The 111379-nt window shown below is 60.9% G+C and carries 101 protein-coding genes, 1 tRNA gene, 2 rRNA genes and 4 pseudogenes (2 of these 108 only partly in view); 57 read left to right on the forward strand and 51 right to left on the reverse strand.

Annotation, left to right across the window (positions count from 1 at the left end; genetic code table 11):
* The 4 genes from ACS5Q8_RS09970 to mrdA all read left to right on the forward strand — a co-directional run.
* Window positions 1-1956, forward strand: a 23S ribosomal RNA gene (locus tag ACS5Q8_RS09970); it begins 936 nt to the left of the window's first position.
* Between the two features lie 157 nt (window positions 1957-2113).
* A 5S ribosomal RNA gene (rrf, locus tag ACS5Q8_RS09975) occupies window positions 2114-2229 on the forward strand.
* Between the two features lie 223 nt (window positions 2230-2452).
* Entirely contained in the window at window positions 2453-2833 is a 381-nt protein-coding gene (locus ACS5Q8_RS09980) for a cupin domain-containing protein (protein WP_465160123.1), read from the forward strand.
* Between the two features lie 221 nt (window positions 2834-3054).
* Window positions 3055-4947 carry a penicillin-binding protein 2 gene (gene mrdA, locus ACS5Q8_RS09985; protein WP_276197353.1) on the forward strand — a complete coding sequence of 631 codons (1893 nt, stop codon included), beginning with the start codon at window positions 3055-3057 and terminating at the stop codon, window positions 4945-4947.
* A gap of 1 nt (window position 4948) precedes the next feature.
* On the opposite strand, the gene ACS5Q8_RS09990 is transcribed toward mrdA, so the two are convergent.
* Entirely contained in the window at window positions 4949-5350 is a 402-nt protein-coding gene (locus tag ACS5Q8_RS09990; protein WP_465160124.1) for a GFA family protein, read from the reverse strand.
* Window positions 5351-5448: 98 nt separating this feature from the next.
* Between ACS5Q8_RS09990 and ACS5Q8_RS09995 the strand changes: the two genes are divergently transcribed.
* The 4 genes from ACS5Q8_RS09995 to ACS5Q8_RS10010 all read left to right on the forward strand — a co-directional run bounded on the left by ACS5Q8_RS09995 (window position 5449) and on the right by ACS5Q8_RS10010 (window position 9834).
* Entirely contained in the window at window positions 5449-5922 is a 474-nt protein-coding gene (locus ACS5Q8_RS09995; RefSeq protein ID WP_465160125.1) for an SRPBCC family protein, read from the forward strand.
* Between the two features lie 93 nt (window positions 5923-6015).
* Entirely contained in the window at window positions 6016-8373 is a 2358-nt protein-coding gene (locus tag ACS5Q8_RS10000; RefSeq protein WP_465160126.1) for a DNA polymerase II, read from the forward strand.
* 78 nt (window positions 8374-8451) lie between these two features.
* On the forward strand, window positions 8452-9084 hold the full coding sequence (locus tag ACS5Q8_RS10005) for a glutathione S-transferase family protein (protein ID WP_276197356.1): 633 nt from the start codon (window positions 8452-8454) through the stop codon (window positions 9082-9084).
* A 165-nt stretch (window positions 9085-9249) separates the two neighbouring features.
* Entirely contained in the window at window positions 9250-9834 is a 585-nt protein-coding gene (locus ACS5Q8_RS10010; protein WP_276197357.1) for a DUF4174 domain-containing protein, read from the forward strand.
* A gap of 3 nt (window positions 9835-9837) precedes the next feature.
* Here the strand turns inward: ACS5Q8_RS10010 and ACS5Q8_RS10015 are convergent, their stop codons facing one another.
* Both ACS5Q8_RS10015 and inhA read right to left on the reverse strand, forming a co-directional pair.
* Window positions 9838-11292, reverse strand: a complete 1455-nt coding sequence (locus ACS5Q8_RS10015) for a mannose-1-phosphate guanylyltransferase/mannose-6-phosphate isomerase (protein ID WP_426101023.1) — start codon at window positions 11290-11292, stop codon at window positions 9838-9840.
* Window positions 11293-11511: 219 nt separating this feature from the next.
* A complete protein-coding gene (inhA, locus tag ACS5Q8_RS10020) occupies window positions 11512-12192 on the reverse strand; it encodes an isonitrile hydratase (protein WP_443700782.1) in 681 nt (226 codons plus the stop codon).
* 89 nt (window positions 12193-12281) lie between these two features.
* Between inhA and ACS5Q8_RS10025 the strand changes: the two genes are divergently transcribed.
* A complete protein-coding gene (locus ACS5Q8_RS10025) occupies window positions 12282-13250 on the forward strand; it encodes a GlxA family transcriptional regulator (RefSeq protein WP_276197360.1) in 969 nt (322 codons plus the stop codon).
* Here the strand turns inward: ACS5Q8_RS10025 and ACS5Q8_RS10030 are convergent.
* Together ACS5Q8_RS10030 and ACS5Q8_RS10035 are read right to left on the reverse strand one after the other, a co-directional pair.
* Window positions 13247-14146, reverse strand: coding sequence for an alpha/beta fold hydrolase (locus tag ACS5Q8_RS10030; RefSeq protein ID WP_276197361.1), 900 nt, complete (start codon window positions 14144-14146; stop codon window positions 13247-13249). The two genes, ACS5Q8_RS10025 and ACS5Q8_RS10030, sit on opposite strands and share 4 nt — an antisense overlap.
* A gap of 145 nt (window positions 14147-14291) precedes the next feature.
* Window positions 14292-16118: a glycoside hydrolase family 15 protein gene (locus ACS5Q8_RS10035; RefSeq protein ID WP_276197362.1), complete on the reverse strand. Its 1827-nt coding sequence runs from the start codon at window positions 16116-16118 to the stop codon at window positions 14292-14294.
* A 656-nt stretch (window positions 16119-16774) separates the two neighbouring features.
* Here ACS5Q8_RS10035 and ACS5Q8_RS10040 point away from each other — a divergent pair.
* Both ACS5Q8_RS10040 and ACS5Q8_RS10045 read left to right on the forward strand, forming a co-directional pair.
* Window positions 16775-17608 (forward strand): hypothetical protein, encoded by an 834-nt coding sequence (locus ACS5Q8_RS10040; protein WP_465160127.1) that lies wholly within the window; start codon window positions 16775-16777, stop codon window positions 17606-17608.
* A 171-nt stretch (window positions 17609-17779) separates the two neighbouring features.
* On the forward strand, window positions 17780-18064 hold the full coding sequence (locus ACS5Q8_RS10045; protein WP_276197364.1) for a hypothetical protein: 285 nt from the start codon (window positions 17780-17782) through the stop codon (window positions 18062-18064).
* A 98-nt stretch (window positions 18065-18162) separates the two neighbouring features.
* On the opposite strand, the gene ACS5Q8_RS10050 is transcribed toward ACS5Q8_RS10045, so the two are convergent.
* Entirely contained in the window at window positions 18163-19314 is a 1152-nt protein-coding gene (locus ACS5Q8_RS10050; protein WP_276197365.1) for an MFS transporter, read from the reverse strand.
* 352 nt (window positions 19315-19666) lie between these two features.
* Here ACS5Q8_RS10050 and ACS5Q8_RS10055 point away from each other — a divergent pair, with 352 nt between their 5' ends.
* Window positions 19667-20671 carry a diaminopimelate epimerase gene (locus tag ACS5Q8_RS10055; protein WP_465160359.1) on the forward strand — a complete coding sequence of 335 codons (1005 nt, stop codon included), beginning with the start codon at window positions 19667-19669 and terminating at the stop codon, window positions 20669-20671.
* A gap of 54 nt (window positions 20672-20725) precedes the next feature.
* Here ACS5Q8_RS10055 and codA read toward each other — a convergent pair whose 3' ends face one another.
* From codA to ACS5Q8_RS10085, 6 genes are all read right to left on the reverse strand, one after another.
* The gene (gene codA, locus ACS5Q8_RS10060) at window positions 20726-21961 is read right to left on the reverse strand and encodes a cytosine deaminase (RefSeq protein ID WP_276197366.1); all 1236 of its coding nucleotides are present in this window, start codon (window positions 21959-21961) and stop codon (window positions 20726-20728) included.
* Between the two features lie 27 nt (window positions 21962-21988).
* Complete coding sequence (locus ACS5Q8_RS10065) at window positions 21989-23194, reverse strand: PucR family transcriptional regulator (RefSeq protein WP_276197367.1); 1206 nt, start codon at window positions 23192-23194, stop codon at window positions 21989-21991.
* Window positions 23191-24459 carry a cytosine permease gene (gene codB / locus ACS5Q8_RS10070; protein ID WP_276197368.1) on the reverse strand — a complete coding sequence of 423 codons (1269 nt, stop codon included), beginning with the start codon at window positions 24457-24459 and terminating at the stop codon, window positions 23191-23193. The genes ACS5Q8_RS10065 and codB overlap by 4 nt, the downstream gene beginning before the upstream one ends.
* A gap of 191 nt (window positions 24460-24650) precedes the next feature.
* Complete coding sequence (locus tag ACS5Q8_RS10075; protein ID WP_426101033.1) at window positions 24651-25274, reverse strand: NUDIX hydrolase; 624 nt, start codon at window positions 25272-25274, stop codon at window positions 24651-24653.
* 31 nt (window positions 25275-25305) lie between these two features.
* A complete protein-coding gene (queD, locus tag ACS5Q8_RS10080; protein WP_201190933.1) occupies window positions 25306-25662 on the reverse strand; it encodes a 6-carboxytetrahydropterin synthase QueD in 357 nt (118 codons plus the stop codon).
* A gap of 77 nt (window positions 25663-25739) precedes the next feature.
* The gene (locus ACS5Q8_RS10085; RefSeq protein ID WP_465160128.1) at window positions 25740-26819 is read right to left on the reverse strand and encodes a patatin-like phospholipase domain-containing protein; all 1080 of its coding nucleotides are present in this window, start codon (window positions 26817-26819) and stop codon (window positions 25740-25742) included.
* Between the two features lie 260 nt (window positions 26820-27079).
* Here ACS5Q8_RS10085 and ACS5Q8_RS10090 point away from each other — a divergent pair, with 260 nt between their 5' ends.
* The 3 genes from ACS5Q8_RS10090 to ACS5Q8_RS10100 are packed head-to-tail and all read left to right on the forward strand — an operon-like array spanning window position 27080 to window position 29381.
* The gene (locus tag ACS5Q8_RS10090) at window positions 27080-27403 is read left to right on the forward strand and encodes a PepSY domain-containing protein (RefSeq protein WP_247407674.1); all 324 of its coding nucleotides are present in this window, start codon (window positions 27080-27082) and stop codon (window positions 27401-27403) included.
* The gene (locus tag ACS5Q8_RS10095) at window positions 27403-28071 is read left to right on the forward strand and encodes a response regulator transcription factor (RefSeq protein ID WP_276197371.1); all 669 of its coding nucleotides are present in this window, start codon (window positions 27403-27405) and stop codon (window positions 28069-28071) included. The genes ACS5Q8_RS10090 and ACS5Q8_RS10095 overlap by 1 nt, the downstream gene beginning before the upstream one ends.
* Entirely contained in the window at window positions 28068-29381 is a 1314-nt protein-coding gene (locus ACS5Q8_RS10100) for a sensor histidine kinase (protein ID WP_276197372.1), read from the forward strand. The genes ACS5Q8_RS10095 and ACS5Q8_RS10100 overlap by 4 nt, the downstream gene beginning before the upstream one ends.
* Window positions 29382-29452: 71 nt before the next feature.
* On the opposite strand, the gene ACS5Q8_RS10105 is transcribed toward ACS5Q8_RS10100, so the two are convergent.
* Together ACS5Q8_RS10105 and ACS5Q8_RS10110 are read right to left on the reverse strand one after the other, a co-directional pair.
* Complete coding sequence (locus tag ACS5Q8_RS10105) at window positions 29453-30208, reverse strand: methyl-accepting chemotaxis protein (RefSeq protein ID WP_426101205.1); 756 nt, start codon at window positions 30206-30208, stop codon at window positions 29453-29455.
* A gap of 102 nt (window positions 30209-30310) precedes the next feature.
* Window positions 30311-31600: pseudogene (locus tag ACS5Q8_RS10110) on the reverse strand (cache domain-containing protein); the annotation flags it as partial.
* Between the two features lie 244 nt (window positions 31601-31844).
* On the opposite strand from ACS5Q8_RS10110, the gene ACS5Q8_RS10115 reads away from it, so the two are divergent.
* From ACS5Q8_RS10115 to ACS5Q8_RS10125, 3 genes and pseudogenes are all read left to right on the forward strand, one after another.
* Entirely contained in the window at window positions 31845-33164 is a 1320-nt protein-coding gene (locus ACS5Q8_RS10115; RefSeq protein ID WP_276197921.1) for a Na+/H+ antiporter family protein, read from the forward strand.
* A gap of 72 nt (window positions 33165-33236) precedes the next feature.
* Window positions 33237-34058 (forward strand): annotated as a pseudogene (locus ACS5Q8_RS10120) (cache domain-containing protein); the annotation flags it as partial.
* A gap of 102 nt (window positions 34059-34160) precedes the next feature.
* Window positions 34161-34916: a methyl-accepting chemotaxis protein gene (locus tag ACS5Q8_RS10125; RefSeq protein WP_426101209.1), complete on the forward strand. Its 756-nt coding sequence runs from the start codon at window positions 34161-34163 to the stop codon at window positions 34914-34916.
* A gap of 6 nt (window positions 34917-34922) precedes the next feature.
* Here the strand turns inward: ACS5Q8_RS10125 and trhP are convergent, their stop codons facing one another.
* Entirely contained in the window at window positions 34923-36245 is a 1323-nt protein-coding gene (gene trhP, locus ACS5Q8_RS10130) for a prephenate-dependent tRNA uridine(34) hydroxylase TrhP (protein WP_247406669.1), read from the reverse strand.
* A 160-nt stretch (window positions 36246-36405) separates the two neighbouring features.
* Here trhP and ACS5Q8_RS10135 point away from each other — a divergent pair, with 160 nt between their 5' ends.
* Window positions 36406-37473: an AI-2E family transporter gene (locus tag ACS5Q8_RS10135; RefSeq protein WP_247406671.1), complete on the forward strand. Its 1068-nt coding sequence runs from the start codon at window positions 36406-36408 to the stop codon at window positions 37471-37473.
* Between the two features lie 3 nt (window positions 37474-37476).
* On the opposite strand, the gene ACS5Q8_RS10140 is transcribed toward ACS5Q8_RS10135, so the two are convergent.
* The 3 genes from ACS5Q8_RS10140 to ACS5Q8_RS10150 form a co-directional block, all read right to left on the reverse strand.
* Complete coding sequence (locus ACS5Q8_RS10140) at window positions 37477-37650, reverse strand: hypothetical protein (RefSeq protein WP_247406673.1); 174 nt, start codon at window positions 37648-37650, stop codon at window positions 37477-37479.
* 90 nt (window positions 37651-37740) lie between these two features.
* Window positions 37741-37935, reverse strand: a complete 195-nt coding sequence (locus ACS5Q8_RS10145; RefSeq protein WP_247406676.1) for a hypothetical protein — start codon at window positions 37933-37935, stop codon at window positions 37741-37743.
* 245 nt (window positions 37936-38180) lie between these two features.
* Window positions 38181-38537 carry a hypothetical protein gene (locus ACS5Q8_RS10150; protein WP_122538658.1) on the reverse strand — a complete coding sequence of 119 codons (357 nt, stop codon included), beginning with the start codon at window positions 38535-38537 and terminating at the stop codon, window positions 38181-38183.
* A gap of 156 nt (window positions 38538-38693) precedes the next feature.
* Between ACS5Q8_RS10150 and ACS5Q8_RS10155 the strand changes: the two genes are divergently transcribed.
* Window positions 38694-39512 carry a shikimate 5-dehydrogenase gene (locus ACS5Q8_RS10155; RefSeq protein ID WP_276197375.1) on the forward strand — a complete coding sequence of 273 codons (819 nt, stop codon included), beginning with the start codon at window positions 38694-38696 and terminating at the stop codon, window positions 39510-39512.
* Between the two features lie 60 nt (window positions 39513-39572).
* On the opposite strand, the gene ACS5Q8_RS10160 is transcribed toward ACS5Q8_RS10155, so the two are convergent.
* On the reverse strand, window positions 39573-40220 hold the full coding sequence (locus ACS5Q8_RS10160) for a YceH family protein (protein ID WP_276197376.1): 648 nt from the start codon (window positions 40218-40220) through the stop codon (window positions 39573-39575).
* 116 nt (window positions 40221-40336) lie between these two features.
* Between ACS5Q8_RS10160 and ACS5Q8_RS10165 the strand changes: the two genes are divergently transcribed.
* On the forward strand, window positions 40337-40846 hold the full coding sequence (locus ACS5Q8_RS10165; protein ID WP_276197377.1) for a DUF1993 domain-containing protein: 510 nt from the start codon (window positions 40337-40339) through the stop codon (window positions 40844-40846).
* A gap of 80 nt (window positions 40847-40926) precedes the next feature.
* Here ACS5Q8_RS10165 and sstT read toward each other — a convergent pair whose 3' ends face one another.
* Complete coding sequence (gene sstT / locus ACS5Q8_RS10170; protein WP_276197378.1) at window positions 40927-42147, reverse strand: serine/threonine transporter SstT; 1221 nt, start codon at window positions 42145-42147, stop codon at window positions 40927-40929.
* Between the two features lie 230 nt (window positions 42148-42377).
* On the opposite strand from sstT, the gene ACS5Q8_RS10175 reads away from it, so the two are divergent.
* Window positions 42378-43532, forward strand: coding sequence for an MFS transporter (locus ACS5Q8_RS10175; RefSeq protein WP_276197379.1), 1155 nt, complete (start codon window positions 42378-42380; stop codon window positions 43530-43532).
* Window positions 43533-43536: 4 nt separating this feature from the next.
* Here the strand turns inward: ACS5Q8_RS10175 and nhaR are convergent, their stop codons facing one another.
* Window positions 43537-44439 carry a transcriptional activator NhaR gene (gene nhaR, locus ACS5Q8_RS10180; RefSeq protein ID WP_247404425.1) on the reverse strand — a complete coding sequence of 301 codons (903 nt, stop codon included), beginning with the start codon at window positions 44437-44439 and terminating at the stop codon, window positions 43537-43539.
* A gap of 134 nt (window positions 44440-44573) precedes the next feature.
* Between nhaR and ACS5Q8_RS10185 the strand changes: the two genes are divergently transcribed.
* The 4 genes from ACS5Q8_RS10185 to mnmH all read left to right on the forward strand — a co-directional run bounded on the left by ACS5Q8_RS10185 (window position 44574) and on the right by mnmH (window position 47838).
* Window positions 44574-44825: a hypothetical protein gene (locus ACS5Q8_RS10185; protein WP_247404422.1), complete on the forward strand. Its 252-nt coding sequence runs from the start codon at window positions 44574-44576 to the stop codon at window positions 44823-44825.
* A gap of 28 nt (window positions 44826-44853) precedes the next feature.
* The gene (locus ACS5Q8_RS10190) at window positions 44854-45603 is read left to right on the forward strand and encodes a TerC family protein (RefSeq protein WP_276197380.1); all 750 of its coding nucleotides are present in this window, start codon (window positions 44854-44856) and stop codon (window positions 45601-45603) included.
* 97 nt (window positions 45604-45700) lie between these two features.
* Entirely contained in the window at window positions 45701-46735 is a 1035-nt protein-coding gene (gene selD, locus ACS5Q8_RS10195; RefSeq protein ID WP_276197381.1) for a selenide, water dikinase SelD, read from the forward strand.
* The gene (gene mnmH / locus ACS5Q8_RS10200) at window positions 46735-47838 is read left to right on the forward strand and encodes a tRNA 2-selenouridine(34) synthase MnmH (protein WP_426101035.1); all 1104 of its coding nucleotides are present in this window, start codon (window positions 46735-46737) and stop codon (window positions 47836-47838) included. The genes selD and mnmH overlap by 1 nt, the downstream gene beginning before the upstream one ends.
* A 38-nt stretch (window positions 47839-47876) precedes the next feature.
* Here mnmH and ACS5Q8_RS10205 read toward each other — a convergent pair whose 3' ends face one another.
* On the reverse strand, window positions 47877-48932 hold the full coding sequence (locus tag ACS5Q8_RS10205) for a permease (RefSeq protein ID WP_276197383.1): 1056 nt from the start codon (window positions 48930-48932) through the stop codon (window positions 47877-47879).
* 58 nt (window positions 48933-48990) lie between these two features.
* Window positions 48991-49692, reverse strand: coding sequence for a histidine phosphatase family protein (locus tag ACS5Q8_RS10210; RefSeq protein WP_276197384.1), 702 nt, complete (start codon window positions 49690-49692; stop codon window positions 48991-48993).
* A 250-nt stretch (window positions 49693-49942) separates the two neighbouring features.
* On the opposite strand from ACS5Q8_RS10210, the gene ACS5Q8_RS10215 reads away from it, so the two are divergent.
* The 3 genes from ACS5Q8_RS10215 (at window position 49943) to hemB (ending at window position 52579) form a co-directional block, all read left to right on the forward strand.
* Entirely contained in the window at window positions 49943-50641 is a 699-nt protein-coding gene (locus ACS5Q8_RS10215; RefSeq protein WP_276197385.1) for a glutathione S-transferase N-terminal domain-containing protein, read from the forward strand.
* 4 nt (window positions 50642-50645) lie between these two features.
* The gene (locus tag ACS5Q8_RS10220; RefSeq protein ID WP_276197386.1) at window positions 50646-51488 is read left to right on the forward strand and encodes a PhzF family phenazine biosynthesis protein; all 843 of its coding nucleotides are present in this window, start codon (window positions 50646-50648) and stop codon (window positions 51486-51488) included.
* A 116-nt stretch (window positions 51489-51604) separates the two neighbouring features.
* A complete protein-coding gene (hemB, locus tag ACS5Q8_RS10225; RefSeq protein ID WP_465160129.1) occupies window positions 51605-52579 on the forward strand; it encodes a porphobilinogen synthase in 975 nt (324 codons plus the stop codon).
* 57 nt (window positions 52580-52636) lie between these two features.
* Here hemB and ACS5Q8_RS10230 read toward each other — a convergent pair whose 3' ends face one another.
* Window positions 52637-53251, reverse strand: a complete 615-nt coding sequence (locus ACS5Q8_RS10230; RefSeq protein WP_276197387.1) for a LysE family translocator — start codon at window positions 53249-53251, stop codon at window positions 52637-52639.
* A gap of 146 nt (window positions 53252-53397) precedes the next feature.
* Here ACS5Q8_RS10230 and ACS5Q8_RS10235 point away from each other — a divergent pair, with 146 nt between their 5' ends.
* Window positions 53398-54483, forward strand: a complete 1086-nt coding sequence (locus ACS5Q8_RS10235; protein ID WP_276197388.1) for a DUF1615 domain-containing protein — start codon at window positions 53398-53400, stop codon at window positions 54481-54483.
* 126 nt (window positions 54484-54609) lie between these two features.
* On the forward strand, window positions 54610-55026 hold the full coding sequence (locus ACS5Q8_RS10240; RefSeq protein WP_276197922.1) for a PaaI family thioesterase: 417 nt from the start codon (window positions 54610-54612) through the stop codon (window positions 55024-55026).
* A 59-nt stretch (window positions 55027-55085) separates the two neighbouring features.
* Here the strand turns inward: ACS5Q8_RS10240 and ACS5Q8_RS10245 are convergent, their stop codons facing one another.
* Genes ACS5Q8_RS10245 through ACS5Q8_RS10255 form a run of 3 tightly spaced genes read right to left on the reverse strand, consistent with a single transcriptional unit; the run spans window position 55086 to window position 57673 of the window.
* Window positions 55086-56267: an acetyl-CoA C-acetyltransferase gene (locus ACS5Q8_RS10245; protein ID WP_276197389.1), complete on the reverse strand. Its 1182-nt coding sequence runs from the start codon at window positions 56265-56267 to the stop codon at window positions 55086-55088.
* 11 nt (window positions 56268-56278) lie between these two features.
* The gene (locus ACS5Q8_RS10250; RefSeq protein ID WP_253394655.1) at window positions 56279-56938 is read right to left on the reverse strand and encodes a CoA transferase subunit B; all 660 of its coding nucleotides are present in this window, start codon (window positions 56936-56938) and stop codon (window positions 56279-56281) included.
* Between the two features lie 36 nt (window positions 56939-56974).
* Complete coding sequence (locus ACS5Q8_RS10255; RefSeq protein ID WP_010566044.1) at window positions 56975-57673, reverse strand: CoA transferase subunit A; 699 nt, start codon at window positions 57671-57673, stop codon at window positions 56975-56977.
* 134 nt (window positions 57674-57807) lie between these two features.
* Between ACS5Q8_RS10255 and ACS5Q8_RS10260 the strand changes: the two genes are divergently transcribed.
* The gene (locus tag ACS5Q8_RS10260; protein ID WP_247406439.1) at window positions 57808-58710 is read left to right on the forward strand and encodes a LysR family transcriptional regulator; all 903 of its coding nucleotides are present in this window, start codon (window positions 57808-57810) and stop codon (window positions 58708-58710) included.
* Between the two features lie 58 nt (window positions 58711-58768).
* Here the strand turns inward: ACS5Q8_RS10260 and ACS5Q8_RS10265 are convergent, their stop codons facing one another.
* The 6 genes from ACS5Q8_RS10265 to ACS5Q8_RS10290 form a co-directional block, all read right to left on the reverse strand.
* Complete coding sequence (locus tag ACS5Q8_RS10265; protein ID WP_247406437.1) at window positions 58769-59098, reverse strand: hypothetical protein; 330 nt, start codon at window positions 59096-59098, stop codon at window positions 58769-58771.
* A gap of 518 nt (window positions 59099-59616) precedes the next feature.
* Entirely contained in the window at window positions 59617-60462 is an 846-nt protein-coding gene (locus ACS5Q8_RS10270) for an NAD-dependent protein deacetylase (protein WP_247406436.1), read from the reverse strand.
* A gap of 8 nt (window positions 60463-60470) precedes the next feature.
* A complete protein-coding gene (locus tag ACS5Q8_RS10275; protein ID WP_253394661.1) occupies window positions 60471-60911 on the reverse strand; it encodes a CBS domain-containing protein in 441 nt (146 codons plus the stop codon).
* 131 nt (window positions 60912-61042) lie between these two features.
* Window positions 61043-62992, reverse strand: a complete 1950-nt coding sequence (locus ACS5Q8_RS10280) for a DNA topoisomerase III (protein WP_465160130.1) — start codon at window positions 62990-62992, stop codon at window positions 61043-61045.
* A gap of 222 nt (window positions 62993-63214) precedes the next feature.
* Window positions 63215-64837, reverse strand: coding sequence for an MFS transporter (locus tag ACS5Q8_RS10285; protein WP_276197391.1), 1623 nt, complete (start codon window positions 64835-64837; stop codon window positions 63215-63217).
* A gap of 65 nt (window positions 64838-64902) precedes the next feature.
* Window positions 64903-66549: a GMC family oxidoreductase gene (locus tag ACS5Q8_RS10290; protein WP_247398222.1), complete on the reverse strand. Its 1647-nt coding sequence runs from the start codon at window positions 66547-66549 to the stop codon at window positions 64903-64905.
* Window positions 66550-66678: 129 nt separating this feature from the next.
* Between ACS5Q8_RS10290 and ACS5Q8_RS10295 the strand changes: the two genes are divergently transcribed.
* Entirely contained in the window at window positions 66679-67572 is an 894-nt protein-coding gene (locus ACS5Q8_RS10295) for a LysR family transcriptional regulator (protein WP_247398224.1), read from the forward strand.
* Window positions 67573-67705: 133 nt separating this feature from the next.
* Here the strand turns inward: ACS5Q8_RS10295 and ACS5Q8_RS10300 are convergent, their stop codons facing one another.
* Genes ACS5Q8_RS10300 through ACS5Q8_RS10310 form a run of 3 tightly spaced genes read right to left on the reverse strand, consistent with a single transcriptional unit; the run spans window position 67706 to window position 70737 of the window.
* Window positions 67706-68803, reverse strand: coding sequence for a DNA alkylation repair protein (locus ACS5Q8_RS10300; protein ID WP_276197392.1), 1098 nt, complete (start codon window positions 68801-68803; stop codon window positions 67706-67708).
* A gap of 18 nt (window positions 68804-68821) precedes the next feature.
* Entirely contained in the window at window positions 68822-70168 is a 1347-nt protein-coding gene (locus ACS5Q8_RS10305; protein WP_276197393.1) for a glutamine synthetase family protein, read from the reverse strand.
* A gap of 11 nt (window positions 70169-70179) precedes the next feature.
* Entirely contained in the window at window positions 70180-70737 is a 558-nt protein-coding gene (locus tag ACS5Q8_RS10310; protein WP_247398230.1) for a helix-turn-helix domain-containing protein, read from the reverse strand.
* Between the two features lie 343 nt (window positions 70738-71080).
* Between ACS5Q8_RS10310 and ACS5Q8_RS10315 the strand changes: the two genes are divergently transcribed.
* Both ACS5Q8_RS10315 and ACS5Q8_RS10320 read left to right on the forward strand, forming a co-directional pair.
* Window positions 71081-71389 carry an RcnB family protein gene (locus ACS5Q8_RS10315; RefSeq protein WP_247398232.1) on the forward strand — a complete coding sequence of 103 codons (309 nt, stop codon included), beginning with the start codon at window positions 71081-71083 and terminating at the stop codon, window positions 71387-71389.
* Window positions 71390-71477: 88 nt separating this feature from the next.
* Entirely contained in the window at window positions 71478-72671 is a 1194-nt protein-coding gene (locus ACS5Q8_RS10320; RefSeq protein WP_276197394.1) for an MFS transporter, read from the forward strand.
* Here the strand turns inward: ACS5Q8_RS10320 and ACS5Q8_RS10325 are convergent.
* The gene (locus ACS5Q8_RS10325; RefSeq protein WP_247398235.1) at window positions 72634-72906 is read right to left on the reverse strand and encodes a DUF1652 domain-containing protein; all 273 of its coding nucleotides are present in this window, start codon (window positions 72904-72906) and stop codon (window positions 72634-72636) included. The two genes, ACS5Q8_RS10320 and ACS5Q8_RS10325, sit on opposite strands and share 38 nt — an antisense overlap.
* A 130-nt stretch (window positions 72907-73036) precedes the next feature.
* Entirely contained in the window at window positions 73037-74533 is a 1497-nt protein-coding gene (locus ACS5Q8_RS10330; protein ID WP_276197395.1) for a helix-turn-helix transcriptional regulator, read from the reverse strand.
* Between the two features lie 167 nt (window positions 74534-74700).
* Between ACS5Q8_RS10330 and ACS5Q8_RS10335 the strand changes: the two genes are divergently transcribed.
* Entirely contained in the window at window positions 74701-75321 is a 621-nt protein-coding gene (locus ACS5Q8_RS10335) for a transglycosylase SLT domain-containing protein (protein WP_247398239.1), read from the forward strand.
* Between the two features lie 12 nt (window positions 75322-75333).
* On the opposite strand, the gene ACS5Q8_RS10340 is transcribed toward ACS5Q8_RS10335, so the two are convergent.
* The gene (locus ACS5Q8_RS10340) at window positions 75334-76221 is read right to left on the reverse strand and encodes a nitrilase family protein (RefSeq protein WP_276197396.1); all 888 of its coding nucleotides are present in this window, start codon (window positions 76219-76221) and stop codon (window positions 75334-75336) included.
* A gap of 248 nt (window positions 76222-76469) precedes the next feature.
* Here ACS5Q8_RS10340 and ACS5Q8_RS10345 point away from each other — a divergent pair, with 248 nt between their 5' ends.
* The 7 genes from ACS5Q8_RS10345 (at window position 76470) to ACS5Q8_RS10375 (ending at window position 86513) form a co-directional block, all read left to right on the forward strand.
* Window positions 76470-76814, forward strand: a complete 345-nt coding sequence (locus tag ACS5Q8_RS10345) for an FKBP-type peptidyl-prolyl cis-trans isomerase (protein WP_276197397.1) — start codon at window positions 76470-76472, stop codon at window positions 76812-76814.
* Between the two features lie 12 nt (window positions 76815-76826).
* The gene (locus ACS5Q8_RS10350; RefSeq protein ID WP_465160131.1) at window positions 76827-77426 is read left to right on the forward strand and encodes a GNAT family N-acetyltransferase; all 600 of its coding nucleotides are present in this window, start codon (window positions 76827-76829) and stop codon (window positions 77424-77426) included.
* 478 nt (window positions 77427-77904) lie between these two features.
* Window positions 77905-80610, forward strand: a complete 2706-nt coding sequence (gene mgtA / locus ACS5Q8_RS10355; RefSeq protein ID WP_426101047.1) for a magnesium-translocating P-type ATPase — start codon at window positions 77905-77907, stop codon at window positions 80608-80610.
* 84 nt (window positions 80611-80694) lie between these two features.
* The gene (locus ACS5Q8_RS10360) at window positions 80695-81411 is read left to right on the forward strand and encodes an MgtC/SapB family protein (protein ID WP_276197400.1); all 717 of its coding nucleotides are present in this window, start codon (window positions 80695-80697) and stop codon (window positions 81409-81411) included.
* Window positions 81412-81711: 300 nt separating this feature from the next.
* Entirely contained in the window at window positions 81712-82338 is a 627-nt protein-coding gene (locus ACS5Q8_RS10365) for a response regulator transcription factor (RefSeq protein ID WP_276197401.1), read from the forward strand.
* Between the two features lies 1 nt (window position 82339).
* Entirely contained in the window at window positions 82340-85957 is a 3618-nt protein-coding gene (locus ACS5Q8_RS10370; RefSeq protein ID WP_465160132.1) for a transporter substrate-binding domain-containing protein, read from the forward strand.
* A gap of 133 nt (window positions 85958-86090) precedes the next feature.
* A complete protein-coding gene (locus ACS5Q8_RS10375; protein WP_465160133.1) occupies window positions 86091-86513 on the forward strand; it encodes an ANTAR domain-containing protein in 423 nt (140 codons plus the stop codon).
* Here the strand turns inward: ACS5Q8_RS10375 and dkgB are convergent.
* A pseudogene (gene dkgB / locus ACS5Q8_RS10380) lies at window positions 86510-86626 on the reverse strand (2,5-didehydrogluconate reductase DkgB); the annotation flags it as partial. The gene ACS5Q8_RS10375 and the pseudogene dkgB overlap by 4 nt on opposite strands.
* A 69-nt stretch (window positions 86627-86695) precedes the next feature.
* The gene (locus ACS5Q8_RS10385) at window positions 86696-87772 is read right to left on the reverse strand and encodes a 3-deoxy-7-phosphoheptulonate synthase (protein WP_276197404.1); all 1077 of its coding nucleotides are present in this window, start codon (window positions 87770-87772) and stop codon (window positions 86696-86698) included.
* A gap of 619 nt (window positions 87773-88391) precedes the next feature.
* Here ACS5Q8_RS10385 and ACS5Q8_RS10390 point away from each other — a divergent pair.
* Both ACS5Q8_RS10390 and ACS5Q8_RS10395 read left to right on the forward strand, forming a co-directional pair.
* Window positions 88392-89159, forward strand: coding sequence for a carbon-nitrogen hydrolase family protein (locus ACS5Q8_RS10390; protein ID WP_465160134.1), 768 nt, complete (start codon window positions 88392-88394; stop codon window positions 89157-89159).
* Between the two features lies 1 nt (window position 89160).
* Window positions 89161-89610 (forward strand): GNAT family N-acetyltransferase, encoded by a 450-nt coding sequence (locus ACS5Q8_RS10395; protein WP_247407157.1) that lies wholly within the window; start codon window positions 89161-89163, stop codon window positions 89608-89610.
* Between the two features lie 86 nt (window positions 89611-89696).
* Here ACS5Q8_RS10395 and ACS5Q8_RS10400 read toward each other — a convergent pair whose 3' ends face one another.
* On the reverse strand, window positions 89697-89903 hold the full coding sequence (locus tag ACS5Q8_RS10400) for a DNA-binding protein (RefSeq protein WP_247407154.1): 207 nt from the start codon (window positions 89901-89903) through the stop codon (window positions 89697-89699).
* 83 nt (window positions 89904-89986) lie between these two features.
* Between ACS5Q8_RS10400 and ACS5Q8_RS10405 the strand changes: the two genes are divergently transcribed.
* The 5 genes from ACS5Q8_RS10405 to ACS5Q8_RS10425 all read left to right on the forward strand — a co-directional run bounded on the left by ACS5Q8_RS10405 (window position 89987) and on the right by ACS5Q8_RS10425 (window position 93707).
* Window positions 89987-90343, forward strand: coding sequence for a helix-turn-helix domain-containing protein (locus ACS5Q8_RS10405; RefSeq protein ID WP_247407151.1), 357 nt, complete (start codon window positions 89987-89989; stop codon window positions 90341-90343).
* Window positions 90344-90508: 165 nt separating this feature from the next.
* A complete protein-coding gene (gene gacA, locus ACS5Q8_RS10410; protein WP_443693896.1) occupies window positions 90509-91150 on the forward strand; it encodes a response regulator transcription factor GacA in 642 nt (213 codons plus the stop codon).
* Window position 91151: 1 nt separating this feature from the next.
* Window positions 91152-92975 (forward strand): excinuclease ABC subunit UvrC, encoded by a 1824-nt coding sequence (gene uvrC, locus ACS5Q8_RS10415; protein ID WP_276197406.1) that lies wholly within the window; start codon window positions 91152-91154, stop codon window positions 92973-92975.
* 32 nt (window positions 92976-93007) lie between these two features.
* Window positions 93008-93568: a CDP-diacylglycerol--glycerol-3-phosphate 3-phosphatidyltransferase gene (gene pgsA, locus ACS5Q8_RS10420; RefSeq protein WP_247406081.1), complete on the forward strand. Its 561-nt coding sequence runs from the start codon at window positions 93008-93010 to the stop codon at window positions 93566-93568.
* Between the two features lie 63 nt (window positions 93569-93631).
* A tRNA-Gly gene (locus tag ACS5Q8_RS10425) sits at window positions 93632-93707 on the forward strand.
* A gap of 577 nt (window positions 93708-94284) precedes the next feature.
* Here ACS5Q8_RS10425 and ACS5Q8_RS10430 read toward each other — a convergent pair.
* The 6 genes from ACS5Q8_RS10430 to ACS5Q8_RS10455 all read right to left on the reverse strand — a co-directional run bounded on the left by ACS5Q8_RS10430 (window position 94285) and on the right by ACS5Q8_RS10455 (window position 99372).
* Window positions 94285-95106, reverse strand: a complete 822-nt coding sequence (locus tag ACS5Q8_RS10430; RefSeq protein ID WP_443700598.1) for an IclR family transcriptional regulator — start codon at window positions 95104-95106, stop codon at window positions 94285-94287.
* A gap of 179 nt (window positions 95107-95285) precedes the next feature.
* The gene (locus ACS5Q8_RS10435; protein WP_443693898.1) at window positions 95286-96680 is read right to left on the reverse strand and encodes an MFS transporter; all 1395 of its coding nucleotides are present in this window, start codon (window positions 96678-96680) and stop codon (window positions 95286-95288) included.
* A gap of 209 nt (window positions 96681-96889) precedes the next feature.
* Complete coding sequence (locus tag ACS5Q8_RS10440) at window positions 96890-97063, reverse strand: methyltransferase domain-containing protein (protein WP_346429965.1); 174 nt, start codon at window positions 97061-97063, stop codon at window positions 96890-96892.
* A gap of 91 nt (window positions 97064-97154) precedes the next feature.
* Window positions 97155-97445 carry a hypothetical protein gene (locus ACS5Q8_RS10445; RefSeq protein ID WP_426101057.1) on the reverse strand — a complete coding sequence of 97 codons (291 nt, stop codon included), beginning with the start codon at window positions 97443-97445 and terminating at the stop codon, window positions 97155-97157.
* Window positions 97446-97468: 23 nt separating this feature from the next.
* Complete coding sequence (locus tag ACS5Q8_RS10450; RefSeq protein ID WP_465160135.1) at window positions 97469-97924, reverse strand: VOC family protein; 456 nt, start codon at window positions 97922-97924, stop codon at window positions 97469-97471.
* Between the two features lie 56 nt (window positions 97925-97980).
* Complete coding sequence (locus ACS5Q8_RS10455; RefSeq protein WP_465160136.1) at window positions 97981-99372, reverse strand: NAD-dependent succinate-semialdehyde dehydrogenase; 1392 nt, start codon at window positions 99370-99372, stop codon at window positions 97981-97983.
* Window positions 99373-99747: 375 nt separating this feature from the next.
* Between ACS5Q8_RS10455 and adhP the strand changes: the two genes are divergently transcribed.
* From adhP to ACS5Q8_RS10470, 3 genes and pseudogenes are all read left to right on the forward strand, one after another.
* Window positions 99748-100758 carry an alcohol dehydrogenase AdhP gene (gene adhP, locus ACS5Q8_RS10460; protein WP_276197412.1) on the forward strand — a complete coding sequence of 337 codons (1011 nt, stop codon included), beginning with the start codon at window positions 99748-99750 and terminating at the stop codon, window positions 100756-100758.
* 96 nt (window positions 100759-100854) lie between these two features.
* Window positions 100855-101127, forward strand: a pseudogene (locus tag ACS5Q8_RS10465) (transposase); the annotation flags it as partial.
* 80 nt (window positions 101128-101207) lie between these two features.
* Window positions 101208-101969, forward strand: coding sequence for an SDR family NAD(P)-dependent oxidoreductase (locus tag ACS5Q8_RS10470; RefSeq protein ID WP_276197413.1), 762 nt, complete (start codon window positions 101208-101210; stop codon window positions 101967-101969).
* Between the two features lie 86 nt (window positions 101970-102055).
* Here the strand turns inward: ACS5Q8_RS10470 and ACS5Q8_RS10475 are convergent, their stop codons facing one another.
* Window positions 102056-102739, reverse strand: a complete 684-nt coding sequence (locus tag ACS5Q8_RS10475) for a response regulator (RefSeq protein WP_426101063.1) — start codon at window positions 102737-102739, stop codon at window positions 102056-102058.
* Window positions 102740-102742: 3 nt separating this feature from the next.
* Window positions 102743-104128 carry a sensor histidine kinase efflux regulator BaeS gene (baeS, locus tag ACS5Q8_RS10480; RefSeq protein ID WP_276197415.1) on the reverse strand — a complete coding sequence of 462 codons (1386 nt, stop codon included), beginning with the start codon at window positions 104126-104128 and terminating at the stop codon, window positions 102743-102745.
* 144 nt (window positions 104129-104272) lie between these two features.
* Between baeS and ACS5Q8_RS10485 the strand changes: the two genes are divergently transcribed.
* The 4 genes from ACS5Q8_RS10485 to ACS5Q8_RS10500 all read left to right on the forward strand — a co-directional run bounded on the left by ACS5Q8_RS10485 (window position 104273) and on the right by ACS5Q8_RS10500 (window position 110773).
* Window positions 104273-105457 carry an efflux RND transporter periplasmic adaptor subunit gene (locus ACS5Q8_RS10485; RefSeq protein WP_465160137.1) on the forward strand — a complete coding sequence of 395 codons (1185 nt, stop codon included), beginning with the start codon at window positions 104273-104275 and terminating at the stop codon, window positions 105455-105457.
* 2 nt (window positions 105458-105459) lie between these two features.
* Window positions 105460-108594, forward strand: coding sequence for an efflux RND transporter permease subunit (locus tag ACS5Q8_RS10490; protein ID WP_465160138.1), 3135 nt, complete (start codon window positions 105460-105462; stop codon window positions 108592-108594).
* Window positions 108591-109985 (forward strand): efflux transporter outer membrane subunit, encoded by a 1395-nt coding sequence (locus ACS5Q8_RS10495; protein ID WP_276197418.1) that lies wholly within the window; start codon window positions 108591-108593, stop codon window positions 109983-109985. The genes ACS5Q8_RS10490 and ACS5Q8_RS10495 overlap by 4 nt, the downstream gene beginning before the upstream one ends.
* An 86-nt stretch (window positions 109986-110071) precedes the next feature.
* On the forward strand, window positions 110072-110773 hold the full coding sequence (locus ACS5Q8_RS10500) for an MlaA family lipoprotein (protein ID WP_276197419.1): 702 nt from the start codon (window positions 110072-110074) through the stop codon (window positions 110771-110773).
* A 95-nt stretch (window positions 110774-110868) separates the two neighbouring features.
* Here the strand turns inward: ACS5Q8_RS10500 and ACS5Q8_RS10505 are convergent, their stop codons facing one another.
* Window positions 110869-111379: the 3' portion of a helix-turn-helix domain-containing protein gene (locus ACS5Q8_RS10505; RefSeq protein WP_247396543.1), read on the reverse strand. The gene runs 488 nt beyond the window's last position; the window shows 511 of its 999 coding nt (coding positions 489-999); its start codon lies beyond the right edge, outside the window; the stop codon is at window positions 110869-110871.

Raw genomic sequence — 111379 nt, forward strand, 5'->3', positions numbered from 1 at the left:
CACGGCGGGTGCTAACGTCCGTCGTGAAAAGGGAAACAACCCAGACCGTCAGCTAAGGTCCCAAAGTTATGGTTAAGTGGGAAACGATGTGGGAAGGCTTAGACAGCTAGGAGGTTGGCTTAGAAGCAGCCACCCTTTAAAGAAAGCGTAATAGCTCACTAGTCGAGTCGGCCTGCGCGGAAGATGTAACGGGGCTCAAACCATACACCGAAGCTACGGGTATCACTTAGGTGATGCGGTAGAGGAGCGTTCTGTAAGCCTGTGAAGGTGAGTTGAGAAGCTTGCTGGAGGTATCAGAAGTGCGAATGCTGACATGAGTAACGATAATGGGTGTGAAAAACACCCACGCCGAAAGACCAAGGTTTCCTGCGCAACGTTAATCGACGCAGGGTTAGTCGGTCCCTAAGGCGAGGCTGAAAAGCGTAGTCGATGGAAAACAGGTTAATATTCCTGTACTTCTGGTTATTGCGATGGAGGGACGGAGAAGGCTAGGCCAGCTTGGCGTTGGTTGTCCAAGTTTAAGGTGGTAGGCTGGAATCTTAGGTAAATCCGGGATTCTAAGGCCGAGAGCTGATGACGAGTTAACTTTTAGTTAACGAAGTGGTTGATGCCATGCTTCCAAGAAAAGCTTCTAAGCTTCAGGTAACCAGGAACCGTACCCCAAACCGACACAGGTGGTTGGGTAGAGAATACCAAGGCGCTTGAGAGAACTCGGGTGAAGGAACTAGGCAAAATGGCACCGTAACTTCGGGAGAAGGTGCGCCGGTGAGGGTGAAGGACTTGCTCCGTAAGCTCATGCCGGTCGAAGATACCAGGCCGCTGCGACTGTTTATTAAAAACACAGCACTCTGCAAACACGAAAGTGGACGTATAGGGTGTGACGCCTGCCCGGTGCCGGAAGGTTAATTGATGGGGTTAGCTAACGCGAAGCTCTTGATCGAAGCCCCGGTAAACGGCGGCCGTAACTATAACGGTCCTAAGGTAGCGAAATTCCTTGTCGGGTAAGTTCCGACCTGCACGAATGGCGTAACGATGGCGGCGCTGTCTCCACCCGAGACTCAGTGAAATTGAAATCGCTGTGAAGATGCAGTGTATCCGCGGCTAGACGGAAAGACCCCGTGAACCTTTACTATAGCTTTGCACTGGACTTTGAATTTGCTTGTGTAGGATAGGTGGGAGGCTTTGAAGCGTGGACGCTAGTTCGCGTGGAGCCAACCTTGAAATACCACCCTGGCAACTTTGAGGTTCTAACTCAGGTCCGTTATCCGGATCGAGGACAGTGTATGGTGGGTAGTTTGACTGGGGCGGTCTCCTCCTAAAGAGTAACGGAGGAGTACGAAGGTGCGCTCAGACCGGTCGGAAATCGGTCGTAGAGTATAAAGGCAAAAGCGCGCTTGACTGCGAGACAGACACGTCGAGCAGGTACGAAAGTAGGTCTTAGTGATCCGGTGGTTCTGTATGGAAGGGCCATCGCTCAACGGATAAAAGGTACTCCGGGGATAACAGGCTGATACCGCCCAAGAGTTCATATCGACGGCGGTGTTTGGCACCTCGATGTCGGCTCATCACATCCTGGGGCTGAAGCCGGTCCCAAGGGTATGGCTGTTCGCCATTTAAAGTGGTACGCGAGCTGGGTTTAGAACGTCGTGAGACAGTTCGGTCCCTATCTGCCGTGGACGTTTGAGATTTGAGAGGGGCTGCTCCTAGTACGAGAGGACCGGAGTGGACGAACCTCTGGTGTTCCGGTTGTCACGCCAGTGGCATTGCCGGGTAGCTATGTTCGGAATAGATAACCGCTGAAAGCATCTAAGCGGGAAACTAGCCTCAAGATGAGATCTCACTGGGACCTTGAGTCCCCTGAAGGGCCGTCGAAGACTACGACGTTGATAGGTTGGGTGTGTAAGCGCTGTGAGGCGTTGAGCTAACCAATACTAATTGCCCGTGAGGCTTGACCATATAACACCCAAGCAATTTGACTACTCGAAAGAGCATCAGATTGCGGTGTGTGAAGACGAAACGAACCGAAAGTTCGAATCTCACAAAACACCGAAAGCTATCACATACCCAATTTGCTGAAGCGAGGCCATCAGGTCACGACTCAGTACCCGAATTTCTTGACGACCATAGAGCATTGGAACCACCTGATCCCATCCCGAACTCAGCAGTGAAACGATGCATCGCCGATGGTAGTGTGGGGTTTCCCCATGTGAGAGTAGGTCATCGTCAAGATTAAATTCCAGAACCCCTGTTTGCTTACGCAGACAGGGGTTTTGTTTTGCGCGCTCGGAAAGTGCGAAGAGCGCCACTGCGGTGGTCTTCGGTGCGTCCTTGTCGTGGTTTAGTAACGGCTCTTTGAGTGTTTGTGCCGCGATCCTCAAACTGCAAGATCATACAAGAACGGTTGCCCCTTCCTTCGATAGTCTGACAACTCTCATCTACCAGAGGATTGGTCATGGCTCAGCAACAGCACTCAGCACAACCTGTAAATCTCGCGCAAAAAGCTTCACTCATCAGTGAACAGTGGAGCCCAAGAGTCGTAGCCGAGATGAACGACTACCAGTTCAAGGTTGTACGCATCGAAGGCGAGTTCATCTGGCACTCACATCCAGAAACCGACGAGGCGTTTCTCGTGATTGAAGGGACACTGCGTATCGACCTTCCGGAAGGTCCCGTGTATGTGGCGCCGGGGGAGTTGTATGTCGTTCCTCGCGGAATAGAACACCGGACGGCCGCCGAAGGCGAAGCCAAACTGATGATGATCGAACCTCGCGGCATCTTGAACACCGGCCATGAAGGGGGAGACCGCACCGCCATGAACGACCAGTGGATCTGAAATCCATCCTGCTGTTCCAGGCCACCGTCGCCATCTGGCAACAGTGGCCTCGTCCCCCGACGCTCGGTACCGCCTGCACCACACGACCCTTCCAGGCTACCGTTTGGGAAATCGATGCAAAGTGTTTCTGCATTTTTGCTATGGTGCAGCACATTTTCACAAGGATTGATCTTTCATCCGCAGGACGCGGCGTCGACCTTTTTCAACGAGATGCTGTAGAAATGCCTGAACCGATACCGATCAAAGACCACGAAAACGAAAACCGCCTGGTCAACAAACGCCTGTTCGCCTGCGCCTTGTTGGTGATCGGCATCACCTGTGCCCTGGTGGGCCGCCTGTATTTCCTACAGGTGGTGCAATTCGACTATCACTCGACGATTTCTGAAAACAACCGTGTCCACGTACTGCCCATCACGCCGACTCGTGGCTTGATCTATGACCGCAACGGCGTTGTGCTGGCTGACAACCGCCCAAGCTACAACCTGATCATCACCCGCGAGCGCACCACCGACCTCAAGGGCGAGCTGGACGAGATCGTCAGTCTGCTGCACCTACCGGCAGAAGACCGCGCCGTGTTCGACAAGGCGCTGAAGCAGGCGCGGCATCCTTTTGTGCCGGTTACGTTGTTTTATGAGCTGACCGAAGAACAGATCGCCGAACTCGCCGTCAATGAGTTCCGTCTGCCCGGCGTAGACGTCGAACCGCAATTCGTTCGCCACTATCCCCTGGGCGCGCACTTCGCTCACTCCATCGGTTACGTTGGCCGCATCAACGAAAAAGAATCCAAGACCCTCGACTCGGTGGAGTACCGCGGCACGCAGTCCATCGGTAAGACTGGCATCGAGCGGTTCTACGAGTCAGAGCTGCATGGCCATGTCGGCTATGAAGAAGTCGAGACCAACGCCCAGGGACGCGTACTGCGCGTGCTCAAGCATACCGACCCGATCCCCGGCAAAAACATCGTGCTGAGCCTCGACGTCAAACTCCAGGAAGCGGCTGAAGAAGCCTTGGGCGATCGCCGTGGCTCGGTGGTAGCACTCGACCCGCAAACCGGCGAAGTACTGGCTATGGTCAGCAAGCCCAGCTTCGACCCCAACCTGTTCGTCACCGGCATCAGCTTCAAGGAATATGCGGCCCTGCATGATTCTATCGACCGTCCGCTGTTCAACCGCGTCCTGCGCGGTCTCTATGCGCCGGGCTCGACCATCAAGCCGGAAGTGGCCATCGCGGGTCTCGACAGCGGGGTAGTGACCGCCCAGACCCGTGTGTTCGACCCCGGTTACTACCAATTGCCCGACTTTGACCACAAATACCGCAACTGGAACCACAGCGGTGATGGTTGGGTGGATATGGACGCGGCCATCATGCGCTCCAACGACACCTATTTTTACGACCTGGCCCACAAGCTGGGCATCGACCGCCTGCATGACTACCTGGCCGAATTTGGCCTCGGCCAGAAAGTCTCCCTGGACATGTTCGAAGAGTCAGCTGGCCTGATGCCGTCCCAGGCCTGGAAGCGCGCGACGCGGCGTCAACCCTGGTTCCCGGGCGAAACGGTGATCCTCGGCATCGGCCAGGGTTATATGCAGGTCACGCCGCTGCAATTGGCCCAGGCCACCGCGTTGATTGCCAATAAAGGCGTGTGGAATCGACCGCGCTTGGCCAAGACTATCAACGGTGTGGCGCCAGTGGACGAGCACCCGATGCCCAACGTGGTCCTCAAGGACCCGCGTGACTGGGAACAGGTCAACCACGGGATGCAACTGGTGATGCACGACCCCCGCGGGATCGCTCGGGCGGCCGCGCAGGGTGCTCAATACCGGATTGCCGGCAAGAGTGGTACCGCGCAGGTGGTGGCGATCAAGCAGGGTGAGCGCTACAACCGCGACAAAACCCTGGAGCGCCACCGTGACAACGCGCTGTTTGTCGGGTTTGCGCCGGCGGAGCACCCTCAAATCGTGATTTCGGTGATGATCGAAAACGGCGAGGCCGGTGGCCGCGTCGCAGGCCCGGTGGTGCGCCAGATCATGGACGCCTGGCTGCTCGACCACGAAGGCCACCTGAAGCCGCAATATGCGACGCCGAGCAAGGCCCCCGGCGATCCCCACGTCTGACTCACACCTGCCATTCGTCCCACTGCTCCACGCCCTCATGTGCCAGCCACGGCACATCATGGGCCGTCCAGATATGCGCGGTGGGCCTGACGCCCGGATCATCGTCCAGCGTCGCCACCCGCACAATCACATGGGGCTGATGCCCACGCTCGGCCATCAGATGTGAGCCACAGCGTGAGCAGAAACGCCTAAATTTGCCTGGCGAAGATTCGAAGGCCGCCAACAGTTCCTCGCCCTGCGTCCAGCGAAAATGTTCACGCATCACGCCGGCGGTGCTCACAAACGCCGCCGCATGCGCCTTGCGGCAGCTGTCGCAGTGGCAGTGGCTGATGGGCATGTCCAGGCTGTCCACCTGGTAGCGCACGGCTTTGCACAAGCAACTTCCATTCAACGGGTCAGTCATAACTTATGGCCGGGTCAACGATGGGGGCATCATCATCGCGCAGAACCCAAGGTTGCGCATTGGTCGATGTCGCCTACTGTCAATGGAGGAGGTGACTTATGCACGTATCAGATCGCATAGAACGGAAAGTCCTGCTGAACGCTCCACGTAAAAAGGTGTGGGAGGCGCTCACCGATGCCGAGCAATTCGGCCGCTGGTTTGGCATCGCCCTCAAGGGTAAAACCTTTGTCGTCGGGGAAACGATCGAAGCGCCGATTACTTACCCAGGTTACGAACACGTGATCTGGAAGGCCAAGATCGAATGCATCCTGCCGCAGACACGATTTTCGTTCTCTTGGCACCCCTTCGCCGTAGAAGAGGGCATCGACTACGACAAGGAAACACCGACGCTGGTGGCGTTCACCGTTGAAGACCGCGCCCCGGGCATTCTGCTGCGGGTCGTTGAATCCGGCTTCGACGCAGTGCCCGAAGCCCGCCGCCTGAAAGCCTTCAAAATGAATTCCCGCGGATGGGACGAGCAAATGCGCAATATCGAAGGCTACCTGAGCCACTTCCACCAAGGCATCGCCTGAGGCGATTGCGCGCTGTGTGCGCGTTAACGTGCCGCGTTTGGCCGGATGCCGAGTAGAATCACGCCCTGAAAGCGATTCCTGAGGTGCGTCACGGTGGATTTACAGCAGGGTTTTGTCCTGACCCGGCATTGGCGCGATACCCCGGCGGGGACGCAGGTCAGTTTCTGGCTGGCCACCGACCAGGGGCCGAGGTTTATCCGCCTCCCTGTGCAAAGCTCGGTGATGTTCATCCCCGAAGCCCATCGCAAGCCGCTGGATTGGCTGCTCAAGGGCGAGCGCGATGTCGAATTGCGCCCGCTGGAGCTGTGCGATTTCCATCACCGCAAGGTGTTGGGCCTCTACACCCGCCAGCATCGGCAACTGATGGACCTGGAAAAGCGCCTGCGCGCCGCCGGTGTCGATGTCTACGAAGGTGACGTGCGCCCGCCCGAGCGTTACATGATGGAGCGTTTCATCACCGCCCCCGTGTGGTTCGACGGCACGCCCGACGCCACGGGCGCGTTGCTCGACGCGCAGATGAAACCCGCGCCCGACTATCGCCCGCCGCTCAAACTGGTGTCCCTGGACATCGAGACCACCGCCCAGGGCGATCTGTATTCCATCGCCCTCGAAGGCTGCGGCGAGCGCCAGGTGTACATGCTCGGCCCGCCGAACAAAACCGATGCGGTGGACTTCAAGCTCGACTATTGCGACACCCGCGGCCAATTGCTCGAGCGCCTCAACCAATGGCTCGCCACGCATGACCCCGACGCGATCATCGGCTGGAATGTGGTGCAGTTCGACCTGCGCGTGCTCCACGAACACGCCCAGCGTCTCAACGTGCCACTCTTGCTCGGCCGAGGCGATGAGCCCATGGCCTGGCGCGAGCACGGCAGCCGCAATCATTACTTCGCGGCTGCGGCGGGGCGGCTGATCATCGACGGTATCGAAGCGCTGCGCTCGGCCACCTGGAGTTTTGAATCCTTCAGCCTGGAAAACGTCGCGCAAACCCTGCTCGGCGAAGGCAAGGACATCTCCACGCCCTACCAGCGAATGGACGAAATCAACCGCATGTTCGCCGAGGACAAGCCGGCCCTGGCGCGTTACAACCTCAAGGACTGCGAGCTGGTCACGCGGATTTTCGAGAAGACCGAGCTGCTTAAATTCCTGCTGGAACGGGCCAGCGTCACCGGCTTGCCGGCCGACCGCAACGGTGGCTCCGTGGCCGCATTCACCCACCTGTACCTGCCGCTGATGCACCGCCAAGGCTTCGTCGCGCCGAACCTGGGCGACAAACCGCCCCAGGCCAGCCCCGGCGGATTTGTCATGGATTCACGCCCCGGCCTCTACGAATCGGTGTTGGTGCTGGACTACAAAAGCCTCTACCCGTCGATTATCCGCAGCTTCCTGATCGACCCCGTGGGCCTGGTCGAAGGCCTCGAGCACCCCGATGACAGCGAGTCGGTGGAAGGCTTTCGCGGCGCCCGGTTTTCCCGCACCCGGCACTGCCTGCCGGCCATTGTTGCGCGCATCTCCGAAGGTCGCGAAGAGGCCAAGCGCGAACGCAATGCGCCGTTGTCCCAAGCGCTGAAAATCATCATGAACGCCTTCTACGGCGTCCTCGGTTCCAGCGGTTGCCGGTTCTTCGATACGCGCCTGGCGTCGTCGATCACCCTGCGCGGCCATCAGATCATGCGCCAGACCCGCGAACTGGTCGAAGCCCAGGGCTATGAAGTGATCTACGGCGACACCGATTCCACCTTCGTCTGGCTCGGTGGCGCGCATTCCCAAGAGGACGCCAGCCGCATCGGCCAGGCACTGGTGCAGCACGTCAACGATTGGTGGCGCGCGCATTTGCACAGTGCATTCGGCCTGCACAGCGCCCTGGAGTTGCAATACGAAACCCACTTCACGCGCTTCCTCATGCCGACCATTCGCGGCGCCGAGGAGGGCAGCAAGAAACGTTACGCCGGGTTGGTGGTGCGCGGCGATGGCAGCGAAGAGATGGTCTACAAGGGCCTGGAAACCGTGCGCAGCGACTGGTCGCCCCTGGCCCGGCAATTCCAGCAGGAGCTCTACCATCGTATCTTCCACCGCCAGCCCTATCAGGATTACGTGCGCGACTACGTTCGGCGCACCTTGAGCGGCGAATTCGACGAGCTGCTGATCTACCGCAAGCGCCTGCGCCGGCGGTTGGACGACTACGAGCGCAACGTCCCGCCGCACGTGCGCGCTGCGCGCCTGGCCGACGACTACAACGACCGCATGAACCGCCCGCGCCAGTACCAGCGCGGTGGCTGGATCAGCTACGTGATCAGCGTCAACGGCCCGGAACCGCTGGAAGTGCGCCAGGCACCGATCGACTATGACCACTACGTCACCCGGCAATTGCAGCCAGTGGCCGATGCGATCCTGCCGTTTGTGAATGACGACTTCGGCACCCTGGTCGGCGGGCAAATGGGCCTGTTCTAAACTATTTGCCTCGCGCGGGTGAGCGTCTACGCTGTTGGCGTGCTCGGCAATTGCTACGTGATACCAAGGAGGTCCCCCATGTACACGCTCTACGGCACCGACGACTCCGGCTCATGCATGATCGAAATTGCCCTGCAGCGTTGCGCGGTGCCATGGCATCGGGTAGACGCCAGCTCCTGGCAGGACGGCGAGGGCAGCGAAGCGCTCGCGCGTATCAACCCGCTCAAACAGATCCCCACGCTGGTAACGCCCGATGGCCAGGTGCTGACGGAAAGCGCGGCGATCCTGATCCACCTGGGCCTGGAATTCCCTGCCGCCAATCTACTCGCCGACAACCGTGCGCAGATCCTCCGCGGCCTGGTGTACATCGCCGCCAATTGCTACTCGGCAATCGGCATCATCGACTACCCGACGCGCTGGCTGGGCGACGCCGATGAGGCCGCGCAAGCACAATTGATCAGCGGCACGCGCCACTACCTGCACCGGGCCTGGTTGGTGTTCGCCGATCAGTTTGCCGACCAATTGTTCGCCGCCGATCAGCAGCCGAATGCCCTGGGCATCATGGCGGCGGCGGTGTCGCGCTGGGATGCGGCGCGAGAGGCGTTGCACGCCTCGCGGTCGGCGTTTGCGCAGACCCTGGACAGGGTGGATGCCGATCCGCTCGTGGCGCCTGTGTTTGCTCGGCATTGGCCGGAGTGCGAGGTCTCTTAATATTTCGGCAACCAAAAGAAACAATGGCCGCCAAACCGACCCAATCCCTTGCGTAGCAGGTGTCCTGGCCTACGCTTTCTCAAGGTGGTGTAGGAATCATCCTTGAATTTGGCTGTCGCAGACATGAAACTCAAGAACCCTGCATGGAATTCAAAGGAGGTGCGCATGCTCATCCGGTCGCTGACCCTGGCTACCTTGATGGCTTTTACGGGGCCGCTGTTGGCTGCTGCTGATATCAACCCGCTCAAGCAGGATTTGGGCAAGGCCCGACCGCTGGTGGTGGTGGAGCTTGATTCCGGCAATGAAACATTGGTCAAGCTCAAGAAACAGCTGGACGAGCCTGCCACCAAGCAGTCCTTTGAAGAGCGCGGCATGGTGTTGTACACCGTGAAGTTTGGCAGCATCGGTGCCGAAGGGGAGAAGTTCGCCAAGGACCCCAAGGACAACAAGAAGCTCACACCGCCTGAAACCAACGCGCTGATCCGCGCCCTCAAATTAGGCGCCGGCAGCGGCACCAAAGTGATCCTGGTGGGCAAGGATGGTGAGAAGAAAGTTGAGAAGACCGTGCCACCGGATACCCTCGACTTGAAGGACTTCTTCAGCGCCATCGATCAGATGCCGATGGCCGAGAAAGAAGCCGCCGCCGCTGCAGAGCCCGAACCTGTCGCACCCGCTCCGGCCAAGGGCGCCAAGCCCGCCAAGCCGGCGAAACCTGGCAGCAAACCGGCCCCTCAGCCATTGGATGACTGAGGCCTATCCTTCTGCGGGCGCGCGCCCGTAGATATCGTCAAAGCGCACAATGTCGTCTTCGCCCAGGTACTCGCCGCTCTGCACCTCGATCATCACCAACTCGATGATGCCGGGGTTGGTGAGGCGGTGTTTGTGCCCGGCCGGAATGTAGGTGGACTCGTTGGCGTTGATCAGAAATTCCCGCTCGCCATTGGTGATCTGTGCGGTACCGCTGACCACCACCCAGTGTTCGCTGCGGTGGTGATGCATCTGCAACGACAGTGACGCCAGCGGCTTGACCACAATGCGCTTGATCTTGAAGCGCGCACTTTCCTCCAGCACGGTGTAGGTGCCCCATGGTCGCGTCACTGTGCGGTGCAGGTTGTACGCCGGATGGTTCTGGCGCTTGAGCTCGGCCACGATGTGGCGCACATCCTGGCTGCGATTGGCATCGGCGATCAGCAGGGCGTCGGCGGTGTCGACGATGATCAGATCGCGCACGCCCACCGCGCCGAGTACGCGCTTGGGCGAGTCGATGTAGCAGTTGTGTACGTCATGCAGAATCGCTTCGCCATTGACCTGGTTGCCCTGGGCATCGCTGGGGGTGAGCTGGCGCAGGGCTTCCCAGGAGCCGATATCGCTCCAGCCGATGTCGCAGGGCACCACGGCCACCTGCGCGGACTTCTCCATCAGCGCCACGTCGATGGACAGGTCCGGTGCGCTGCCGAAGCCTTCGGCATCCAGTTCACGCTGGCGCGAGGTTGTATTCTGCAAACTCTGGCTGTGCGCCAGCGCAGCCTTGGCGGCCGCCATCACCTGCGGGGCATGGGTGGTCAGCTCGTTCACCAGGGTGCTGGCCTTGAAGCAGAATATGCCGGCGTTCCACAGGTGCTTGCCGCCGTCGAGGTAGCCTTGCGCGGTGGCCAGGTCGGGTTTTTCGACAAAGCGGTTGACCCGGTTTCCCGCCCCCAGCGCGGCACCTTGTTCGATATAGCCGAAGCCGGTTTCGGGGCGATCAGGCTCAATACCGAAGGTCACCAGATGGCCGGCTTCGGCCAGTTCGCGGGCCTGGCTCACGGCCACGGCAAACGCGGTTTCATTGAGGATCAAATGGTCGGCGGGCATCACCAGCAACTGGGCGTCGTCGCCAAAGTGCTCCTGCACATGCAGCGCCGCCACGGCAATCGCCGCTGCCGTGTTGCGGCCGAAGGGCTCCAGCAACAAGTCCAGGGGCAGCTGGGCCTTGTTCACCAGACGGTAGTCATCCAGGGTGCGAAACAGCAGGTCACGGTTGGTGACGGTGAGCACGTTTTCCACACCGGGCAGGCGGCTGGCGCGCAGGAAGGTTTTCTGCAGCAGGCTCTGGCCATCGCGCATGTGCATGAACGGCTTGGGCATGTTCTGCCGGGACACTGGCCACAGTCGGGTGCCCGAACCGCCGGAAATGATGCAGGGAATTAATCCGTCGTGGGTATTCATCAATGGACTTCTTGGGTGGAAAGGACGGCCCACGCCTTTGGGATCAAGCCTGATCGCAATCGCGGTGACCCGCATCATCGGCGACTAGCCGCGCAGCGGCAACTGCGACGTGTTGAGCATCAGGATGCCGTCCACGTCGCTGAAACGCTGTGCGAGAGCGCGGCGTCGAAGAGCGGGTTGCCGTTCAGCGCGACCGCCCACGACGAACATCGGCCAGTGTCAACCCAGTCGAGCGGCCGCCCGCGCAGTGATCTCGCTCCGGACCTTGCGCGACTCGGCCGTGCGCTTGTTGGCTTCTTCCAGCACAGACGTGGGCGCGGTATCCGGCCGGCCTGAATCGAACGGCGGCGCCGGTGCGTATTCGATCTGCAACTGCACCAGTTGCGCGGTCGCTTCGTCGTACAGCTCAGCCGCCAGGGTTAGGGCGAAGTCGATCCCTGCAGTAATCCCGCCGCCAGTGAACAGGTTGCCGTCACGCACCACGCGTGCTTGTACCGGGATGGCGCCGAGCGGGGCGAGCAGGTCGTGGTACGCCCAATGGGTGGTGGCCTTGCGACCGCGCAGCAAGCCGGCCGCACCGAGCACCAGCGAACCGGTACACACTGAGGTGACATAACGCGCGGTGAGCGCCTGGGCCCTGAGGAAGTCGAGGGTTTGCGGGTCTTCCATCAACGGGCCGACGCCACTGCCGCCGGGGACGCAGAGCACATCCAGGGTCGGGCAGTCGGCGTAAGTCATGGTCGGCGTGAACACCAATCCGGTGCTGGACGTGACCGGCGCGAGGTCTTTCCACACCAGGTGCAATTTCACATCCGGCAGCGAACCCAACACGTCATAGGGGCCGGTGAGGTCCAGTTGTTGGATGCCGGGGAACAACAGAAAACCGATCTGCAAGGTCATGAACGAAGCTCCGATAAAGGGTGGACGGCTTCACTCTAGAGGCCTAGGCTTTGGCGAATACGCCATTGAACCCACACATCACGCCAATCATGCCTCGACTCATTCACGTACTCGCTTTTGATAATGCCCAAGTGCTCGATGTGACCGGGCCCTTGCAGGTGTTCGCGTCCGCCAACGACCTGGCGCGCCAGCGCGGTGCGCCGTTGCCCTACGCGGTCGCGGTGATCGCCGCCCAGACGGCGCCGGTGATGACCTCCGCCGGCCTGGCGCTGGTGGCCGAGCCGTTGCCGGCCGTCGACACGCCTTGCGACACCCTGATCATCGCCGGTGGCTGGGGCGTGTACGGCGCCGCCGAAGACCCGGCGCTGGTGGACTGGGTGCGCGAAAAAGCCCGGCACACCCGGCGTATGGCGTCGGTGTGTACCGGGGCTTTTTTGCTGGCGGCCAGTGGCTTGCTTGACGGTTGCCGCGTGGCGACCCACTGGACGCGCTGTGAAGAACTGGCGCGCAAATTCCCGGCGCTGACGGTGGAGTCCAACCCGATTTTCATCCAGCAGGGTGCGGTGTGGACGTCGGCCGGTGTGACCGCCGGTATCGACCTGTGCCTGGCCCTGGTGGAAGAAGACCTGGGCCGTGCCGTGGCGCTGGAAGTGGCGCGGCACCTGGTGGTGTTCCTCAAGCGTCCCGGGGGGCAATCGCAATTCAGCGTGACCTTGTCATTGCAAAAAGGCGACAGCCGCTTCGCCGAGTTGCACGCGTGGATCGCGGAACACCTGACCCTCGACCTGACCCTCGCCACCCTGGCCGCCCAGGCCGGCATGAGCGAGCGCAGCTTCGTGCGCCATTACCGCGCCGAAACCGGCCAGACCCCCGCGCGTGCCGTCGAGTTGATCCGCGTCGAAACCGCCCGCCGGCAACTGGCGGACAGCAGCGCATCGATCAAACGCATCGCCGTGCAGTGCGGGTTCGGCTGCGAAGAGACCTTGCGGCGCAGCTTCCTGCGGGTCTTGTCAGTGACGCCGCAGGCCTATCGCGAGCGCTTTTCGCCAGTGGCCTAGGCGAGCAGTTCCAGGAGCGCCGCAAGGGTCGCTTGCGGCGCTTCCTGAGGAATATTGTGGCCCACGCCGGGCAGCACCTGCCGCCGATAGACGCCGCTGAAGTGCTGCGCATCGTCATCCTCCAGCGGCGGCGGGCCCACGCCATCGTCGGCGCCGCACAGCGAAATCGTCGGCACCGTGATCGTCGGTTGCAGCGCCAGCGCCTGTTCGATGGACGCCAGTGCGGGATCGCCCGGCGCGTACATGAAGCGGTGACGGTAGGAGTGAATCACCACGTCGACAAAGTCCGGGTTATCGAACGATGGCGCGCTTTGGCCGTACAGGCTTGGCCCTGCGGCCCAGGAGGGCGACCACAGTGACCACAGCAATTGGCAAAACGCCCGGCGATTGGCGGTCAACCCATCCACGCCACGCGGGGTGTGGAAGTAGAACTGGTACCACAACAGATGCTCCGTTTCCGGCGACCTGGGTTCGAGAGACTTGGCAATGTCCTGGATGTTATAGCCATCGCCGCTCACCAACCCGCGCACCCGTTCCGGCCACAGCGCCGCGACAATACACGCCGCGCGCCCGCCCCAGTCATAACCTGCGAGGGTGGCCCGCGGGATACTCAGCGCATCCATGAAGTCCAACAGGTCCTTGGCCAACGCCGCTTGTTGCCCGGAGCGCATCACGTGCGCGTTGATAAACCGCGTCGGGCCATAGCCGCGCAAGTACGGCACCAACACCCGGCAACCGCGCTCGGCCAGGGCCGGGGCGATGTCGTCATAGCCGCGAGGGTCGTAGGGGAAGCCATGCAGCAGGATTACCGGCTCACCGCCGACGGGGCCGTGGGCTTCATACGCCACATCGAGCATAGAGGTGCGTATGTGAAGCAGCGGAGGGGCGATGCGCATGGTGGGCTCCTGTCGGCTGGGCGATGACTGCTGATGAAACTAATGCCGATCCGCTAAAGCCACAAGTCTGAGAGCGTCGAGGATCAAGTGTGTCCTGCATTCAGGTTGGCTGACTCACCGCCGTCACGGCCTCGACGGGTGGTGTTCAAGGTTGCCACACCGTCTTCTCGCCGCTCAATTTGCGGTCCAGAAACGTCGCCGCGCTGATCAGCGCCAAATGGCTCAATGCCTGAGGCATATTGCCCAAGTGCCGCGCCTGGTTGTCGAACTCTTCGGCGTACAACCCCAGCGGGTTGGCATACCGCAGCAACTGTTCAAACTCCAGATGCGCCTTTTCCACCTGCCCGGCGCGGGCCAGGCATTCGACGTACCAGAACGAGCAGGCGGCAAACGCGCCTTCGGTGCCTTGCAGGCCGTCGATCTGGCTGTCGTCGTTGCGATAGCGATAGACCATGCCGTCGCGCACCAGGCTTTTCTGGATCGCTGCGAGGGTCGAGAGCCAGCGCGGATCGGTGGCGGCGACGAAGCGCACCAGCGGCATGAGCAGCATCGATCCGTCCAGCGCGGTGCTGCCGGTATGCTGCACAAAGTGCCCGCGTTCTTCGTTCCAGAAGTTACCCCAGATATCCGCGTAGATCGCCTGGCGCGTCTGGTCCCAGCGCGCGAACGGCGCCGGCAACGAGCGCTTGGACGCCAGGCGAATCGCACGGTCCAGCGCGACCCAGCACATCAGCCGCGAGTGCAGGAAGTGATGCTGCTCGCCGCGCATTTCCCAGATACCCACGTCTTTGCGGTTCCAGATATCGCAGACCTGATCCGCGAGTTCTACCGTGTGTTTCCAGCCTTCGTGGGAAATGGCTTCGCCGTATTTGTTGACCAGGTAAACCGCGTCCATCAACTCGCCGTAGATGTCCAGTTGAACCTGGTCGAACGCCTCGTTGCCGATACGCACCGGCGTCGCGCCGCCATGCCCGCGCAAGTGCGTCAGTTGGGCTTCCGGCAGTTCCTGGCGGCCGTCGATGCCATACAGGATGTTGATCTTGGCGGGCTGGTCGCAGCAGTCGCTGACCCGGCCTCTGAGCCAGCGCATGTAGTGATTGGCTTCTTCGACAAAACCCAGGCGCATGAAGGCGTAGACGGTGAACGAGGCGTCGCGGATCCAGGTGTAGCGGTAGTCCCAGTTGCGCTCGCCGCCGGGCGATTCCGGCAGGCCGAAGGTGGCGGCGGCGATGATCGCGCCATGTTTGCGCGAGGTCAAAAGTTTCAGCGCCAGGGCCGAGCGGTTGACCATTTCGCGCCAGCGCCCACGGTAGTTCGATTGCGCGATCCAGCCACGCCAGAATTTCAAGCTATGCGCCAGCGCCAGGTCGGTGCAACGGCTGTCGACGCGCGGGTCGTCTTGCCCGCCGAGGACGAATTCGGCGCCTTCTTCCTGGGCCAGGACGAAGCTGGCCACTGCGGCGTTGTCGTCGATCTGCATGGGGTGGCTGCTCGACAGGCGCAGGCCGGGCTGGCCGTCGGCGGCGAAACACACGGTGCCGTTGTCGAGGCTGGCGTGGGTGGGCGTGCGCGCATAGTCGTGACGCACGGCGCAGCGCAGGTGAATCGTCACCCGGCCGCTGACCGCACGCACGCGGCGAATCAACAGGGGCAGGTCGTCGACCTCCTCACTGATGGTCAAAAAGTCAGTGATTTCCACCACGGCGTCATCGCTGAGCCAGCGGGTTTGCAGCACGTTGGTGTCAGGCAGGTAGATCTGCTCGCGGCGGGCGTTGGGCAGGTCCGGCGTCAGCTGGAAAATGCCGGCGTCGGGGGTGTCGAGCAGCGCGCAGAAAATCGAGGGGCTGTCGAATTCCGGCCAGCAGAAAAAGTCGATGCTGCCCTTGTCGTTCACCAATGCGGCACTGCGCATGTCGCCGATGATGCCGTGGGCATCGATGGCGCTCTGAGGCTCGTTCTTGAAATCAACCATTGCCGCGATACTCCGGGAAAAGGCGCAAGCCGCCCTCGACAAACAAGGTGCTGCCGGAACGGGCAGCGGTGACCTGAGCGACTTGTTGCTCCAGCGAGAGATGCATCAGCTACCCACCTTTGAGTTGCGTTCAGTTAGCTGACTGGCAAGGCGCCGCACAAGTTCACGTAAAAAAGCCCGTCAGCCCAGCCGGCTGGCATTCGCCGATTGAGCGCGCGCTTGATGACTGAGCTTTTACGCCTACCCCCGGCGAGCCGGAGGGTATCTCCTACACTCTGTCGCCGGTCAGAGCCCGGCTCGGTGTGCTTTGAGGTAGAAGCTCTTCGAGCTCACGTATCCCGTTCGGCAACGTCATTTACCCAGCCACGCTGATTGTTCAGATTTCTGAGCCTAGGCACTTTTGCGCTGCCTGACCGGGTCGGGCGGCGACGGTGCGGGTTGCGCCGAAATCGCTTGGGAGGGGGATGAGTTCCTTATCCCGGCAGATGCTCTTCCTACCCGGCAGTTGGAAACTTTCAGCTCTCTCAGGAACCGACTCCCACAGTTCTGCCACACAGGATAAGCCTGCTTCCGCTGGTTTCCTTCACGATTTGTTGATCGTCGGGCGGCTGGGACGGTGAGGTAACGCGTCTGATCAAACCGAACTGGAGAACTAAATGTCGGTATCAGTATTCCATCAGTCTGTCGCTCATTCCTCTGATGAGAAGTCTCTCAGAGGCTCCATGTCCAATGCCGAGCGGTCTACGACCTCGTCTGCCAGCCAGAGCTTGTTCTGGGATTCGTATCACTTCGGCTCGGCATTCGGCAGCGCGCCGTCACGCCCGCACCTTGGCCACGGTCATTTTAACCCGGGGCCGCCGCCACGTCCGCTGCCTGATGGTGTGTGCCCGAACCCAGGCCCCCCTCCGCGCCCGACTCCCGAGCGGCCGGACCCGTATTATTCGAAGCTAAGCAACCAACAACTGGCCCAGGCGCTGCTGACCAATTATGGCGCGTTCAAGGGTGGACAGTATTCGCGGCAAGTCACGCGCGAAAGCCTGCAAAAGATGGCAGATCAATTGCCGGTGGACGCCAATGTTCGTCTGGCGAAGGAACTGCTGCGGCGTCCCGATCTGATTCGGGCGCTCGATCGAAACATGAGTACCGGTGCTTCGGATGGCCGCTTGTCCAGGGAGGATATTCTGAGCGTCATTCGTTCCGATAACCCCTTTAAACTCAAAGATGACAAAGAACTGGTCAAAGAAATGCTCGGCCATTTCGAAGAGTTGAAGAGGAAAGGCCGGGGCAACAGCATCACGCTCGACAAACTCGAAGAACTTGCGAAGCAACCGTTGACGGGCAATCCGGCCACTGACCATCTCATCGAATTGGTCAAGGAAGTCATGTCCCGTTCGATTCTGCAGGGGCGGATGGATAATGTTGACGAGTGGCAGCGTGACGGCAAGGTTTCGCGACGCGAATTGCTGCAACTGCTGCAACAACTGCGTTAACTCTGGCACAGCCGAATGCCGCGTCACCCGCGGCATAGGTTGGCAAGCGTGTTGAGCAGGAAGCACCACTTCAACCAGGCAGGAACCGCTTGCGAGGTTTTACCACGAGGACATTGCCGTCAGCCGTTGAATGGCTATCGGTGTCTTCATCTACCGAATCAGGTGTGGACGATGAATCCGACATCATTTGAATCTCAACCCTCCCAGTACACTGTTGCGACCTTGGCGATTCCTGCACGGGAAGCAGGAGCCCAAAGCAAATCCCGTTCGCAGGCGCTCAACCTCACGTCGTCGCCGAAGTTCAGCTTCAGGGCGCCCACTGCCGAAGATTTCGATAAAGGTTCTCGAGCGTTCATGGAAGAACCGGTGTCCAGCCCTGTGCTTTCAACGCTCGCCGGTTTATGGAGCAAGTTGTCCTGTCGTCCCGCCAATGACGCCGACCGGCATTTAGGCTAGCCGTTGTAACGTGCTGCCTGGGAAAACGATAAGGCAGAGAAAAAGCGATCAGGCGTGCATGAGCTACTTGAAGGATTCAGGCCGCTCATGTCTTTTGTTCAGACCCGCAGTATTTTGCCGCTGACCGCCACCGCGGCCAGCAATCCCCCGATCAGCAGGAAGGCGGTCGCCAGGCTGCTCCCATGGGCAATGAAGCCGATCACCGCAGGCCCGGCCAGAATGCCGGCATACCCGAGGGTGGTGATGGCCGGCACGGCAATGTGTTCCGGCATGACGGTCTGTTTGCCGACCGCGGAGTAGAGCACCGGGACGATATTTGAGCAGCCGGCGCCGACCAATGCGTAGCCCAGCAGAGACATTTCCCAGGCTGGCGACAGGGTGGCGAGGAAGATCCCGGCCGCCGCCAGCGCCCCGCCTGCGACGATCACCCGCGCAGCCCCCAGTCGACGGACAATCCGGTCACCGCTCAGGCGCCCGGCGGTCATGGTCAGGGCAAAGGCCGCATAACCCAGGCCGGCATAGGCTTCATCCAGGCCGCGTTCAGCGCTGAGGAACACTGCACTCCAGTCGAGCACGGCGCCTTCGGCCAAAAATACGATAAAACACAAGCAACCGATAAACAGCACCACGCCATGGGGAATGGCGAACGGCGGCCCTGAGCTTTCACTGCCGTAGGGCAACAAATGCGGGCCGGCCTTGAGCAGCGCCAGCGCCATGATGATGATCACCACCAGCGTCGCCTGCAGCGGCGAAAACCCCAACCCCAGCAGCCCGGAGACCCCCGCTGCGCCGACGATGCCGCCCAGGCTGAACAACCCATGGAAGCCCGACATCATGGTTTTGCCGCTGGCGCGCTCAACGATCACCGCTTGCAGGTTGACCGTGGAATCAACCGTGCCCAGGCCCGCGCCGAACAGGAACAGAGCGGCGATCAGCAACGGGATCGAACTGACGGTGGCCAGCATGGGCAGGGCCAGACAGAGCAGGATCGTCCCGGCGCTCAGTACGCGCCGGCAACCATAACGAGAGGCCAGTGCGCCGGCCATCGGCATGGCGATGATTGACCCGACGCCCAGGCACAACAGCAACAGGCCCAGGGTGCCCTCGTTGAGTTGGGCGCGGGCCTTGGCATACGGCACCAGCGGTGCCCAGGCAGCGATGCTGAAGCCGGCGATGAAGAAGGCGATACGGGTCGACATTTGCTCCAGCCGCCCGGGAACCACGGGCGCTGGGGTGGGGATGGCAGTCATGGAAAATCCTTGGTTTTGCGTTCAGCGAACGATGTCCGGCGCGACATCCTTGCACATCAAGCCCCAGCGAGCGAGCCAGGTTCGCGCGGGGTTCACGCCGACTGCGGATTTTATTTTTTCCATCACGGAACGCTCTGGACGCTTGCAGCCACTTAGAGGTCATCGCGCTGTAGGAGGTGTTCTGGAAGGTGCGTAATCCCCGTGAGAATTGCTGAACCCCAGGCCTCTTGCGGTGGATGACGCACCTTCCAGACCACTTCCCACACGTCGACCGTTCTGTAATACGCTGCTGCTTCTGTGTGCTGGTGACTTGACGGACGAAGCGATGAAGGACTTTCAGGCAGGCGACAACATGACCCGGTTCTACGATGCCCGCGGCAACATCTATGGAGTAGTCAGCCCGGCCTGTTTGCGCCGCCACGGTGTCGAGGTGCCCGACAATGCGGCCCTCGCGGCGAGCAGGCGGGACGCGTGGGCACTGCCGGCGATTGCCGCCGAATGTGGCTGGGGGCCTTCGCCGCGTCCGGCCGGTGCCAAGGCGCACCGGTGTGATGGGTTGTTGGTGGGACCGTTTCAGGCGGCGCCGCCGTTTGATCTGTTGATCGTCAACACGGACGGCTCTCTCGCGGAACGCAGTGGCAATGGTCTGACCATCTTTGCCCAGGCGCTGAGCGATCAGGGTTTGATGACGCAGGGCTGCGAGCTACGGGTGCATCACGACAAACAGGATGCGAGGTCGCCGCTGGCGACTTTTGTAGAGCCGGCGCTGTACGAGCAGGTTCGCGGGTTCTGGCTGGCCTTGGGGCAGCCGGCGTTCGGCCCGCTGGCGGTCGGCGCGGTGGGCGTAGACCCGCTTGTCGCCCAGGGTTGTGCGTTCAGCCATGTGCCCGCGCTGGCGGCAATCAACCTGCAATGGACGCGCAGCCAGTTTGTCCGGGTGGGCAACCCCCATTGTGTGACGTTGGTGACGCAGGCCGCTGCACTGCCGGACAATCAGCCGATGCACCAGCCCGCGCTGTTCGAGTCATTGCAGGCGATTGCGTTTGCGCCACCTGCCGGGCGTGGCCAGCCCTGCGTGGCCGGGGTCAATTTGCAATGGGCCGCCCGGGCGTCCGGTAATCGAGTACTCGCGCGGGTATTCGAGCGGGGAGAGGGGCCGACGGCATCCTCCGGGACCAGCGCCTGTGCGGTGGCGTGCGCGGCGTGGCGCGCGGGTTGGGTCGAGGGCGCGGAGGTCGCGGTGGTGATGCCGGGCGGTACGGTGCCGGTTCGGCTGCAGACCCAGGCTGAGACAGTGCTGAGCGTCAGCCTGTTCGGGGCTGCACGGCCGCAGATCGAGGCAGGGCCGCGCGGCTGATCGATTCGAGTCGCAAACACCGCGTACTCGATTCGATCGTCGGCCCCCCGCGATCTACAAAAACTCTACCTGCGCCGGCTGGCGCTTCATCAATACCTTGCCGTTGCGGATCGAGTACAGCGCCTGGCCCTGGCTGCGAATCACCTCGTAGTCGCTGTCTGCCGAAAGGATCAACAGGTTGGCCGGCCGGCCGGGCTCCAGGCCGTAGCGATCACCGAGGGCCATGGCCTTGGCGCTGTTGTCCGTGACCAGGTCCAGCGCGCTTTGCAGGTTGCGGTAACCGAGCATGTGGCAGATGTGCAACCCGGCTTCGAGCACCCGCAGGATGTTGCCGTTGCCCAGGGGGTACCACGGATCGACGATGGAGTCCTGGCCGAAGCACACGTTCATGCCGGCTTCCAGCAGCTCGTTGACGCGGGTCACGCCGCGCCGTTTCGGGAAGCTGTCGAAGCGCCCTTGCAGGTGAATGCTTTCGGTGGGGCAGGAGACAAAGCTGATACCCGAATGCCCGAGCAGGCGGAACAGTTTGGCGCAGTAGGCGTTGTCGTAGGAGCCCATGGCCGTGGTGTGGCTGGCGGTGACGCGGGCGCCCATGCCGCGGCTGCGGGCTTCTTCGGCCAGCACTTCGAGGAAGCGCGAGTGCGGGTCGTCAGTTTCGTCGCAGTGAACGTCCACCAGGCAACCGCTGCGTTCGGCCAGGTCCATCAGGAACTTCACCGAACTCACGCCCTGGTCGCGGGTGTATTCAAAGTGAGGGATGCCGCCGATCACGTCGGCGCCCAGGCGAATGGCTTCCTCCATCAGCTCGCGGCCGTTGCGGTACGACTCGATGCCCTCCTGGGGAAAGGCGACGATTTGCAGGTCGATCAGGTGCGTACTGTCTTCGCGCACTTCGAGCATGGCTTTGAGTGCGGTGAGGTTCGGGTCGGTGACGTCGACGTGGGTGCGCACATGCTGGATGCCATGGGCGGCGAGGGCCTGGATGGTTTTTTTGGCGCGGGCCTTGGTGTCTTCGTGGGTGATGGTGGCTTTGCGTTCGCCCCAGCACTCGATCCCTTCGAACAGGGTGCCGCTCATGTTCCAGCGCGGTTCGCCGGCGGTGAGGGTGGCGTCGAGGTGGATGTGCGGTTCGACGAAGGGCGGTATCACCAGGTTGCCGGCGGCGTCCAGGTCGTCGGGCGCTGCCGTGGGCGCTGTGGTTTGCGGTGTGATGCTGGCGATCCGGCCGTGTTCCAGGTGCAGATCATGCAGGCCTTCACGGTTGCGCAGGCGGGCGTTGATGATGTGCATGGGCAAGTTCCTCTTGGCTAAAAACAATCAGGCTGACAGCCGCCAGATCATCAGCGCGATGCCGATGTCCAGGCGGTCATATGAATCATCCAGCTTCAGCCCGCACAGGGCCTCGATGCGCTGGACGCGGTGCGTCAGGGTATTGCGGTGTACGGCCAGGCGCTGGGCGGCAGCCACAAGGTTACCATTCTCGTGGAACCAGGCTTCGAGGGTCGGCATCAGGCTCGGCCCATGGTGCAGGTCGTGACGTAGCAGCGGGCCCAGGCGTTCATTGAGAAACTGGTCGAGCAGCGCGCGATCGCGCACGCCGCTGAGCAGCTTCAATACGCCGAGTTCGTCATACACGCACAGCCCGGCGCGCTCGCTGAAGCGCCGCGCAGCGGCCAACGCCTGGCGCGCTTCATCCTGAGCCTGGGCCAGGCGCGCGGGCGGGTGGGCGGCGGCGCTCAGGCCGATAAACAGTTTCAGCGGCGCCAGGCGCAGGTTCAGCGGCTTCAACCAACCGGCCAGTTGCTCACGGTTAGCCAGCGCCGCGACGGCATCGGCGGCCGGCAGCAGCAACGTCCATTGCCCGGCTCGCCCGAGTACCGGCACCGAGGCCGACAACTGCCGCAAGCGCCGGGTAATGCTGTCGTGTTGCCGAGCCAACTGCGCTTCCATGTACGCGGCCTCACCCTGGGTAAATAACGCGTCGCTGCCCTCCAACTGCAACTGCACGATTTGCCACTGGCCGGCCAGGGGCATACCCAACTGTGCGGCGCGGTGCAGCAGCAGATCCAATGATTGATAGTCACCGGCCAGCAACCGCTCCAGCACATCGTGCCGCGAGCGGCCCAATTGCTCCGAATGGATCAACGCTGAACCGATCGCCTGGGTCACCAGCACCATTTTCAGCGAGTAAGGCTGTTCGATCAGCGGCATGTCGGCGGCTTCGGCCGCCTCCAGCAAGCGCTGGGGAATCGCCTGGATATAGGCCGGCCCGGTGAGAATCACCAACCCGGCCACCTGACGCAGGCAGGCTTCCTCCAGCAGTTGCAGCAAGTTGGCCTCGTCCCGTGGGTGATTGATACCGGTGACGAACACCAGTTCGCCGCCCAGCACCCACTCGGCGATGCCACTGTTTTCCGCGACATACGGCCAGCGCACGGCATTCTCCAGACCCGCCGCCCCGGCGCGCAGGCACAGAGACTCGAGCCCCGGCAGGGCGAGCACATCGGCGATGGTCAGGCTCATGCCTGTGCGTCAGCCAACGCTGTCCGCCCGCGCAGTACGGCGGTGAGCGCCATGTAGGTCAGCGACGCGGCCACGATCCCCACCAACGGTGCCACCCAGGGCGAATTGAACGCCAGTACGGTGCCCACGGCGTAGGCCGTCAGCCCCGGCCAGTTGAACGCGGGCAGGCGCGCATCGGCCAGGCGCGGGTAGTGGCCGCGATAGCGATAGAAGAAGTCCGCCATGATCACCCCGCCAATCGGTGGAATCACCGTGCCCAGCAGGATCAGGTACGGCACCAGCATGTCGTACATGCCGAGCAACGCCAGCAGCGTGCCGATCACCGCACCGGCCAGGGTGACTGTCTTGCGGCGGCGGGTGCGCAGCAGGTTGCAACCGGCCACGGCGAAGTTGTAGATGGTGTTGTCCTGAGTGCTCCAGATATTGAGCAGCAACATGGCCATCGCGGCCATGGCAAAGCCTTGCAGCAGCAACACCTCCACCACGTCGGGTTGTTGATAGACGATGGCGCCATAGGCCCCGATCAGCACCATCAAGCCGTTGCCGACAAAGAAACCGATCAGGCTGGCGAGCACCGCGACCTTGGCCGAGCGGGAAAAACGCGTCCAGTTGGTCGCCTGGGTCGCGCCGCTGACAAAGGTGCCGAACACCAACGTGATCGCCGTCGACAAGTCCAGCTCTGACGTTGGCACCACCGCCAGCAACCCCTGCAGCCCGCCGACTTTCACCGTGGCGACCCACATCGACAGGCACAACAGAATGCCCATGGCCGGCACGGCGATGTAGGACAAAATCTCCAGCCCGCGATACCCCACGTAGGCCGTGGCGCAGAACAGCAGGCCAAACACCACCATCAGCGCCAGCACGTTGCCCTGGCTCAGCTCGAAATATTTGCCCAACACCACGGCGGCCGTAGCGGTGCCCCAGGCGTACCAGCCGATCTGGGTGAAACCGAGGATCAAATCACTGAGCTTGCTGCCGACTTCGCCAAAACAGAAGCGCCCCATCAACACCGAGTTCAGGCCGCTCTTGAATGCGATGTAACCCAAGCCTGCGGCATAAATGCCCAACAGCAGGTTACCCAAGGCCACGACGCCGAGCATGTCGACGAAACTGAACGCCACGCCCAGCTTGCCGCCGGCAAACATGGTTGCGGTAAAAAAGGTAAAGCCCAGCAGCACCATGGCGGTGGACGCCAGGCCCTTGCGCGCATGCATCGGGACTTCGCTGAGGGGGTAATCGTTACCTGGTTCTTGCTGCGTCATGTGCCTTGCTCCCTGAATGAGTGACGCAGGCCTGTTGCACCGCGCGTGCCAATTGAGCAGCAGTGACGGGCGCACGGTGGGCGTTGTGCAGTGTGCACAGGTTTTATCGCCAAACAGGGGCGGAGCACGGGCGGGAGTGGTCGCGGTGCCCAATCGGGCACGAAAGCGGTGCAGCGGTGATACACATTGGATCAGTCGAACAGCGTCTGCGTGGTCTCGCCGCGATGAAACGCAAAGGCCGCCTCAAGATCACTTTCGATGGTGCGCCCACGGGACAGCGGCGGCAGGTTGTCGAGGGCGAAAAACCCCACCTCGGTGGTTTCGAACCCGGCCGTCGGCGCCAGTTGGTCGACCCGTTCACACAGGAAATACAGTTTGTAGAAGTCCCGCACATCTGCGCGGTACAAGCCCTTGGCCTTGTGCGTGACGCTATAGAGCGCCCGCGCCGTCACCGTCAGCCCAGCTTCCTCGCGGATTTCCTTGATGATGTTTTCCGCCGCCGACAAACCGATATCGGCATAACCCCCCGGCAGCGCCCAGCAACCATCGGTCGCCTCGCGCACCAGCAGAATGCGCTCGCCGTCGATCACCGCGCCGCGTACATCGATCATCGGCGTCGAGTAGCGCTGGGCGAAATCCGAGACCAGCCCGGTGATGCGCTCCAGCGGCACATTGCCCAATTGCGCGAGCATGCTGTGGGCGATCTCGGCAATTTCCTCCAGGCGCTCGCGTTCGAAGTCGTCGGTGCAAAAATGCAGCCCCGTGGAAGCCAATGCCTGTAAGCGTTTGGCCTGGGCCAGCCAGGTGTTTTCCATAGGGCGCTCCGACAGGGCGTTGACGTGAGGTTTACTCGCCGTGATAGATGCAGCCGCTGGTGCAGGTTTCATGGATGCGAATCGCGCTGAGTTCGGGCAGCAGGGGTTTCAATTCGGTCCAGATCCACTTGGCCAGTACTTCGCTGGTGGGGTTTTCCAGGCCGGGGATGTCGTTCAGGTAGTTGTGGTCGAGGCGTTCATAGAGCGGCTTGAAAATCGCCTTGATCTCCGAGAAGTCGCGAATCCAGCCGGTATGGGGGTCCAGGTCGCCGCTCAGGTGGATCGCCACCTTGAACGAATGCCCATGCAGGCGCCCGCACTTGTGGCCGTCTGGCACGTGGGGCAGGCGGTGGGCGGATTCGAATGTAAATTCCTTGAAGATTTCCACAGTATTTTTCAGCTCGGTCAGGTTTCTGGCAGGCGGCGAGTTTAACAGCTACATCGCGCCTCGCGCATACCGCTGGGTCAAAGCGCCTGCAAGCGCTCGCCCAGGCCACCCTGGTCGGCCAGTTGCAGAAACTCATCGCCCAGGCGCCGGCTCTCGCTCATTGCGGTTTGCCAGTACTTGTTGCGACTCGCGTCATCGCCCAGAAAGCGCTTGAAGTCGCTGCGGTCCGGCAGTTTGCCGTGGGGCAGGCGGGCCAGGTAGTCCTTCGACGGTGCCAGCAGCAACACGTCCTGCAAGCCTTGTTGATTGCTGCGTCGCCACGGCAGGCCCTTGTCGAACCAGCCGGGGATGACGCGGTCGGTGAAGTGCGGGTACAGCACGATGTCATCGCCGTGGTAGGGCAGGTCGAGGTGGTAATCCAGCAGGCCGCCGTCGCGGTAGGTGCCCGCGCCAGCGCCAGGCAGGTCGCGCACGCCTTGCATCACCATGGGGATCGAGCCGGACGCCAGCAGCGCCTGGCGCAGGTTGCCCAGGTTCAGGTCGAGGAAGCGCGACGGGAAATCCTGCAGCGCATGCACTGGCGGCGCCTGGCGTGGGTCATGGATGATCAGCCGTTCGAAATACCGCGCCAGCCGTGCGCGGCCGCGCAGGTTGTCGGCAATCACCGACGACAAGCCCAGGCCCAGGCGCCCGCGGTGATCGTCGGCGAGCAGGCCGTGGCTCTTGACCACCATGATGTTCAGCCGATAGTCGGGGTTGTCCAGCACCCGCGCATCGCGTCCAGCCAGCAGGTCATCGAGCATGCGCCGGCAGCTCTGGCTGACCTCGGCCATGGTCACGCCTTTGGCAAAGCGTTGCTCGTTGTACAGGCGGCCGAGGTCGAGCAAGCCTTGCACCGGGTCGGGCAGGCAGGCGCTGGCAAACCGCCAGGAACCGATGGAGGCACCGATCAGCGCACGTTCGCGCGGCGCGCGGGGCAGCCAGTCGCCGAACAGCGCCAGGTCCAGGCCCTGAATGCCCAAGGCCTTGGGCCCGCCTGCCGCACCGGGAAGGATACCGACATCGGCAGGCGTGAGGCCTTGCTCTCGAATGCGCGCAAAGGCGCGCTTGCCGGCCTTGAGTGTCAGGGCGGGAAACTTGATGTGGATGGCTGTCATACCGGTCTCTGTTGAAGCGAGCAGGGCAGTATAGAAAATCTTGCACGATGAGGGAAAACGGCTGGCTTGAATTGCCATGGTGGCAATTCAGTTTCAGTTAAGTTGCCACGGTTACGTTGGTGCGGTGTAGGACATTCAACCGGAAATGGAGGCTTACGTGAAAACCCTCACGATTTTGTTCTCCACCCGTATCATTGCCCCATTGCCTATTTGGGCCACGCCCGTAACCGGGCCACCCTCAAGGAACATCAGGACACGTAATGAAGGTAAATCTACGCGCGTGCAGTCAGGTGGCGCTGGTATTGCTGCTAACCAGCTCAAGCCTGTCGGCCCATGATCTTGGTCAGGACGAAGCCTTGCACCTGCGCCAGAAGGGCGTTATCGCCGCGCTGGAACACTTGCTGGGGCCTGCGTTCGAGCGCTACCCAGGCGCCAAACTGCTGGATGCCGAGCTTGAAGAGCACAAGGATCGTCCGGTGCGCTATATCTATGAAATCGAATTGCTGACCGTCGAAGGGGTGGTGCGCGAAATCGAGCTCGACGCCAGCACCGGTGAGTTGCTCAAAGATAAGGAAGACGACTGATGCGCCTGCTGTTGGTGGAAGACAATGTACCGCTGGCCGATGAACTGCTGGCCGGCCTGCAGCGCCAGGGCTATGCCGTCGATTGGCTGGCCGATGGGCGCGATGCTGCGTACCAGGGCCGCAGCGAACCCTATGACTTGATCATCCTTGACCTCGGCCTGCCCGGCTTGCCCGGGCTTGAGGTGCTGGCGCAATGGCGCGCCGCCGCGCTGGCCACCCCGGTGCTGATCCTCACCGCCCGCGACTCCTGGGCCGAGCGCATCGAAGGGCTCAAGGCCGGGGCCGACGATTACCTGAGCAAACCGTTTCATCCCGAAGAGCTGCACCTGCGCGTCCAGGCGCTGTTGCGTCGCTCCCACGGCCAGGCTAACCAGCCGACCTTGCAAGCGGCCGGCCTGCACCTGGATGAAGGGCGTCAATGCGTGCTGCGCGACGGCGACGAAATCCAGCTGACCGCCGCCGAGTTCCGCCTGCTGCGCTATTTCATGCTGCACCCGGAGCAGATCCTCTCGAAAAGCCATCTGGCCGAGCACTTATATGACGGCGAGACCGAGCGCGACTCCAATGTGCTCGAAGTCCACGTCAACCACCTGCGCCGGAAATTGGGCCGCAGTGTGATCGAAACCCGGCGCGGCCAGGGGTATCTGTTTGGCGCCAGTCCTGCATGAGGTCGATCCAGCGGCAGCTGAGCCTGGGGCTGATCAGCGTGATGGTGGTGGTCGGTGTGGTGCTGGCGCAAACCAGCCTATGGTTGTTCGAAGCCGGTTTGCAGCGCTATTTGGAAGCCGGTTTGCGCAACGACAGCGAGAACCTGCTGGTCGCGCTGGTGCGCGGGCCGAATGGTGTGCAACTCGACGAGCAACGCTTGTCGCCGGCCTATCAGCGGCCGTTCTCGGGGCATTATTTTCGTATCGATTTCGCCGACACCCACTGGCGCTCCCGCTCATTGTGGGACCAAGAGCTGCCACGCCTGCCCGAGGCCGGGCTCAAGGGCAACCTGCAACTGGGGCCGGAACGTCAGCAACTGTTGGTACTGCGCTCGGACTACAAGCGCTTCGGCCAATCGATTTCCATCAGCGTGGCCCAGGACTACACGCCCGTGCGGGAAAGCTTTCGGCTGATGCGTCAGATCGGCCTGGTGCTGGGAGGGGCGGCCCTGTTGCTGGTGTTGATCCTACAACGGGTCACGGTCCGTCGCGCGTTGCGCCCGCTGGAAATTGCGCGCAACCAGATCGCCCAGTTGCAACAGGGCCAGCGCTCGCAACTCGACACCCAGGTGCCGCAGGAGCTGGAGCCGCTGGTGGCGCAGATCAATCACCTGCTGGCCCACACCGAAGACAGCCTCAAGCGTTCACGCAATGCCCTGGGCAACCTTGGCCACGCGCTGAAAACCCCGCTGGCGGTGCTGTTGAGCGCGGCATCGAGCGAAGCGCTCAAGGATCAGCCGCACTTGCGCACGCTGTTGCACGAGCAGCTTGAACAGGTGCAACAGCGCCTCAACCGCGAACTCAATCGCGCGCGCCTGGCCGGCGAAACCCTGCCGGGCGCCTTGTTTGATTGCGCGAAAGAGCTGCCGGGCTTGCTGGCGACCCTGAACATGGTCCACGGCGACCACCTGGACTTGAGCCACCACGCCGCCCCAGATCTGCAATTGCCCTGGGATCGCGAAGACTTGCTGGAGCTGCTCGGCAACCTGCTGGACAACGCCTGCAAATGGGCGGATGCCGAGGTGCGCCTGAGCGTCAGCGAGACGCCGCACAGTTACCTGCTGGCGGTGGAAGACGACGGCCCCGGCATTCCCGAGGCCCAGCGTGACCAGGTGTTCAGCCGTGGCACGCGCCTGGATGAACAGATCGACGGCCACGGCCTGGGCCTGGGGATCGTGCGCGATATCGTCGAGGTGTGGGGCGGGGTGTTGCAGTTGCAGGAAAGCGAACTGGGCGGGCTCAAGGTGCTGATCGAACTGCCCAAACGCTAGGGCCGGTTAAAAATGGGGGAGGGGCAAGCCCCCTCCCACATGGGATCTCCTTCAGGCGCGGTGTCGGTCGCTCACACTTTGAAATGATCCATCAACCGCTGTTGCTGATTGGCCAGGCTGTTCAACGCCTGGCTGACCCGCGCCGATTCGTTGGCCTGCTCCGACAGCGACTCGGTCACATCGCGGATCGTCGCCACGTTGCTGTTGATCTCTTCGGCCACCGCGCTTTGCTCTTCGGCGGCACTGGCGATCTGCAGGTTCATGTCGCTGATCACCGTGACCGCTTCGCCGATCTGGCGTAGGGCGGTGACCGCCTCGCCGACTTGTTCGACGCTGCCCTGGGCCTGGCGATAGCTGTTGCCCATGGCGCCGACCACATCGGTGGTGCCGCTTTGCAGTTGCTCGATCACCAGGCGGGTTTCTTCCACCGATTCCTGGGTTCGTCGGGCGAGGTTGCGCACTTCGTCGGCCACCACCGCAAACCCACGGCCGGCCTCACCGGCGCGGGCGGCTTCGATGGCGGCGTTGAGGGCCAGCAGGTTGGTCTGCTCGGCGATGCCGCGAATCACTTCGAGCACAGAGCCGATCTGCGCGCTGTTGGTCGCCAGGCCTTCAACCTGGGTCATGGCGGTGCTCATGTCCGCTGCCAGATGGCCGATGTTAGTGGTGGTGCGGTCGATGACTTTCAGGCCATCACGGGTGGCCTGGTCCGCATCGCGTGCGGCTTGGGCGGCCTGGGCCGCGCTGCGGGCGACGTCCTGGGCGGTGGCGCTCATTTCATGGGAGGCGGTGGCCACCTGATCTACCTGGCGGTATTGCTGTTCCATGCCGGCGCTGGTCTCGCTGGCGATCGCGGCGGATTGGTCGGCGGTGCCACGGGCGTCCTGCACCGAGCGTTTGACCTCGGCGATGATCGGTTGCAGCTTGTCGAGGAAACGGTTGAACCAGCCGGCCAACTGCCCCAGCTCGTCCTGTTTGTCGTAGGCCAGGCGGCGGGTCAGGTCGCCTTCGCCGCTGGCGATGTCTTCGAGCATGTGCGCCACGCCCAGGATCGGCCGGGTCACGCTTCGCGCCATCAGCCACACCAGCCCCAGGCCGATTACGGCGGCGAGCAGGCCCAGGCTCAATTCGAGCAAGGTGCCTCGGGTGTTATCGGCGTCCAGTTGCGCCTTGAGCGCTTCGGCCGGGCCCACCAGGATTTTTTCCGGCACATCCAGCAACACGCCCCACGGTTTGCCGTCGGGGATCGGCGCGAACGGCGCCAAGACCTTGAGTCGATGGTCGGCCCGCAGGCTGCTGATCCGCGCGCTGCCGGCCAGGGCGCTGATCAATTGCGCGCCGCTGGCGGGGTCGACCTGGTCCAGGCGCTGGCTGAGCTTGCTCGCATCCGCGCTGTAGCCGGCCAGTAAGCCGGTGGGGCTGAGAATGCTGACTTGGGTCTGGCCGTCATACAGCTTGTGGCTCGTCTGCTGGCTCACCGCCTGTAGGCTGTTGAGGTTGATGTCCACCGACAGCGAGGCGATGACTTTGCCATTCACCGTCAGCGGGAACACGAGGCTGGTCATCAGCACGTTTTGGCCGTCGATGACATAGAAGTACGGTTCGATCACGCACGGTTTGAGGGTGGTGCGCGGGCAGGTGAACCAGGCGTTGGCCTTTTCGCCGCTCGGACCGATGCGGGTGTCGGACATGTCGCTTTCGGGCAGCGACATGGCGGTGAGTGTGCCGGGCGTCGGCTGTGACCAATAGAGGGCGAACCGGCCTTTGTCGTTGCTGCCCAGCTCTGCCTGGTTGACGAACAGCTCATCCTTGCCGTCCAGGGCATTGGCTTCGAACACCAGGGACAACCCGAGCAGGTCGGGGTTGGCCTGCAAAGCGGCCTTGACCTGGCGGGTCAAGTCTTCACGGGTGTCGAAGGCGTCGAGGAAGCGTTTTTCCGCCTGTTCGCGCAGGAACAGCACCTGGCGGGAAAACCCATGACCGTATTGATAGGCATCCATGAACTGCCGGCGGATGCCCAGCGCCTGCGCTTCGCCCTGGGCTTCGATACGCGCCTGGGCCGCTTCATCGAGCATGTGCATGCTGGAGGCTTTGACCCGTTGCGAACTCTGTTCCATGCGATACAGCGACAGACCCACCAGCAGGGTCACGATCCCCAGCAGGCAGAGGCCTGCGAGCAGGGTGATTTTCCATTGAATGGACAGCTGTCTGAGGGACATCGCGGGGCATCCTTAACCTGAAAACATAGAGAGCCCTTAGTATCGGCGGCTGTAATTTTTTCTTTATTCAAACGTTCAATTTAAATCTGTAAGCGACGCCGTTTTTTGACATGCGGGCGCGCCTGCTGCAAAGTGCGCGCCCTCTAATAAGACCTCCTTTAAGCCTGTACGCCGGCAGTCATCCACAATGGCCGCTAGGGCGCGGGTATGCCTGTTGTTTGATTTTTTGCTTGAGGTAACCATGATTAACGCAGTCATCGCCGCAGTCGGCACCATGCTGGTGCTCAGCCTGTCCCGCGTGCATGTGGTCATCGCCATTATCGTCGGCGCCCTGGTGGGCGGGCTGACGGGTGGCCTGGGCATCGACGCTACGCTCAAGGCCTTCAACGGTGGGCTGGGTGGTGGCGCGACGGTGGCTTTGTCCTACGCATTGCTCGGCGCTTTCGCGGTAGCGATTGCCAAGTCCGGCCTGGCGCATGCCCTGGCGGACAAGGCGCTCCTGCTGGTCGATCGCCAGGAAGCCAGCGGCGGCAGCCATGTCAAATGGTTACTGATCGGCTTGCTGTGGGTGGTGGCGATTGCGTCGCAAAACATCCTGCCGATTCATATCGCGTTTATCCCGCTGCTGGTGCCGCCGTTGTTATACGTCCTGACCAAACTGCAACTGGACCGCCGCCTGATCGCCTGCGTGATGACCTTCGGTTTGATCACGCCTTACATGTTCCTGCCGGTGGGCTTCGGCAACATCTTCCTCAACCAGATCCTGCTGGCCAATGTGGCCAAGAGCGGCGTGGACATCAGCCAGGTCAACGTGACCCACGCCATGGGCCTGCCAGCGCTGGGCATGGTGGTCGGCCTGCTGGTGGCGGTGTTTGTCAGCTACCGCAAAAAACGTGTGTACGACCTGGAGAAAATCGAGCGGGTCGAACAGGTCGCGGTGCAGTACAACCCGCTGACCCTGTTGGTGGCCGGCCTGGCGATTGCCTCGGCGTTCATCATTCAGTTGTGGCTGGACTCGATGATCATCGGCGCCCTGGCCGGGTTCCTGATTTTTTCGGTGTCGGGCATCGTGCGCTGGCGCGAGACGGACGATTTGTTCACCGAAGGCATGAAGATGATGGCGATGATCGGCTTCATCATGATCGCCTCCTCAGGGTTTGCCGAAGTGCTCAAGGCCACCGGTGACGTGCGCTCGCTGGTGGAAACGTCGGCGGCGTTCATCGGCCATAGCCGTGGGGTAGGCGCGTTGCTGATGCTGCTGGTGGGGTTGCTGGTGACCATGGGGATCGGCTCGTCGTTTTCCACGGTGCCGATCCTGGCCGCGATTTTCGTGCCGCTGTGTGTGCAATTGGGTTTCAGCCCGCTGGCCATCGTCTGCATCGTCGGCACGGCCGGTGCCTTGGGCGATGCCGGTTCGCCGGCGTCGGATTCGACCCTGGGCCCCACCTCCGGCCTCAATATCGACGGCCAGCACCACCACATCTGGGACACTGTGGTGCCGACGTTCCTGCATTACAACATTCCGCTGCTGGTGTTTGGCTGGGTGGCGGCGATGACGCTCTGACGAGGTAGCCCTACAGAATCCGCGCAGTGGGCCGATAACCTCTTAAGTCGCCATGAATAAGAGAGAAAAGCCATGCGTCTGAGCCTGAAGGTCAAAGTCCTGTCCCTTGCCATAGTGCCCGTGCTGTTGTTCGCCCTGGTGATTAGCCTGACCACGGTGTGGATCCTGCAGGGGCAAGCGCGCAACGAGGTGGATGAGACCCGCCAGCACTTGCTCGACGCCGCCAAGGCCACTCTGCAGAGCTATGTGGAAGTGGCAATGACCACGATCAAGCCGCTCTACGACGCCGCCGCCCCGGGTGATACGGCGGTGCGTGCCGAGGTGGTTAAGCTGCTGTCCAATACCAGCTACGGCAAGGACGGCTACTTCTTCGGCTACGACTCCGAGACCATCCGCCTGTTCAAGGGCAACAGCCCGGACGGCGTGGGCAAGAGTTTCAAGGACAACCGCGACCCCAATGGGGTCTACGTCAACCGCGACCTGGTCAAGGTCGGCAAGGACGGCACCCACTACCTGCAATACAGCTCGACCCAGCCCGGGCAGACCGAATTGGTGCCCAAACTGGGCTACACCGAGTACCTGCCCAAGTGGGACATGGTCATCGGCACCTCGGTCAACCTGGATGGCATCGACGCCCAGGTGGCGGTGGTCGAGGCCAAGGTCGAGAAACGCATGGAGGGCGTATTGCTGAGTATCCTCGGCGTGGCCGTGCTGGTGCTGCTGGTGATTGCTGCGGCGGGCATGGTCCTGGCCAATACCATCCTGCGTCCGCTGCACCTGATGAAAGCCAACCTCGACGACATCGCCGCCGGCGAAGGCGACCTGACGCGGCGCCTGGCTATCACCAGCCAGGATGAGCTTGGCGATCTGGCCGGGGCTTTCAACCGTTTTGTCGACAAGATCCACGGCCTTGTACGCCAGATCACCGAAATGACCGCGCAACTCACCGGGCTGGTGGGCCAGGTGTCCGACCAGGCGCAGCGCTCGGAACAGGCCATGGAGCGTCAGCGTCACGAGACCGACCAGGTGGCCACCGCGATCAATCAGATGTCCGCCGCCGCCCAGGAAGTTGCGCACAGTGCCCAAGGCGCCTCCGTCGCGGCGCAACAGACCGACGTCGAGGGCCAAGCCGCCAAGCGCGTGGTGGACCGCAGCATCGCGCAGATCCATGCGTTGGTGAACGATATCCGCAGCAGCGGGGTGTCCCTCGACAGTCTGCAACAGGACGTGTCGTCGATTGTCAGCGTGCTCAGCGTCATCCGCTCGATTGCCGAACAGACCAACCTGTTGGCCCTTAACGCCGCGATCGAAGCCGCGCGGGCGGGGGAGGCCGGTCGCGGGTTCGCCGTGGTCGCCGACGAAGTGCGCGCCCTGGCCAGCCGCACCCAGACCAGCACCCAGGAAATCCAGGGCATGATCGACCGCCTGCAAAAAGGCACCGTAGCCGCTGTGGAGGCCATGCGCCGTTCCAGCGACGCCGGCGACGGCACCTCGGTCCAGGCCAACGAAGCCGGGGCGTCGTTGGACACCATCGCGCAGTTGATCGGCACCATCAACTCGATGAACGCGCAAATTGCCAGCGCCGCCGAAGAGCAGACCGCCGTGGCCGAAGAGATCAACCGCAGCGTGCATCAGATTGCCGTGGCGGTAGACAGCGTGGCCGATGAAACCCAGTTGGGGGCCCAGACGTCGCGCAGCCTGGCGGATCTCGGCCAGCGCTTGGGGCAACTGGTGGGCCAGTTCAGGATCTGAACAGGGCTACAAGACGTCGCGCATCAAGAGGCCGAAGCGCAGATCCATCTCCGCCGGCAAGGGCACATACACCGTGTGCCCATCCCCCGGCGCCACCTCGATGGCTTCGCCCTTGGCGTTGTGCAGTGTGGCCAGGTCGAAGTGAAAATTGCCGGCGGGGGTCATCAATTCCAGGTGATTGCCCAACGCAAAACGGTTTTTCACCTTGACCTCGGCCAGCTCGCCCCGGCGCTCGCCGGTCAATTCCCCGACGAACTGCTGACGCTCCGACACCGAACTGCCGTTCTGGTAGTTCTGGTATTCGTCGTGTACATGGCGGCGCAGGAAACCTTCGGTGTAGCCGCGTTGCGCGAGTGACTCCAGGTTGGTCATCAGGCTGCGGTCAAACTCGCGACCCGCCACCGCATCATCGATGGCCTGGCGATACACCTGGGTGGTACGCGCGCAGTAGAAGTGGGACTTGGTACGGCCTTCGATCTTCAACGAATGCACACCCATACGCGTCAGGCGCTCCACATGCTGCACTGCGCGCAGGTCCTTGGCGTTCATGATGTAGGTGCCGTGCTCGTCTTCGAAGGCGGGCATCTGTTCATCCGGGCGGTTGGCTTCCTGCAACAGGAACACCTGATCGGTCGGTGCACCAATGCCCAGTGTGGGTTGCGGCCGGTATTGCTGGACGATATCGCCGGTGGCGTTTTCCACTGCCGGCGTGGCCTGGTATTTCCAGCGACAGGCGTTGGTGCAGGTGCCTTGGTTGGCGTCGCGCTTGTTCATATAGCCCGAGAGCAGGCAGCGCCCGGAATAGGCCATGCACAAGGCGCCGTGGACAAACACTTCCAGCTCCATGGCCGGCACCTGCTCACGGATTTCGCCGATCTCTTCCAGGGACAATTCCCGCGACAGAATCACCCGGCAGATCCCTTGCTGTTGCCAGAATTCCACACTGGCCCAGTTCACGGTATTGGCCTGCACCGACAAGTGGATGGGCATCATCGGGAAGTGGCGACGCACCAGCATGATCAGCCCCGGGTCGGACATGATCAGCGCATCCGGGCCCATGGCGATCACCGGGGCCAAGTCCTTGAGGAAGGTCTTCAGCTTGGCGTTGTGCGGCGCGATGTTGACCACCACGTAGAACCGCTTGCCCAGCGCATGGGCTTCCTCGATACCCAGGGCCAGGTTGGCGTGGTCGAATTCGTTGTTGCGCACGCGCAGGCTGTAGCGCGGCTGGCCGGCGTATACCGCATCGGCGCCATAGGCGAAGGCGTAGCGCATGTTTTTCAGGGTGCCAGCGGGGGCGAGCAGTTCGGGGGCAAGGACGAGAGACATGGGGAGGGGACCCAAAAGGTCGCGAGCGTAGCCGAAGGCGTACAGGGATTTATTGATCCAGGTCTACGCTTGCTGCAACAAAGAGGGCACTCCCAGCGATTGCGATGGACTAAGCATTTGGACGCAAACGCGCGTCTGGCTTTTTTGACATGGATCGGACATGAATCAAACCAACCTGCAATTCAAAACGCTGCTGTTACTGCTGGCCCTGGTGACCGTCGCCTTTATCTGGATATTGCTGCCGTTTTACGGCGCGGTGTTCTGGGCAGTCATCCTGGGTATCATCTTTGCCCCGATGCAGCGGCGTCTGCAGGTGAAAGTCGGCTGGAACCGCAACCTGACTTCCCTGGCCACCCTGATGGTGTGCCTGGTGATTGCGATTCTGCCGGTGATCATCACCAGCGCCTTGCTGGTGCAGGAGGGGGCCACGCTGTACAAAAATGTCGAAAGCGGCAAGCTGGACGTGGCCGGGTATATCGAACAGTTCAAGAACTTCCTGCCACCTTACTTTCAGCACCTTCTGGACCGCTTCGGCATGGGCAACCTGGAAGGCCTGCGCGAGAAAATCGTCAAGAGCGCGATGCAGGGCAGCCAGTTCTTTGCCAGCCAGGCGTTCAGCTTTGGCCAGGGTACGTTCGATTTCCTGGTGAGTTTTTTCATCATGCTGTATCTGCTGTTTTTCCTGCTGCGTGACGGCCCGGAGCTGGTGCGTAAAGTCCGCACAGCGGTGCCGCTGGCCGAGCCGCAAAAGCGCCGTCTGCAACTCAAGTTCAACCGCGTGGTGCGCGCCACGGTCAAGGGCAACGTGCTGGTTGCCGTGACCCAAGGGGCGTTGGGCGGTTTGATCTTCTGGTTTCTGGACATTCCCAGCGCGTTGCTCTGGGCGGTGTTGATGGCGTTTCTCTCGCTGCTGCCGGCGGTGGGCGCAGGGATCGTGTGGGGGCCGGTGGCGGCATACTTCCTGTTGAGCGGGGCGATCTGGCAAGGCGTGGTGCTGGGCCTGTTCGGCGTATTCGTCATCGGCCTGGTGGATAACGTGCTGCGCCCGATTCTGGTGGGCAAGGACACCAAGATGCCGGACTACCTGATTCTGATCTCGACCCTGGGCGGCCTGTCGGTGTTCGGCCTGAACGGCTTTGTGATCGGGCCGCTGGTGGCGGCGTTGTTCATGTCCAGCTGGGCGCTATTTGTCGAAAGCAAGCCACGGGTCAAGTTGCCGTTGCCCTAGGCTTCAGGCACGGAGCCTGAAGGTTGCCGCTTGTTGTTCGGCAGCCGATAACGAAGTGAGCGGGCCGCTGACGGGCTCGCCATCGTGCATCAGGTACCAGCAGGCGAGTACACCCAGCTTGCGCAGGGGGGCAGGAACGGCGCTGCCGATGACGGACATGATCTGAACAGTGGGCATAAGGACCTCCAATCGCTATGGGGTCACCTTACGGGGTGCCAGCGTCGAGGAAAAATCACCCGGCTTGATAGTCGACATCAACGCCAGGCGTCACTCCACCACTTGGTCGAGCATGTTCACCACTTCCTGCTCATTGAGCAGGCCTTTGCGCACCAGGCTTTCGGCCAGCAGTGCGAGGAATTTTGCGTTGCGGTGGCCTTCCAGGTGCTTGAGTTCGGTCAGTGCGCTGTAGACCTTGCTGGATGTACAGAGTCCGGCAACGTGGTGTGGGTTTTGGGTGGGCATGGTCAGCCGTCCTTGTTGTTATCGGGTTCAGAGGTGGGATAGTGAAAGTGAGTCGTGACACAAACATGACAGCGCGAGACCCGGTCGGGCAAGTAGACTTTCGGCTTCAATGATGTGGGATTGCGGCGCGGCCATTGTCCTCATAGCGACCTTGGTGCGATCAAACCGGACGATTTGCGATAAACCACCATGCAAAAAAAGGCCCCGCGAGTGGGCGAGGCCTGTTCAGGCAGATCGATTCAAACTTACCAGCCGCGGCCGTAGTAGCCGTGGGGAGGGCCGTAATAGCCACGCGGTGGGCCGTAATACACCGGCGCCGGGCGGTAATAGACCTGTTGTTGCACATATACCGGCGGTGGCGGTGCGTAGTACACCGGCGGTGGTGCAGCGTAAACCGGTTGCGGTTGTACATACACTGGCTGCTGCTGCACGTAGACCTCACGGGGTTGGCTGGCAACCACGGAGCCCACGACAGCGGCGCCGACTAACGCACCCAAGACGGCCGGACCACCCCATCCACCACCGTGGGCGGAGGCTTGGCCTGCCATAGCGAGTGCACCGATAAGCAAGGCGATCTTGGGGATTTTACGAATCATGGTCATTCCTCGGTTAGCCCCTGCGCTTGTGGCCTGCAATCAATGGGCTCAAGTAATGTCGCGGGGATACTTTTAAGACAACGTATTTCTGAAAAACAGCACGGCCGATAGGTAAAGGTTGTGTAAGGTCTGTACCGATTTGCTTACTTCAAGGAGTTACCCATGCAGATGCACCCCAATAAGGATACCCAACTGTGCATGTCACTGTCGGCGCGTCCCGGGAATTTCGGCCTGCGATTTCATAACCATTTGTATGAACAGCTGGGTCTGAACTTCTACTATAAAGCCTTCAGCAGCCAGGATTTAGCTGGCGCGATCGGCGGTATCCGAGCGTTGGGGATTCGCGGTTGCGGGGTGTCGATGCCGTTCAAAGAGGCCAGCATTGCCCTGGTGGACGAACTGGACAGCTCGGTCAAAGCCATCGCATCCCTCAACACCATCGTCAACACGGCCGGCCACCTCAAGGCCTACAACACCGACTACATCGCCATCGAGCAACTGCTGAAAACACACGCAGTACCGACAGAGTCGACCTTTGCCCTGCGCGGCAGCGGCGGCATGGCCAAGGCCGTGGCCAGTGCCCTGCGTGACGGCGGGTACGCCAATGGCGTGATCGTGGCGCGTAACGAAGCGGCGGGCAGGGCGCTGGCGCAGAGCCTGGGCTATCAATGGCAGGCGCAATTGGGCGATCTGCGCCCGCAGATGTTGATCAACGTCACGCCGATCGGCATGACCGGCGGGGCCGAGGCCGATCAGCTGGCTTTCGAGGCTGACGCTGTGGACCAGGCGCAGACGCTGTTCGATGTGGTAGCGATCCCTGCGGAAACGCCGTTGATCGTGCGTGGACGTGCCCAAGGCAAGCGTGTGATCACCGGGCTGGAAGTGATCGCGATCCAGGCTCTGGAGCAGTTTGTGTTGTACACAGGCGTGCGGCCGACCCAGGCACAGTTCGAAAAAGCCGTCGCTTTTGCGCGAGGCTGAAGCACATTGCACATCAACTGTAGGCGCAGGCAAGCCGGCGCCTACAGGGTTTTGACCGTGTCAGGCCTCCAGCTGTGCCAGCCGTTCTTCCAGCGCCGCAATCCGCGCTTCCAGCTCTTCGATGCGCTCGACTGAGACCCCGCCGGCCCCGCGTTCCACCGGGCTGCCGCGCGCCGCGATAATCGCCTCGATATCCGCCGGGTCGCCCAGCGCGTGGGTATAGCGATCCTCGCGCTGCCCCGCCTGGCGCGGCACCAGTACGGCCAATCCGCGCGCAATCAGGCGTTCCAGTTGGTGGACGACCTGCTCGGCGTCTTCGAAATCATGCATGCGCCCGCTGCGGGTCAGCAACTCGTTGACCGTCTGCGGCCCACGCAGAAACAGCAGCCCGGTCAGGATCACCTGGGCCGGCACCAATTCCAGGGCCTTGTCGACCCGGTGTTCCCAACGGTCGGCGCGGCTGCCCATGACCAGGCGGGTGAACCCCTGGCCTTCCAGCACGCGCAGGCTTTGGCCGACCTGGCCTTGGCTGAGGTTCATCACCGGCTCGCGGCTGGTCTTCTGGTTGCAGGCCAGGACCACGGCGTTGAGGGTCAGGGGGTAGGTTTCCGGGTTGGTCGCCTGTTTTTCGATCAGGCAGCCCAGGATGCGGATTTCCGTGCTGTTCAGGCGCGGTTCAGGGGTGTCGGTATCGTGCTCAGCGGTCATCGCGCTTTCCCTATGCAGTGAACGCACTAGCCTAATCCTGAAAAAATAAAAGACAAGCGGCCGGCATGGCTATAATCGCCGCTGGTTCCAACCCCGCCCTTACCGATGAGACCGTCATGACTATTTCCCTGTACGCCGCTTCCGTCCCAGTCTTCAAGCAAATGCTCAGCGCCTTGAGTGGTGTGCTGGAAAAAGCTGAAGCCCACGCCACTGCGAAGAACATCGAACCCAACGCCTTGCTGCAAGCGCGCCTGTTCCCTGACATGTTCCAACTGGTGCGCCAGGTGCAGATCGCCGTCGACTTCGCCAAGGGCGTTTCCGCGCGTCTGGCCGAGATCGAACTGCCGAAATACGAAGACAACGAAGCGACCTTCGCCGACCTGCAGGCGCTGATCGCCAAGGTCCTGGCGTTTATGGACACCATCAAGCCCGAGCAAATCGACGGCAAAGAAGGGATCGAGATCATCACTCGCCCCGGCACCCCGAAAGAAAAGCGCTTCAGCGGCCAGTCCTACCTGCTGACCTACGGCCTGCCGCAGTTCTTCTTCCACGTCACCACCGCCTACGCCCTGCTGCGTCACAACGGTGTGGAAGTGGGCAAGCGTGATTACATGGGCGCTTTCTGAATAGCTGTGTTCTGAGCGCATAGAAAAAAGCCCGGGGTCGTTCCTTTGAGAACGGCCCCGGGCTTTTTTGCGAGCGCTGTTTAAACCGGCTGCTCTTCCTTGCCCAGGCATGCCGCTGCGGTAAACAGCACATCGGTGGACGAGTTGAGTGCGGTTTCCGCAGAGTCCTGCAACACGCCGATGATGAAACCTACCGCCACTACCTGCATGGCGATATCGCTGGGAATGCCGAACAGGCTGCATGCCAGTGGAATCAGCAGCAGCGAACCACCGGCCACGCCCGACGCACCGCACGCGCAAATGGCGGCGACTACGCTGAGCAGCACGGCGGTGGGCAGGTCTACGGTGATGCCCAGGGTGTGCACGGCCGCCAGGGTCAATACGGTGATGGTGATCGCCGCACCCGCCATATTGATGGTGGCGCCCAGGGGGATCGACACCGAGTAGGTGTCTTCATGCAGGCCCAGGCGCTTGCTCAACGCCAGGTTCACCGGAATGTTCGCCGCCGAACTACGGGTGAAGAACGCCGTGATGCCGCTTTCACGCAGGCACAGCAATACCAGCGGGTAGGGGTTGCGGCGCAGTTTCCAGAACACGATGGCCGGGTTGATCACCAGCGCCACGAACAGCATGCAGCCGATCAGCACCACCAACAGGTGGGCGTAGCCGAGCAGGGCACCGAAGCCGGAGGTGGCGAGGGTCGAGGCTACCAGGCCGAAAATCCCCAGGGGGGCGAAGCGGATCACCACGCGCACGATCAAGGTCACGCCGTTGGACAGGTCATCGAGCACCGTGCGGGTGGTTTCGCCGGCATGGCGAATCGCTATGCCCATACCGATGGCCCACGCCAGAATGCCGATAAAGTTGGCGTTCATCAGCGCACTCACCGGGTTATCCACCACGCTCAGCAACAGGCTCTGCAACACCTCGCCGATGCCGCCCGGCGCGCTCACGGTGGCGTCGTGGGTGGCGAGCACCAGCGGCGAGGGAAACAGCGTGCTGGCGATCACCGCAACCACGGCGGCTGCGAAGGTGCCCAGCAGGTACAGGAACAGGATCGGCTTGATGTGGGTTTCCTGGCCGTGCTTATGGTTGGCGATCGACGCCATCACCAGCACGAACACCAGGATCGGCGCCACGGCCTTCAGCGCGGTGACAAACACTTTGCCAATGAAACCACTGGCCTTGGCGGCCTCGGGCAGCACGAAGGCCAGCAGAATGCCGGCGATCAGGCCGATGACGATTTGCGTGACCAGGCTGACGCGCGCGAGTCGTTGGAAAAGGGAGGGGGCAGCAGTCATAAACGGTTGTCTCTGGTTTTTTTAGTAGGACGCAGCATTACAGGTGGAGGGCGCTGTAGGAAGCGGGCGCGGAGTCTATCATGCTGTAGGAAATGTCCCGATTGATGCGGCATTCCGTCACCCATTTGCGGCCAATTCGCACAGATTCTGTTAGCATGACCTCCTCTAATCTTTCCTATCTGTCAGCGGGCCCACGGGCTTTCGTTGATGTCGTCGTTTCTGGAGTTTTCATGTTGTTTCCCATCCTGCTGCTGTCGGCCGCCGGTTTTACCGTGCTGACCACAGAATTCATAATCGTCGGCCTGTTGCCGTCGATCGCCCGGGACCTGAATGTCAGCGTGTCCCAGGCCGGCCTGCTGGTGACGCTGTTTGCGTTCACCGTGGCGGCGTTCGGCCCGTTCCTCACTGCCTACTGCGCGCGGTTCCAGCGCAAGCGCCTGTTCATCACGATTTTGATCATGTTCGCCGTGGCAAATACCGTGGCGGCACTGGCGCCGAACATCTGGGTGATGTCCCTGGCGCGCTTGATTCCAGCGTTGGGCTTGCCGGTGTTCTGGGCCTTGGCCAGTGAAACGGCGGTGGACATCGTCGGCCCGGAATACGCCGGTCGCGCCATCGAGAAGATCGGCTTCGGGATCGTCTGCGCCACCGTCTTCGGCATTCCGGTGGGCACGCTGATTTCCGATATGTTCGGCTGGCGCAGCGCGTTTGCAATCCTCGCGGTGATTGCGTTGGCCAAGGCGCTGCTGCTGTTTATCTACCTGCCGGTGACACAGGCGAAGAACGCGCAGGTGACGTTACGCTCGCAATTCAAGCTGCTGCGCAGCCCGTTGATGCAGGGGCATATCCTGCTGTCGATCCTGGTCTTCAGCGGCATGTTTACCGCCTACACCTACCTGGCGGACATCCTTGAACGCCTGGCCGGGTTCGACGGTACGCTGGTCGGCTGGTGCCTGATGGGTTTTGGCGCGGTCGGGCTGATCGGCAACTCGCTGGGCGGGCGCGCGGTGGATCGCCACCCCTTGATCGCGTCGATGGTGTTCTGCGGGTTCATGATAGCCGGCATGGTCGCCGTGGTGCCCGCGATTCACTCCACCATCGGCCTGGCCGCGGCGATGGCCGTGTGGGGCGTGACCCAGGCGGCGATGTTCCTGGTCAGCCACGTGCGGCTGATGAAGGCCGCACCGCATGCGCCGGCGTTTGCCGCGTCGCTGAATATTGCCGGGGCCAACCTGGGTATCGGTCTTGGTGCCTTGGTCGGTGGGCATGTGATCGACACCCTGGGCCTGGCCAGCCTGGGCTTGGCCGCGTCGGGGTTTATCCTGGTGTCGATCCTGCTGGCGCTGTGGCTGATGAGCGCCAAACCGCTGCCGACCAGCGCCTGAACCCTCAGGGCAGAGCGGTGAACAGTTCCCGCCTGGCACCTTCGGTTATCGCCACGATGCCGGGGTGCTTGACCTTGCGTTCTACCGAAATCGCATAGAACGACTCGGTCACCGCATCCGTCTGGCCAATCAGCGCGACGCCATACTGGCGCACCACCTCATCGGCAATCACGCTGGGGGCGATAAAGATCCCGCTGCCGGATTGGCCGAATGCCTGCATCAATGCACTGTCGTCGAACTCGCCGATGATCTTCGGTTGGATCTGCTGCTCGGCAAACCAGCGCAGCAAGCGGCTGCGCACCACCGTCTCCGCCCCCGGAATCAACAATGGCGCCCCCTGCAAACACTGTGGGAAAACGCCGCCGTGCCGGTCAGCCAACGCTTGAGTGGCGAAAAAACTGATGCCGCATTCGCCCAACTTCTGGCTGTAGCCCTTGATGTCCAAATGCGTGGGCATGGGGCTGTCGGAAATCACCAGATCGAGGCGCTGGATCGCCAGATCGGCGAGCAGGCGTTCGAGTTTGTCTTCGCGGCAGGTGATGCGGATTGGCTCGCTGAGCTCCATCGTCGGCGCGATCAGCCGGTAGACGATGGATTTTGGCACCACATCCGCCACCCCGACCCGAAACAAGATCTGCTGTTCATCCGGCTGCGCGCGCAACATCGCCTCCAGTTCATTGCCGGTCTGGAACATCTGCTCGGCGTAGGGCAGGGCCTGGCGCCCGGCCTCGGTCAGCTCCAACTGGCGGCCTACCCGCTGAAACAGGGCGATGCCGAAGGTTTGTTCCAACAGGCTGATCTGTCCGCTGATGGTCTGGGGCGTGAGGTTCAATTGCTCACAGGCGCGCACGATGCTGCCGGTCTTGGCCACCACCCAGAAGTAATGCAACTGTCGGTAATTGAGCATGCCGGCCTACACTTCGTTAAAACCGAAGTATACGCGAGAAAAATACGAATTTTCCTGAAGTGTCCCTCTGCCTAGAATGCGTCGCTATCGAGGGGCCACTATTTGGACCCAATGGTTCTAACGAGGAAAACATCATGAAACTCAATTCCCTGGGCGCGGCATCGTTGCTTGCGCTTTCATTGGTGGTGGTCAGCGGCTGTGATCAGGTCGAAAAAAGCGCACAACAGGTGATGGGCAAGGCCACCGAGTCGGCCAAGCAAGTGATCGACGAAACCCATAAGGCCGCCGAGCAGGCGTTGAGTGAAGCGACCCAAGGCCTGATCAGTCCGCAGAAAAAAGACGATCAGCCGCAAAACGAGTCTGAATCGACGCGTAAAGAAGCCTAATTTCCCAGCACAACGTCAGGATTGATCTATGGACTACCTTGTACAACTGGCCGCCAGCCCCACCGCCTGGGTCGCACTGGCCACCTTGATCGTGATGGAAATCGTGCTGGGCATCGATAACCTGATTTTTATCTCGATCCTCACCAACAAATTGCCCGAGCAGCACCGGGCCAAGGCACGACGCATCGGTATCAGCATGGCGTTGGTATTGCGCCTGGGTCTGTTGAGCACCATTGCGTTCATCGTGCAGTTGACCACGCCGGTGTTTGAAATTTTCGGCCAGGCGTTTTCGTGGAAGGACATGATCCTGATCGCCGGTGGCCTGTTCCTGGTCTGGAAGGCAACCACCGAGATCCATCACAGCATGGACCCGGAGCCTGAAGAGAAGGCCAGCACCAGCAATGCCGTGTCCATCGGCTTTGCTGCGGCCATCGGCCAGATCTTGATGCTCGACCTGGTGTTCTCCATCGACAGCATCATCACCGCCGTGGGCATGACCGAGCATTTGCCGATCATGATCGTTGCCGTGGTGACCTCGGTCATCGTGATGCTGGTGGCGGCTGAGCCGCTGGCCAAGTTCATCAACGACAACCCGACCGTGGTGATGCTGGCCCTGGGCTTCCTGATCATGATCGGTATGACCCTGATCGCCGAAGGCTTCGGTGCCCATGTGCCCAAAGGCTACGTGTATGCGGCCATGGCGTTCTCGGCGGCGATCGAGTGCTTGAACATCGCCCGGCGCAACCGCCACAAGCGTTTGCTGGCCGCTCGTCAGTAATCGCAGCAACCCCAAAAAGGCCGGCTGTGCTCGTAAGAGTCCCGCCGGCTTTTTGCCGTCTGTTAGAATCCGCGCACTTGATAGCTTGAGGTCCACCATGAACGAGCCGATTCGCCTTACCCAGTACAGTCATGGCGCGGGATGTGGCTGCAAGATTTCGCCCCAGGTATTGGAAGTGATCCTCGCTGGCAGCGGCGCACAGAACCTTGACCCGAACCTGTGGGTGGGCAACGCCTCGCGCGACGATGCGGCGGTGTACGCCATCGACGACGAGCGCGGCGTGGTCTCCACCACTGATTTTTTCATGCCGATTGTCGATGACCCGTTCGATTTCGGCCGGATTGCCGCCACCAACGCGATCAGCGACATCTACGCGATGGGCGGCGACCCGTTGATGGCTATCGCCATTCTGGGCTGGCCGGTAAATGTATTGGCTCCGGAGGTCGCCCGCGAAGTGATCCGTGGCGGCCGCTCCGTGTGCGACGAGGCCGGTATTCCCCTGGCCGGCGGTCACTCCATCGATGCGCCGGAGCCCATTTTCGGCCTTGCCGTGACCGGTATCGTGCAAAAGCGCCATATGAAGCGCAACGACACCGCCACCGTCGGCTGCCGTTTGTACCTGACCAAACCCCTGGGCATCGGCATCCTGACCACCGCCGAAAAGAAAGGCAAATTACGTGATACGGATATTGGTCTGGCTCGTGATTGGATGTGTACCCTCAATAAGCCTGGCAGCCGCTTCGGCAAATTGGCCGGTGTAACGGCAATGACTGACGTCACCGGCTTCGGTCTTTTGGGCCATTTGGTGGAAATGGCTGACGGCAGCGGCGTGACGGCACGCATCGAATATAACAAAGTCCCACGCCTGCCCGGGATCGAGGACTACCTGGACCAGGGCTGCATGCCGGGCGGCACCTTGCGCAACTTCGACAGTTATGCGAGCAAACTCGGGCGCCTGCAGGAGCTGCACAAGCGCGTGCTGTGTGACCCGCAGACCAGCGGCGGCCTGTTGATCGCCGTTACGCCCGAGGGCGACGCCGAGTTTCATGCGATCGCCCGCGAACTGGGCCTGACCCTTGAGCCCATCGGTGAATTAGTTGAGCGACAGACCCACGCGGTAGAGGTGTTTTGATGGCGACTGACATCACCGACTACCGCGACATCTTCCTCAACGACCGCCCGATGATGGATACCCGCGCGCCGGTCGAGTTCACCAAGGGCGCCTTCCCAGGCGTGGTCAACCTGCCACTGATGACCGATGACGAGCGTCAGCGGGTCGGCACTTGCTACAAACAGCAGGGCCAGCAAGCGGCTATCGTGCTCGGACACGAGCTGGTGTCCGGAGCAATCAAGGCCGGGCGCATCGAGCAATGGGCGCGGTTCGCCCAGGCCAATCCGGACGGCTATCTGTACTGCTTTCGTGGCGGTCTGCGTTCGCAGATCGTGCAGCAATGGCTGAAAACCGAAGCCGGTATCGAGTACCCCCGCGTCGGCGGCGGCTACAAAGCCATGCGCGGCTTTTTGCTGGACACCGTCGAACAGGCGGTCGCCGAGTGTGACTTCGTGTTGCTGGGCGGCATGACCGGCACCGGCAAGACCGAAGTGCTCGGCCAACTGCGCAATGCGCTGGACCTGGAAGGCCACGCCAACCATCGCGGTTCCAGCTTCGGTAAGCGGGCCACGGTGCAACCGTCCAACATCGACTTCGAGAACCGCCTGGCGGTGGACCTGCTGAAAAAACGCGCGGGCGGCATCGAGCAGTTTGTGGTCGAGGATGAAAGCCGCATGATCGGCAGTTGTGCGCTGCCGTTGCCGTTGCACAAGGGCATGCAGACCTTCGCGATGGTGTGGTTGGAAGACACTGTCGAAGGCCGGGTCGAACGTATCCTGCGCGATTACGTGGTCGACCTTTGCGCTGAATTCATCGCGGTATTTGGCGAAACCGGCTACGTACTGTTTGGTGAGCGCCTGACCCAGAGCCTGGCCAATATCCACAAGCGCCTGGGCGGCGAGCGCTTCCAGCGATTGCAGGCGATTCTGCAGGACGCCCTGGCGGAACAGGCCCGCAGCGGCGCTGTGGACCTGCACCGCGTATGGATCGAAGGGTTGCTGCGCGAGTACTACGACCCGATGTACGCCTTCCAGCGTGAAAGCAAAGGCGCGCGCATCGAGTTTGTCGGGGAGCAGGCAGCGGTGCTGGAGTATTTGCGCGAGCGTGGTGTGTTGCGAGGTTGATGCTTGCCTGCAATAAGGCCCTCAACCCCGCCCGCCACCTACAGAATCGCCGCTCCAATCAAGCCGCAGACCACGCCCAGCAGCATGGTCAAACCGGCCACCGTGACCAGCACCCGCGCGTCGAAATCCTTGCGCAACATCAGCAGTGACGGCAGGCTCACGCTCGGCAGGGTCATCAACAAGGCCACGGCCGGGCCGCTGCCCATGCCCAGCGTCATCATGGTTTGTACGATAGGAATCTCCGCGGCGGTCGGAATCACGAACAGCGTGCCGACAATCGCCAGTGGCACCAGCCACAGCAGGCTGTTACTCATCGCCCCATCCACATGGGGAAACAACCAGACCCGCGCCGCGCCCAATACCAGCACCGCCAGGATATAGACCGGGATCGTGCTCCAGAACAGTTGCCACAGGGTGCGCAACCAGCGGCTGAAAAACGGTTGCGACTCGATCACGCTGGCCTCGGCCACCGCCCCCAGCGCCGCTTCCGGCACTTGCTCCGGGCGCGCGATACGCTGGGCCACCAGGGACACGCCGACCACCAGCACAATCCCTGCCACCAGCCTTAACGCCGTGAAGCCCCAACCCAGCACAAACCCCATGAATACCAAGGTGGCCGGATTCAGTACCGGGTTGGCGATCCAGAACGCCAGCGCCGCGCCCACCGACACCTGCTGCCGACGCATGCCCGCCGCCACCGGTGCCGCGCAGCAACTGCACATCATTCCGGGCAAGGCGAACAGCCCGCCGCGCAGGGTCGAACCCAGCCCGGCACGACCGAACAGGCGCAGCAGCCAGTCGCGGGGGATCAACACTTGCAGCAACGAGCCGAGGATCACCGCCAGAACGGCGGCTTTCCAGATTGCCAGGAAATACACCTGGGCATAGGCCAGCGCTGCTGCCAGGGGCGAGGTTTGCTGGTCATTGAGAATCGAGGCGCCGATGCTGTGGTTGTCGGCGGCGACAAATGCCTTGAAGTAGTAGGGAGACCACTTCACGTAGTAAAGGCCGATGCAGGCGACCAGCACGAACAGTGCTGGTTTCCACCAGAACGACCAGCCCCGGTTGGGCTGGGTGGAGGCGAGGTTGGACATGGTGTTGATCCGTAGATGAGTCAATAGCCGCGCATCATACGCCCCTATCGCCCAGCCTTCAGATATCTGCGCTGACCTGCGTCGCCGGTGGGCAGGTTTGTTCGCCGTTGTTCAGGCCCTGCTTGTAGTTGCGGCTCAGCAGCGATGCCTTGCCGTTATGCCAGGTGAGTGTCAGCACATACAGCGTGTCGTAGTCATTACCGGACCAGTCTTCGGTGATGGTGTGCTTTTCGCCCACCGCTTCACTGGCTACCTTGTTGATCAATTCCGGCAGATAACCATGGGACCAGGCAGTGTAGATGATGGCGTTATGGTACTTATTTTCCACCAGTTCGTCGGCGAGGGCGCTGGTGTCATTTGCCGAAAACTTGATGTTTACCGGCAAGCCGAGCTTGATTGCGCTGGGGCTGATGGTCATGAGTGGGCGAATGTAGCTGTAGGAATTGTCTTTTTCGCCTTCCTCGACATTGCGCGTCGGGTTGGCGGCGAAGACGAAGTTGGCCTTGCCGAACTTTTCCGGCAACACGGTGGCCAGGTTCATCGCACGGTTCAGGCCCTGGCAGTTGAGCTGGCCCAGGCCGCCGGCGGGTTTTTCACCGTGGCGCAGGAACACCAGGGTTTGCACGCCGTCCACCGGCTCGGCGCTGCTGATGCGCGATTGCAGGGTCAGGCCGAGGACGCCGCCCACCAGCAACAAAGGCAATATGATGTATGAATATCGTTTGAGGCGTCGCGTAAGGCACAGAGGCTTTATTGTCATTAGATTCGAGTCTTCAGTGCGTTGGATTAAGGCGGACAAGCCCGGCGCCAGTGACGCATGCTGCGTCCTGCGGTGCTCCTAGTGTTATAGCAAGGTGCCTCCATTCACCGTTCAGGCGCACTTAAGAGTCCGCGAGGCCGCTTTGGTTCGCCCGTGGGGGAGATTAGCGAGGGGATGTTGCGTAATGATGACCCATGCAGGATACCGGGCAGATGATTATCATGGGGGCTTTCCGCCGAGGGATATCCCGATGAACTCACTCGCCGCTTTCCCGATCAACCGCAAATGGCCCGCCCAGCATCCGGAGCGTCTGCAACTGTATTCGTTGCCCACGCCCAACGGGGTAAAAGTTTCGATCATGCTCGAAGAGCTTGGCCTGCCCTACGAGGCGCACAAGGTCAGCTTCGAGACCCAGGACCAGCTGTCGCCCGAGTTCCTGTCGCTGAACCCGAACAACAAGATTCCCGCGATCATCGACCCCAACGGCCCCGGCGGTCAGCCGTTGGCGCTGTTCGAGTCCGGTGCGATCCTGCTGTACCTGGCGGAAAAAACCAGCCAGTTGCTTTCCGAAGATCCAGCCACACGTTATGAAACCATTCAGTGGCTGATGTTCCAGATGTCCGGCATCGGCCCGATGTTTGGCCAGGTGGGGTTCTTCAACAAGTTCGCTGGCAAGGCCTACGAAGACAAGCGCCCGCGTGACCGCTACGTCGCCGAGTCCCGGCGCTTGCTGGACGTGTTGGAAAAACGCCTGCTGGGCCGCACTTGGATCATGGGCGACGACTACAGCATCGCGGACATCGCGACGTTTCCGTGGATCCGTAACCTGATCGGTTTCTACGAATCCGGCGACTTGGTCGGCATCGCCGATTTCCCCAATGTGCTGCGCGCGCTGGACGGCTTTGTCGCACGTCCGGCGGTGATCCGTGGCTTAAACATTCCGAGCTGAGCCCATGCCGACTTTCGATTTCAAACAACTGGATGTCTTCAGCAGCGTGTCGCTCAAAGGCAACCCGCTGGCGGTAGTGCTGGGCGCCGACAGCCTCAGCGAGCAACAGATGGCCGACTTCGCCAAGTGGACCAACCTCAGCGAAACCACGTTTTTACTCACGCCCCGCGATCCACGGGCTGACTACCGGGTGAGAATCTTCACCACCTTGCAGGAGCTGCCGTTCGCCGGGCACCCGACGTTGGGCAGTTGCCACGCGTGGCTGCAGGCGGGGGGGGGTGCGCAAGGGGAGGAGATTATCCAGGAGTGCGAAATCGGCCTGGTGCGTATCCGTCGCCAAGGCGATGAGCTGGCGTTTATCGCGCCGCCGTTGTTGCGTTCGGGCCCGCTGGATGCCGCGTTGCTGGAGCGCGTGCGCCTGGGGTTGGGCCTGGCGCCCGAGGCCATTGTGCGCAGCCAGTGGGTCGACAACGGCGCGGGTTGGCTGGCGGTGATGCTGTCCGACCGCCAGGCGGTGCTCGATCTGCAGCCCGATTATGCGCAATTGCTCGGTCTGGCGGTGGGCGTGATTGCACCCTGCGATCCAGCGCGCGACGCTGTAGACGCGCACTTTGAAGTGCGCGCGTTCATCGCCGGCGACGGAGCCCCCGAAGACCCGGCCACCGGCAGCTTGAATGCCGGGGTGGCCCAATGGTTATTGGGCGAAGGCCTGGCGCCGAGCCGCTACGTGGTCAGCCAGGGCACGGCGATGGGGCGCGCGGGGCGTATCCGCATCGAGCGCCAGGACGATGAAATCTGGGTCGGCGGTGCCGTCGCGGTGTGTATCGAAGGACGTCTACAGCTCTAGATCAATGCAATTGTTGCGTGCATTGCAATAAACTATTGGTTGCCTGGCGTTTGTGCTGCCGGGCGCGGGGGGCATACGCTTTCGCCCCAAAGTTTTTAGCCATATTCAGGACAGCCATGACCAGCCAGTTCCCCCAAGCCCGCCCACGCCGCCTGCGCCGCTCCCCGGAGTTGCGTAGCTTGTTTCAGGAAACGGAGTTCACCCTCAACGATCTGGTGCTGCCGATTTTCGTCGAAGAAGAAATCGATGATTTCGTGCCGATCACCAGCATGCCGGGTGTGCTGCGCATCCCTGAGAAAAAGCTGGCCGGGGAAATCGAGCGTTATGCTCGCGCCGGGATCAAATCGGTGATGACCTTTGGCGTGTCCCACCACCTGGACGCCAGTGGTAGCGACACTTGGAAAGAGCGCGGCCTGGTCTCGCGCATGTCCTCGATCATCAAGGATGCCGTGCCGGAAATGATCGTGATGTCCGACACCTGTTTCTGCGAATACACCGACCACGGCCATTGCGGCGTGATGCATGGCGCCCATGTCGACAACGACGCAACGTTGGTTAACCTCGGCAAGCAAGCCGTGGCGGCTGCCCGTGCCGGTGCCGATGTGATTGCGCCTTCGGCGGCGATGGACGGCCAGGTCCAGGCCATTCGCCGGGCGTTGGATGACGCCGGTTTCACGCATATTCCGATCATGGCCTACTCCACCAAATTCGCTTCGGCCCTTTACGGTCCGTTCCGTGAAGCGGGTGGTAGCGCGCTCAAGGGCGACCGCAAAAGCTACCAGATGAACCCGATGAACCGCCGCGAAGCCGTGCGTGAATCGCTGCTGGACGAGCAGGAAGGCGCGGATGTGCTGATGGTCAAACCGGCCGGTGCCTACCTCGACATCATCCGCGACATCCGCGAAGCCTCGCGCCTGCCTGTGGCGGCGTATCAGGTCAGCGGCGAGTACGCGATGATCAAGTTCGGGGCCCAGGCGGGCGCGATCGATGAGGACCGGGTGGTGCGGGAAACCCTGGGTTCGATCAAGCGCGCCGGCGCGGACCTGATCTTCACTTACTTCGCCATGGACCTGGCGCTGGCAGGCATCTAAAACACCCCACTTGTGGGAGCGGGCAACCCCCGCTTCCACAGTGGGTTGTAGCGTTTTTCAGCGCTGTGCAAGCGCCAGGTTCAACCCCAACCCCGCGAAGGCCGCCGCAAAACTGCGCCGCAGCCAATTCTGTACCCGTGGTGACTCGATCACCGCGCGGCGAAACACATTGGCCAGCAGGCCATATACCACAAACACCGCAAACGTCATGGCCATGAACACGCCGCTTAGCACCAGCATTTGCAAGGCCGGCGCCGTGCTGGCCGGTGTGACGAACTGGGGTAGGAAGGCCAGGAAGAAAATCGTCAGCTTGGGGTTCAGAATATTCAGCAAAAAACCGCGCAGCATCAGGCTGCGCGCCGTGGTTGTCGTTGGCGCATCATTCATCGCAAAGGCCGAACGATCGCGCCAGGTGGCATAGGCCAGGTACAGCAAGTAGGCGGCCCCGGCGAATTTCAGTGCTTCGAACGCCAAGGCGCTGGTGTGCAACAGCGCGGAAAGGCCGAGGATGGATGCCAACAAGTGCGGGATGATCCCGGCGGTGCAGCCCAGCGCGGCGAACACGCTGGCGCGCTTACCGGCCGTGAGGCCTGTGGACACGGTAAAGATCACGCCGGTGCCAGGGATCAGCACGACGATCAGACAGGTGATGAAAAAGTTCATGCTGAGCATGGCATTCAAACTCCTTGTACGAATGGTCGATGACAAATCCTGTCATATTCGCAATGTGTTGGCGAGGGGAGGCATAGGGCGAACCCGCGTTAGACTTACCGGTCGATATCTGCAATGCCCGGCCCATCGCCCTCCAAGGAAGCCCCATGCATCTACGCCGCCTGATCCTGTGTCTCACGCCCTTGCTGGTACTGGCCGGTTGCGCGACCTCACGCGGCCCGCAACAGCCGGAGCGCAGCGAAGCCGAGGTCAAGGCGCAGATCGTGCGCCTGCTGCCCGCCAAGGTCGCCGATCGCAATGGTTGGGCCCAGGATATCTACACCGCTTTCGACACCCAGCACATCTACCCCAGTACCGAAAACATCTGCGCCGTGCTGGCGGTGACCGAGCAAGAGTCCACTTACCAGGTCGATCCCCCCGTGCCGAATATGGGCAAGATCGCCCAGGATGAAATCCTGCGCCGTGCCGGTAAGGTGCATGTGCCGGCGGTGTTGGTCCGCACTGCACTGCAACTGCGTTCGCCCACCGGTAAGTCCTACGCCGATCGGTTGAGCGCTGCACGCACGGAGAAGGACTTGAGCGGGATCTTCGATGACTTCATCAGCATGGTGCCGTTGGGCAACACGCTGTTTGGTGGTTTCAACCCGGTACACACCGCCGGCCCGATGCAAGTGAGCATCGAGTTTGCGCAGAAGCAGTCGCGGGGTTATCCCTACACGGTGGACGGCACGATCCGTCGGGAAGTGTTCACCCGACGTGGCGGTATGTACTTCGGCATCGTCCATTTGCTCGGCTACCCGGTGAGTTATGACCGGACGCTATACCGTTTTGCCGACTTCAACGCTGGCTGGTACGCCAGCCGCAACGCTGCGTTCCAGGCCGCCGTCAGCCGCGTCTCAGGCACCGAGTTGGCGCTGGACGGGGATTTGATCCGCTACGGCTCGCTTCTGCCCGGCAGCACCGAATTGGCGGTGCGTTCCCTCGGCGCCAGGCTGGACATGCGCAACCCCAGCATCCGCAGTCAGTTGGAGCAGGGCGAGCAATTGGATTTTGAGCAGACCACGCTCTACAAACGCGTGTTTGCCCTGGCCGAGACAGCGGCGGGCAAACCGCTGCCACGGGCGATCCTGCCGGGCATTGTGCTCAAAAGCCCGAAGATCACCCGCAACCTGACCACCGCCTGGTTCGCCCAGCGCGTAGATGAGCGCTATCAGCGCTGTATGAAGCGCTGAGGTCATTCCTGAACGGGGTTGGTGAATTAGCCCCAGGCATCGCAGAGGATATGCGCGGTTGATGATAATGGTCGCTGTGTGGGGCCTGGGGTACACCTCATGGCTGACTCCAAGGAAGAACCCGCGATGATCGCTCACGCCGTGCCCGAAGGTTTTGTCTCATTGCCGCGCAGCAGCCCGCTCCTCGACTTGTTAGGCCCGGCCTATTGCCGGGGTGAAGGCTTGCAACTGGAAATCGGCCTGCGCGCCGACAACCGTCACGCCAATGGCCGTGGCACGGTGCATGGCGGGGTGTTGGCAACCTTGGCGGATATCGGCATGGGCTATGCGATGGCGTTTTCCAGTGAGCCGCCGTTGCCGTTGCTTACCGCGAGCATGACTGTGGATTACCTGGGCGCGGTGCAAGTGGGGGAGTGGATGGTGGTACGACTGGAGCATCACAAGCGTGGCCGGCAAATGGCATTTGCCACGGTGAGTCTGCAGGTGGGGGACAAAATCGTGGCGCGGGCGAACGCGGTGTTTGCGGTGGCGCGTGCGGACTGAAGGCGAAAAAAAGGCCCGGTTTTTCGTGGAGCCGGGCCTTTTCGTGTGTTGCTCTTGAATCAGCTGCGCTCAAGGGCCAGGGCTACCCCTTGGCCGCCGCCGATGCACAGCGTCGCCAGGCCTTTCTTGGCGTCGCGTTTGATCATTTCGTGCAGCAGGGTCACCAGAATGCGGCAGCCTGACGCGCCGATCGGGTGGCCAATGGCGATCGCGCCGCCGTTGACGTTGACCTTGTCGGCGTCCCATTCCAGCTCTTTGGCCACCGCCAGGGATTGCGCGGCAAAGGCTTCGTTGGCTTCGACCAGATCCAGGTCGGCCACGTTCCAGCCGGCTTTCTCCAGGCAACGGCGGGTGGCCGCGACCGGGCCTATGCCCATGATGGCCGGGTCGACGCCGGCATTGGCGTAGCTGGCAATACGCGCCAGCACGGGCAGGCCGAGGGCCTTGGCCTTGTCGGCGCTCATCAGCAGCACGGCGGCGGCACCGTCGTTGAGGCTGGACGCGTTGCCGGCGGTGACGCTGCCGTCTTTCTTGAACGCGGGTTTGAGCTTGGCCAACGACTCGGCGGTGGTGCCGGCGCGCGGTTGTTCATCCACGGCGAAGGCCACCGGGTCGCCCTTGCGCTGCGGGATCAGAATCGGGGTGATCTCATCGGCAAAGCGGCCGGCTTCGATGGCGGCGACGGCTTTTTGCTGGGACTCGGCGGCGAAGGCGTCCTGGGCTTCACGGCTGATGCCGTACTTGTCCACCAGGTTCTCGGCGGTGATGCCCATGTGGTAGTCGTTGAATGCATCCCACAGGCCGTCGGTGATCATGCTGTCGATCATCTTGGCGTGGCCCATGCGCAAACCGGTGCGCGCGGCGGGCAATACGTAGGGGGCCAGGCTCATGTTCTCCATGCCGCCGGCAATGATCACGTCGGCATCGCCACAGCGGATGGCCTGGGCGCCCAGGTGCAGGGCCTTGAGGCCCGAACCGCAGACCTTGTTCAAGGTCATCGCGGGTACGGCATGGGGCAAGCCAGCGAGGATCGACGCCTGGCGCGCCGGGTTCTGGCCTGAGCCCGCAGTGAGCACGTGACCGAGGATCACTTCATCCACCTGGGCCGGGTCGAGGCCGGTTTGCTCCAGTAGGCGACGGATCACGGCAGCGCCCAACTCCGGTGCCGGGATGGCCGCGAGCGATCCTTGAAAGCTGCCTACGGCGGTACGTGTGGCAGCAACAATCACAACGTCTTGCATGGAATGTGTCCTCACTGGAATTGCATTTCCGGAACGTGGTCGGGGACGATCAGTTTACCGGCTGTCTTGCTGACAATCTCTTCAATACTGACCCCAGGGGCACGCTCCTTTAGGATAAAGGCGCCGTTGTCGATTTCCAGGTATGCGAGGTCCGTCAGTACGCGTTTGATGCAGTGGGCACCGGTCAGCGGCAGGGTGCATTGGCTGAGCAACTTGGACTCACCGTCCTTGGACGCGTGGGTCATGATCACGATGATGTTTTCCGCGCCGGCCACCAGGTCCATGGCGCCGCCCATACCCTTGACCAGCTTGCCGGGGATCATCCATGAGGCGATGTTGCCCTGTACGTCCACTTCAAACGCGCCGAGCACGGTGAGGTCGACATGGCCACCGCGAATCATCGCGAAGGATTCGGCGGAGGAGAAGATCGAGGCGCCGATGCGCGCGGTCACGGTTTGTTTGCCGGCGTTTATCATGTCGGCATCGATGGTCTCTTCAGTGGGAAACGGGCCCATGCCGAGCAGGCCGTTTTCCGATTGCAGCATCACTTCCATGCCTTCGGGGATGTAGTTGGCCACCAGGGTCGGAATGCCGATGCCCAGGTTGACGTAGAAACCGTCCTGCATTTCGCGGGCGACGCGTTGAGCCATTTGTTCGCGGGTGAGAGCCATGGTGCTGTTCCTCTTATTCTCTTCGGGCTGGAGGGATTATTTGCGGACAGTGCGCTGTTCGATGCGCTTCTCGAAGGTGCCGCAGATGATCCGGTCGACGTAGATGCCAGGGGTGTGGATCTGCGACGGTTCCAGCTCGCCCGGTTCGACGATTTCCTCGACTTCAACCACGGTGATCTTGCCTGCGGTGGCGGCCAGCGGGTTGAAATTCTGGGCGGTGTGGCGGTAGATGACGTTGCCGAAGTGGTCGGCTTTCCAGCCTTTGACGATGGCGAAGTCGCCGGTGATGGATTCTTCCATCAGGTACGGGCGACCGTTGAATTCGCGGGTTTCCTTGCCTTCGGCAACCGGGGTGCCGACGCCGGTGGCGGTGAAGAAGGCCGGAATGCCGGCGCCGCCGGCGCGCATTTTTTCCGCCAGGGTGCCTTGGGGGGTGAGCACCACTTCGATCTCGCCGCTGAGCAGTTGCTTCTCGAACAGGGCGTTTTCGCCCACGTAGGACGCGATCACTTTGCGGATCTGCTTTTCTTCCAACAGCACGCCCAGGCCAAAACCGTCGACGCCGCAGTTATTGGAAACCACTGTCAGGTCGCGGGTGCCTTTGCGCTTGATCTCGGCGATGAGGTTTTCCGGGATGCCGCACAGGCCAAAGCCGCCGGCGAGCACGGTCATGCCGTCTTCCAGGCCTGCCAGTGCCTCTTCATAGGACGCCACGCGTTTATCGAAACCTGCCATATAGCACCTCTTTTATTGTTTGTGGGCCAGTCAATGTTCCGAGTGTTGCGCTGACGGATTGATTTGTTAAGTTGTTTTTTAAGGTTGATTGATTTAAAAAACTGCATAGTCGAGCCGTCGTCCGGAGTAACGTCATGACCGTCAAACAGATGCGTGCCTTTCTGGCCGTGGCACAGAGCCTGAGTTTTGCTGCTGCCTGCGAGCGGCTGCACCTCTCTCAATCGGCACTGAGCCTGACCATCAAAGGCCTGGAAGAAGGGCTTGGCGGGCGCTTGTTCAGCCGCAATACCCGCAATGTCGCGCTGACCCCTGAAGGGGAATCCTTGTTGCCGCTGGCGCGTCGGTTGATTGCCGATTGGGACAACGCCGAGGATGAACTGCGCCAGCGTTTCACCCTGCAGCGCGGGCGGGTGACGGTGGCAGCGATGCCGTCGTTTGCAGGCAACCTGTTGCCGCCGATCCTGAAGATATTCCGCGCGCGTTACCCCCATGTGAACGTGACGGTGCATGACCTGATCAACGAACAGGTGCTGGAGATGGTCCGTGATCGCCAGGTCGAGTTGGGCGTGGCGTTCGAACCGTCCGAAGGTTCGTCGCTGGCGTTTACGCCGTTATACCTGGATCGTTTTATTGCCGTAGTGCCTGCGGATTCACCCTTGGCACAGCGCGCTGAAATCGAATGGAAAAGCCTATTGGAGCAACCGTTCATTACCTTGCAACGACCCTCTACAGTGCGGGTAATGCTGGAGGAACACCTGGGTGCCTTGCAGATGAAATTGCCGGTGGCGTTGGAGAGTCACCAATTGGCGACGGTGGGCAAGATGGTTGCCAGTGGCCTGGGCGTCAGCGCCGTGCCGGCCTTATGTGCGCAGCAGATGCAGGAGGCGGGCGCCCATTGCATCACCTTGACCGATCCGGTGATCGAGCGGCCGATTGGTGTGTTGACCAAACCGGGGCATGAACTGTCGGCGGCGGCACAGGTGTTGTTTGATATTTTTCGCGATGAGGCGGGGAAAGGCCGTTACCCCAACTTTTGAAGTTGCATAAAAAAATGTGGGAACTGGCAAGCCAGTTCCCACATTAGTTGAGTTGTACTTAGGAGTAGCGATCGATTACTTTAACTTGCGCGCTGTCTTTGAAAGATACCCACGCGTGGTTAAGTGTGTCGAACACCTGCTCGATAAAGTTGCGATCGGCCGCAGCTTTCTTGCCAACATAACCCTGGCCACGGCGGTACACCTTCAGGCGCGCCGCCAGTTCACGGTTATTTCTGTCGAACTCGGCTTCTTCGGTATGGGGCGCCAGGCAGTCAATTTGGACTTTGCCCGATTTACCAATCCACAGGATATGGTCGTCGAGTGTGTCTTTCTGCGCTGCGAACATCTCAGCCAATTGTTCGATAGTTGGTTGGTTGTTCAGATTCATGTGTAAGCCCCTTGACCAGTTGGCGATCTATCAATTGATTCGTTAAAACTGCTTAGTTGTCTCCGGTTCCGAAAACCGGGCGTCAGTGACGGTCTGCCGAATACGGGCAGGGTCTTGAACCTGATGCATGTAGTCTTGCTGATGAACTGCTACGCAATGGTTTCATAACGAAGACAAGTAGCGTTTGAGCTCCTTGTACCGAACCCTTTGGGTCGGTCAGCTTCATCAATCTGCCTTGTGGGCAGTGCACATCCGGAAAAAACAGCTCGGCGGTCAGACGAGCTTGTTCAAAACGCTTGTTACCAACGCTCCCGATCCGGGAGACGTCTAGATCATGCAAGGACAAAAAGGTTACGTCAACGGTTATGTAGTGATTATTTTTGATCACTACATAAATCGTCGTGGCGACGGGGCCGTGCGGGGAAGTGTGACTTGGGCGTCATTTTTTGTGCGGTGGGTCGCCGGAGCTCGTTAGCCTGGCCGGGTTCCCCACTCATTTTTGATGCGCAGTGTTCTGGTTATCCCAGGCGCTCTGCCAATAGCGGCAACAACCGCTCGCAGGACGCCGCGATCTTCATCTGCAACAACTCATCCCCACGGGTCTTGCCCAGATTGATGGCAATCACCGGCTTGCCTTGCTCGACCATCGCCTTGCACAGGCGAAACGCCGAGTAGGCCATCAGCGACGACCCCACCACCAATAAACCCTCGGCTTGCTCCACCGCCGCCATTGCCCTGGCTGCGGTGGCCTGGGCAACGTTCTCGCCGAAGAACACGACGTCCGGTTTCAGCCGTTCGCCGTTGCAGTGGGGGCAGCGGGGCACGCGAAAGCGTTGTTCAAAAGCAGGATCGAGCAGGGTATCGCCGTCGGGTGCCTGCACGGCATCGACGCCGGCCAGGTAGGGGTTCTCGGTTTCCATCAACCGTTGGATCACATTGCGTGCGCTGGGCCGCTGGCAATCCAGGCATAGCACGCGATGCAAGCTGCCGTGCAGCTCGATCACATCCTGGCTACCGGCCTGGTCATGCAACGTGTCGACGTTTTGCGTGATCAGCCCGCTGATACGCTGGCGGTGTTGCAAGGCGGCCAGAGCCAAGTGCGCCTGGTTCGGCTGCGCAATGCGCACCCGTGGCCAGCCCAGCATCGCCCGTGCCCAATAACGGCGGCGCGCTTGTGGGGTGGCGAGGAACTCCTGGTACATCATCGGCGCCTTGCCCCGGCGTATGCCTTCGCTGTCCCGGTAGTCCGGGATACCCGACGACGTGCTGATTCCCGCCCCGGTCAGCACCAGAAAACGCCGTTCGGCCATGGTCCGGTGCAGGATATCGAGGTGGTCTTCCTGATGTTCGAGCAAGTCGAGCATGGGGTCTCCTATTCGCCGCGAATGTATTGCTCCAGTTGCTTGATCAGGTTGGCTTGTTCGGCAATGGCCTCCTTGACCAGATCGCCGATGGAGAGCAAACCCAGCAGTTTTCCGTCGACGACCACCGGCAAGTGGCGCAGGTGACTGTCGGTCATGATGTTCATGCATTCTTCGACCGTTTTATGGGCATCAACCGTTATGACTGGAGAACTCATGACCTCATGGACTTTGGTGGTGACTGAAGAGAGGCCTTTGAGTATCAGTTTTCGTGCGTAGTCACGTTCGCTGATGATGCCAACCACCTCGCCCTGCTTGACGACCGGCAAGGCCCCGACATTTTTCGATGACATCACCACTAACGCTTCGAATACGGTGTGGTCCCATTCAATGGTGTGGACTTCCTGGTTTTGCTTGTCTTTGGCTTTGAGTACTTCTGAGACGGTTTTCATGGCGGCCACTCCGGTATTGTTGTTGGGACGTCTGCAATCCCCTACAGAATCCTAGACGGCCCGCGCGGTAGCAAGGACCAAAGCGGCGTTAAACCCGTCAAAAAACGTCATACCCCGGATTTATTCATGGTTTACCCGGTACTTGTCGGCTTTTTCGCTCGCTTCGGGCTGGCCGCCGTCTTGCGGGGTGCGGCCGTGCGCTTCTTTTTCCACGGTGTGGCGCCGCGGCCTGCCGGGCTGGCAGGGCCGGTAATGGTCATGCGCATGCCGTTGCAGCGGGCCACTTGCTTGCTCATCCAGGCCGCTTGTTTGGCGACGAACTCTTCCAGGCTCATTTCGCCGCTTTGCACCATGTCCAGCGCCTGTTCCCAGATCGCGGTGGTGCCCGGGTCGGCGATGGCGCGGGGCACTGCATCGATCAGGCTGAACGCCGCCGGGGTGGCCGAGAGTGCCTTGCCGTTCTTCATCAGGTAGCCCCGGTCCAGCAGGCCCTGGATGATCCCGGCGCGGGTGGCTTCGGTGCCGATGCCGGTGGTGTCCTTGAGCTTTTGCTTGAGCAGCGGATCTTCCACCAGCTTGGCGACGTTTTTCATCGCCTTGATTAGGTCGCCTTCGGTGAAGGGTTTGGGCGGCTGGGTCCACAGGTCCTTGAGGTTGACCTTGGCGACGGCGTAATCCTGGCCCTGCACCAGTGCCGGCAGGGCTTGCGGTGCCGGCGCCTCACGGCCCTTGGCCGGTGCAAGGGCTTCGGGCAGCGCGCGCTTCCAGCCCGCTTCGATGACGACTTTGCCCACCGCGCGCAGCGCCTGGCCTGCACAGTCGAAATCCGCCTGGGTGCGATCATATTCATGGTTGGGCAGAAACTGCGCCAGGTAGCGCGCGCGAATCAGTGTGTAGACCGCCCGATGCTTGCCGGTGAGCTGCCCGACATCCTTGCCGGCGCCGGTGGGAATGATGCCATGGTGGGCGCTGACCTTGGCGTCGTTCCACGCCCGCGAGCGGCGTTGGGGATCGATATGCGGCATCAGTTCGTTGACCGCCGCGTCGGCACGGCCCAACGCGGCAAGGATCTTCGCCGCGTCGCCATGCTGACTCAAGGGCAGGTAGCCGCAATCGCTGCGTGGGTAGGTGATGGCCTTGTGGGTTTCGTAGAGCGATTGGGCGATGTCCAGGGTTTCCTGGGCGCCGAGGCCGAGCTTCTTCGAGCAGATTTCCTGCAGCGTACCCAGGTCGAAGGGCAGCGGGGCGACCTCGCGCATGCGTTCGGTGCGCAACTTCACCAGTCGCGCGCTGGCAGCGTGGGTCATGGCGTCGGCGGCGTCTCGGGCGAGTTGCGGGTTGAGGCAGCGGCCTTGATCGTCACAGGCGTCGTCGGTGGCGCGCCATTGGGCGGTGAAGGTCATGTGCGCTTGGCGCAGGTCGACATCGATGGCCCAGTAGGCCACCGGTACGAAATCGGCGATGCTGCGGTCACGGTCCACCACCAGGCGCAGGGTCGGGGTTTGCACGCGGCCCACCGGCAGCACGCCCTGGTAACCGGATTGACGGCCTAGCAAGGTAAACAGGCGGCTCATGTTCATGCCGATTAGCCAGTCGGCGCGGGAACGGCCCAGGGCCGAGTGGTACAGGCTGAAGGTTTCGGCGCCGGGTTTGAGCGCAGCCAGGGCCTTGCGAATGGAAGCGTCGTCCAGCGCCGACAGCCATAGCCGCTGGATCGGCCCGCGATAGCGGCAATGCTCCACCAGCTCGCGGGCGATCATTTCACCCTCACGGTCGGCGTCGGTGGCGATCACCAGCTCCTGGGCTTCGCCCAGCAGGCGCTTGACGGCCTTGAACTGGCTGGCGGTCTTGGGCTTGACCCGCATCTTCCATTTGTCCGGGATGATCGGCAGGTCGGCGAGCACCCAGCGCTTGTACTTGGCGTCGTAGGCATCGGGCGGGGCGGTTTCCAGCAGGTGGCCGATGCACCAGGTGACGGTCACCCCGTTGCCCAGCCAGCAACCGTCGCCACGGCGAGTGGCGCCGAGCACGGCCGCAATATCCTTGGCCTGGGAGGGTTTTTCACAGAGGAACAGCCGCATGGTCATCACATCAGATCGGGTTGATGCCTTGCAGGATGCGGAGTCCGAGGGATTTGAGCAACCATTATCTGTATGGATGTACAGCAATTTGTGTGGCACCGCAGAACAGATGTGGGAGGGGGCTTGCTCCCGATGGCGACCTATCAGTCAATGCAAAGATAACTGAAGCCATCGGGAGCAAGCCCCCTCCCACAGGGGACCTACGGTGTTCAGGAGGTCGGGTCAGTTGTTATCGATATCCACGTGCCGCGTTTCCTTGAGGCAGAACATCCCGACAATCAGGCTCACCCCGGTCACGACCACCGGATACCACAAGCCGTAGAAGATATCGCCGGTGTACACCACCAGGGCAAACGACACGGTCGGCAGGAACCCGCCAAACCAGCCGTTGCCGATGTGGTAGGGCAGGGACATCGAGGTGTAGCGGATGCGTGTCGGGAACAGTTCAACCATCAGCGCCGCCAGCGGGCCGTAGCACATGGCCGCGATCAGGATCAGCACAACGATCAGCACCACCACCATCACCTTGTTGACCTGGGCCACATCCGCCGATGTCGGGTAGCCGGCCAGGGTCACGGCAGCGCGCAGGGCCGCCTCGTCAAAGCCATCGATGCGCACGTCGCCCACGCTCACCTGCACCGGGCTGCTCGCAGGGGCGGCGGCGCTGCTGTAGGGCAGGCCTTGCTTGACCAGGAAGGTTTTGACCTTGTCGCACGGGCTATCAAAACGCGCCTTGCCCACCGGGTCGAACTGGAAGGTGCAGGTGGCCGGGTCGGCCAGCACGGTGATCGGCGCTTGGCGGCTGGCCTGGTCCATCGCCGGGTTGGTGTAGTGCGCCAGGCCCTTGAAGATCGGGAAGTACAGCGCGGTCGCCAGCAGCAGGCCGAGCATCAGCACCGGCTTGCGCCCGACCTTGTCCGACAGCCAGCCGAAGAAGATAAAGAACGGTGCCCCAATCACCACGCTGATGATGAGCAGCATATTGGCCAGGGCCGGGTCCATCTTCAGGAACTGCGTGAGGAAGAACAGCACATAGAACTGTGCCGCGTAAAAGGTCACCGCTTGTCCGCCGTTGATGCTGAACAGCGCAATCAGCACCACCTTGAGGTTTTCCCACTTGCCGAAGGATTCGCGGATCGGTGCCTTGCTGGCCTTGCCTTCCTCTTTCATTTTCAGGAACGCCGGCGATTCATGCAGGCTCATGCGAATCCAGGTGGAAATGCCCAGCAATACGATGGAAAACAGGAACGGAATGCGCCAGCCCCACACTTCGAACTGGTCACCGGTGAAGTAGCGGCAGGCCAGCACCACCAGCAATGACAGCAGCAACCCCAGGGTAGCGGTGGATTGAATCCAACTGGTGTGCAGGCCGCGCTTGCCGGCGGGGGCGTGTTCGGCCACGTAGGTGGCTGCGCCGCCGTATTCACCGCCCAGCGCCAGGCCTTGCAGCATGCGCAGGGCGATCAGAATGACCGGCGCGGCAATACCGATGCTGGCATACGTCGGCAACAGGCCGACACAGAACGTCGCCACGCCCATCAGGATGATGGTCACGAGGAACGTGTACTTGCGCCCGATCATGTCGCCCAGGCGACCAAACACCAGTGCACCGAACGGGCGCACCACAAAGCCGGCCGCGAAGGCCATCAAGGCAAAGATAAACGCCGTGGTGTCGTTGACCCCGGCAAAGAATTGTTTGCTGATCACCGCCGCGAGGGCGCCATAGAGGAAAAAGTCATACCACTCGAACACCGTCCCCAAGGACGAGGCGAAGATGACTTTTCTCGATTCGCTACCGGTGCTCGCGCTGACCGCCGAGCTCAGGGTTTGAGCATGTTCTGACATCGGGTATCCCTCACAGTGATTATTTATTGTTGTTCCACTGTCGGCGCCAGGTGTGGCGCCGCTATTCAGATTGCATGGACCAGTTCTCTCTCCGGGGCAAGGCTCCTTGTGTTCGGCGAAAGGATCAGTTGCGCGGCTTTCTCCGCGATCATCAGCGTGGGTGAGCAGGTATTGCCGGACGTGATGCGGGGCATGATCGAGGCATCGGCGATGCGCAGCCCCGGCACGCCGTGGACCCGCAGTTGCGCGTCGACCACCGCGTCCTGGTCACTGCCCATGCGGCAGGTGCCCACCGGATGGAAAATCGTCGTGCCGATGCGCGCTGCGGCTTCGTGCAGTTGCTCTTCGGTTTGCAGTGCATCGCCGGGCAAGTATTCCACCGGTTTGAACGGGCTCAGGGCCGGCGCGGCGACGATGCGTCGAGTCAGGCGAATCGCATCGGCGGCCACCCGCAGGTCTTGCGGATGGCTGAGATAATTGGGCTGGATCAGCGGCGCATCCGCCGGGTTGGCCGAGCGAATATCGACACGCCCACGGCTTTGCGGGCGCAGGTCGCAAACCGACGCGGTAAACGCCGGGAACGCGTGCAACGGCTCGCCAAAGCGCTCCAGGGACAGCGGTTGCACATGGTATTCAAGGTTGGCCGAGGTGTGTTCCGGGCCCGAGCGGGCAAACGCGCCGAGCTGGCTGGGCGCCATCGACAGCGGGCCGCTGCGGTCATACAGGTAGCGCAGGCCCATGCCCATCTTGCCCCACACGGAGCCCGCGATCTGGTTCAGGGTGCGCGCGTTTTCCAGCTTGTAGATCAGCCGCAGTTGCAGGTGGTCCTGCAGGTTGCCGCCGACGCCCGGCAGTTCATGCAACACATCAATGCCGAGCGGTTTGAGCACGTTGGCCGGGCCAATCCCCGAGCGCTGCAGAATGCCAGGCGAACCCACCGCGCCTGCGCACAACACGATTTCCTTGCGCGCCTTCCAACTGAGCTGTTGGCCGTGCTGACGCCCGAGCACTGCCGAGGCGCGGCCGTTCTCCAGCAATACGCGGTCGACTTCCACGTCGGTCAACACGGTCAGGTTCGGCCGCCGGCGGATCGGCTTGAGGAACGCCTTGGCCGCATTCCAGCGCACGCCGGCCTTCTGGTTGACCTGGAAGTAACCGCAGCCTTCGTTATCGCCCTGGTTGAAGTCGCTGATGTTGGCGATGCCGCTTTGGGCCGCAGCCTCACGGAAGGCATCCAGAATCGGCCACGACAGCCGTTGTTGTTCAACCCGCCATTCGCCGCCGTCGCTGTGAAATTCCGAACCGCCGGCAAAATGGTTTTCGCTTTGCTTGAACAGCGGCAGCACGTCTTTCCACGCCCAGCCGGCGTTACCTTCGGCTGCCCAGCCGTCGTAATCCTGGGCCTGGCCGCGCATGTAGATCATGCCGTTGATCGACGAACAACCGCCGAGCACCTTGCCCCGTGGGTAACTCAGGGCACGGCCTTGCAGGCCGGCTTGGGCTTCAGTCTTGAAGCACCAATCGGTGCGTGGGTTGCCGATGCAGAACAGGTAGCCGACGGGGATATGAATCCAGGGGTAGTTGTCGCGTCCACCGGCTTCAAGCAACAGCACACGGTGGGCGGGGTTGGCGGACAGTCGATTGGCCAGCAGGCAGCCTGCGGGGCCGGCGCCTACGACGATGTAATCGTATTCAGCAGTTGCAGTGGGCATCTGAGGTCTCGCTTGTTTTTCTTATTGGCTCCATCCTAGTTGTTAGTTTTCGTCTTAAAAATGTTAGTTTTTACCCAGCCGCTGTGCGTTTTTAAACAGTGCGGCTCAGGCTCACGGATTGGAGGCGCTATGTTCGACTGGAATGACCTGCGGTATTTTCTCGAGTTGCAGCGCAGCGGCCGCCTGCTCACCGCCGCGCAACGCCTGAAAACCACCCACGCCACCGTGGCGCGGCATATCGAGGCCATTGAGAAAAGCCTCGGCACCGCGTTGTTCGTGCAGCACGCCCACGGCTATGAGTTGACGCCGTCCGGCGAGGCCCTGCTCAAACATGCCGAAGCCATGGAAAACGTCGCGCTGCTGGCCGAAGACGAACTGACCCACACCGCCGCACCCCTGGGCAAGATCCGCCTGGGCGTGGCCGAAGGGCTGGGCGTGATGTTTCTCGCCAGCCGCATGGGCGGGTTGTTTGAGCGCTATCCGGGGTTGGAAGTGGAGCTGGTGGCCGTGCCGCGTTTCGTCAGCATCCTCAACCGCGAAGCCGAAATCAGCATCCACCTCGAACGTCCCAGCGTCGATCAACTGGTCACGCGCAAACTCACCGACTATCGCCTGGCGCTCTACGCCAGCCGCGCTTATCTGGCGCGCAATCCGCCGATTGAAAAACGTGAAGACCTCGCCGGCCATGCCTGGATCGATTACGTCGATGACCTGCTGTTCAGCCAGGAACTGAAATTCCTCAGCAGTTTCTGTCGCAACCCCAAGGTGGTGTTCCACAGCACCAGTGTGATCGCCCAGCACCAGGCAGCACGTTCCGGCCTGGGGATTGCTGTGTTGCCGTGCTTTATGGCGGCCAGTGACACGGAGTTGGTGTCGTTGCTGCCGGGGGAGGGGATTGAGCGCAGTTATTGGATCAGCTCGCGCAGGGAACTGCACAAGTCGGTGCGGCTGCGGGTGCTGTGGGATTACGTAGTGGAGTTGTGCGCGCGTGAGCAGCCGCTGTTGCTCGGCGAGTCCACCTGAAGAAACCGGATCAAAAATGTGCGAGGGGGCTTGCTCCCGATAGCAGTGTGTCAGCCAAAACATGCATGACTTCATCACCGCTATCGGGGCAAGCCCCCTCCCACATTGGATCTGTGGTGTTGCTTGAACTGAGTCAGTCGCGCAGTTCGAATTCCGCACTGCCCAACCGTTCCCCATTCACCAGCACATGCACCGCGTGCTTGCCGGGGTAGTGCTTGCGCGTGGTCAGTTCACGGATATGTTGTTCGCGGCTGATGCGCTGGTGCTCGCCTGCGCCAAGGGTAAAGGCCTTGAGCTTGAACACTTTGGCCGCGCTGTGGCCGGCGCTTTTTACATAGTCGATGGCGTAGTCCACCACCAGTTTCTGTGGCGCAGCGGCGGTGGATTCGAGGCTGAAGGTCAGGTTGATCCGCTCCCCCAGTTTGATCACCGCCGGGGTGACGCGCAGGTGATGAATCTTGACCTCGGCCTTGGCTCCTGCGCCGATGATCGTCAGCGCGCGGGTGTTGCCTTGCTTGATCAAGCTGCGCAGCGCATGGCGCGCGATCCACGCAGTGTGCGGGTTATCCAGCGACCAGCCTTCGATCAGGCTGAGCACCCAATCGGGGTGGTCCTTGGTGATGTCGTTGAGGTGGTTGGCCACGGACTTGCGCACATACAGGCTGCTGTCGGCCTTGAGGCTGTCGAGGATCGACGCGCACAGCGCGGGGTTGGCCTGCACGTCGGCCAGGCGAAATGACCACGGCAGTCGCGGTCGCGAGCCTTCGCTGGCGAGGCGGCGCACGTGGTCGTTGTCATCCAGCGACCACTCTTGCATCACTGCCAGGGTGCGTTGGAAGTCGTGCAGCAAGAAGTGCCGGATCGCGAATTCGGAGGAACCAAAGGTCGTGAAGTATTTGAGTGCAGCCATGGAACGCTCGAAGTCATCCCGGCCATGACTCGCCACGTAGTGCGGCAGGAACAGGCTGACAAACCCGCTGTTCAAGCGCGGTGCGAGCGCATAGAGCAGCTTGAGGGTCTGCGGGTAGTCCAGCGGGATCACCGCATGCAGGCTGTCGCTGACCCGCGCCATGCGCTGCATCACCGACAACTCGGCCAGCCCGGCCTTGGCGTGCTTGAGAAACCCATTGGCGTCGAACGCCGGGTACACCGCCGTCATCTCGGTGGCGATGTGTTGCAGGCGTTCGAGGTTGAAGATTTCCTTGAGGGCCGGGGCGCTTTGGTCGGTCATCGGTGATTCCATGGGGGGTTAGAGAAACCAGCGGTATTCCCGCGTGTTGATCTCCTGTTGAAACGCCAAGTGGTCCTGGCGTTTGTTCTCGCAGTACACGTCGACAAATTCTGCGCCCAGCTTATCGCGCAATACCGCTTGATGTTGCATGGCGCGCACGGCCTCGAGCATTTCCAGGGGGAAGTCGCTGCCGCTGTTGCGGTCATCATTGAGTGGGGCGATGGGTTCGCGCTGGGCTTCAAGCCCGTGCTCCAACCCCGCTAGAATCGCCGCCAACACCAGATAGGGGTTGGCATCGGCGCTGGCCAGGCGGTGTTCGATGCGCAGGTTGCGCGGGTCGGATTCCGGGATGCGCACGCACGCATCGCGGTCTTCAAAGCCCCAGCTCGCACGGGTGGCCGCGTTGACCGTACCACCCAGGCGGCGGAAGGCGTTGTGGTTCGGCGAGAAGATCGGCATGCAGTGCGGCAGCAGCTCCAGGCAACCGGCGACGGCGTGGCGCAGGGGCTGCTGTTGATGGGCGGCGAGCAAGTTGTTGCCGGCGCCGTCGTACAGGCTGACATGCACGTGCATGCCGCTGCCGGGGAATTGCAGGTAGGGCTTGGCCATGAAGCTGGCGCGGTAGCCGTGTTTTAGCGCCACGCCACGGGTGCTGCGGCAGAACAGGGCGGCCCAGTCGGCGGCGCGCAGGCCATCGTCCAAGTGGCCGAAGTTGATCTCGAACTGGCCGGGGCCGAGTTCGGCGGTGATCACCGTGATGTCGATGCCTTGGTCCTTGGCGGTTTGTGCCATATCGTCGAGTACCTCGCTGAAGCGCGACAGTCGCTCGATATGCAGGTTGGGCTGGTCGTCGGCGTCCTCACTCAACGGGTCGCGGGCGAATTGCGGCAGGCCGTTGTCGAGCTTCTTGTCGAACAGGTAAAACTCCAGTTCGAAGGCCACCACCGGATGAATGCCCTTGTGGTGCAGGCGTTCCAGGACCTTGGCCAACACTTCTCGCGGTTCGAATTCGATAGGCGCTTGCGTGCCGTCCGAGGTGATCAGCATCTGGCCCAGTGGCTGCGATTCCCAGCTCACTGGTGTGAGCGTGCCCGGCACCAGGCGGCGGTTGGCGTCGGGGTCGCCGTCGTTGAAGCAGTAGTCACCGATCTTGAACAAGCCGCCCTGAACCCCCAGCAGCACGGCGTTCTGCGGCAGCTTCAACGGGCCGCCAGCGGCGACTTTTTCCAGCATCTCCACCGGGTAGCGCTTGCCGTAGAAATGCCCGGGGATGTCCAGGGCGATCAGGTCAACGTAACGCACGTCGGGGTGGTTCTGGCGAAAGCTCCGTACTTCGGCCAGCAGCGTGGAGGAATGGCTTTTCACGGGTGTAGCTCCTAGTTGTAAACCCACAGCACGCGGGCGGGCAGTTCGGTCAGGTTGGCGTAGCGGCAGCGGGCGAAACTGGCCAGGTGGAAACTGTCGCCTTGGCGCAGGGTGACCGAATCGGCTTCACCTTCCCGCCACAGCGTCAACTCACCCTCCAGTACAAAACCGGCCTGCTCGGCGCGGTCGCTCATGGTCTGCTCACCGCTGTTGGCGCCGGGGGCCAACAGGCTGTCGAGCATCGAAAATGCGCCGTTCATACTGGGGGAGACCAGGATGTCGGTGATGCCATTGGCGTAATACACCGTGCGCCGCTCGTTGGGGCGCGTCACCCAGTTGATGGCCTTGGGCTTGCTCAGGCTGTAGAAATAGGTGGTGGGCACGTCAAGGGCGTGGCTGATGGCGGTCAGGTCCGCCACTGTCGGGCGTGACAGGCCGCGTTCGACCTGAGACAGGAAGCCCACCGAACGCTCGATCTTTTGTGCCAATTGCGCGAGGGTGAGTTTCTTGTACTTGCGCAGGTCGTGGATCAGGATCGCGAGGGCTTCGAGTTCTTCTTGCTGGTTCATGAAATTTATTTCGTTAAATTTCATGAAAAATTACATGAATATTTTCACGATGGCAATGGGTGATGGCGTTGGGCAGCATTTATTCGCACTGGCGCAGGCGCTGCGGCGAACACCTTGTGGCGAGGGAGCTTGCTCCCGTTGGGCAGCGAAGCTGGCCTCATCCATTCATCGCGTTTGTCCGGGTGGTTCGGGGTCGGGCCTTTTGGAGCTGCTGCGCAGCCCAGCGGGAGCAAGCGCCCTCGCCACAGGGTGCGGGGGAAGCCAAGAGGTCGGCTTTGGGCTGAATGATTCCACACGCCTGCGGTCGGAACCTGGGTACGCCTCATTACTTGAAGGAGCACCCATGAAGTCCAAATCCCTCGTCGCCTGCCTGCTGGTCGCTGCCAGCCTGTCCACCGCCAGCGTTGTCGTGCAGGCCGGTGATACCCCGCAGGAAACCGTGCAGCCTTCCAACATCAATGCCCGTGACTTGAAAGAGGGCGACCGTGCGCCGGATATGCTGATGCGCAAGGAGTTGGCGGTCAGTGACTGGAAAAAACGCGGCTTGAAGCAGCCCGAAGAGGACAGCCAATGGGCCCGTGTCGGCAATAGGTTTGTGCTGCTCAAAACCACCAACGGCACCATCCTCGAGATCACCCCGGTCACGCAATAATCCGCTGGAAACGCCTGCTTTTTTTCAGGTTCCTGGGGTAAGGTAACCGGCTGCAATGGTCGCGTTACCTTAATGGAATGAGAGCAGGATGCTTGCCACACTAAGACACTACCCCCGCACCGTGAACCTGTTGCTGTCCGCCACGTTGATGCTGACGCTGGCCAAGGCAATCACCTTTCCGTACCTGGTTATCTACCTCACCCGACACTTTGCCCTGGACATCATCCAGGTCGGCCTGGTGATCGGCAGTTCGCTGATCGTCGGATCGTTGCTCAGCGTGTACGGCGGGTTTCTCGTCGATCGCATCAGCAGCTATCGGTTGCTGCTGGGCTTGAGCGCGCTGTTTGTGGTGGGCTTTATCGGCACGCTGCTCGCGCAGAATATCTGGGCGTTCTATGGCTGCCTGATCTTGATCAACCTGGCTTACGCGGTCATCGATATTGCGATCAAAGCCGGCTTTGCCAGCCTCCTGCCGGAAGACGGACGCAGTGAAGTGTTTTCCATCAAGTACACCCTGACCAATATCGGCTATGCGCTGGGGCCGTTCTTTGGCGCGATGGTGGCCAAGCTGGATATCAGCTTGCCGTTTATGCTCTCGGCGCTGTTGGGGGCGGGGTTTTTCCTGGTGTACTGGCGCTGGGGCGATCGTGCGCTGGCCACTGTCGATACCACGCAAAAGCCGGTGTCGTTCCTAGCCGTCGGCCGCGTGCTGTTAAAGGATCGGCGGCTGGTGTGCTTCACCGTTGGCGGCTTGCTTAGTGCGGTGGTGTTCGGCCAGTTCACGGCTTATCTGTCGCAATATCTGGTGACCACCACCACTGCTGAATACACCTACAAGGTCATCAGCGCCGTGCTTACGACCAACGCGGTGTTGGTGATTGCCCTGCAATACGTGATCGGTCGCCGCATCTCGCACCGTTATCTGAGCCAGTGGCTGATCTTCGGCTTGAGCATGTTCATGCTGGGGTTGATCGGCTTTGCGCTGTCCACCAGCGTGCTGTGGTGGGTGCTGGCGATGGCGGTGTTTACCGTGGGGGAAATCGTCGTGTTTCCGGCCGAGTATATGTTTATCGACCGCATTGCCCCGGACCACCTGCGTGGCATGTATTACGGGGCGCAGAACCTGTCCAACCTCGGCGCCGCGCTGGGGCCGGTGCTGTGCGGGCTGGTGTTGTCCAGTCAGCCGGCTCCGTTCATGTTCTACATGCTGGGGGCGTTTATCATCGGTGGCGGGGTGTTCTATTTCATGGGTGCGAGGCTGAAGGCAAGTCATCCAGGGTGAGTTTGCCCAGGTGGTTGCTTTGCAACTCGTAGCGTAATTCTTCGACCATCTTGTCCACTTCTTGTGGGGTCTGCAGCTGTTTGTTGCTGATCCCTGTGACTACCAGGTCGACGCGGCCGGTTTCGGCGTCGAAGACTTTGAGGGTCAGCGAGGCGTCGCGGCACAAGGTGAATTCGCAGGTCAGCGGCGATAGGCCTTCTTCGATGCAATTTCGCAGTTGAGACAGGGTAAACATGCTAATTCCTTCCGGGTGTCGAGTAGGACGACACAGCCTCGAAACCCTGTGTCCACCTCCGGAAGGTTAAGCATTACACCGACATGCAATAAGGCGAATTCGCACTAGCCGCACTAGTGCATTTGCACGTTCAACGTTTGTTTTTAAGGCGCAATTCACCGGCGAACAGCCCGCGTTCACGGGCCCAGACGATCGCCGCACTGCGGCTATGCACCCCCAGTTTGGAATACACCGTGGCCACATGGTTGCGCACTGTGTTGGGCGCCAGCTTCAGGCGCGAGGCGATCTCTTTGTCGGCCAGGCCTTCGCAAATCAAACCCAGCACATCGCGCTCGCGCGCGGTGAGGTCGGTGAAGGCAATGCCCGGCACGTTGGGGCGGTTGACGCTTTTGGCGTTGGCCAGTTTTTCGATCAGGGTCTGGCTGAACCAGGAGGCGTCCTGCATCACTTCCTCGATGGCCGCCACCAGCTCCAGTTCCGAGCGTTTGCGTTCGGTGATGTTCATCAGTACCAGCAGGTAGCAGGGCACATCCTGGATGCTTACGGTATCGGCAGACACCACGCAGTCGATCACCTCATTGCCTTTCTTGCGCACCTTCAGATCCAGCCCGTCGAGGTTGCCGGCTTTTTTCAGGGTGGCGAACAACTGCGCGCAGGCCTGGGCGCTGTCGATGAAGTTGATGTCTTCGATGGCTTTGCCGATCAGCTCTTCGCTGGTGTAGCCTGTCATGTTCATGAAGGCTTCGTTGATATCCACCACTTGCTGGTTGGCGGCGCTGCACACCAGGGTCGGCACGGGCGAAAGGCGGAACGACTTGGCGAAGCGCTCCTCACTCTGGCGCAGGGCGATTTCCGCCTTGCGCCGAGGCTCCAGGTCGGTGAAGGAAAACAACATGCAGTCTTCCTCGTTCATGTCCAACGGCTGGCCGGCCACGATCACCAACTTGCTGCCGCCCTCGGGCAATCTCAATTCGGCCTGCATCTGCGGGATGGTTGCACCTTCGGCCAGGCGCTGGATGGCCAGGTCTTTGCGCTCGGCGTGTTCGAGTACGTCGAGTTCGTACACCGAACGGCCGATCACCTGGTCGCGGTTGAAGCCGGTCATCTCCAGAAAGCCCTGGTTGACCTTGATATAGCGCAGATCGCTGAGGCGGCAGATCACGGCGGGAGCGGGGTTGGCGTTGAACGTCTTCTCGAAGCGCTGCTCGGCGCTCGCCCATTCGGTGGCGTCGCTGAGGATCAACACCAGCAACTCCGGTTCACCGCGTGAATCGGTCAGCACCAGGCTGCGTAGGCGATGGACCCAACTGCGCTCACCGTCGCCGGTGGACGTGACTTCCACGACCACGTCGCTGAACTCTTCGCCGGCGGCCAAACGGCTGAGGGGGTAGCTGTCCAGCAACAGCGGGTGGTTATTGCGATAGCGCAAGGCGAACCGCTCGGCATACGCCTGATTGTTCGCGCCCAGGTGCTCGACCGCACTGACCCCGTGCATGCTCAGCGCCGCCTCGTTGGCCCAGAGGATGGTCTGGTCGACCTCGGCCAAGATCACCCCGTCGGACAACCCGGAGATGATCTGCTGCAATTGGCGGCGATTGGTTTCTTTGGCGAGGACGTCCTGGCTCATGGTTTCTCCGGGGAATGGGCACATGGGAGTTACGACACCCGGGCTTTGGGATAGTGCAGAGCAATTGTGCCGTGCGACCTGGCGCCCGTTGGCGAGGCTGTTTTTCCACCTGCCGCATTGAAGGCGTAAGATGCCGGCCTTTTTAGCGTATCCCGCAAAGGTGCATCTTGAGCGCAGGCAAAGCCGTCGGATTGTTAATACTCACTTCTCTACTGGCGGCCTGCGGCACCTCGCCGCCACGCACGCCCAACGACCTTTGCGGCATCTTTCGCGAAAAGGCGGACTGGTACGACGCCGCCCAAGTTACCCAAAAGCGCTGGGGTGTGCCGATCCAGTTACCGTTCGCCATCATGTACCAGGAGTCGGCCTTCCGGCAGGACGCCAAGGCCCCGCGTAACTACCTGTTGTGGATCATCCCCTGGGGCCGCGTCTCCACCGCCGCCGGCTACGCCCAGGCCAAGGATGAAGTGTGGAACGACTACCGCAAAAGCACCGGCCGCAGCGGTGCCAGTCGCCAGGACTTCGACGACGCCATCGACTTCGTCGGTTGGTACATGGACAAGACCTACACCCTCAACGGTGTGTACAAGTACGACGCCTACGGCCAATACCTGAATTACCACGAAGGCTGGGGCGGCTATCGCCAGCGCACCTACGCCGGCAAAGCCTGGCTACCTCCCGTGGCCAGCAAGGTGCAGGCCCGTTCGCAGTTGTATGCGCAGCAATATGCGGGCTGCAAGAATGACTTGGGGCGCGGGTTTTGGAGCCGGTTTTGGCATTGGTTGTGAGGGCACTCGTGCTCAACGCGGTAATGCACGATGCTGCATGTAGCCGAGCATCTGATCGTACAGGTCAACCCGCCGATCCCTTTGCAGATCATTGAGGCTGTTCCAGATGGGCGCACTGCGCGCGGTGCTCAGGTCGATATCGGCGAACAGAATTTCCTGACGATTGGCGGATGCCACCTTGCCGATCGGCCACCCATTGGTCCCGGCAATCAACGAACACCCCAGGTAACGGGCATCGCGTTCTTCGCCGATTCGGCTGGCGGCGGCGATAAACACGTTATTGACGTGCGCAGCCGTCATCGTCAGGTAAGACGCCATGCACTTGCCGGCGTCGTCGAACAACGGAGGCGGCGTCCAGACCCAGTTGTTCAGGCTGCAAATGATATCGGCACCTTGCTGGCTCAGAATGCGCGGTACTTCGGGGAACCAGATGTCCCAGCAGATCAGCATGCCGATCCGGCCGATGGGTGTCTCAAAGACTGGAAAGCCCGTGCTTCCCGGGGTGAACCACAGCTTCTCGAGGTTCCATAGATGGGCCTTGCGGTACTTGCCGATAAAACCGCCCGGGCCCAGCAGCACCGCCGTATTGAATAATTGCATGCCGTCGATTTCGCTCAGGCCCGCCACCAGATAGACCTGGTACCTGCCGGCAAAGTCGATCCATGCCCGCATACTTGGACCGCCTGGTACCGCTTCGGCGTGATCGAACGCATCGTTGCGGTTGGAAAAAAAATAGCCGCAGTTGGAAAGCTCTGGCAGCACGATCAGATTGGCGCCGCCGTTCGCCGCCTCGGCTGCCAGCTCCAGGCTACGTCGCAGGTTTGCGGCACGGTGGTCCACACCGACCTGGGGATCGAATTGCACGACAGAAACACGTACAGGGCTTGTGGTTTGGTTCATTGCGGGTGACCTCTTTGGGTGGATACCGCCGGAGTGGCTGGTGCTCCATAAGAGGTGATCTGACGGGCGAGAGAAAATCGGGCGCTTCCGGTTGAGGTGTCAGCCGGCTCCCGAAAACCTGCGGTGCTTACTCGCTACAACGAGCCAGACCCTCGGGTTGCTGCGACATAGGATCGCCTGCGCAACTTGCCAACCCCCGCTAATTCTGGGAAAACCCAGCCTTTGCGCAGTCAACGAGAGTCCCCCCCATGAGCGACGAACAACTCCAGATCACCGACATCCGCCCAGGCACCGGCAAGGCCGTGGTCAAGGGTGCGTTGATCACCACCCAATACACCGGCACCCTGGAAGACGGCACGGTGTTCGATTCGTCTTGGGAACGGGGCAAGCCGTTTCAGTGTGTGATTGGAACGGGCCGCGTGATCAAGGGCTGGGATCAGGGGTTAATGGGCATGCAAGTCGGCGGCGTGCGCACATTGTTCGTGCCGGCGCACCTGGCGTATGGCGAGCGCTCGATGGGCGTGCATATCAAGCCCAACAGCCCTTTGCGCTTTGAAATTGAATTGTTGGAAGTGCTGACGCGCGATGATTGAGGGCGACTGAACATGGACGTTGATTTGCACGCGTTACCTGGCTGTTCCATCGAGGGCGTCGCGGTGGTTGAGCTGCTGGACGCTGATGAAGCCGAGCTGCAGGTTTTTTTTGAACGGTCGCCGGGTTACTTCCTGGCGGTGAACGGTGAACCGGCCACGCCGACCGAAGCTCGCGAGGAATTACAGAGCCAGTTGCCGGCAGGCTGGTGTTGCAGCCGGATGTATTGGCTGGGCTATCGCGATAGCGAACACCAACTGGTTGGCGTGGTGAATATCGCGGCGGATTTGCTCGCGACCGGGGTGTGGCATATCGGCTTGTTGCTGGTGGATACGCGCCTGCATGGCAGCGGGCTGGCGCAGCGGCTGCATGCAGACCTCGAAGCATGGGCCGTCAGGCAGGGGGCCGCGTGGCTGCGCCTGACGGTGGTGGTCGGCAATCGCAAGGCTGAGCGCTTCTGGCCCAAACTGGGCTATGTGCCGGTGCGTACTCGCGAGGGGATCAGGATGGGGCGGCAGCTCAATACGGTGTCGATTCAGGTCAAGGCGCTGGCGGGTGGGCAGGTGGATGATTACTTGAGGCAGGTGCCGCGAGATCGACCCGTTGCACCTTAGCTGCGGATATACCCCTCCCACATTTAAGCGTCGGAGGGCTTCAAGATAGGGGTTCCTGAACCCATCCTGAAGAATCCTTCTATTCATCATGTATGTACTTTCCTGCGGTTTACTCTCCTGTAGTCGGGGCGTAAGCTTCGCGCGTTTTCATCAATAGCGGAGACCCTCAGTGGGTACTTGTTCAAGTGACAGTTGTCGGCCGGTTTCGGTAACCGGCACAGACTTGGCAAGGTAACGCGCATTCTTTCGATGCCGTTGTCTCGCCAAACAGCGAGAAGCGGCATCCCGGCAGCGACCAGTTCTGGCGCCTGTCCTGATCCCCTCTCATCGACGCTGACCAGCACCTGATTCACCTCAGGCTGCTATGGACGCGCCTGCCTTTTTGCGGCAGGCGGGCCAGGCTGGCTGTGCCTTCTTAATTGGGCGCAGTGCCGTCGGCCGTACCTGCACGACGGTTTCCTCGCGCAGGAGTAACACCATGAACTTCACTCTGTTGAAAGAGTTCTTCGCCGGCTTCCTGCGGACCCGGCATATCGCCCGGCATTTCCGGCGCCTGGCACTGCTCGACAGCGTCACCGACGCCAGCGTCAGCCGCGAAGTCCCGCCGACCCTGGCGCAGACCCTGGTGGTCGCCGCCAACAGCAGCGCGGAGCAATTGCTGGGCACCCTGGGCAGTCATGCCGAAGGCTTGAACGCCCAGGAAGCCGACGCGCTACGGGAGCAATACGGCCTCAACGAAGTCGAGCATGAGCAGCCGCTGCCTTGGTGGGTCCACCTGTGGCACTGCTACAAAAACCCCTTCAACCTGCTGCTGACCTTGCTGGCGGTAATCTCCTGGCTGACCGAAGACATGAAGGCCGCCACGGTGATTTTTTCCATGGTGGTGCTGTCGACCCTGCTGCGGTTCTGGCAGGAGGCCAAGTCGAACAAGGCTGCCGACGCGCTCAAGGCCATGGTAAGCAACACCGCGACGGTGTTGCGTCGCGAGGCGGCCAAACCCATTGAACTGCCGATCAAGCAACTGGTGCCGGGCGACCTGGTCGTGCTGTCGGCCGGCGACATGATCCCCGCCGACTGCCGCGTGCTCAACGCCAAGGACCTGTTCGTCAGCCAGGCGGCAATGACCGGCGAATCGATGCCGGTGGAGAAGTTCGCCCAGCAGCAGGACGCCAAGACGCGCAACCCGCTGGACCTGGAAAACATCCTGTTCATGGGCACCAACGTGGTGTCCGGCGCGGCGACGGCGGTGATTCTGACCACCGGCAACAGCACCTATTTCGGCGCGCTGGCCCAGCGCGTCACCGCCACTGACCGTGCGACCACCTCGTTCCAGCATGGCGTCAACAAAGTCAGCTGGCTGCTGATCCGCTTCATGTTCGTGATGGCACCGCTGGTGCTGTTCATCAACGGTTTCACCAAGGGCGACTGGACCGAGGCGCTGCTGTTCGCGCTGTCGATTGCCGTGGGCCTGACCCCGGAAATGCTGCCGATGATCGTTACCTCGACGTTGGCCAAGGGCGCGGTGTTTCTGTCGCGCAAGAAGGTCATCGTCAAGCGCCTGGACGCGATCCAGAACTTCGGCGCCATGGACGTGCTGTGTACCGACAAGACCGGCACGCTGACCCAGGACAAGATTTTCCTGGCGCGCCATGTGGACGTGTGGGGCGAAGAATCCGACGACGTGCTGGAAATGGCCTACCTCAACAGTTACTACCAGACTGGCCTGAAAAACCTGCTGGACGTGGCGGTGCTGGAGCACGTGGAGGTGCATCGCGAGCTGAAAGTCGCCACCGCGTTCCAGAAGGTCGATGAGATTCCGTTCGACTTCAACCGTCGCCGGATGTCGGTGGTGGTGGCCGAGCAAGGCCAGCCGCACCTGTTGATCTGTAAAGGCGCGGTGGAGGAGATTCTGTCGGTGTGCGACCGGGTGCGCCACGGCGACACCAATGAAGCGCTGACCGATGAGTTGCTGGCGCGCATCCGCCAAGTGACCGCGGCCTTCAACGAAGAAGGCTTGCGGGTGGTCGCGGTCGCCGCGCAGCCGATGTCCGACGGGCGCGATACCTACAGCCTGGCAGATGAGAACAACCTGACCCTGATCGGTTACGTCGCCTTCCTCGATCCACCGAAGGAAAGCACCGCGCCTGCCCTCAAGGCCCTGAAAGCCCACGGTGTGACCGTCAAAGTGCTGACGGGCGATAACGAACTGGTCACCGCCAAGATCTGCCGCGAAGTGGGCCTGGAGCAGCAAGGCCTGCTGATGGGCAACGACATCGAGGACATGACCGACGCCGAGTTGGCCAAGGCCGTGGAAACCACCAACGTGTTCGCCAGGCTGACGCCGTCGCACAAGGAGCGCATCGTGCGCCTGCTCAAGGCCAACGGCCATGTGGTGGGCTTCATGGGCGACGGGATCAACGACGCACCGGCGCTGCGCACTGCCGATATCGGTATTTCAGTGGACAGCGCGGTGGACATCGCCAAGGAAGCGGCTGACATCATCCTGTTGGAAAAGAGCCTGATGATCCTGGAGGAGGGCGTGCTTGAAGGCCGGCGCACCTTCGCCAATATGCTCAAGTACATCAAAATGACCGCCAGCTCCAACTTCGGCAACGTGTTTTCGGTGTTGGTCGCCAGTGCGTTTATTCCGTTCCTGCCGATGCTGCCCATGCACCTGCTGGTGCAAAACCTGTTGTACGACATTTCGCAGATCGCGATTCCATTCGATCACGTCGATGAGGAAATGCTCGCCAAGCCGCAACGCTGGCAACCGGGGGATGTGGGCCGTTTCATGCTGTTCTTCGGGCCGATCAGTTCGATCTTCGACATCACCACGTTCGCACTCATGTGGTATGTGTTCGATGCCAACACGCCGGACCACCAGACCCTGTTCCAGTCGGGCTGGTTCGTGGTGGGACTGCTGACCCAGACGCTGATCGTGCACATGATCCGTACCCCGAAAATCCCATTCCTGCAAAGCCGTGCGGCGATGCCGTTGATGGTGATGACGGGGGTGATCATGGCCGTGGGGATTTTCCTGCCGATGGGGCCGCTGGCGCACTACTTCAAACTGCAGGCGCTGCCGTCGCTGTACTTTGTGTTCCTGCCGGTGATTCTGTTGGGGTACATGGCGTTGACCCAGGCGGTGAAGGGCTACTACATCCGTAAGTTTGGCTGGCAATAACACGCTGTATCAAACGCACCTGGACCCGGCTCCCGGCGGGGCTAGGGGTGGTTTCAATTTGCCGCAGCATTCATGGAGTTTTTTATGCAGGCAATCAACAACATCAACCTCGACTCCCTGATCGATACCGTGGTCAGCCTTACTGCGGCGTTTATCCTCGGTGGCTTGATCGGCTTCGAGCGCCAGTACCGCCAGCGCACGGCGGGCTTGCGCACCAACGTGCTGGTCGCAGTCGGCGCGGCGATTTTCGTCGACATGGCCAACCGCCTGGGCGGCGCGGAAGGCGCGGTGCGGGTGGTCGCGTATGTGGTGTCGGGCATCGGCTTTCTGGGGGCGGGCGTGATCATGCGCGAAGAAGGCAATGTGCGCGGGCTCAACACCGCCGCCACCCTCTGGGCCTCGGCGGCGGTGGGCGCCTGTGCCGGTGCCGACCTGATCCTCGAAGCGCTGCTGGGCACGCTGTTTGTGCTGGCGGCCAACACGTTGCTGCGGCCGATCGTCAATAACATCAATCGTCAGCCGCTGGATGTGGTGTCGGCGGAGGTGACCAACATCCTCTATGTGATTGCACAGCGCAGCCAGCAACAGGCGGTCATGGTGTTGCTGGAAGCCGAGCTGGCGCGTAGCAACTACCCGGCCAGTGATGTCGATGTGCGACCGTTTGGCAGTGAAGAAGTGGAGATCGAAGCAACCCTGGTCGCCACGTCGGTGGACGGTGACGAACTGGACGCCCTGGTGGCGCGTATTTCCACCTCGAGTCTGGTGGTGCAGGCCTTCTGGAGCCCAAGTACCACCGACTGATCGACCCTTGCCAAGGCTAGCCCTGCCAAGGGTTGGCTATGCTCTAGAGAGGAAAAGTCCTACATGCAGTCAGGATTATCCCTTCACAAGAAACATCACCCCATTGCTAAGGTTGATCGCTGCGGCTTTGCGGCAGCGATGATATGGCTTCAAGTGTTCGTGGTGATTTTCAAAGGAAGGGACCAGGCACCCGCCTTCTGGCGATCTGAGGGGCAGTACCGTTCGTCGGAACTGTCAATTCTCACAGGTGGCTGGGTTCCGTGTGATGTGTCAGCGTACTTTGTCCTGTCAGGGGTTTTTATGAGCAAAGCGTTAATAGTGGATGACCACCCGTTTATCCGTGCCACTGTCAAATTTTTGTTGAAACAGGAAGGTTTTACTGAAATCGATGAGGCCGGTAATGGCGCGGATGCCGTGCAGAAGGCCCGGGAAGGGCGCCCGGACCTGGTGATTCTCGACCTGGCGATGCCCAAGTTGGGTGGTCTGGAGGTCATCAGTCGGATCAAGGCCTTGGGCCTGCCATGCAAGATCCTGGTGCTTACATCCTACTTGGCGGTGTTTTTTTCGACCCGTTGCATGCGGGCTGGCGCCATGGGGTTTGTCGCCAAGACCGGTGAGCTGGACGAGCTGCAAAAAGCAATCAAGGCCGTGATGTCCAACTACAGCTGCTTTCCCAGCCTGCCCACCAGTTCGGTGCGCCGCGATGATTTGCAAACGACCGAGTGCGAATTGGTGGCAGCCCTCTCGGATCGCGAGTTGACGGTGCTGCAGAAACTGGCCCTGGGCCTGGGCAACAAGGAAATCGCCGAAGACATGTTGCTGAGCCACAAAACCATCAGCACCTACAAGACTCGCCTCAAGGAGAAGTTGCGCATGTCGTCGGTGGTGCATTTATCCAAGTTCGCCCAGCGCAATCATCTGATCTGAAATGACCGCCACTGCGTTTAAGCGGTTCGCCGCGATCTTGTTGATGGGCCTGTTGCCCATGATCGCAGCGGCCGTCGATGAGTCACACGCACTGCGCTTGTTGGGGCACTCTCAGCTCGAAAACGCGAGCCTGATGCTGGATGAAACCGACTGGCGCTGGCTACGTGAGCGGCGCACGTTGGTGATGGGGGTGTCGGCGCCGGATTATGCGCCATTCGACCTGAGCAACAACAACGACGAGCTTGAAGGCATTACCGCCGATTATGCGGCGCTGGTGGCGCAGGCGTTGAATGTCACCGTCGAAGTGCGGCGCTACCAAACCCGCGATGAAGTGATTGAAGCGCTCAAGCAGGGCGCGGTGGATTTCGTTGGCTCGGCCAACGGCTATGAAGCCGCGGACTCGCAGTTGGTGTTGTCGCGTTCATACGCCAACGATCAACCCACCCTGGTCACCCGTATCGGCGACACCCAGGCCCTGAGCGCAGACTTGGCCGGCAAGCGCGTGGCCATGCTGTATCACTACATGCAGCCCGATGCCGTGCAGCAGTTCTACCCCCACGCGCAGTTGCAGCTATTTGCCTCGACCTTCGAAGCCATCGGTGCGGTGGCGTTCGGCCGGGCCGATGTCTACCTGGGGGATGCCATCAGCGCCCGGTACCTGATCAACAAGAACCACCTCAATAACGTGCGTGTGGCAGATTTTTCCGGCCTGGAGGTCAACCCTTTCGGGTTCGCGTTCACCAAGGATAATGTTCGCCTGCGTAACATCGTCAACACAGCGTTGGCCACCGTGCCGTTCAACCAGCAGATGGATATTCTGCGGCGCTGGAGTGCTGGCGGCAGCGGTTACATGGAAGCGGAACGGCTGCGCCTGAGTGACAGTGAGCAGCGTTGGCTGGAGAAACACCCACGTGTGAAAGTGGCGGTGCTCGACAAGTTCGTGCCGTTGTCGTTTTTCAATGAGCAAGGGCAATTCGAAGGATTGAGCTCCGAGGTGCTGTCGCGGATCAGCCTGCGCACGGGCCTGAAGTTCGATGTGGTGAAGGGCAGTTCGCTGCCTCGACAAATTGACGAGGTCAATGCTGGCCAGGCGGACATGTTGGCGGTGATTACCCCCAGCGTCGAGCGGACCGAGAAGCTGCGCTTCACCCGGCCTTACCTGTCCAGCCCCTATGTGTTGGTGGTTCGCGCCGAAGACGAGCGGCTGGTGACCCTGGAAGACTTGCCCGGAAAACGCCTGGCGTTCATTCGCAGCAACAGCCTGGGTGAGCAAATCGCGCGGGATTATCCCGGCATCGAGTTTGTCGACAGCGCGAACCCTGAGGCGGCCATGGAGCTGGTGGCCAATGGTGGGGCCGATGCGACCGTGATTTCGCTCATCAGTGCGCGCTATATGATCGCGCGTCATTACCGTGACCGCTTGCGTATGACCAGCACCGTCGGCACGGAGCCGGCGCGGATCACGTTTGGCGTCAACCGTAGCCAGTTGGAGTTGTATTCGATCCTCGACAAGGCGTTGTTGAGTATCACGCCTGAAGAGCTGGATGAGCTGACCAATCATTGGCGCAGCGAGATCATCATTGAAGACAGCTACTGGCTGCGCCATCGCAACGCAATCATCCAGGGCTTCAGTCTCGCCGCGGTGCTGTTGTTGATTACCCTGTGCTGGGCCTTTTACCTGCGCAGCCTGATTCGCAAGCGCGCCCAGGCCGAACGCGCGTTGAGCGATCAGATGCGCTTTATGAGCGTGTTGATCGACGGCACGCCTCACCCGATTTACGTGCGCGATCGCCAGGGGCGGTTGATGGCCTGCAACAATGCCTACCTCGATGTATTCGGTTTCAAGCTGGAAGACGTGATCGGCAAGACCGTGGTGGAAACCGACACCGGCAACCCGCCGCAAGCCCAGTCTTACCATGACGACTACCTGAAGTTGATGGCGCGGGGCGAGCCGCAGATTCATGACCGAATCCTCAGGGTGCCGGGGGGCGAAGTTCTCACGATTTACCATTGGATGCTGCCGTACCGCGACGGCGACGAGAAGGTCGTGGGCATGATTGCTGGCTGGGTGGATGTGAGTGAACGCCACCGCTTGCTGGGCCAGTTGCAGGAAGCCAAGGACGATGCCGACGCCGCCAACCGCGCCAAGACGACGTTCCTGGCCACTATGAGCCACGAGATCCGGACGCCGATGAACGCGGTGATCGGCATGATCGAGTTGGCGCTCAAAAGCGCCGAGCAAGGTCGGGCCGATCGCGATGCGCTGGAGGTGGCGTCGGTGGCATCGCGCGGCATGCTGGAATTGATCGGCGATATTCTGGATATCGCACGGATCGAATCCGGGCACCTGTCCCTGGCCCAGGAACCGGCCAACCTGCATGAGTTGCTGGCTTCGGTGGTGCGGGTATTTGAAGGACTCGCGCGAGCCAAGGGGTTGGCGCTGCGCGTGACGCTCGATCCGGCGCTTGATCGCCCGGTGCTGATCGATCCGCTGCGCTTCAAGCAGGTGGTCTCGAACTTGCTCAGCAATGCCATCAAGTTCACCAGCAAAGGCCAGGTGCAACTGGGCGCCCAGGGGGACGTTACAGAGGATCGACTGCTGCTCAGGTTGTGGGTGCAAGACACGGGCATGGGAATCAGTGCTCAGGATCAGCAGCGGCTGTTCAACCCGTTTATCCAGGGCAGCAACGCTGAACAGTCGGCCCGCAGCGGTTCAGGGCTGGGGCTGGTGATCAGCCGCAGTTTGTGCGAAATGATGGGTGGTCAGTTGCACCTGAGCAGTGTGCTGGGGCAGGGCACCCGAGTGGACGTGAGCGTGGCGCTGACGCTGGCGGCCGCGATGCCGGCGCCGGCTTCGGCACCTGTCCCGCACACCCCGCCGACGCGCGCGTTGAGTATCCTGGTGGTGGATGACTACCCGGCCAACCGTTTGCTGCTGGCTCGGCAATTGAGCTTCCTGGGGCATAGCATCACCACGGCGGAGGACGGTGTTCAGGGGCTGGCGCTGTGGCAGGCCGGGCACTTCGATGGGGTGATCACCGACTGCAATATGCCCCTGAAGGACGGTTACACATTGGCCCGGGATATTCGTACACAAGAGCGCGAGCGAGGCCTGGTGCCGTGCCTGCTGTTAGGGTTTACCGCCAATGCCCAACCCGAAGAAGCCGAGCGCTGCCGCCAGGCAGGCATGGACGGGTGCCTGTTCAAGCCTACCGGGCTCGAAGACTTGCGATCGGCCCTGGCTCCGCGCATGGCAAGCCCATGCGAGCCGCAAGCCGAACCGGCGTTTGATCTGGGGACGCTGATCATCCTGACGGGGGACGATCGCGCCGCGCTCAACGAATTGTTGATGCCGCTGCTCGACAGTCTGGAAGCCGATCACAGGCTATTGCCGTCGTTGCGACGCCAGGCCGACTTCGCCAAGTTGCATGACCTGGCACACCGCGCCAAAGGCGGTGCGCGGATGGTCAAGGCGCACGTGCTGATCACCTGTTGCGAAACCTTGGAGGGCGTGTGTGAACGGCACGACCTCCAGGCGCTGGGTGGGGCGGTTGAGGGCGTCGACCAGGCGATCAATGATTTGCATCACAGCCTGAGCGTTTATTGCAATCAGCCTTGACGCAGGGAGATGTCATTCGGTGAGTTTGGGACAACTCCTACACGAAGGGGGAACATGCCTGATTTTGTCTGCGGGATATGTCTGGAAAATGGGCCGCTCTCACTCAACGAGCACTGCCTGCCAGGGGTTTGCCATGCCAAACAAAGCACTGACCATCCTGATTGCCGATGAACAGCACCTGCAACGGCTGTATATCGAAAAAATGCTCAACCGTTTGGGGTATCACCGGATTGTGCCGGTGCAAACTTTTGAGGAGGTCCAGATCCTCACGGCGATCCCGGCTGAACCCTTTGACGTGCTGATCGTCAATGCAGGGTTGGTGGCCCATACCGGCGGGCCGCAGGCCCAGGTGCGCCACGTGCTGGTCTATGATCACCTGGACTTGGACGTACCCGTCGGCTCGATACCGCAGGTGCTGGTCCGCTTGCCCGGCGTACCGGATAACGTCAATCTTGAACACTTCATGGACATCATCGACCCACCCGAGGCCACCACTGGCCTGCGGGTATTGCCATGGCTGCGGGAGTTATCGCGCATGCCGGTGGCTGGGGTTTAGTCCCACTTCGGCGCGATACCTTTGGGGCTGGTCAGGCGCTGGCCCCGTTCCAGCCCGGCAATCTGCGCCATGTCGGCAGCGCTCAAGGTCAGATACACGGCTTTGAGGTTGCTTTACAGGTTGGCGCGCCACTGTGGCCGTCCGTTTTGCCCGCACTTTGCAGGCAAGCCGGTGCCCATTGCTCAGCCGATGGCATGTTCGCGCAAGCGTTTAGTCGCACTGCGCAACAACTGCTCGGTGCTGTCCCAGCCCAGGCAACCGTCGGTCACCGACACACCGTATTTCATCGCCGGGCCTAATGGCTGGCAGCCTTCGAACACGTGGCTTTCGAGCATCATGCCGATCAGCGAAGTGTCACCCTGCAGGCGTTGTTCCAGCACTTCATTGAATACCGCCGGCTGACGCAGCGGGTCTTTGCCGCTGTTGGCGTGGCTGCAATCGACCATGATCCGCGCGGCTACCTTGGACTTGGCCAGGTCTTGTTTCACCTGGGCCACGCTCTGCGCATCGTAGTTCGGCCCACGGTGACCGCCGCGCAGCACCAGGTGCGTGTCGAGGTTGCCCGGGGTCTGGATGATCGCCGGGTGGCCCTGGCTGTCGACGCCGAAGTGCCGGTGCGGGTGGGACGCCGAGCGCATCGCATCGCAGGCAATGGCGACACCGCCGTCGGTGCCGTTCTTGAATCCGACGGGCATGCCCAGGCCGCTGGCCATTTCGCGGTGGATCTGCGACTCGGTGGTGCGCGCACCGATGGCGACCCAACTGAGCAGGTCTTCAAAGTAGCCGGCGGCCATGGGTTGTAGCAGCTCGGTGGCGACTGGCAGGCCCAGGCGTAGCATTTCGCGCATCAGTTCGCGGGACAGGCGCAGGCCAGCCGCCATGTCATCGCTGCCATCCAGGTGCGGGTCGTAGGCCAGACCTTTCCAGCCGATGGTGGTACGCGGTTTTTCGACGTAGGCGCGGATCACCAGCAGCATCTGGTCGCTGACTTCCAACGCCAGTTTCTTCAGGTTGCGTGCGTACTCCATGGCCGATTCCGAGTCGTGGATCGAACACGGGCCAACGATCACCAGCAAACGTGAATCTTCGCCATTGAGGATGGCGCGCACGGCTTGGCGATGGGCGTGGATTTGTTCATTGAGGAATGGGCTGAGCGGCAACTGGTGCTTGAGCTCAAGGGCGCTGGGCAAGCGCAAGGTCAGTGCTTCATTGGCGCTGGTCAGGGCAGAAACGGGCAAAGCGGCGACGGAGGAGTTCATCTTCAAGGCTTCCTGGGCAAGCGGCGGGCGATTCCCGCGCGCTCTGCCCTACTGGGGTGTTCGACAATGGGCCGTAGTGGCTACGAGTGCTGGCTTGCCACCGATAGGTGACCGATCGGAGGCGGCAGGCTGTCCCGAGCGGAGCTTGCTAAATCGCCATGCGGTGCAGGTGTCGTAGCGGTAATAGGTGGCGTAGTTCATGTCGTGATTCCTTTAAATGTTCTTGATCAAACAAAGTGTTCAGGGCTGAAAAAGCAAAACCCCCGATCGGGGAGCCGACCGGGGGTTAGATTTCTCTGGTAGGCGACCCCTTGAGCAGTGGGCGCCGATTTCAGGTATCAGGCGCGCCAGTGGCTAAACCAATACCCAAAATAAAAGCTAATTCGTGCGCTCAAACCGTTCACACGGGTAGCCAACACCGAGCGCGAGGCGCTGGCAGCAGGGCAAACCTGAGTGTGGGTGAGTTGCAACATGGTGTTTCTCCAAATGATGGTGTGAGCTTACTAGAGGCGCCCGGTTGGATTCAATCAGTAATTTCTATTGCGTGGAGGTACTTACGGCTATGGGGTGAGTGCCGATATGCTGGTCGCCACTCGATAATGATTGCTGGGACGCGACCATGACTGCCTTGACCCTTGCGGTTGCTCAATCCATTTCCATCGCGGGCGACGTGCCGGCCAATATCCAGCGGCACCTGGCGTTCATGCGCGCAGCGGCTGAGCAGGGCGTGCAACTGCTGGTGTTTGCGGAGTTGTCGTTGACCGGCTATGAGCCGTCCTTGGCGGGTGAATTGGCGATAGCACCCGAGGACGCGCTTTTAACGCCTCTGCGCGAGATGGCGCGGGCGCTGCGCTTGACCGCCGTGGTGGGCATGCCGATCCGCTTGACGCCAGGGGCGGGCGTGTTGATCGCCGCATTGGTGCTGGGAGCAGACGGTTCGCTTGCGGTTTACACCAAGCAGCATCTGCATCCCGGCGAAGAGGTGGCGTTTGTCGCGGGGCAGGGCGGTGTTGCACTCGAGTGGGGGGATGACCGAATTGCGCTGGCGGTCTGCGCAGACTTCTCCCACGCCAGCCATCCACGTCAGGCCGCACAAGCGGGAGCCACGGTATACGCCGCCGGCGTGCTGATCAGCGAAGGCGGCTACGCAACGGACAGTGCGCTGCTTCAGGGCTATGCCGCCGAGCATGGCCTGGTGGTGTTGATGGCCAATCACGGTGGCCCATCGGGCGGCTGGGCGTGCGCGGGGCGCAGTGCTATCTGGGCTGCCGATGGGCATGTGCTTGCTGCCGCGCCGGGTGTGGGCGATGCACTGGTCATTGCTCATCGCGACAGCGGGCGCTGGACCGGCCGATCGGTAGCGCTGTGTGCTGAAGAGGTTCGATGACATGACGTTTCACTTGCGCGCGGCGACTGACCAGGATCGCTCATTTGCCCGGACGCTGACCTACGAGGCCATGCGCGGCTACTACGCGCAATACGATTTGCTGTGGTCCAACGATGGTTTCGACGTCGCCTGGGCGGGGCGCGAGAATTGGTTGATCTGTAGCAACGACACCGTGATGGGCTTCATCAGCCTGAGTCGCGATAGCCAGGCGCTGTATATTCGCGAGTTGCATATTCTCGAATCTTTGCGTGGGCGCGGAGCAGGCAACTGGGTACTGGAGCAAATGGCGCTCAAGGCATGCGGCCAAGGTCGCGGTCTTTTACGGTTGACCGTGTTTAAAACCAATCCGGCAAAAAGGCTTTATCAGCGCAAGGGTTTGCAAGTTGCGGGTGAGGAAGCATGCTTCTGGCGCATGGAGCGCGATTGTCGGCCCAAACCTGTGGACCAATAAGTGACTCATTTGCGCAAAACAGGCACAGCTGTTTAATAAGCGCATACTGCGTTTAGGATAAAATTTCCTGTTCCTGCCTCAGGGGCTCATTCATCGGCAAGGATGATGCCTTCTTTCATGCCCAGAAGGACCGCTACCTTATGGGCCTCTCCACGCCGTCCTTTCTTGCGCCCGGCGAGCACCTGATAAGTGGTTGCGGGGTCGACACCGTGTTCCCGGGCGAACGCTTGAACTGACTTACCTTGATGTTCAAGCCAAGCCTTGGCTTGTGCAGCAGTACGAATTCCGGGCATATTTCAAAACCGTTCAAGTTTGTTTAATCAAGGGATGAACGTATCACCTCTTGAAGGGTGCCAATTTAGGATCATACATCCAAATGAGTGGAATCGGTTCGCGTTTAAGGCAAGAAAGAGAGCGGCTTGGCTTGTCGCAAAAAGTGTTTGGCGAAATTGGAGGCGTAGAAGCGAACGCACAAGGAAAATATGAAAACGGTGGGCGTGCCCCGAAAGCCGATTATTTATCGCGTGTGGCCGAAAGAGGCGTGGATCTCCTTTACGTATTAACGGGAGCTCCCACGCCGGCTCAAATGGATAATCTGAGTCAGATAGAAGAAAAAGTGCTGGGCAACTACCGGTCGATGTTCAAAGAGGACCAGGATGCAATCAGCCGGTTGACCTCCACCTTGGCCGAACATTCGGCAACCCTGAAAGTGAACGGCAAATTCAAGCTATAGCCCGCAATTCCTGACCTTTCGCCCAGAAAACAGCGCTGCTCGTCGTTCGACGGGCACGCTCTTCGCGCTCAAACGCTATATATATGACACTTGCAACTAGGTCTGCGCCTTGGTTTTTTGCTAAGGTGTTCAGCAACCTATAAGACCATATCGCGAGGTGTCTGCTTGATTAGGGTGCTAGTAGTCGATGACCATGATCTCGTTCGTACAGGCATTACACGAATGCTGGCTGACATCGATGGCCTGCAAGTAGTCGGCCAGGCTGAATCGGGGGAGGAGTCCCTGATCAAGGCCCGGGAGTTGAAACCCGATGTGGTGTTGATGGACGTCAAGATGCCTGGGATCGGCGGTCTTGGTGCCACTACCAAATTGTTGCGCAGCCATCCGGATATCAAAGTCGTGGTGGTTACCGTGTGCGAAGAAGACCCGTTTCCTACACGCCTGCTGCAGGCGGGTGCAGCGGGTTACCTGACCAAGGGCGCAGGCCTGGCGGAGATGGTACAAGCCATTCGCCTGGTATTTGCCGGCCAGCGCTACATCAGCCCGCAGATCGCTCAGCAGTTGGCGATCAAATCCTTCCAGCCCTCCAGCGACTCGCCGTTTGATGTGCTGTCCGAGCGGGAAATCCAGATCGCCTTGATGATTGTCGGCTGCCAGAAGGTGCAGGTCATCTCCGACAAGCTGTGTCTGTCACCCAAGACCGTCAACACCTACCGCTATCGCATTTTCGAGAAGCTCGCCATCAGCAGTGATGTTGAATTGACCCTGCTCGCAGTGCGCCACGGCATGGTGGACGCCAGCGCCTGACATGACCACACCGTTTGATCCGAGTGCCTTTCTCTCGACCTGCAGCGGCCGCCCCGGCGTGTACCGCATGTTCGACAGCGAGGCGCGCCTACTATATGTGGGCAAAGCCAAGAATCTGAAAAGCCGCCTGGCAAGTTACTTTCGCAAGACCGGTCTCACGCCGAAAACCGCCGCCCTGGTGGCGCGTATCGCCCAGGTCGAAACCACCATCACCGCGAATGAAACCGAGGCGCTGCTGCTTGAGCAGACGCTGATCAAGGAATGGCGGCCGCCCTACAACATCCTGCTGCGTGACGATAAATCCTACCCCTACGTGTTTTTATCTGACGGCAACTTCCCGCGCCTGAGTATTCATCGGGGCGCGAAGAAGCAGAAGGGCAAATACTTCGGACCTTACCCAAGCGCCGGTGCGATTCGCGAAAGCCTGAGCCTGCTGCAAAAGACCTTTTTCGTGCGTCAGTGCGAAGATAGTTTCTACAAGAACCGCACCCGGCCGTGCCTGCAATATCAGATCAAGCGTTGCAAGGCGCCCTGTGTCGGCCTGGTTGAGCCGGCGGAGTACGCCGAGGATGTGCGCCATTCGGTGATGTTCCTCGAAGGGCGTAGCAATGCCCTCACCGACGAACTCTCCGGCGCCATGGAGCAAGCCGCGAGCACCCTGGATTTCGAGCGAGCCGCCGAGGTGCGCGACCAGATCTCCCTGCTGCGCCGTGTGCAGGACCAGCAAAGCATGGAAGGCGGAACCGGCGACGTCGATGTGATCGCCGCGTTCGTCAACCCGGGTGGCGCTTGTGTTCACCTGATCAGCGTGCGTGGCGGGCGGGTGCTCGGCAGCAAGAACTTCTTCCCGCAGACCGGTATCGACGAGGAGGTCGCTGAAGTCATGGCTGCGTTCCTGGGCCAGTATTACGTCAGCAGCCCTGAGCGCGATTTGCCGTCGGAGCTGATCGTCAACGTCGTGCATGAAGACTTCCCGACGTTGATCGAGGCCATCCACGCGTTGCGTGGCCGTGAACTGGACATCAGCCACCGCGTGCGCGGCACGCGTGCGCGCTGGCAGCAACTGGCCGTGACCAACGCCGAGCAGGCCCTGAGCGCGCGCCTGGCGAATCGACAGCACGTGGCCGCGCGCTTCGAGGCACTGGCCGAAGTCCTCAACCTGGACGAGCCGCCCCAGCGCCTGGAGTGCTACGACATCAGTCACTCCAGCGGCGAGGCCACCGTGGCGTCCTGCGTGGTGTTCGGGCCGGAGGGGCCGATCAAATCCGATTACCGGCGCTACAACATCGAAGGCGTCACCGCCGGCGACGACTACGCCGCCATGCACCAGGCCTTGACCCGCCGCTTCAGTAAATTGAAGGACGGGGAGGGCAAGCTGCCCGATATCCTGCTGGTGGACGGCGGCAAGGGCCAGCTGTCCATGGCCCGCGACGTGCTCAACGAACTGGCGGTGCCCGACCTGATCCTGCTCGGTGTGGCCAAGGGCGCCACGCGCAAGGCCGGCTTCGAGACGTTGTACTTGAATGATGCCGCCCATGAGTTCACTTTGAAGGGCGACTCGCCTGCGCTGCACCTGATCCAACAGATCCGTGACGAAGCCCACCGTTTTGCCATTACCGGCCATCGCGCCCGTCGCGGCAAAACCCGGCGAACCTCAACCCTGGAAGGCGTGGCCGGGGTAGGCCCGACACGCCGACGCGACCTGCTTAAACATTTTGGTGGCTTGCAAGAGCTCTCCCGTGCCAGCATTGACGAAATAGCCAAAGCACCCGGTATCAGTAAAAAGCTCGCTGAGTTGATTTATGCAAATCTGCACAGCGAGTAGAATGCCTACTCACCTCGCAGCCAGTTGTGCCGATGAATATCCCTAATCTGATCACCGTTCTACGCGTCCTGCTTATCCCGATTTTCATTTTGTTGTTCTATTTGCCTTACGAATGGAGCTACATGGCCTCCAGTTCGGTGTTCGCTGTTGCTGCCGCCACCGACTGGCTTGACGGCTACCTGGCCCGCCGCCTGGAACAGAGCACGCCGTTCGGTGCGTTCCTCGACCCGGTGGCCGACAAACTGATGGTGGCTGTCGCACTCGTGCTGCTGGTGCAGGAACACGGCAACCTGTGGCTGACCCTGCCGGCTGCGGTGATCATCGGCCGCGAGATCGTCGTTTCGGCCCTGCGTGAATGGATGGCCGAAATCGGCGCCCGTGCCCACGTCGCCGTGTCGAACATGGGCAAATGGAAAACCGCCGCGCAAATGCTCGCGCTGGTGATCCTGCTGGCCAACCCGTCGGACTTCTCCTTCTGGGTCTTGCTGGGCTATGCCTTGCTACTTGTCGCCGCCGGCCTGACGCTGTGGTCCATGCTCCAGTATTTACGCGCTGCCTGGCCTCATCTGCGGACCACCGTTGAAAAGAAATAAAACTTTTTTGAATCAAGGGGTTGACGGGTGCTGAGGATTCTATAGAATGCGCATCACCAAGACGCGGGAATAGCTCAGTTGGTAGAGCACGACCTTGCCAAGGTCGGGGTCGCGAGTTCGAGTCTCGTTTCCCGCTCCAAACATAGCGCTGCAGAGTTCCACTGAATTCTGTAAGCGATTGAAATAAGGACCTTCGGGTCCTTTTTTCATTCCGGCGGAAACCACTGAAATCCAGCACTATCCAGTGTTTTTAAGTTCTGTATGAGAGTCTTGAATTCGGACGCGCACTGAATTGAATCGCCCCGGGCCTCTCCGCCAACGAGAAGATTGACGCCCACCTATTCTGGCGTGACCTGTGCAAACTTTTTTGCGCTGAAAACGATTAGCCGATCACAGGATACGCGGATAGTTTTGACGCGCTCGTTGAGTTTTGCGAAGCCTTCGAAAATGCGCCGAAATCGAAGCGTGAGCGTGGCAACCTGATTATCACGGCGATTCATGAACAATTTGTCTTCCGCTTCTTCCCCAAAGAATAACTTCAACTCACCTTGTTGCCTTACATGACAATCAGCCCCGACAGGGGCTGATTGCGTAGTGCCTTAAAATGCTGGTGGTGCGCACGCCTGCCCGATTAGGTCGGCTTACGTGAGTCCTGTCGGGCCGGTCAGTATTCACGGGTGTAACCATTTTTATTCCTTCATTGAACTCCACGCAGGTCAGTCCACAAGTTCTGCTCTGTGCGCCAACGCGGTCATGAGTTGTGAAAGATTATCGGCAAGGGTGAGGATCTGCTGGCCTTGCATTTCATCCTGCCCGCTGTCGCGTTGCGAGGTCGGGCGCACGCAGCTGATGCTCCCCACGACTTTGCCGTCGCCATCGAATATGGGCGCCGCGAGGCCGAAGACGTCAGCATCCACTTCGCTGATGCTCAGCACATATCCCTGGCGGCGCAGTTGCTGGAGCGAGCGTCGGAATTGCGCCCACGTCTTGCCCAGATTGCTGGATTCGACATCACTCGGGTTTTCCAGAAACAGTTGGCTTTGGTGCCGCGAGCCCATATTGGCCAGGATTACTTTGGAAGTGGCTCCCATGAACAACGGTCTTGGCGAACCTCGTGAATAGCTCACCTGATTGGACAGATTACCGGTTTGATGGACGCAGACCACTTGATCCTTGAACAATCGGCACACCAGCCACGCTTGCTCAGCACCCCACTGTGGAAAGCTGGGCTCCAATGAGTGTGCGGCGCGAACCAACGGATCACTGACGCGCAGTTGGCGATCCCAAGTGATGATTCTCGCGCCCAGGGCATAGCGACCGGCCTCTACCTGAAACAGCAAGTTGGCCTCAGCCAGTTCACGTACATATCGGTAGGCGGTGGAGCGTGTGAACCCCAGCGCATTTCCCATTTCGTCGACCGTCCAGATTGGATGGCGCTCGGTAAACAGGTCCAGGATTCGCAACATCCGCTCCAGGCTGGAGCCTTTGCTGTCAACCCGATGTTCGGCGTTGTCTTCGGAATCAAACGGTCTTTGCATGTCAGCGCTCGTCTACATTACTGTTGCGCAGGATACCAATTCGCGCGATTTCGATTTTGACGATATCACTCGGCTTCATCCAGGCCGGTGGCCGGCCGGAATGAACTGGAGGGTGTGCTTCTGCCAATCCCGATGCAGAGCACTTTGCCTGGGCTGGCAATAACCGGCAGAAGCAGATTTCACTCAATCCCAGGCGGGCAGGTCTTTGAGCGCATCAGCGCCCGTTCGCTCTGTGAGCGTGTTGGTTGTTGCTTGCTTGCGGGGTCCAGTCGCAACAGGGTAATCGCCGTCAGCGCGATGGCGCCCGGGATCAACGATGCGATGAGGATCTCTGTCAAAACCCAACCGGCCGCCAGCATCAAGCCTCCGCAAACAGGCCCTGTAATGGAACCCACTCGCCCGACGCCTAATGCCCAGCCGATGCCTGTGGAGCGTATTTCCTGCGGGTACAACTCGGCGGCTAAAGCGTTAAGACCTGCCTGCGCGCCCTGCACCAGAATGCCCAGCACCAGCATCGCGGGGAAAAGCGAATAAAGCGAAACCGGCAATTGGCTGAGCGCCAGCACGACCGCCAGGTAGCCCATAAACTCGAGGGTCAGCACGTTGACCGAGCCCCAGCGGTTCATCAGCCAGCCTTGTATAACTGAGCCGATCACACCTCCCAGGCTGAACAGAATAATCGCGCGGATCCCCATGCTTAGCGGTGCATGGGCTGCCACCAGCAGCGTCGGGATCCAGCTCATGATGAAGTACAAAATCAGCAGGTTCATGGCATACGGCAGCCAGAGTAACAGCGTGCGGCGCCACATGCCGGCGGTGAAAAGACGGCTCAGGGAAGTAGAGGCGATTGCCTGTTGGCGCGGACGGCCAAGGTTGGCGGGCAGTTCGGCAAGATCGGGTGCAAGTCGCTTGATGATCGCGCTCAGGGCAGGGCGACTGCCGGGCTTGCGACTGAGGAACTCAACCGACTCCGGAAGCCGCCTTGCCACGACGCCGGCGACCAGCAAGGGCAGCGCGCCACCGATCAGGAAAAGGTTTTCCCATCCCCAGGTGGCGAGGAGTTGGTCGACCGTCAAGCCTGCCAGCATCGCGCCCAGTGGCATGCCACAAAACAGCAGCGTGACGGCACTGCGCGCATAACGCCGTGGGCTGTATTCAGAGATCAGCGCCACCAGGTTGGGGATCGCACCGCCGAGACCTATACCGGTCAGGAAGCGCACGACCAGCAATTGCGCAACGCTGTTAACAAAAGCAGTCAGTAACGCGAACGTGCCGAACAACAGGATCGACAACACCAGAATCTTCTTGCGACCCAGGCGATCCGCCATAGGGGCAAGTAGCAGGGCGCCGAGCATCAAACCAAATAAACCTGCCGCGAACACTGGGGCCAGGGCTTGGGGCGTCACGTTCAAGCTCGAAGCCATGGCCGTCACCAGGAATCCGACGATCTGGGTGTCGAATCCGTCAAGCACTGCAACCAGGACGCAGAGGGCGAGCAGCTCCCATTGCAAGCGGCTGACAGGCCGGGCGTCCACTACGTCGCAGAGGATATTGCTGGGGGTAGGGGTGTGCATGAACGTACCTCTTATTGTTTTTATTGTCTGGGGCAGGCAGGTGTCCTCGACTACGGCCAAATCTATTACTAAGCAAAAATCCTGTAAAGAGAAAATATGTAAAAATCCCATATAGCAGGAAAAGTGTTATTTTTGCATTCGTCGGCGCTCTGCGTTTACCTCTCCAGTCCAGTTTTACTGCTGGGAGACCTACACGCCCGCGGCGCTCCTCATTTGTCAGCAGGCGGATCAACGGCGAGGCGATGGAGGTACTGATGATTGGACTCGCGGGCAACGTTCTGCCTGTTGTGCGATAGGTCCGTACCGATGAATTCAGCCCTGGGATTGAGCCGCGCCACTTGCGGCAGCAGGCTGGCTGGACCACAACCGATGTCGAGCACCACATCGCTTAAAGACTGGCTTGAGCGCAGCGTCTTACCAGGACTCGATCATGTTCACTCCTTGACCCGGCATGGCGGAGCGTTCGGCGAAGGTTTACCGCGTGATACGGGTGGAGGGGTAGAACAAAACATTGAGTACGAAGAGGATCATCCAGAAACCGATTTCCAGTGTTTCGGTAATAGGCTGGGTGTTTTTGATTGCACCGTAGACATGCACGAAGAACATCAGCATGAAGACCACGAAAAGAATATCGAAGGCATAACTGAAACGGCTGCCAGTGGTGGCCGAACGCAACATCGCTACTTCAACGACAAGAATGAACGCACCGAGGCAATGGCCGAAATAGATAGTCAGGCGTTCGTGTTCAGGGACGCTCCAGTGCATGAGCCGGGCCCTTTGAAGCGATTTTATTTGCGGTGATCACTTCTTCGCGATTTTCCAAGCAAGCGCCGCTTTTGTTTTTCCAGGAAAAACATCACCTCGAGCTTCAGATCATCGGGGTCGAGGAAATAAACGGCATAGTAGCCCTCGCCATAATCCGGATAATCAGCGGGTGCGTCGACAATCGTAACCGCCTGATCCAGCAGGAACGCGTAGAGCGCATCGACGTCCTCACGTGCGGCAAGCTCGAACGCATAGTGGTGATAACCCACATCGCCGGTCCGGTGCTTATGTTTGCGGCCCTGGGCATCGGCTTCGGTGATCCAGAACAGGGTGTCGCCGTTGGTCCAGCCAATAACCCGGTCGAACTCCCACTCGATGGTGAATCCCAGGAAACCGAGTACCTGATCATAGAACGCCCTGGAGCGTTCCAGATCACTGACACGAATGGCCAAGTGATCGATCCCGATGACGTTCACCATGTCAGGTCTCCTCGATTTCGATTTCGGTTTCCAGGGACAAAGGGCTGCGTTGAAACTCAGAACGGTGCGTCGATATCGACCACGACAATCAGCTTGTGGTTGACGAACTCCTTGAGCCCCAGCCCGATCAGCTCGCGGCCGTACCCCGAGCGGCGCACGCCACCGAAAGGCAGATCGGCTTCGACCTTGGTCGGATGGTTGACGAACACCATCCCCGTGGAGATTTTCTTCGCGACTTCTGCGCCATGCGCCGTATCCGAGGTGAACACCGAGCCGCCGAGGCCGAACGGCGAGTCGTTGGCGATGCGTACTGCATCGTCTTCATCCTTGGCGCGGAACACCATGGACACCGGGCCAAAGAACTCCCAGTAGCGAGCGGGGTTGTCCTCGGCGACATTGGTCAGGATCGTCGGCTGCACGAATGCCCCATCGACCGGCACGGGTGGTCCGACTTCTTCGGCCTTGGCGCCGAGCTTCACGGCGTCGAGGATTTTTTGCTTGACCTCATTGGCGGCGCTTTGCGAGGAGAGCGGCGCCAGGGTCGTCTTCGCATCGAAGGGATCGCCTGCGACCAATTCCGCGACGCCCTTGCGATAGAGCGCGAGGAAGTCGTCATAGACCGCATCGACCACGATCATGCGCTTGGAGGACACACAGACCTGCCCGGCATTCCAATGCCGGCCGAACACCGCCCATTGGCTGGTTTTTGCCAGGTCCGCGTCAGCCAGCACGACGAAGGCGTCGGCGCCGCCGAGTTCCAGGGTGGACTTTTTCAGCGCTTTGCCTGCTTGTGACGCAACCACCGCGCCGGCGCCTTCCGAGCCGGTCAAGGCGACGCCCTGCACGCGGGCATCGTTGATGATCAGCTCGATCTGCGAACGCGTGGCATACAAATTACGGAAGGCGCCATCAGGCAAACCGGCATCCTTCATCAACTGTTGAAAGCGCGCGGCGCTTTGCGGCACATTCGCCGCGTGTTTCAGCAGCACGGTATTACCAGCAGAAAGCTGCGGCGCCAGAATGCGTGCGATTTGGTAATAAGGAAAATTCCACGGCTCAATCGCCAGCAGCACGCCGAGCGGTTCGCACACGACCACCGCCTCACCCTCGGCAGGATCGAGAACCGGGAGTTTCTCCGGCTTGAGCAAGGTTTCGGCATTGCGCACGTAGTATTCGAAGATTTTTGCCGACAGCTCGACCTCGGCTTGCGCCTCGGCAAACAGCTTGCCCATCTCCAGCGTCAGTACTTTGGCAAAGGCGTCGCTGTCCTTGCGCAGGATATCGGCGGCATTCTGCAGGATGCGTGCACGCTCGGCGAAAGGCGTGTCCTTCCAGGCCAGGAAGGCCTCATGGGCCTTGGCGATGGCCGCGGTCACTTCTGCATCGGTCGCATCGGGAAAGGTCTGCAGTGTCTCGCCGGTATAGGGATTGATCGTTGCATATGCCATGTAAAAGCTACTCCAGAACCGTTTCGACTAGTGGGCCTACCCGCCGCTGAGCGCATGTGCCGGGACTGATGAAGGTACACGAGGAACGGGTTTCAAGCATGGAGCGAAAGGTCGCATGTCCATAGACACACGATATGTAGGGGAATTCACTTGACTTCAAGGGCTGCGACGACCATCACTGAAAGATGCGTGTCGCTCTGCCGATCAGCATCGCCAGTTGTCCGCCGTCAGCGGTGGCGAGCATTGCGCCAGACCTCGGACTGCTTGAGCGGTTGGGGTTGCGGATGACGCTTATGGCGGTTGGCTGCTGTCAGCCTTTGTCACTTGTTGGACCTACTACAACGCAAGCTCACTCACGGATACAAGGAGATAAGTATGAAAGCTGCTGTTGTTGCCCAAGGGCAACGCGTGAACGTGACCGAAAAAACATTACGGCCCCTGAAACATGGTGAGGCGCTCCTCAAAATGCAGTGCTGCGGGGTCTGCCATACTGACCTGCACGTCAAGAACGGTGATTTCGGTGATAAAACCGGGGTAATCCTGGGCCATGAAGGCATCGGTATCGTGCAGGCGGTAGGACCGGGCGTCACCTCGCTGAAGCCCGGTGATCGTGCCAGCGTAGCGTGGTTTTTCCAAGGCTGCGGGCACTGTGAATACTGCAACAGCGGCAACGAGACACTCTGCCGCGACGTCAAAAACTCCGGTTATACCGTGGATGGCGCAATGGCCGAAGAGTGCATTGTCGTCGCCGACTACTCAGTGAAAGTACCTGACGGGCTTGATTCTGCGGCGGCGAGCAGCGTGACCTGTGCTGGCGTCACGACGTATAAAGCCGTCAAGGTTTCCAATATTCGCCCGGGGCAATGGATTGCGATCTACGGGCTGGGCGGCCTGGGGAATCTGGCGTTGCAGTATGCAAAAAATGTCTTCAACGCCAGGGTTATTGCCGTGGACATTAACGACGATCAACTGCAGTTCGCCAGGGAAATGGGCGCCGATCTGGTCATCAACTCCCGCGACGAGGATGCCGCAAAAGTTATCCAGGAGAAGGTCGGCGGAGCTCACGCGGCTGTCGTGACGGCCGTCGCCAAAGTCGCGTTCAACTCTGCGGTGGATGCCCTGCGTGCCGGTGGACGCCTGGTCGCAGTCGGCCTTCCGCCTGAAGCCATGAGCCTCAATATTCCTCGGTTGGTGCTTGACGGGATCGAGGTGGTTGGCTCGCTGGTCGGCACTCGACAAGACCTCGTTGAAGCCTTCGAGTTTGCCGCGCAAGGCAAGGTGGTGCCGAAGGTAACATTGCGTCCGATCGAAGATATCAATCAGATTTTCGATGAAATGCAGCAGGGAAAAATCAAAGGCCGCATGGTGATTGATTTGAGTCATTAACGGGCCATTGGCAGCCGCTTAGGCGGCTGCCAATGTAGTGGTCTAATGAAACCTGACACCCCTTTAGGCGAGAATGCTCGCCTAAAGGGGTGTCAGATGAGCAAACAACGCCGCTCCTTTACGGCTGAATTCAAACGCGAGGCTGCCGACCTCGTGCTCAAGCAAAACTGCCGCTACATCCAAGCCAGCCGCTCACTCGGCAGGGGTGAGTCAGCGCTGCGCCGCTGGGTTGACCAGGTCCAGAAAGGTCGCCAAGGCGTCACGCCGCAGAGCAAGAAGCTGACCCCACAACAGCAGGAAATTCAGGGGCTGGAAGCTCGGATCGCCCGGTTTGAGCGAGAAAAATCCATTTTGAAAATGGATACCTGCCTATCGTGACCGCCTGATGCCGACGTTGCCCGCTGGGTGCTACGGTGATGGCTTTCTAGCAACCCATTCGAGATGTCCCTATGAAACCCAATCCGACAATCGATAACGTATTACGCGTCGCGTTGGTTACAGGGTCCACTTCCGGTATCGGCGCAGCCATTGCACGTGCACTAAGCCGGGCAGGCTATGCAGTGGTGCTCCATTCGCGAAATTCTGCGGATACGGGACGCGCTATGGTTGCCGAAATGAAGCAGGCTATTTACGTGCAAGCGGATCTTGCGTTCGAAGCTGACAGGGCCAGGCTTATTAACGAGGCGATCGCCGCGTGGGGGCAGCTCGACGTATTGGTCAATAACGCCGGTATTAGCAGAGTCATTCCGCACGGCGACCTTGCCTCGGCCAATTCGACGGTGTGGCACGAACTTAACGAGATTAATGTCGTGGCGCCGTTCCACCTCGTCGCATTGGCCGAGTCGGCATTGCGCGATGCCGCCCGTTACCGTCGAGCAGGTTGCGTCGTAAACATCAGTTCGCATGCCGGTATCCGTCCTAAGGGCGCATCGATTCCCTATGCGGTAAGCAAAGCTGCGCTTAATCACATGACCCGCTTGCTCGCGGTATCGCTGGGGCCAGACATTCGCGTAAACGCTGTGGCGCCTGGCTTGGTCGACACGCCTCTGACCGCCGAGTGGACAGAGGCCCAAGAGTTGTGGCGAACTCGCGCACCTATGCGCAGGGCCGCTAGCCCAGACGACATCGCAAACGCTGTTGTAATGCTGGTCGAGTCGGACTACTTAACCGGCGAGATACTCCTCTCAGACGGCGGATTGAATCTGACCTAGGTTTAGCGTGCTCCGGTATCTGGAGATGGTTGCAGGCGTTCCGCTTGCGCCTCGTTGACGGTGCCGATGTGTATTATTCCGAGATCTCAGGCCTCGGAAAGCTGAAACCGATAACCGACCCCATACAACGATTCGATGGGCGTTTCCCCTGGGCACGCCTGCTCCAGCTTGCGCCGCAAGTTGCGGATATGGCTGTCCACGGTGCGGTCGGTGACCACGCGGTGGTCGGAGTAGATCTTGTCGAGCAGTTGGTCACGGGAAAACACTCGCCCGGCGGAACGTGCAAAGGTGCTGAGCAGTCGCAGCTCCAGGGGGGTGAGGTCCAGTGCGATGCCGTCTATTGAAGCGCGATATTGCGCTTCGTCGATCAGCAGTCGCGGCGCGGCGTTGACCAGCAGTTGGGGGCCGCGGCGCAGGATGGCCTTGACCCGGGCCACCACCTCCCGTGGGCTGAAAGGCTTGCAGATGTAGTCGTCGGCGCCCAGGTCCAGGCCCAGCAGGCGGTCCACCTCTTCGACGCGGGCGGTGATCATGATGATGGGCACGGCGCTGAAACTGCGCAGGTCCTGGCAGACTTGCATGCCGTCTCGGCCGGGCAGCATCAGGTCGAGCAAGATCAGGCGCGGTGTTTGCGCACGCACTGTCGGCACTACCTGCAAGCCGTTGTCCAGGCACTGGGTCGAGTAGCCTGCCGCGACCAGATAATCCTGCATCAAGGCGGCCAGCTTCGGTTCATCTTCGACGATCAGGATCGGGTTTTTGTCGCTCATGGTTCAGATATTCCGTGGCAAGCGCAGGGTCAGCCAAAGGCCGCCGAGGGGCGAGTGAGCGGCGCTAAGGCTGCCGCCGTGGGCGAGGGCGATGTTGTGACAAATCGCCAGGCCCAGACCGGCTCCGCCACTGGCACGGTTGCGCGATGATTCGCCGCGATAGAAGCGCTCGAACAGGCGCGGCAACTGCTCGGCCGAAACCCCTGGGCCGGAGTCGATAAAGTCGATGCACACGTGGGTGCGATCGACGACGGCGCGGATGCGTATGAGCCCGTTCGGGTCGGTGTAGCGCACGGTGTTTTCCAGCAGGTTGGAAAACAGTTGCTGCAGGCGATTGGCATCGGCCAACAATTCCATAGGCTGGAACGGCAGGTCCAGTTCGACGCGCAGGTGCCGGTCGTTCAGGCGCTCTTGGAACATCGACACGCTGGCTTGCAGCAGTTGATCCACTGCGCACGCGCTCTTGCGGTAGGTCAGCGCGCCCACATCCGCCAGGGACAGTTCATACAGGTCATTCACCAGCTTGCTGAGCATGCTGACCTCACCTTGCAAAGACTTCATCGAGCCTGGGTTCAGGGTGCGTACACCATCCTCGATGGCCTCCAACTCGCCGCGCAACACCGACAGCGGGGTGCGCAACTCGTGGGAGACATCAGCCATGAATTCGCGGCGCATCTGTTCATTGCGCTCCAGGGTATAGGCGAGTTGGTTGAAGTCACGGGCCAATTGGCCCACTTCATCATTGGAGGCCACCGCCACCCGGCCGCTGTAGTCGCCGCTGGCCAGGCGGTGGGTCGCCGCGGCCACCCGTTTGACCGGCTCCAACAGCGTGCGGGCGATCCACCAGGCAATCAGCATCGCCAGCACCAGCGAAAAGGCGCCCATCACCAGGCTGGTGCGTAACTGGTATTGCTGGAACCGTTCGCCGCCGGCTTCGGTCACGCTCTGGAACGGGGTCACGGCCAGCCAGCCAACGGTTTCGTCGGCCACCACAATCGGACGTAACAGGGCGTCGTCGCCGATATCCGGGTAGCCGTTCACGCGTTTTTTGTGTTCATCCAGCAAGGCCATGCGAAACAGCGCGCCTGTCAGGTCCGACGCCATGGGCGTGCGCAAATCGTTCTTCGCCGGATCTTCGCCGAGTTCGGGCCGCATAATGTCGAACCAGCGATCCGACCGGTTGCGCAGGAACTCCCAGCTGCCTTCACGCGCGTAGGCACTGGCCAGGCGCGGTAGCACGGGCGCCATGCGGTCCAGCGCCTGCTCATTGAGATAGCCGAGAAAGCCCCTTCCAAAACTCCAGCTCGTCGCCACCCCCATGCTCAGGATGACCAGCAGCACACCGGCCAGTACCGCAATAAACAGCTTGGTGGAGATACTCAGCTTCATGCAGGAGGGCCGTTAAGAATGGATCGAACCATTTAGGCCCTGGCGACGAAAAGATTCAACCCGGTCGGGCAATCTTCAATTTTCCTGCACATTTGCCTTGCACGATAGCGCTGACTCAAGCAATCCCGTCTTGTAGAGGCCGTTATGTCGACGAAAATCATCGCCAAATACCTGGTAACCGCCGCGGTTTGCCTGTCTTTGTTCATCCTGGTCCTGCTGGGCGGTTGCTCCGGTGGCAAGCCGGAACCTCAAGCGATCACCCCCAAAGTCTCGGTGATCAGCGTAAAACCCCAGAGCCAAGTACTGACCACCGAGTTGGCGGGACGCACCCAGGCCTTCATGGTGGCGCAGATTCGTCCGCAAGTCGGCGGTATCGTCCAGCGGCGGTTGTTCGTCGAGGGGGCGGATGTCAAGGTCGGGCAAGCGCTGTACCAATTGGATGCGGCGTCCTATACCGCCGCGCTGGCGCAGTCCCAGGCGAGCCTGGTCAAGTACCGCGCCACGCTTAAATCGGCGCAGACCACCGCCAAGCGCGACGCCGAACTGGTGAAGATCAATGCCATCAGTCAGCAAACTAACGAAGACGCTCAGGCGACCTTGCTGACGGCCGCCGCCGACGTGCAAGTCGCCGAGGCGGAAGTCCAAACCGCACGGATCAACCTGGCTTACACGCGCATCACCTCGCCGGTCAGCGGGCGCATTGAAACGTCCACGGTGACCCCAGGCGCGCTGGTGGTGGCCAATCAGGACAGCGCATTGACCACCGTGCAGCAACTCGATCCGATCTATGTGGACGTGACCCAATCGACCACGGAACTGCTGCGGCTCAAGCGTGACCTGGCCAGCGGCGTGTTGCAGTCCAATGGCAATGGCGAGGCGCGGATCAGCCTGAAGCTGGATGACGGCACCACCTACAACCAGACTGGGCGGCTCAAGGTCAGCGGGGTGAGTGTCAACGAAGGCACGGGCACCGTCACCCTGCGTGCCGAATTCGCCAACCCGGACCACCTGCTGCTGCCGGGCATGTATGTACGCGCGGTGCTGGAACAGGCGCGCGATGACCAGGCCATTCTGATCCCGCAAAAAGCCGTAAACCGCAGTGCCAGCGGTGTGACCACGGCGTTGCTGGTGGTCGATGGCAAGATTGAACAGCGTGAGCTGACCGTCGATCGCGCGGTGGGTAATCAGTGGTGGATCACGGCGGGCCTGAAGGCCGGTGATCAGTTGGTCGTCGAAGGTGGACAAAAAGTCCGTGCCGGCGCCGCCGTCCAGGTGCAGGACGCCAATGCTCAGGCGGCCGCGCCGTCCACCCCTGCGAAGGAGGGTTAAGCGTGGCGCACTTTTTTATTGATCGACCGATTTTCGCCTGGGTCATCGCCATCGTGATCATGCTCGGTGGCAGCCTGTCCATCAGCCAGTTGCCGCTGGAGCAATACCCGGACATCGCGCCGCCCACGGTGAAGATTTCCGCGACCTACACCGGGGCCTCGGCCAAGACCGTGGAAGACTCGGTGACCCAGGTCATCGAGCAGCAGATGAAAGGCCTGGATAACCTGACCTACATGTCGGCCACCAGCAGCTCGGCGGGCAGCGCCAGCATCAGCTTGACCTTTACCGCCGGCACCGACCCGGATGTGGCCCAGATGCAGGTGCAGAACAAGCTGCAACAAGCCGAGTCGAGGCTGCCGCAATCGGTACAAAGCGAAGGCCTGACCGTGACCAAGGGCGGCTCGGACTTCCTGATGATCGTCGCCCTGGCATCGGATGACCCCAGCGTTACCGGCACTCAGATTGGTGACTACATTTCCACCACCTTGCTCGACTCCATCAGCCGCATAGACGGCGTCGGTGATGTGCAAACGTTGGGGTCAGGCTACGCCATGCGTATCTGGCTGGACCCGGCCCTGTTGGAAAAATACGCGCTGATGCCTTCGGACGTCAGCAGTGCCCTGGAGGCGCAGAACACCGAAGTCTCGGCTGGGCAGCTCGGTGCCTTGCCGGCGATCAAGGGGCAGCAGTTGAACGCGACGATCAGCGCCCGCAGCAAACTGCAGACCGTCGAAGAGTTTCGCAATGTGGTGGTCAAGTCCAACAGCGATGGTGCCGTGGTGTTGCTGGGCGATGTCGCGACCTTGGAGTTGGGCAGTGAAAGCTACGACATCAGCACCGCCCTCAACGGCAAGCCCGCCGCTGCCATGGGTGTGCAGTTGGCGGCAGGCGCGAATGCGCTGAACGTCGGCAAGGCGGTCAAGGCCAAGCTCAAAGAAATGGAGCCGTTCTACCCGACAGAAATGCAGCTTAAAAATGTGATTGCCTACGACACCACGCCGTTTGTCAGCCTGTCCATCGAGGAAGTGGTCAAGGCCTTGGGCGAGGCCATCGTGCTGGTGGTGTTGATCATGTTCCTGTTCCTGCAAAACCTGCGCGCGACGCTGATCCCGGCGATTACCGTGCCGGTGGTGCTGCTGGGCACGTTCGGCGTGTTGGCGGTGTTTGGCTATTCGATCAATACCTTGACGATGTTTGCCATGGTCCTGGCGATCGGCTTGCTGGTTGACGACGCCATCGTGGTGGTCGAAAACGTTGAGCGGCTGATGGGCCAGGGACTATCGCCCGTGGCGGCCACGCGTCAATCGATGCGTGAAATCACCAGCGCACTGGTCGGCATCACGATGGTGCTGAGCGCGGTGTTTATCCCCATGGCGTTTTTCGGCGGTTCCACCGGGATTATCTATCGGCAGTTTTCGGTGACCATTGTCTCGGCCATGGTCTTGTCGGTGTTGGTGGCGATGACCCTGACACCCGCGCTCTGCGCCTCGTTGCTCAAAACGCACGACGGCCAGGGGCAGGGTGCTCAGCACGGGTTCTTCGGCTGGTTCAACCGTACCTTTGAACGTGCCAGCGTCGGTTACGAGCGTTGGGTGGGTGCGGTGTTGCGGCGCTGGGGGCGCAGCCTGTTGCTCTATGGCGGAGTGCTGGTGGTCATGGCGGTGGGCTACATGAGCCTACCCACGTCGTTTCTGCCGGACGAAGACCAAGGGATCCTCCTGGCACAGATCCAGTTGCCGGTCGGCGCGACGGACAGCCGTACCCAGGCCGTGGTCAAGCAGTTCGAGGACTACATCCTCAAACAGCCCGAAGTCGAAGCGATGATCAGCATCAGCGGGCTGGGCATGGGCGGTAACAGCCAGAACACCGCGCGGGCGTTTATCCGCCTCAAGGACTGGGGCGAACGCGGTGGGCCTGGCCAGGGTGCGGCGGCGATTGCCCAACGGGCGACCATGGCGCTCTCCAGCATCGGCGATGCCGACGCTTTCGTCATGCAGCCTCCGACCGTGCGCGGTCTGGGCCAGAGCTCGGGGTTCGACCTGCAACTCAAGGACCTCGGTGGTCTGGGCCATGATGCGCTGGTGGCGGCCCGCGAACAGTTTCTTGAGCTGGCCAGAAAAGATCCGCGCTTGCTGGGGGTTCGCAGCAACGGCCTGGACGATGCGCCGCAGCTCAAGGTCAGCATTGACGACCGCAAGGCCGGCGCCCTGAGCCTGAGTACCAGCGATATCAACACCACCTTGTCGACGGCGTTGGGCGGTACTTATGTGAATGATTTTCTCAACCAGGGTCGGGTGAAAAAAGTCTATGTGCAGGGTCAGGCATCCGCGCGCATGCAGGCCGCGGACCTTGATCATTGGTTCGTGCGCAACAGCAGCAATGAAATGGTGCCGTTCTCATCGTTTGCCAGCAGCACCTGGAGTTACGGCTCACCCTTGCTGGAACGCTACAACGGTAACGCCTCCCTGGAAATCGTCGGTGACCCCGCGCCAGGCGTGAGCTCCGGCGACGCCATGGACGCGGTGGAAGCCATCGTCCGGCAATTGCCCCAGGGCATCGGCTACGAGTGGACAGGGCAGTCCTATCAATTACGCCTGTCCGGGTCCCAGGCCCCGCTGCTCTATGCACTTTCCGTATTGTTTGTGTTCCTGTGCCTGGCTGCGCTCTACGAGAGTTGGTCGGTGCCGTTTTCGGTGATTCTGGTGGTGCCCCTGGGGGTGATCGGTGCGGTGCTGGCGACCCGCGTCGCCGGGTTGAGCAACGACGTGTATTTCCAGGTGGGGCTGTTGACCACCGTGGGCCTGGCCGCGAAAAACGCGATCCTGATCGTGGAGTTCGCCAAGCACCTGCAAGAGCAGGGCAACAGCCTGATCGACGCGACGCTGATCGCGGTGCGCCAACGCCTGCGGCCGATTCTGATGACGTCCCTGGCCTTCATGTTCGGCGTGTTGCCGCTGGCCTTGAGTACCGGCGCAGGCTCCGCCGGGCGCCAGGCCATCGGTACGGGCGTGCTGGGCGGTATGTTCAGCGCCACGGTGCTGGGGATCTTCTTTGTACCGCTGTTTTTTGTGCTGATCCGCCGCCGTTTCGGGCGCGAGCGCAGCGCTAATCAATCTGCTCCGACAGGTGATGCATGATCAAGTCACACTGGCCTTTGCTGGCTGCCATGGTCCTGGGTGGCTGCGTCAACCTGGCGCCCCAGTATGAGCGTCCTGAAGCGCCCGTCTCCGGGCAATGGCTGCCGGCGGCCAGCCTGCCGAAAGGGCAGGTGGGCGCCGATGTCAAATGGCAGCAGTTCTTTACCGACAGCCGCCTGGCGCAGTTGCAGACGTTGGCGCTGGCCAATAACCGTGATTTACGCCTGGCAAGCCTGAATGTCGAAAAGGCTCAGGCGCAGTACCGCATCAAGCGCGCGGACCTGTTTCCCACCCTTGATGCGAGCGTCAGCGGCACCCACAGCCGTACACCCGGGTCGTTGTCCAACACCGGTACGGCGGCCACCACCCACGATTACAGCGCGCAATTGGGGCTGAGCAGTTATGAACTGGACGTGTTTGGTCGGGTACGTAACCTTCGGGATGAGGCGCTGGAAGACTACCTGGCGCTGACGGAAACCCGACGCAGTACGCAAATCAGCCTGGTGGCCGAAGTGGCCACCGCCTGGCTGACCCTGGCCGCCGACAACGAACGGCTGCTGCTGGCCCAGGAAACCCTGACCAGCCAGTTGGCCACCTACGACCTGACCCAAAACAGCTATGCCCTGGGCGGCTCCTCCGCGCTGTCGGTGGCGCAAGCCCAGACCACGGTCGAGTCGGCGCGCGGCGATGTGGCGTCCTACGAGAGCCAGATTCTGCAGGACCGCAATGCCTTGCGCCTGTTGGTCGGCAGTGACCTTCCCGAGGCACTCTTGCCGGGCACGCACTTGGCGTCGGCGGCGGTGCTGGTGGACATACCGGCGGGCCTGCCTTCGAGCCTCTTGCAACAACGCCCGGATGTGCTGTCGGCGGAACACACGCTCAAGTCGGCGAATATCGACATCGGCGCGGCCCGTGCGAAGTTTTACCCCAGCATCAGCCTGACCGCCGACGCTGGCTCGTCCAGCTCGGCATTGGCCGGCCTGTTCAAATCCGGCAGCGGTGCCTGGACCTTTGCCCCGAGCATCAGCGTGCCGATTTTCGACGGCGGGAGTAACCGCGCGACCCTGGATTCGGCCAAGGTCGAGCGCGACATCCAGATACAGACCTATCAGCAAACCCTGCAGACCGCGTTCCGCGAAGTGGCCGACGCGCTGGCCGTGCGCAGCACCCTGGATCGCCGGATCGCCGCGCAACAGGCGCTGACCGACGCCAGTCGCAAAAGCTTCGAACTCTCGGATGCCTTGTATCGGGGCGGCTCGCAAAGCTACCTGGAAGCCTTGGATGCGCAACGCTCGCTCTACAGCGCCCAACAGGACCTGATCACCCTGCGTCTGACCGAGCAGAGTAACCGCATCACGTTGTACAAAGTGTTGGGGGGCGGTTGGAATTAATGGCTCTGCCAGTTGCACACAGAAGCGCAGCGATGGAACGGCTTGCGTGCGTCAAATCGGCTAACTTCATTCAATGGGAAATAAACATGCGTGCCTATCGTTCCAATTTAAGCCGTTGCGTTCAGGTACTGACCTGCGCCTGTTTCATCACGCTTTCACCCCTTTCCCGGGCGGACTCCGACAAGGACCCCTGGGAACGCATTAACCGCCCGATCTTTTCATTCAATGACACGCTGGATACCTACGCACTGAAACCACTTGCCCAGGGTTATCAATTTGTCACCCCGCGCATTGCGCAAGACGGCATTCATAATTTTTTCAACAACCTGGGAGAGGTCAAGAACCTCGCGAACAATGTACTTCAAGCCAAGTTCCATAGCGCCGGGGTTGATACCAGTCGCCTCTTACTCAACAGCACCCTTGGCCTGGCGGGATTGATCGATGTCGCGACGCCCATGGGGCTGCAGCGCAATGACGAAGACTTCGGTCAAACCCTCGGTTACTGGGGGGTAGGTAGTGGTCCTTATCTTGTACTGCCGCTCTTGGGGCCAAGCACACTTCGCGATGCGCCGGCGATCTTTCCCGATATCTACGCCAACCCGGTTCGTTATATCGGCGACGTGCCTACGCGTAATAGCCTGTACGCCGTGGGCATGATCGACGGACGCGCTCAATATATGAAATCTGAAAAGCTCATCACCGGTGATAAATACAACTTCATTCGAAGTGTTTATCTACAACACCGAGAGTTCAAGATTAACGATGGAAACGTGAAGGACGACTTTTGATCGGTGCGTTTTGCACCTTGAGATCAAGATACGCGCTGACACGATCCAACTGCACCGGCCATCAAAGCCTAGGCTTCGATGGCCGGCGACTGGCGTCATGCCGCAGTAGGTTTCACGCGGGCGTCGCTGGCGGTTTCACGAAACAGCCGGGGCGACATGCCGAATGTCGATTTGAAATGCCGGCTGAAGTGAGAGCTGCTGCCATAGCCCCAGGCATAGGCGATCTCGGTGAGTGAGCGATGGGCCTGGTCGTGGTTGCGCAGGTCCTCGGCGCAACGGGACAACCGCCGCTGCCAGATGTACTCGCTGACACTGCACCCCAGTTCGTCCTGAAATGCCCGATGCAAGCTGCGCACCGAGCACTGCTCGGCATTGGCGATGCGTTCTATGCTCAAGTCGCGGTCAGCCAGGTGACGCTCGATATACGCCTTGAGGCGATTCTGTTTGAAGAAGCGGAAGTCGTGGTCGAGTTGCTTTTCATCTTGCTTGTTCTTCAGCGCATTGTTCAGCAGCCCCGCGATACTGTCGCCGATCAGCCCGGCCGACTGGCTGTTGAGCAAGGGGTATTGGTGGTAAGCGTCGCTGATCAAGTGCATCAACATGCGC

Source organism: Pseudomonas sp. PAMC25584 (assembly GCF_058135675.1).

Excerpts from the sequence above, each read along its gene's own strand:
- ACS5Q8_RS09980 (WP_465160123.1), top strand. The coding sequence starts at position 2,453 with ATGGCTCAGCAACAGCACTCAGCACAACCTGTAAATCTCGCGCAAAAA.
- mrdA (WP_276197353.1), top strand. The coding sequence starts at position 3,055 with ATGCCTGAACCGATACCGATCAAAGACCACGAAAACGAAAACCGCCTG.
- ACS5Q8_RS09990 (WP_465160124.1), bottom strand. The coding sequence starts at position 5,350 with ATGACTGACCCGTTGAATGGAAGTTGCTTGTGCAAAGCCGTGCGCTAC.
- ACS5Q8_RS09995 (WP_465160125.1), top strand. The coding sequence starts at position 5,449 with ATGCACGTATCAGATCGCATAGAACGGAAAGTCCTGCTGAACGCTCCA.
- ACS5Q8_RS10005 (WP_276197356.1), top strand. The coding sequence starts at position 8,452 with ATGTACACGCTCTACGGCACCGACGACTCCGGCTCATGCATGATCGAA.
- ACS5Q8_RS10010 (WP_276197357.1), top strand. The coding sequence starts at position 9,250 with ATGCTCATCCGGTCGCTGACCCTGGCTACCTTGATGGCTTTTACGGGG.
- ACS5Q8_RS10015 (WP_426101023.1), bottom strand. The coding sequence starts at position 11,292 with ATGAATACCCACGACGGATTAATTCCCTGCATCATTTCCGGCGGTTCG.
- inhA (WP_443700782.1), bottom strand. The coding sequence starts at position 12,192 with ATGACCTTGCAGATCGGTTTTCTGTTGTTCCCCGGCATCCAACAACTG.
- ACS5Q8_RS10025 (WP_276197360.1), top strand. The coding sequence starts at position 12,282 with ATGCCTCGACTCATTCACGTACTCGCTTTTGATAATGCCCAAGTGCTC.
- ACS5Q8_RS10030 (WP_276197361.1), bottom strand. The coding sequence starts at position 14,146 with ATGCGCATCGCCCCTCCGCTGCTTCACATACGCACCTCTATGCTCGAT.
- ACS5Q8_RS10035 (WP_276197362.1), bottom strand. The coding sequence starts at position 16,118 with ATGGTTGATTTCAAGAACGAGCCTCAGAGCGCCATCGATGCCCACGGC.
- ACS5Q8_RS10040 (WP_465160127.1), top strand. The coding sequence starts at position 16,775 with ATGTCGGTATCAGTATTCCATCAGTCTGTCGCTCATTCCTCTGATGAG.
- ACS5Q8_RS10045 (WP_276197364.1), top strand. The coding sequence starts at position 17,780 with ATGAATCCGACATCATTTGAATCTCAACCCTCCCAGTACACTGTTGCG.
- ACS5Q8_RS10050 (WP_276197365.1), bottom strand. The coding sequence starts at position 19,314 with ATGACTGCCATCCCCACCCCAGCGCCCGTGGTTCCCGGGCGGCTGGAG.
- ACS5Q8_RS10055 (WP_465160359.1), top strand. The coding sequence starts at position 19,667 with ATGACCCGGTTCTACGATGCCCGCGGCAACATCTATGGAGTAGTCAGC.
- codA (WP_276197366.1), bottom strand. The coding sequence starts at position 21,961 with ATGCACATCATCAACGCCCGCCTGCGCAACCGTGAAGGCCTGCATGAT.
- ACS5Q8_RS10065 (WP_276197367.1), bottom strand. The coding sequence starts at position 23,194 with ATGAGCCTGACCATCGCCGATGTGCTCGCCCTGCCGGGGCTCGAGTCT.
- codB (WP_276197368.1), bottom strand. The coding sequence starts at position 24,459 with ATGACGCAGCAAGAACCAGGTAACGATTACCCCCTCAGCGAAGTCCCG.
- ACS5Q8_RS10075 (WP_426101033.1), bottom strand. The coding sequence starts at position 25,274 with ATGGAAAACACCTGGCTGGCCCAGGCCAAACGCTTACAGGCATTGGCT.
- ACS5Q8_RS10085 (WP_465160128.1), bottom strand. The coding sequence starts at position 26,819 with ATGACAGCCATCCACATCAAGTTTCCCGCCCTGACACTCAAGGCCGGC.
- ACS5Q8_RS10090 (WP_247407674.1), top strand. The coding sequence starts at position 27,080 with ATGAAGGTAAATCTACGCGCGTGCAGTCAGGTGGCGCTGGTATTGCTG.
- ACS5Q8_RS10095 (WP_276197371.1), top strand. The coding sequence starts at position 27,403 with ATGCGCCTGCTGTTGGTGGAAGACAATGTACCGCTGGCCGATGAACTG.
- ACS5Q8_RS10100 (WP_276197372.1), top strand. The coding sequence starts at position 28,068 with ATGAGGTCGATCCAGCGGCAGCTGAGCCTGGGGCTGATCAGCGTGATG.
- ACS5Q8_RS10105 (WP_426101205.1), bottom strand. The coding sequence starts at position 30,208 with ATGGAACAGCAATACCGCCAGGTAGATCAGGTGGCCACCGCCTCCCAT.
- ACS5Q8_RS10125 (WP_426101209.1), top strand. The coding sequence starts at position 34,161 with ATGGAGCGTCAGCGTCACGAGACCGACCAGGTGGCCACCGCGATCAAT.
- trhP (WP_247406669.1), bottom strand. The coding sequence starts at position 36,245 with ATGTCTCTCGTCCTTGCCCCCGAACTGCTCGCCCCCGCTGGCACCCTG.
- ACS5Q8_RS10135 (WP_247406671.1), top strand. The coding sequence starts at position 36,406 with ATGAATCAAACCAACCTGCAATTCAAAACGCTGCTGTTACTGCTGGCC.
- ACS5Q8_RS10140 (WP_247406673.1), bottom strand. The coding sequence starts at position 37,650 with ATGCCCACTGTTCAGATCATGTCCGTCATCGGCAGCGCCGTTCCTGCC.
- ACS5Q8_RS10145 (WP_247406676.1), bottom strand. The coding sequence starts at position 37,935 with ATGCCCACCCAAAACCCACACCACGTTGCCGGACTCTGTACATCCAGC.
- ACS5Q8_RS10150 (WP_122538658.1), bottom strand. The coding sequence starts at position 38,537 with ATGACCATGATTCGTAAAATCCCCAAGATCGCCTTGCTTATCGGTGCA.
- ACS5Q8_RS10155 (WP_276197375.1), top strand. The coding sequence starts at position 38,694 with ATGCAGATGCACCCCAATAAGGATACCCAACTGTGCATGTCACTGTCG.
- ACS5Q8_RS10160 (WP_276197376.1), bottom strand. The coding sequence starts at position 40,220 with ATGACCGCTGAGCACGATACCGACACCCCTGAACCGCGCCTGAACAGC.
- ACS5Q8_RS10165 (WP_276197377.1), top strand. The coding sequence starts at position 40,337 with ATGACTATTTCCCTGTACGCCGCTTCCGTCCCAGTCTTCAAGCAAATG.
- sstT (WP_276197378.1), bottom strand. The coding sequence starts at position 42,147 with ATGACTGCTGCCCCCTCCCTTTTCCAACGACTCGCGCGCGTCAGCCTG.
- ACS5Q8_RS10175 (WP_276197379.1), top strand. The coding sequence starts at position 42,378 with ATGTTGTTTCCCATCCTGCTGCTGTCGGCCGCCGGTTTTACCGTGCTG.
- nhaR (WP_247404425.1), bottom strand. The coding sequence starts at position 44,439 with ATGCTCAATTACCGACAGTTGCATTACTTCTGGGTGGTGGCCAAGACC.
- ACS5Q8_RS10185 (WP_247404422.1), top strand. The coding sequence starts at position 44,574 with ATGAAACTCAATTCCCTGGGCGCGGCATCGTTGCTTGCGCTTTCATTG.
- ACS5Q8_RS10190 (WP_276197380.1), top strand. The coding sequence starts at position 44,854 with ATGGACTACCTTGTACAACTGGCCGCCAGCCCCACCGCCTGGGTCGCA.
- selD (WP_276197381.1), top strand. The coding sequence starts at position 45,701 with ATGAACGAGCCGATTCGCCTTACCCAGTACAGTCATGGCGCGGGATGT.
- mnmH (WP_426101035.1), top strand. The coding sequence starts at position 46,735 with ATGGCGACTGACATCACCGACTACCGCGACATCTTCCTCAACGACCGC.
- ACS5Q8_RS10205 (WP_276197383.1), bottom strand. The coding sequence starts at position 48,932 with ATGTCCAACCTCGCCTCCACCCAGCCCAACCGGGGCTGGTCGTTCTGG.
- ACS5Q8_RS10210 (WP_276197384.1), bottom strand. The coding sequence starts at position 49,692 with ATGACAATAAAGCCTCTGTGCCTTACGCGACGCCTCAAACGATATTCA.
- ACS5Q8_RS10215 (WP_276197385.1), top strand. The coding sequence starts at position 49,943 with ATGAACTCACTCGCCGCTTTCCCGATCAACCGCAAATGGCCCGCCCAG.
- ACS5Q8_RS10220 (WP_276197386.1), top strand. The coding sequence starts at position 50,646 with ATGCCGACTTTCGATTTCAAACAACTGGATGTCTTCAGCAGCGTGTCG.
- hemB (WP_465160129.1), top strand. The coding sequence starts at position 51,605 with ATGACCAGCCAGTTCCCCCAAGCCCGCCCACGCCGCCTGCGCCGCTCC.
- ACS5Q8_RS10230 (WP_276197387.1), bottom strand. The coding sequence starts at position 53,251 with ATGCTCAGCATGAACTTTTTCATCACCTGTCTGATCGTCGTGCTGATC.
- ACS5Q8_RS10235 (WP_276197388.1), top strand. The coding sequence starts at position 53,398 with ATGCATCTACGCCGCCTGATCCTGTGTCTCACGCCCTTGCTGGTACTG.
- ACS5Q8_RS10240 (WP_276197922.1), top strand. The coding sequence starts at position 54,610 with ATGATCGCTCACGCCGTGCCCGAAGGTTTTGTCTCATTGCCGCGCAGC.
- ACS5Q8_RS10245 (WP_276197389.1), bottom strand. The coding sequence starts at position 56,267 with ATGCAAGACGTTGTGATTGTTGCTGCCACACGTACCGCCGTAGGCAGC.
- ACS5Q8_RS10250 (WP_253394655.1), bottom strand. The coding sequence starts at position 56,938 with ATGGCTCTCACCCGCGAACAAATGGCTCAACGCGTCGCCCGCGAAATG.
- ACS5Q8_RS10255 (WP_010566044.1), bottom strand. The coding sequence starts at position 57,673 with ATGGCAGGTTTCGATAAACGCGTGGCGTCCTATGAAGAGGCACTGGCA.
- ACS5Q8_RS10260 (WP_247406439.1), top strand. The coding sequence starts at position 57,808 with ATGACCGTCAAACAGATGCGTGCCTTTCTGGCCGTGGCACAGAGCCTG.
- ACS5Q8_RS10265 (WP_247406437.1), bottom strand. The coding sequence starts at position 59,098 with ATGAATCTGAACAACCAACCAACTATCGAACAATTGGCTGAGATGTTC.
- ACS5Q8_RS10270 (WP_247406436.1), bottom strand. The coding sequence starts at position 60,462 with ATGCTCGACTTGCTCGAACATCAGGAAGACCACCTCGATATCCTGCAC.
- ACS5Q8_RS10275 (WP_253394661.1), bottom strand. The coding sequence starts at position 60,911 with ATGAAAACCGTCTCAGAAGTACTCAAAGCCAAAGACAAGCAAAACCAG.
- ACS5Q8_RS10280 (WP_465160130.1), bottom strand. The coding sequence starts at position 62,992 with ATGCGGCTGTTCCTCTGTGAAAAACCCTCCCAGGCCAAGGATATTGCG.
- ACS5Q8_RS10285 (WP_276197391.1), bottom strand. The coding sequence starts at position 64,837 with ATGTCAGAACATGCTCAAACCCTGAGCTCGGCGGTCAGCGCGAGCACC.
- ACS5Q8_RS10290 (WP_247398222.1), bottom strand. The coding sequence starts at position 66,549 with ATGCCCACTGCAACTGCTGAATACGATTACATCGTCGTAGGCGCCGGC.
- ACS5Q8_RS10295 (WP_247398224.1), top strand. The coding sequence starts at position 66,679 with ATGTTCGACTGGAATGACCTGCGGTATTTTCTCGAGTTGCAGCGCAGC.
- ACS5Q8_RS10300 (WP_276197392.1), bottom strand. The coding sequence starts at position 68,803 with ATGACCGACCAAAGCGCCCCGGCCCTCAAGGAAATCTTCAACCTCGAA.
- ACS5Q8_RS10310 (WP_247398230.1), bottom strand. The coding sequence starts at position 70,737 with ATGAACCAGCAAGAAGAACTCGAAGCCCTCGCGATCCTGATCCACGAC.
- ACS5Q8_RS10315 (WP_247398232.1), top strand. The coding sequence starts at position 71,081 with ATGAAGTCCAAATCCCTCGTCGCCTGCCTGCTGGTCGCTGCCAGCCTG.
- ACS5Q8_RS10320 (WP_276197394.1), top strand. The coding sequence starts at position 71,478 with ATGCTTGCCACACTAAGACACTACCCCCGCACCGTGAACCTGTTGCTG.
- ACS5Q8_RS10325 (WP_247398235.1), bottom strand. The coding sequence starts at position 72,906 with ATGTTTACCCTGTCTCAACTGCGAAATTGCATCGAAGAAGGCCTATCG.
- ACS5Q8_RS10330 (WP_276197395.1), bottom strand. The coding sequence starts at position 74,533 with ATGAGCCAGGACGTCCTCGCCAAAGAAACCAATCGCCGCCAATTGCAG.
- ACS5Q8_RS10340 (WP_276197396.1), bottom strand. The coding sequence starts at position 76,221 with ATGAACCAAACCACAAGCCCTGTACGTGTTTCTGTCGTGCAATTCGAT.
- ACS5Q8_RS10345 (WP_276197397.1), top strand. The coding sequence starts at position 76,470 with ATGAGCGACGAACAACTCCAGATCACCGACATCCGCCCAGGCACCGGC.
- ACS5Q8_RS10350 (WP_465160131.1), top strand. The coding sequence starts at position 76,827 with ATGGACGTTGATTTGCACGCGTTACCTGGCTGTTCCATCGAGGGCGTC.
- mgtA (WP_426101047.1), top strand. The coding sequence starts at position 77,905 with ATGAACTTCACTCTGTTGAAAGAGTTCTTCGCCGGCTTCCTGCGGACC.
- ACS5Q8_RS10360 (WP_276197400.1), top strand. The coding sequence starts at position 80,695 with ATGCAGGCAATCAACAACATCAACCTCGACTCCCTGATCGATACCGTG.
- ACS5Q8_RS10365 (WP_276197401.1), top strand. The coding sequence starts at position 81,712 with ATGAGCAAAGCGTTAATAGTGGATGACCACCCGTTTATCCGTGCCACT.
- ACS5Q8_RS10370 (WP_465160132.1), top strand. The coding sequence starts at position 82,340 with ATGACCGCCACTGCGTTTAAGCGGTTCGCCGCGATCTTGTTGATGGGC.
- ACS5Q8_RS10375 (WP_465160133.1), top strand. The coding sequence starts at position 86,091 with ATGCCAAACAAAGCACTGACCATCCTGATTGCCGATGAACAGCACCTG.
- ACS5Q8_RS10385 (WP_276197404.1), bottom strand. The coding sequence starts at position 87,772 with ATGAACTCCTCCGTCGCCGCTTTGCCCGTTTCTGCCCTGACCAGCGCC.
- ACS5Q8_RS10390 (WP_465160134.1), top strand. The coding sequence starts at position 88,392 with ATGACTGCCTTGACCCTTGCGGTTGCTCAATCCATTTCCATCGCGGGC.
- ACS5Q8_RS10395 (WP_247407157.1), top strand. The coding sequence starts at position 89,161 with ATGACGTTTCACTTGCGCGCGGCGACTGACCAGGATCGCTCATTTGCC.
- ACS5Q8_RS10400 (WP_247407154.1), bottom strand. The coding sequence starts at position 89,903 with ATGCCCGGAATTCGTACTGCTGCACAAGCCAAGGCTTGGCTTGAACAT.
- ACS5Q8_RS10405 (WP_247407151.1), top strand. The coding sequence starts at position 89,987 with ATGAGTGGAATCGGTTCGCGTTTAAGGCAAGAAAGAGAGCGGCTTGGC.
- uvrC (WP_276197406.1), top strand. The coding sequence starts at position 91,152 with ATGACCACACCGTTTGATCCGAGTGCCTTTCTCTCGACCTGCAGCGGC.
- pgsA (WP_247406081.1), top strand. The coding sequence starts at position 93,008 with ATGAATATCCCTAATCTGATCACCGTTCTACGCGTCCTGCTTATCCCG.
- ACS5Q8_RS10430 (WP_443700598.1), bottom strand. The coding sequence starts at position 95,106 with ATGCAAAGACCGTTTGATTCCGAAGACAACGCCGAACATCGGGTTGAC.
- ACS5Q8_RS10435 (WP_443693898.1), bottom strand. The coding sequence starts at position 96,680 with ATGCACACCCCTACCCCCAGCAATATCCTCTGCGACGTAGTGGACGCC.
- ACS5Q8_RS10445 (WP_426101057.1), bottom strand. The coding sequence starts at position 97,445 with ATGCACTGGAGCGTCCCTGAACACGAACGCCTGACTATCTATTTCGGC.
- ACS5Q8_RS10450 (WP_465160135.1), bottom strand. The coding sequence starts at position 97,924 with ATGGTGAACGTCATCGGGATCGATCACTTGGCCATTCGTGTCAGTGAT.
- ACS5Q8_RS10455 (WP_465160136.1), bottom strand. The coding sequence starts at position 99,372 with ATGGCATATGCAACGATCAATCCCTATACCGGCGAGACACTGCAGACC.
- adhP (WP_276197412.1), top strand. The coding sequence starts at position 99,748 with ATGAAAGCTGCTGTTGTTGCCCAAGGGCAACGCGTGAACGTGACCGAA.
- ACS5Q8_RS10470 (WP_276197413.1), top strand. The coding sequence starts at position 101,208 with ATGAAACCCAATCCGACAATCGATAACGTATTACGCGTCGCGTTGGTT.
- ACS5Q8_RS10475 (WP_426101063.1), bottom strand. The coding sequence starts at position 102,739 with ATGAGCGACAAAAACCCGATCCTGATCGTCGAAGATGAACCGAAGCTG.
- baeS (WP_276197415.1), bottom strand. The coding sequence starts at position 104,128 with ATGAAGCTGAGTATCTCCACCAAGCTGTTTATTGCGGTACTGGCCGGT.
- ACS5Q8_RS10485 (WP_465160137.1), top strand. The coding sequence starts at position 104,273 with ATGTCGACGAAAATCATCGCCAAATACCTGGTAACCGCCGCGGTTTGC.
- ACS5Q8_RS10495 (WP_276197418.1), top strand. The coding sequence starts at position 108,591 with ATGATCAAGTCACACTGGCCTTTGCTGGCTGCCATGGTCCTGGGTGGC.
- ACS5Q8_RS10500 (WP_276197419.1), top strand. The coding sequence starts at position 110,072 with ATGCGTGCCTATCGTTCCAATTTAAGCCGTTGCGTTCAGGTACTGACC.